104 protein-coding genes, 7 tRNA genes and 1 riboswitch (2 of these 112 only partly in view) are annotated in these 115,343 nt (G+C 51.5%); of the genes, 100 read left to right on the forward strand and 11 right to left on the reverse strand.

Annotation, left to right across the window (positions count from 1 at the left end; translation table 11 throughout):
• The 3 genes in view from P9J64_06420 to P9J64_06430 are tightly spaced (at most 60 nt apart) and all read left to right on the forward strand, a layout consistent with a single transcriptional unit that may run on beyond the window.
• A protein-coding gene (locus P9J64_06420) for an Ig-like domain-containing protein (protein ID MDG5467960.1) crosses the window boundary here: on the forward strand, positions 1-14,817 show its 3' portion. Its footprint begins 3 nt before the window's first position; 14,817 of the gene's 14,820 nt are visible here — the last part of the coding sequence; the start codon falls outside the window, past its left edge; its stop codon occupies positions 14,815-14,817.
• A 23-nt stretch (positions 14,818-14,840) separates the two neighbouring features.
• On the forward strand, positions 14,841-16,094 hold the full coding sequence (locus P9J64_06425; protein MDG5467961.1) for a glycosyltransferase family 4 protein: 1,254 nt from the start codon (positions 14,841-14,843) through the stop codon (positions 16,092-16,094).
• A 60-nt stretch (positions 16,095-16,154) separates the two neighbouring features.
• A complete protein-coding gene (locus tag P9J64_06430) occupies positions 16,155-18,224 on the forward strand; it encodes an ATP-binding cassette domain-containing protein (protein ID MDG5467962.1) in 2,070 nt (689 codons plus the stop codon).
• Between the two features lie 72 nt (positions 18,225-18,296).
• Here P9J64_06430 and P9J64_06435 read toward each other — a convergent pair whose 3' ends face one another.
• The 5 genes from P9J64_06435 to yedF all read right to left on the reverse strand — a co-directional run bounded on the left by P9J64_06435 (position 18,297) and on the right by yedF (position 21,364).
• Positions 18,297-18,533, reverse strand: coding sequence for a thioredoxin family protein (locus tag P9J64_06435; protein MDG5467963.1), 237 nt, complete (start codon positions 18,531-18,533; stop codon positions 18,297-18,299).
• A 287-nt stretch (positions 18,534-18,820) separates the two neighbouring features.
• Positions 18,821-20,143 (reverse strand): permease, encoded by a 1,323-nt coding sequence (locus P9J64_06440; GenBank protein ID MDG5467964.1) that lies wholly within the window; start codon positions 20,141-20,143, stop codon positions 18,821-18,823.
• Positions 20,144-20,180: 37 nt separating this feature from the next.
• Positions 20,181-20,507, reverse strand: coding sequence for a metalloregulator ArsR/SmtB family transcription factor (locus tag P9J64_06445; GenBank protein ID MDG5467965.1), 327 nt, complete (start codon positions 20,505-20,507; stop codon positions 20,181-20,183).
• 171 nt (positions 20,508-20,678) lie between these two features.
• A tRNA-Sec gene (locus P9J64_06450) sits at positions 20,679-20,774 on the reverse strand.
• A 5-nt stretch (positions 20,775-20,779) separates the two neighbouring features.
• Positions 20,780-21,364, reverse strand: a complete 585-nt coding sequence (gene yedF, locus P9J64_06455) for a sulfurtransferase-like selenium metabolism protein YedF (protein ID MDG5467966.1) — start codon at positions 21,362-21,364, stop codon at positions 20,780-20,782.
• A 174-nt stretch (positions 21,365-21,538) separates the two neighbouring features.
• Here yedF and ispG point away from each other — a divergent pair, with 174 nt between their 5' ends.
• From ispG to P9J64_06495, 8 genes are all read left to right on the forward strand, one after another.
• A complete protein-coding gene (ispG, locus tag P9J64_06460; GenBank protein ID MDG5467967.1) occupies positions 21,539-22,603 on the forward strand; it encodes a flavodoxin-dependent (E)-4-hydroxy-3-methylbut-2-enyl-diphosphate synthase in 1,065 nt (354 codons plus the stop codon).
• Between the two features lie 99 nt (positions 22,604-22,702).
• Complete coding sequence (locus P9J64_06465; protein MDG5467968.1) at positions 22,703-24,418, forward strand: proline--tRNA ligase; 1,716 nt, start codon at positions 22,703-22,705, stop codon at positions 24,416-24,418.
• 16 nt (positions 24,419-24,434) lie between these two features.
• Positions 24,435-25,667: a DUF4388 domain-containing protein gene (locus tag P9J64_06470; GenBank protein MDG5467969.1), complete on the forward strand. Its 1,233-nt coding sequence runs from the start codon at positions 24,435-24,437 to the stop codon at positions 25,665-25,667.
• Entirely contained in the window at positions 25,657-26,394 is a 738-nt protein-coding gene (gene pyrF / locus P9J64_06475) for an orotidine-5'-phosphate decarboxylase (GenBank protein MDG5467970.1), read from the forward strand. The genes P9J64_06470 and pyrF overlap by 11 nt, the downstream gene beginning before the upstream one ends.
• Positions 26,363-27,148, forward strand: a complete 786-nt coding sequence (gene rlmB, locus P9J64_06480) for a 23S rRNA (guanosine(2251)-2'-O)-methyltransferase RlmB (GenBank protein ID MDG5467971.1) — start codon at positions 26,363-26,365, stop codon at positions 27,146-27,148. The genes pyrF and rlmB overlap by 32 nt, the downstream gene beginning before the upstream one ends.
• 220 nt (positions 27,149-27,368) lie before the next feature.
• A complete protein-coding gene (locus tag P9J64_06485) occupies positions 27,369-28,169 on the forward strand; it encodes a VacJ family lipoprotein (protein ID MDG5467972.1) in 801 nt (266 codons plus the stop codon).
• A gap of 2 nt (positions 28,170-28,171) precedes the next feature.
• Entirely contained in the window at positions 28,172-28,783 is a 612-nt protein-coding gene (locus P9J64_06490; protein ID MDG5467973.1) for an ABC transporter substrate-binding protein, read from the forward strand.
• A 14-nt stretch (positions 28,784-28,797) separates the two neighbouring features.
• Positions 28,798-31,302 carry an MMPL family transporter gene (locus tag P9J64_06495; GenBank protein MDG5467974.1) on the forward strand — a complete coding sequence of 835 codons (2,505 nt, stop codon included), beginning with the start codon at positions 28,798-28,800 and terminating at the stop codon, positions 31,300-31,302.
• Positions 31,303-31,332: 30 nt separating this feature from the next.
• Here P9J64_06495 and P9J64_06500 read toward each other — a convergent pair whose 3' ends face one another.
• From P9J64_06500 to P9J64_06515, 4 genes are all read right to left on the reverse strand, one after another.
• Complete coding sequence (locus P9J64_06500; GenBank protein MDG5467975.1) at positions 31,333-31,788, reverse strand: GFA family protein; 456 nt, start codon at positions 31,786-31,788, stop codon at positions 31,333-31,335.
• Positions 31,789-31,821: 33 nt separating this feature from the next.
• Positions 31,822-32,760, reverse strand: coding sequence for a carbon-nitrogen hydrolase family protein (locus P9J64_06505; protein MDG5467976.1), 939 nt, complete (start codon positions 32,758-32,760; stop codon positions 31,822-31,824).
• A gap of 119 nt (positions 32,761-32,879) precedes the next feature.
• Positions 32,880-33,551 carry a TVP38/TMEM64 family protein gene (locus P9J64_06510; GenBank protein MDG5467977.1) on the reverse strand — a complete coding sequence of 224 codons (672 nt, stop codon included), beginning with the start codon at positions 33,549-33,551 and terminating at the stop codon, positions 32,880-32,882.
• Between the two features lie 81 nt (positions 33,552-33,632).
• A complete protein-coding gene (locus P9J64_06515) occupies positions 33,633-33,914 on the reverse strand; it encodes a peptidylprolyl isomerase (GenBank protein MDG5467978.1) in 282 nt (93 codons plus the stop codon).
• A gap of 212 nt (positions 33,915-34,126) precedes the next feature.
• A riboswitch (cobalamin riboswitch) is annotated at positions 34,127-34,311 on the forward strand.
• Positions 34,312-34,441: 130 nt separating this feature from the next.
• Here P9J64_06515 and P9J64_06520 point away from each other — a divergent pair.
• From P9J64_06520 to rplQ, 55 genes are all read left to right on the forward strand, one after another.
• Complete coding sequence (locus P9J64_06520; GenBank protein MDG5467979.1) at positions 34,442-36,385, forward strand: TonB-dependent receptor; 1,944 nt, start codon at positions 34,442-34,444, stop codon at positions 36,383-36,385.
• Between the two features lie 55 nt (positions 36,386-36,440).
• Positions 36,441-37,325, forward strand: coding sequence for a cobalamin-binding protein (locus tag P9J64_06525; GenBank protein MDG5467980.1), 885 nt, complete (start codon positions 36,441-36,443; stop codon positions 37,323-37,325).
• A 23-nt stretch (positions 37,326-37,348) separates the two neighbouring features.
• Positions 37,349-38,347 (forward strand): iron ABC transporter permease, encoded by a 999-nt coding sequence (locus P9J64_06530; GenBank protein ID MDG5467981.1) that lies wholly within the window; start codon positions 37,349-37,351, stop codon positions 38,345-38,347.
• Positions 38,344-39,147: a heme ABC transporter ATP-binding protein gene (locus P9J64_06535; protein MDG5467982.1), complete on the forward strand. Its 804-nt coding sequence runs from the start codon at positions 38,344-38,346 to the stop codon at positions 39,145-39,147. Before P9J64_06530 ends, P9J64_06535 begins: the two co-directional genes overlap by 4 nt.
• Positions 39,148-39,159: 12 nt before the next feature.
• Positions 39,160-39,843 carry an adenine nucleotide alpha hydrolase gene (locus P9J64_06540; protein ID MDG5467983.1) on the forward strand — a complete coding sequence of 228 codons (684 nt, stop codon included), beginning with the start codon at positions 39,160-39,162 and terminating at the stop codon, positions 39,841-39,843.
• A gap of 2 nt (positions 39,844-39,845) precedes the next feature.
• The gene (locus P9J64_06545) at positions 39,846-40,799 is read left to right on the forward strand and encodes a hypothetical protein (protein ID MDG5467984.1); all 954 of its coding nucleotides are present in this window, start codon (positions 39,846-39,848) and stop codon (positions 40,797-40,799) included.
• Between the two features lie 250 nt (positions 40,800-41,049).
• A tRNA-Thr gene (locus tag P9J64_06550) sits at positions 41,050-41,125 on the forward strand.
• 53 nt (positions 41,126-41,178) lie between these two features.
• Positions 41,179-41,263, forward strand: a tRNA-Tyr gene (locus tag P9J64_06555).
• Between the two features lie 139 nt (positions 41,264-41,402).
• A tRNA-Gly gene (locus tag P9J64_06560) sits at positions 41,403-41,480 on the forward strand.
• Between the two features lie 37 nt (positions 41,481-41,517).
• Positions 41,518-41,593, forward strand: a tRNA-Thr gene (locus P9J64_06565).
• A 133-nt stretch (positions 41,594-41,726) separates the two neighbouring features.
• Positions 41,727-42,926 (forward strand): elongation factor Tu, encoded by a 1,200-nt coding sequence (gene tuf / locus P9J64_06570; protein MDG5467985.1) that lies wholly within the window; start codon positions 41,727-41,729, stop codon positions 42,924-42,926.
• A gap of 72 nt (positions 42,927-42,998) precedes the next feature.
• Positions 42,999-43,148, forward strand: a complete 150-nt coding sequence (rpmG, locus tag P9J64_06575; protein ID MDG5467986.1) for a 50S ribosomal protein L33 — start codon at positions 42,999-43,001, stop codon at positions 43,146-43,148.
• A 36-nt stretch (positions 43,149-43,184) separates the two neighbouring features.
• Positions 43,185-43,261 (forward strand) — tRNA-Trp (locus P9J64_06580).
• A gap of 38 nt (positions 43,262-43,299) precedes the next feature.
• A complete protein-coding gene (gene secE / locus P9J64_06585) occupies positions 43,300-43,485 on the forward strand; it encodes a preprotein translocase subunit SecE (protein ID MDG5467987.1) in 186 nt (61 codons plus the stop codon).
• A gap of 16 nt (positions 43,486-43,501) precedes the next feature.
• Positions 43,502-44,038 carry a transcription termination/antitermination protein NusG gene (gene nusG, locus P9J64_06590; protein MDG5467988.1) on the forward strand — a complete coding sequence of 179 codons (537 nt, stop codon included), beginning with the start codon at positions 43,502-43,504 and terminating at the stop codon, positions 44,036-44,038.
• 36 nt (positions 44,039-44,074) lie between these two features.
• Positions 44,075-44,500 carry a 50S ribosomal protein L11 gene (gene rplK / locus P9J64_06595; protein MDG5467989.1) on the forward strand — a complete coding sequence of 142 codons (426 nt, stop codon included), beginning with the start codon at positions 44,075-44,077 and terminating at the stop codon, positions 44,498-44,500.
• 32 nt (positions 44,501-44,532) lie between these two features.
• Positions 44,533-45,234 carry a 50S ribosomal protein L1 gene (rplA, locus tag P9J64_06600; GenBank protein ID MDG5467990.1) on the forward strand — a complete coding sequence of 234 codons (702 nt, stop codon included), beginning with the start codon at positions 44,533-44,535 and terminating at the stop codon, positions 45,232-45,234.
• A 216-nt stretch (positions 45,235-45,450) separates the two neighbouring features.
• Positions 45,451-45,972 carry a 50S ribosomal protein L10 gene (gene rplJ, locus P9J64_06605; GenBank protein ID MDG5467991.1) on the forward strand — a complete coding sequence of 174 codons (522 nt, stop codon included), beginning with the start codon at positions 45,451-45,453 and terminating at the stop codon, positions 45,970-45,972.
• Positions 45,973-46,042: 70 nt separating this feature from the next.
• Positions 46,043-46,426 carry a 50S ribosomal protein L7/L12 gene (rplL, locus tag P9J64_06610; GenBank protein ID MDG5467992.1) on the forward strand — a complete coding sequence of 128 codons (384 nt, stop codon included), beginning with the start codon at positions 46,043-46,045 and terminating at the stop codon, positions 46,424-46,426.
• An 87-nt stretch (positions 46,427-46,513) separates the two neighbouring features.
• On the forward strand, positions 46,514-50,680 hold the full coding sequence (gene rpoB, locus P9J64_06615) for a DNA-directed RNA polymerase subunit beta (protein MDG5467993.1): 4,167 nt from the start codon (positions 46,514-46,516) through the stop codon (positions 50,678-50,680).
• Positions 50,681-50,720: 40 nt separating this feature from the next.
• Complete coding sequence (rpoC, locus tag P9J64_06620; GenBank protein ID MDG5467994.1) at positions 50,721-54,905, forward strand: DNA-directed RNA polymerase subunit beta'; 4,185 nt, start codon at positions 50,721-50,723, stop codon at positions 54,903-54,905.
• A 145-nt stretch (positions 54,906-55,050) separates the two neighbouring features.
• The gene (gene rpsL / locus P9J64_06625; protein ID MDG5467995.1) at positions 55,051-55,422 is read left to right on the forward strand and encodes a 30S ribosomal protein S12; all 372 of its coding nucleotides are present in this window, start codon (positions 55,051-55,053) and stop codon (positions 55,420-55,422) included.
• Between the two features lie 22 nt (positions 55,423-55,444).
• Entirely contained in the window at positions 55,445-55,915 is a 471-nt protein-coding gene (gene rpsG / locus P9J64_06630; protein MDG5467996.1) for a 30S ribosomal protein S7, read from the forward strand.
• A 17-nt stretch (positions 55,916-55,932) separates the two neighbouring features.
• Complete coding sequence (gene fusA / locus P9J64_06635) at positions 55,933-58,011, forward strand: elongation factor G (protein MDG5467997.1); 2,079 nt, start codon at positions 55,933-55,935, stop codon at positions 58,009-58,011.
• Between the two features lie 60 nt (positions 58,012-58,071).
• Positions 58,072-59,271 (forward strand): elongation factor Tu, encoded by a 1,200-nt coding sequence (gene tuf, locus P9J64_06640; GenBank protein ID MDG5467998.1) that lies wholly within the window; start codon positions 58,072-58,074, stop codon positions 59,269-59,271.
• Positions 59,272-59,285: 14 nt separating this feature from the next.
• Positions 59,286-59,594 (forward strand): 30S ribosomal protein S10, encoded by a 309-nt coding sequence (gene rpsJ, locus P9J64_06645; GenBank protein ID MDG5467999.1) that lies wholly within the window; start codon positions 59,286-59,288, stop codon positions 59,592-59,594.
• Between the two features lie 21 nt (positions 59,595-59,615).
• Positions 59,616-60,248, forward strand: coding sequence for a 50S ribosomal protein L3 (gene rplC / locus P9J64_06650; GenBank protein ID MDG5468000.1), 633 nt, complete (start codon positions 59,616-59,618; stop codon positions 60,246-60,248).
• A gap of 34 nt (positions 60,249-60,282) precedes the next feature.
• A complete protein-coding gene (gene rplD, locus P9J64_06655; GenBank protein ID MDG5468001.1) occupies positions 60,283-60,906 on the forward strand; it encodes a 50S ribosomal protein L4 in 624 nt (207 codons plus the stop codon).
• Positions 60,903-61,187: a 50S ribosomal protein L23 gene (locus P9J64_06660; GenBank protein ID MDG5468002.1), complete on the forward strand. Its 285-nt coding sequence runs from the start codon at positions 60,903-60,905 to the stop codon at positions 61,185-61,187. Before rplD ends, P9J64_06660 begins: the two co-directional genes overlap by 4 nt.
• 33 nt (positions 61,188-61,220) lie before the next feature.
• Entirely contained in the window at positions 61,221-62,045 is an 825-nt protein-coding gene (gene rplB / locus P9J64_06665) for a 50S ribosomal protein L2 (protein ID MDG5468003.1), read from the forward strand.
• Positions 62,046-62,063: 18 nt separating this feature from the next.
• The gene (gene rpsS / locus P9J64_06670) at positions 62,064-62,339 is read left to right on the forward strand and encodes a 30S ribosomal protein S19 (GenBank protein MDG5468004.1); all 276 of its coding nucleotides are present in this window, start codon (positions 62,064-62,066) and stop codon (positions 62,337-62,339) included.
• A gap of 24 nt (positions 62,340-62,363) precedes the next feature.
• Positions 62,364-62,696, forward strand: coding sequence for a 50S ribosomal protein L22 (gene rplV, locus P9J64_06675; GenBank protein ID MDG5468005.1), 333 nt, complete (start codon positions 62,364-62,366; stop codon positions 62,694-62,696).
• A 20-nt stretch (positions 62,697-62,716) separates the two neighbouring features.
• A complete protein-coding gene (gene rpsC, locus P9J64_06680; GenBank protein MDG5468006.1) occupies positions 62,717-63,361 on the forward strand; it encodes a 30S ribosomal protein S3 in 645 nt (214 codons plus the stop codon).
• 25 nt (positions 63,362-63,386) lie between these two features.
• Positions 63,387-63,812 carry a 50S ribosomal protein L16 gene (gene rplP, locus P9J64_06685; protein MDG5468007.1) on the forward strand — a complete coding sequence of 142 codons (426 nt, stop codon included), beginning with the start codon at positions 63,387-63,389 and terminating at the stop codon, positions 63,810-63,812.
• Positions 63,802-63,990 (forward strand): 50S ribosomal protein L29, encoded by a 189-nt coding sequence (gene rpmC / locus P9J64_06690; protein MDG5468008.1) that lies wholly within the window; start codon positions 63,802-63,804, stop codon positions 63,988-63,990. Before rplP ends, rpmC begins: the two co-directional genes overlap by 11 nt.
• Positions 63,991-64,011: 21 nt before the next feature.
• Entirely contained in the window at positions 64,012-64,278 is a 267-nt protein-coding gene (gene rpsQ, locus P9J64_06695; protein MDG5468009.1) for a 30S ribosomal protein S17, read from the forward strand.
• Between the two features lie 12 nt (positions 64,279-64,290).
• The gene (rplN, locus tag P9J64_06700) at positions 64,291-64,659 is read left to right on the forward strand and encodes a 50S ribosomal protein L14 (protein MDG5468010.1); all 369 of its coding nucleotides are present in this window, start codon (positions 64,291-64,293) and stop codon (positions 64,657-64,659) included.
• 18 nt (positions 64,660-64,677) lie between these two features.
• A complete protein-coding gene (gene rplX, locus P9J64_06705; protein MDG5468011.1) occupies positions 64,678-65,007 on the forward strand; it encodes a 50S ribosomal protein L24 in 330 nt (109 codons plus the stop codon).
• Between the two features lie 11 nt (positions 65,008-65,018).
• The gene (rplE, locus tag P9J64_06710) at positions 65,019-65,573 is read left to right on the forward strand and encodes a 50S ribosomal protein L5 (GenBank protein ID MDG5468012.1); all 555 of its coding nucleotides are present in this window, start codon (positions 65,019-65,021) and stop codon (positions 65,571-65,573) included.
• A gap of 12 nt (positions 65,574-65,585) precedes the next feature.
• Entirely contained in the window at positions 65,586-65,771 is a 186-nt protein-coding gene (locus P9J64_06715; protein MDG5468013.1) for a type Z 30S ribosomal protein S14, read from the forward strand.
• Between the two features lie 24 nt (positions 65,772-65,795).
• Positions 65,796-66,194: a 30S ribosomal protein S8 gene (gene rpsH / locus P9J64_06720; protein ID MDG5468014.1), complete on the forward strand. Its 399-nt coding sequence runs from the start codon at positions 65,796-65,798 to the stop codon at positions 66,192-66,194.
• A gap of 38 nt (positions 66,195-66,232) precedes the next feature.
• Positions 66,233-66,772 carry a 50S ribosomal protein L6 gene (rplF, locus tag P9J64_06725; protein MDG5468015.1) on the forward strand — a complete coding sequence of 180 codons (540 nt, stop codon included), beginning with the start codon at positions 66,233-66,235 and terminating at the stop codon, positions 66,770-66,772.
• A gap of 24 nt (positions 66,773-66,796) precedes the next feature.
• Entirely contained in the window at positions 66,797-67,165 is a 369-nt protein-coding gene (gene rplR / locus P9J64_06730) for a 50S ribosomal protein L18 (protein MDG5468016.1), read from the forward strand.
• A gap of 19 nt (positions 67,166-67,184) precedes the next feature.
• A complete protein-coding gene (gene rpsE, locus P9J64_06735) occupies positions 67,185-67,691 on the forward strand; it encodes a 30S ribosomal protein S5 (GenBank protein ID MDG5468017.1) in 507 nt (168 codons plus the stop codon).
• An 11-nt stretch (positions 67,692-67,702) separates the two neighbouring features.
• Complete coding sequence (gene rpmD / locus P9J64_06740; GenBank protein ID MDG5468018.1) at positions 67,703-67,882, forward strand: 50S ribosomal protein L30; 180 nt, start codon at positions 67,703-67,705, stop codon at positions 67,880-67,882.
• Between the two features lie 16 nt (positions 67,883-67,898).
• Complete coding sequence (rplO, locus tag P9J64_06745) at positions 67,899-68,339, forward strand: 50S ribosomal protein L15 (protein ID MDG5468019.1); 441 nt, start codon at positions 67,899-67,901, stop codon at positions 68,337-68,339.
• A gap of 2 nt (positions 68,340-68,341) precedes the next feature.
• A complete protein-coding gene (secY, locus tag P9J64_06750) occupies positions 68,342-69,652 on the forward strand; it encodes a preprotein translocase subunit SecY (GenBank protein ID MDG5468020.1) in 1,311 nt (436 codons plus the stop codon).
• Between the two features lie 14 nt (positions 69,653-69,666).
• Positions 69,667-70,314, forward strand: coding sequence for an adenylate kinase (locus tag P9J64_06755; protein ID MDG5468021.1), 648 nt, complete (start codon positions 69,667-69,669; stop codon positions 70,312-70,314).
• Position 70,315: 1 nt separating this feature from the next.
• Positions 70,316-71,062: a type I methionyl aminopeptidase gene (gene map / locus P9J64_06760; GenBank protein MDG5468022.1), complete on the forward strand. Its 747-nt coding sequence runs from the start codon at positions 70,316-70,318 to the stop codon at positions 71,060-71,062.
• A 56-nt stretch (positions 71,063-71,118) separates the two neighbouring features.
• Positions 71,119-71,232, forward strand: coding sequence for a 50S ribosomal protein L36 (gene rpmJ / locus P9J64_06765; GenBank protein MDG5468023.1), 114 nt, complete (start codon positions 71,119-71,121; stop codon positions 71,230-71,232).
• A gap of 21 nt (positions 71,233-71,253) precedes the next feature.
• A complete protein-coding gene (gene rpsM / locus P9J64_06770; GenBank protein ID MDG5468024.1) occupies positions 71,254-71,622 on the forward strand; it encodes a 30S ribosomal protein S13 in 369 nt (122 codons plus the stop codon).
• A 12-nt stretch (positions 71,623-71,634) separates the two neighbouring features.
• Positions 71,635-72,027, forward strand: coding sequence for a 30S ribosomal protein S11 (gene rpsK / locus P9J64_06775; GenBank protein MDG5468025.1), 393 nt, complete (start codon positions 71,635-71,637; stop codon positions 72,025-72,027).
• 23 nt (positions 72,028-72,050) lie between these two features.
• Complete coding sequence (gene rpsD, locus P9J64_06780; protein ID MDG5468026.1) at positions 72,051-72,680, forward strand: 30S ribosomal protein S4; 630 nt, start codon at positions 72,051-72,053, stop codon at positions 72,678-72,680.
• A 59-nt stretch (positions 72,681-72,739) separates the two neighbouring features.
• A complete protein-coding gene (locus P9J64_06785) occupies positions 72,740-73,759 on the forward strand; it encodes a DNA-directed RNA polymerase subunit alpha (GenBank protein MDG5468027.1) in 1,020 nt (339 codons plus the stop codon).
• A gap of 46 nt (positions 73,760-73,805) precedes the next feature.
• Positions 73,806-74,330, forward strand: coding sequence for a 50S ribosomal protein L17 (gene rplQ, locus P9J64_06790; protein MDG5468028.1), 525 nt, complete (start codon positions 73,806-73,808; stop codon positions 74,328-74,330).
• Positions 74,331-74,409: 79 nt separating this feature from the next.
• On the opposite strand, the gene P9J64_06795 is transcribed toward rplQ, so the two are convergent.
• Positions 74,410-74,853 carry an FKBP-type peptidyl-prolyl cis-trans isomerase gene (locus tag P9J64_06795; protein MDG5468029.1) on the reverse strand — a complete coding sequence of 148 codons (444 nt, stop codon included), beginning with the start codon at positions 74,851-74,853 and terminating at the stop codon, positions 74,410-74,412.
• 193 nt (positions 74,854-75,046) lie between these two features.
• Here P9J64_06795 and trpE point away from each other — a divergent pair, with 193 nt between their 5' ends.
• The 21 genes from trpE (at position 75,047) to P9J64_06900 (ending at position 97,246) form a co-directional block, all read left to right on the forward strand.
• Positions 75,047-76,528: an anthranilate synthase component I gene (trpE, locus tag P9J64_06800; protein ID MDG5468030.1), complete on the forward strand. Its 1,482-nt coding sequence runs from the start codon at positions 75,047-75,049 to the stop codon at positions 76,526-76,528.
• 1 nt (position 76,529) lies between these two features.
• Entirely contained in the window at positions 76,530-77,099 is a 570-nt protein-coding gene (locus P9J64_06805; GenBank protein ID MDG5468031.1) for an aminodeoxychorismate/anthranilate synthase component II, read from the forward strand.
• A gap of 12 nt (positions 77,100-77,111) precedes the next feature.
• A complete protein-coding gene (gene trpD, locus P9J64_06810; protein ID MDG5468032.1) occupies positions 77,112-78,161 on the forward strand; it encodes an anthranilate phosphoribosyltransferase in 1,050 nt (349 codons plus the stop codon).
• Positions 78,162-78,204: 43 nt separating this feature from the next.
• Positions 78,205-78,996 carry an indole-3-glycerol phosphate synthase TrpC gene (gene trpC / locus P9J64_06815; GenBank protein MDG5468033.1) on the forward strand — a complete coding sequence of 264 codons (792 nt, stop codon included), beginning with the start codon at positions 78,205-78,207 and terminating at the stop codon, positions 78,994-78,996.
• Between the two features lie 49 nt (positions 78,997-79,045).
• A complete protein-coding gene (locus tag P9J64_06820) occupies positions 79,046-80,398 on the forward strand; it encodes a TrpB-like pyridoxal phosphate-dependent enzyme (GenBank protein MDG5468034.1) in 1,353 nt (450 codons plus the stop codon).
• Positions 80,399-80,401: 3 nt separating this feature from the next.
• Positions 80,402-81,031 carry a phosphoribosylanthranilate isomerase gene (locus tag P9J64_06825; protein ID MDG5468035.1) on the forward strand — a complete coding sequence of 210 codons (630 nt, stop codon included), beginning with the start codon at positions 80,402-80,404 and terminating at the stop codon, positions 81,029-81,031.
• Positions 81,032-82,228, forward strand: a complete 1,197-nt coding sequence (gene trpB / locus P9J64_06830) for a tryptophan synthase subunit beta (protein MDG5468036.1) — start codon at positions 81,032-81,034, stop codon at positions 82,226-82,228.
• A 77-nt stretch (positions 82,229-82,305) separates the two neighbouring features.
• On the forward strand, positions 82,306-83,565 hold the full coding sequence (locus P9J64_06835) for a DEAD/DEAH box helicase (protein MDG5468037.1): 1,260 nt from the start codon (positions 82,306-82,308) through the stop codon (positions 83,563-83,565).
• Positions 83,566-83,634: 69 nt separating this feature from the next.
• The gene (locus P9J64_06840; GenBank protein ID MDG5468038.1) at positions 83,635-84,240 is read left to right on the forward strand and encodes a uracil-DNA glycosylase; all 606 of its coding nucleotides are present in this window, start codon (positions 83,635-83,637) and stop codon (positions 84,238-84,240) included.
• A 99-nt stretch (positions 84,241-84,339) separates the two neighbouring features.
• Positions 84,340-85,131: a tryptophan synthase subunit alpha gene (gene trpA / locus P9J64_06845; GenBank protein MDG5468039.1), complete on the forward strand. Its 792-nt coding sequence runs from the start codon at positions 84,340-84,342 to the stop codon at positions 85,129-85,131.
• 443 nt (positions 85,132-85,574) lie between these two features.
• On the forward strand, positions 85,575-86,435 hold the full coding sequence (accD, locus tag P9J64_06850; GenBank protein ID MDG5468040.1) for an acetyl-CoA carboxylase, carboxyltransferase subunit beta: 861 nt from the start codon (positions 85,575-85,577) through the stop codon (positions 86,433-86,435).
• A 50-nt stretch (positions 86,436-86,485) separates the two neighbouring features.
• Positions 86,486-87,772: a bifunctional folylpolyglutamate synthase/dihydrofolate synthase gene (locus P9J64_06855; GenBank protein ID MDG5468041.1), complete on the forward strand. Its 1,287-nt coding sequence runs from the start codon at positions 86,486-86,488 to the stop codon at positions 87,770-87,772.
• Positions 87,773-87,796: 24 nt separating this feature from the next.
• Complete coding sequence (lptD, locus tag P9J64_06860; protein ID MDG5468042.1) at positions 87,797-90,793, forward strand: LPS assembly protein LptD; 2,997 nt, start codon at positions 87,797-87,799, stop codon at positions 90,791-90,793.
• Between the two features lie 189 nt (positions 90,794-90,982).
• Complete coding sequence (locus P9J64_06865; protein ID MDG5468043.1) at positions 90,983-91,285, forward strand: helix-hairpin-helix domain-containing protein; 303 nt, start codon at positions 90,983-90,985, stop codon at positions 91,283-91,285.
• A gap of 208 nt (positions 91,286-91,493) precedes the next feature.
• Positions 91,494-91,805 carry a septum formation initiator family protein gene (locus tag P9J64_06870; protein MDG5468044.1) on the forward strand — a complete coding sequence of 104 codons (312 nt, stop codon included), beginning with the start codon at positions 91,494-91,496 and terminating at the stop codon, positions 91,803-91,805.
• Between the two features lie 363 nt (positions 91,806-92,168).
• Entirely contained in the window at positions 92,169-93,830 is a 1,662-nt protein-coding gene (argS, locus tag P9J64_06875; protein ID MDG5468045.1) for an arginine--tRNA ligase, read from the forward strand.
• Positions 93,831-93,852: 22 nt separating this feature from the next.
• A complete protein-coding gene (locus tag P9J64_06880) occupies positions 93,853-94,515 on the forward strand; it encodes an SPOR domain-containing protein (GenBank protein ID MDG5468046.1) in 663 nt (220 codons plus the stop codon).
• A 56-nt stretch (positions 94,516-94,571) separates the two neighbouring features.
• Positions 94,572-94,648: transfer RNA gene (locus tag P9J64_06885), tRNA-Met, on the forward strand.
• A gap of 364 nt (positions 94,649-95,012) precedes the next feature.
• A complete protein-coding gene (locus P9J64_06890; protein MDG5468047.1) occupies positions 95,013-95,786 on the forward strand; it encodes a tetratricopeptide repeat protein in 774 nt (257 codons plus the stop codon).
• A gap of 147 nt (positions 95,787-95,933) precedes the next feature.
• The gene (locus tag P9J64_06895) at positions 95,934-96,698 is read left to right on the forward strand and encodes a hypothetical protein (protein MDG5468048.1); all 765 of its coding nucleotides are present in this window, start codon (positions 95,934-95,936) and stop codon (positions 96,696-96,698) included.
• A 293-nt stretch (positions 96,699-96,991) separates the two neighbouring features.
• Positions 96,992-97,246, forward strand: a complete 255-nt coding sequence (locus P9J64_06900; protein ID MDG5468049.1) for a hypothetical protein — start codon at positions 96,992-96,994, stop codon at positions 97,244-97,246.
• 30 nt (positions 97,247-97,276) lie between these two features.
• On the opposite strand, the gene P9J64_06905 is transcribed toward P9J64_06900, so the two are convergent.
• Positions 97,277-98,557: an L-serine ammonia-lyase, iron-sulfur-dependent, subunit alpha gene (locus P9J64_06905; protein ID MDG5468050.1), complete on the reverse strand. Its 1,281-nt coding sequence runs from the start codon at positions 98,555-98,557 to the stop codon at positions 97,277-97,279.
• A gap of 147 nt (positions 98,558-98,704) precedes the next feature.
• On the opposite strand from P9J64_06905, the gene P9J64_06910 reads away from it, so the two are divergent.
• From P9J64_06910 to pruA, 13 genes are all read left to right on the forward strand, one after another.
• A complete protein-coding gene (locus P9J64_06910; GenBank protein ID MDG5468051.1) occupies positions 98,705-98,842 on the forward strand; it encodes a hypothetical protein in 138 nt (45 codons plus the stop codon).
• A 394-nt stretch (positions 98,843-99,236) separates the two neighbouring features.
• Positions 99,237-100,979 (forward strand): sigma 54-interacting transcriptional regulator, encoded by a 1,743-nt coding sequence (locus P9J64_06915; GenBank protein ID MDG5468052.1) that lies wholly within the window; start codon positions 99,237-99,239, stop codon positions 100,977-100,979.
• A 432-nt stretch (positions 100,980-101,411) separates the two neighbouring features.
• Positions 101,412-102,533: a branched-chain amino acid ABC transporter substrate-binding protein gene (locus P9J64_06920; protein ID MDG5468053.1), complete on the forward strand. Its 1,122-nt coding sequence runs from the start codon at positions 101,412-101,414 to the stop codon at positions 102,531-102,533.
• A gap of 181 nt (positions 102,534-102,714) precedes the next feature.
• Positions 102,715-103,611 carry a branched-chain amino acid ABC transporter permease gene (locus P9J64_06925; GenBank protein MDG5468054.1) on the forward strand — a complete coding sequence of 299 codons (897 nt, stop codon included), beginning with the start codon at positions 102,715-102,717 and terminating at the stop codon, positions 103,609-103,611.
• Entirely contained in the window at positions 103,611-104,567 is a 957-nt protein-coding gene (locus P9J64_06930) for a branched-chain amino acid ABC transporter permease (protein ID MDG5468055.1), read from the forward strand. Before P9J64_06925 ends, P9J64_06930 begins: the two co-directional genes overlap by 1 nt.
• The gene (locus P9J64_06935) at positions 104,557-105,336 is read left to right on the forward strand and encodes an ABC transporter ATP-binding protein (GenBank protein MDG5468056.1); all 780 of its coding nucleotides are present in this window, start codon (positions 104,557-104,559) and stop codon (positions 105,334-105,336) included. Before P9J64_06930 ends, P9J64_06935 begins: the two co-directional genes overlap by 11 nt.
• Entirely contained in the window at positions 105,329-106,048 is a 720-nt protein-coding gene (locus P9J64_06940; protein MDG5468057.1) for an ABC transporter ATP-binding protein, read from the forward strand. The genes P9J64_06935 and P9J64_06940 overlap by 8 nt, the downstream gene beginning before the upstream one ends.
• A 42-nt stretch (positions 106,049-106,090) precedes the next feature.
• Entirely contained in the window at positions 106,091-106,897 is an 807-nt protein-coding gene (locus tag P9J64_06945; GenBank protein MDG5468058.1) for a universal stress protein, read from the forward strand.
• 25 nt (positions 106,898-106,922) lie between these two features.
• Positions 106,923-108,341: a sigma 54-interacting transcriptional regulator gene (locus P9J64_06950; protein ID MDG5468059.1), complete on the forward strand. Its 1,419-nt coding sequence runs from the start codon at positions 106,923-106,925 to the stop codon at positions 108,339-108,341.
• A gap of 179 nt (positions 108,342-108,520) precedes the next feature.
• A complete protein-coding gene (locus P9J64_06955) occupies positions 108,521-109,138 on the forward strand; it encodes a class I SAM-dependent methyltransferase (GenBank protein MDG5468060.1) in 618 nt (205 codons plus the stop codon).
• Between the two features lie 1,337 nt (positions 109,139-110,475).
• Entirely contained in the window at positions 110,476-112,836 is a 2,361-nt protein-coding gene (locus P9J64_06960) for a glycyl radical protein (protein MDG5468061.1), read from the forward strand.
• A gap of 1 nt (position 112,837) precedes the next feature.
• Positions 112,838-113,746 (forward strand): glycyl-radical enzyme activating protein, encoded by a 909-nt coding sequence (locus P9J64_06965; protein ID MDG5468062.1) that lies wholly within the window; start codon positions 112,838-112,840, stop codon positions 113,744-113,746.
• Positions 113,747-114,212: 466 nt separating this feature from the next.
• A protein-coding gene (pruA, locus tag P9J64_06970) for an L-glutamate gamma-semialdehyde dehydrogenase (GenBank protein MDG5468063.1) crosses the window boundary here: on the forward strand, positions 114,213-115,343 show its 5' portion. 513 nt of this gene lie beyond the right edge of the window; 1,131 of the gene's 1,644 nt are visible here — the first part of the coding sequence; its start codon is at positions 114,213-114,215; the stop codon falls past the right edge of the window.

Below are 115,343 nucleotides of genomic sequence, written 5' to 3' on the forward strand. Positions count from 1 at the left end.
GCAAAAAGCACTGACGGCGAAAAAGGAAATACCGTGATTGAAGGGATCGAGCAAGGGCAGCAGGTTGAGGTCGCCCTTATTGCCCCGGATGGAACCATTTCCCTTCCACAGCCTGCAGAAAATCTCGAATCCGTTTCTGTAGCGGACGTCGATTTATTGTTGCGCTTTTCTGATGGCACCTTCGTCATCATACCCAATGGTGCGCTTGATGCTGCTATTAACTCCGAGCAGGCAGTCTTTTTTACGACGGATGACAGCGACAATGATCATCAGAGTAGCTTGGGTGATCTTTTTAAAATGGTCGGTATTACCCGAATTGCAGGTCCCGGCAGCGTAAGGGTTGTGAGTGAAAATGTTGAAGTCATACAAGCGCTGGAAGAAGACGTTGATCCAGAAAAACATGACTATGATCCTGCCCCTTCAAGAGAATCATCTCTAAAAGACAAAAGCACTTTATCTGATCCGGTTGAAACGGCAAGCAGCGGTGCTGCCTTGAACGGTAAGGGGCCGGGGACTGGTGCTACTGATCCAAGTTCATTCCTTGAGGAGACCTCTGATCCGGTAGTGCCGAGAACAACACCTCGGCCTACGGTCTATCAGGCAGCTAAAGAAACAGAAGATCTCAGCGAACCGACAGTTACCCTTGATGCAAATATTACCGCTGACGATATCATTAATATTGCTGAATCGGGCGGTGACGTCACGGTTACCGGTACGGCTGGCGGCGGCGCCAGGGCCGGTGATGTCGTCACGCTGACGGTTAATGGCATTAACTCTTTTGGCCTGGTGCAGGGTGATATGACCTTCAGCGCCGTTGTCGCGGGTTCCGACCTTGTTGCTGACGGTGATTACACGATTGACGCCAGTATCACCTCTGCCGGTTCTTCTAACCCCGGCACAGATACCGAGGGCTACGGTGTCGACATCAAGGCACCTGCCCCGACAATCGAACTTGATGCCAGTCTTGCCGCTGCCGATGTCGTCGCAATCGCGGATGATGGCGGTAGTGTGGCGATCACTGGTACCGTCGGCGGTGATGCCCAGGTTGGTGATTTGGTCACTCTGACCGTAAATGGTGTCGATTTTATTGGACTGGTTCAAACAGACCTGTCTTTCAGTATCGATGTCGCAGGTTCCGGTTTGGTCGATGGTGAAGGTGTGGTCGACGCCGCACTTATCACCAGCCCAGATATCGCAGGTAACCCAAGCTTGCTTGGCACTGACACCGTACAATATGATCTCGGCGCACCGGAGCTCGCTGTTGGTCAAAGCTACAATTACGCTGAGAACCAAGTCGAAGGCAATGTGATCGCCATTGTTGCTGCCAGCGATGATATAGGTGTTACCGATTTCCGTTTCAGCGCCAGCGGCACCAATCTGAGTGCTGACGGTTACTACACGATTTCTTCCGATGGACAAATCAGCATTACATCAGCCGGTGTTGCCGCCGGTGTAGCTCAGAACGATTTTGAGCCCGTTGAAGGCGACATGGTCGCCTTCGTGTCTGCCTCCGATGCCGTCGGGGTGACCGACTTCCGTTTCAGCGCCAGCGGCACCAATCTGAGTGCTGACGGTTTCTATACGATTTCTTCCGAAGGACAAATCAGCATTACATCAGACGCAGTTGTCGCCGGTGTGGCTCAGAACGACTTTGAGAGTGGGTTTAACAGCTCTATCTATGACATCGAGGCTGACGATGGGGCGGGCACATGGTCGCCATTCGTAAACATCACCCTTAACGATATCAATTCTTTTAACTATGTCATCGAGGCGGGCGATGCCGCCGGGAAATGGTCGTCTGCCGAGAACATTATCCTTAACGTTACTAACGTCGATGAGGCCGCCCCGGAGGTTGCCTCTGACCAGATTTTCAACTACGCAGAGGATCGGTCTGAAGGTGACGTGGTCGCCACCGTGGCGGCAACCGATGATGTTGGTGTTGTCGCCTATCGAATTTCCAGCGGAAACGACAATGGCTATTTTGCCATAGATACCAACGGTCAAATTACTCTGACTGCCGACGGTGTGGCTAGCGCGGTCAATGACTACGATACCAATCCGAACAGCTTTGACCTTGGTATCCAGGCCGTAGATGCCGCGGGTAAATGGTCTACTGAAAAGACCATCACACTTGATGTCTTCGGAGACGTTAATAGTGTCGATCTTACCCCTCCAGAAGTTACAAAAGGGCAAAGTTTTAGCTATGCTGAGAACCAGGCTGCCGACGCAGTAGTAGCGACTGTTGCGGCCAGTGATGCCCGGGGTGTCGTTAGGTATGAGATTGTCACCGGCAATGACAATGGATATTTCTCCATTGACGCTGATGGCCAGATTAAGATCACCGGGGATGGCGTTGCTGCTACAACTAACGACTTTGATGACGGAGTTGATAGTTTCATCCTCGGTGTTCGGGCCTACGACGCAGCTAATAACCCGTCAATTGTCGAAGATGTCACTCTCTTCGTTACCAATGTGAACGAGGCACCGGCCGGTACAGACAAAACCATCACGATGCTGGAAGACGGCAGTCACTCCTTCGCGGCCAGTGACTTCGGCTTTACTGACCCAAGCGACCTTCTGGAAAACAACCTGGCAGCAGTGGAGATCACCACGGTGCCTGGCGCTGGCACACTGACGCTGAATGGCATAGACGTTAATGCCGGTGATCTCATTGCCGCCGCAGACATTCATAATCTGGTTTACCAGCCAACGGCTGATGATAATGGTAACGGCTACGCGAGCTTTACCTTCAAGGTGCAGGATGACGGCGGCACGGCTAATGGCGGCATCAATCTCGATCCGAGCGCCAACGTCATCACCTTCGACATCACTCCTGTGAACGACGCGCCGGTGGCGACTGCTGATGCTCAGACAACGGAAGAGAACACCGTCTTGAGCAGCAATGTTCCTACAGCGACAGATGTTGACGACACCATTGCCAGTTATCAACTGGTCGGTGACGTTTCTGAAGGCACGCTGACCTTCAACGCAGATGGCAGTTACAGTTTCGATCCGGAAACCGCCTTCGACAACCTGGCGGACGGGGACAGTCGCGATGTAACGTTTACTTACACGGCCACCGACGATTTTGGAGACGTCAGCGACGCCCAGACGGTGACCATCACAGTCACGGGGAAGAACGACGCGCCGGTGGCGACTGCTGATGCTCAGACAACGGAAGAGAACACCGTCTTGAGCAGTAATGTTCCTACAGCGACAGATGTTGACGGCACCATTGCCAGTTATCAGCTGGTCGGTGACGTTGCTGAAGGCACGCTGACCTTCAACGCAGATGGCAGTTACAGTTTCGATCCGGAAACCGCCTTCGACAACCTGGCGGACGGGGACAGTCGCGATGTAACGTTTACCTACACGGCTACCGACGATTTTGGAGAAGTCAGCGACGCCCAGACGGTGACCATCACGGTCACGGGGACGAACGACGCGCCGGTGGCGACTGCTGATGCTCAGACAACGGAAGAGAACACCGTCTTGAGCAGCAATGTTCCTACAGCAACAGATGTTGATGGTACCATCGACCGCTATCAGCTGGTCGATACGGCTGCTGAGGGCTCCCTGACTTTCAGTCCAGACGGCAGCTACACCTTCAACCCCGGAACCGACTTCGACGATCTGGCCGCTGGAGTTAGCCGTAACGTCACTTTCACTTACACCGCCACCGATAACTCGGGTGCGACCAGCGCGATCCAGACAGTGACCATCACGGTCACGGGGACGAACGACGCGCCGGTGGCGACTCCGGATGCTCAGACAACGGAAGAGAACACCGTCTTGAACAGCAATGTGCCTGTAGCAACAGATGTTGACGGCACTATCACAGATTATCAGCTGGTCGATACGGTTACCGAAGGCTCTTTGGCTTTCAGCTCGGACGGCAGCTACACCTTCACCCCCGGAACCGACTTCGACGATCTGGCGGATGGCGCCAGCCGCGACGTTACTTTCACGTATACTGCCACTGACAACCTTGGAGAGCCCAGTGCGCTTCAGACCGTCACCGTGACCGTGACCGGGAGCAACGACGCACCGACAACAAGTTCGGTCGCCCTGGCGCCAATTGCCGAGGATGGTGTCCGGCTGATCACCACGGGAGAGCTCCTGGCCAACGCCAACGATGTCGATAGTGCTAGCGGTAGCCTGACGATCAACAACCTTGTCATCAGCTCCGGGAATGGCAGCCTGAATGATAACGGCGATGGTACCTGGAACTACACTCCGGCGGCTGACGACGACACCAATGTCAGCTTCAGCTACGATATTAGCGACGGCATCGATTCGGTCGTTGGCAGTGCAACTCTAGACATCACACCTGTGAATGACGCACCGGTGGCGACACCTGATGCTCAGTCAACGGAAGAGAATACTGTCTTGAGTAGCAATGTGCCTGTAGCAACAGATGTTGACGGCACCATCGACCGCTATCAGCTGGTCGATACGGTTGCCGAGGGCTCCCTGGCCTTCAGCCCGGACGGCAGCTACACTTTTAACCCTGGAACCGACTTCGACGATCTGGCCGCTGGAGCTAGCCGTGATGTCACTTTCACCTACACCGCTACCGACAACTCGGGTGCGACCAGCGCGATTCAGACCGTCACCCTCACAGTGAACGGGACGAACGACGCTCCGGTGGTGACACCTGATGCTCAGACAACGGAAGAGAACACCGTCTTGAACAGCAATGTGCCTGTAGCAACAGATGTTGACGGCACTATCACAGATTATCAGCTGGTCGATACGGTTACCGAAGGCTCTTTGGCTTTCAGCTCGGACGGCAGCTACACCTTCACCCCCGGAACCGACTTCGACGATCTGGCGGATGGCGCCAGCCGCGACGTTACTTTCACGTATACTGCCACTGACAACCTTGGAGAGCCCAGTGCGCTTCAGACCGTCACCGTGACCGTGACCGGGAGCAACGACGCACCGACAACAAGTTCGGTCGCCCTGGCGCCAATTGCCGAGGATGGTGTCCGGCTGATCACCACGGGAGAGCTCCTGGCCAACGCCAACGATGTCGATAGTGCTAGCGGTAGCCTGACGATCAACAACCTTGTCATCAGCTCCGGGAATGGCAGCCTGAATGATAACGGCGATGGTACCTGGAACTACACTCCGGCGGCTGACGACGACACCAATGTCAGCTTCAGCTACGATATTAGCGACGGCATCGATTCGGTCGTTGGCAGCGCTACTCTGGATATTACTCCGGTGAACGACGCGCCGACAACGACACCCATTACGCTTGATCCGATTGCAGAAGACAGCGGGGTTCTTGTTATCACTCAAGCGGAACTGTTGGCGAATGTCAGCGATGTTGATGATAACAGTCATACCGTGAGCAACTTGGGGATCACTTCAGGCAGCGGTACTTTGATCGATATCGGCGGTGGCACATGGAACTACACACCGGCCGCCAATGACGACACCAGCGTAAGCTTCAGCTACACCATCACTGATAACGGCACGACCAATGGGGCGCCTGATCCGAAGAGCGTGAATGGCAGTGCGACATTGGAAATTACACCAGTTAACGATGCACCGGTGGTTGCTGATATTGATGTAACTGGCGCTGTCACAGAGATGATCGTCCCGTCTGGAAACCTGACTGATAGCGGCACGATCTCCTTTAGCGATGTTGATCTGTCTGATAGTCATAGTGTTAGCTTGGTAACCTCCTCAGCGGGGGCTTTGGGCTCTCTTAGTGTCAACGTTATCCAAACGGACGGTACCGGCAACGGCGGCGTGATCAACTGGGGCTACACGGTTGCGGCTTCTGATGTGGAATTCTTGGCTGCTCGCGAAATCAAGGTTGAAACTTTCAGCTTTGATGTGTTGGATGGACAAGGTGGAAGTGTCAGTAGGACTGTTGAAGTTACCATAACCGGGACCAACGATGAGCCGGTCATTGATGTTGCAAATGTCACGGGTGATATTCTCGAGATGGGCACTCCAGTCGGTAATCTTACTGCCTCTGATACCATCACCTTTAGCGATGTGGATTTAAACGATATCCATAGCATTGGTTTAGTGTCCTCGCCTTTAACGCAATTAACTCTTGGCACTCTGACCGCGAGTGTGACCGCCGGAACTGACAACACCTCTGGTTTGGGTGGCGAGATTACCTGGCTTTATACAGTGGAAGCTTCTGCCGTAGAATTTCTTGGCGACGGCCAATTGCATTCCGAAACTTTTAGTTTTGATGTAATCGACGGGCAAGGTGGGAGCGTTCCCCAGACGGTTACTATAACTATCACTGGCACCAGCGATGGCATTAACAATCCGCCTGTGGTCGATGTCGTCGACGTAACCGGCGAAGTTACTGAGATGATTGTCCCAGATGGCAATCTGACCAACAGCGGCACGATTGGCTTCAGTGATGTAGATGTGATGGATATTCACAGTGTCAGCTCTGTGACCGCGTCAGAAGACGCTTTGGGCAACTTTGCTGCTAACGTTACCACTGATACCACTGGTACCGGTATTGGTGGCGTAGTGACCTGGACATATTACGTAGACGCTTTGGCTGTAGAGTATCTGGCTCTGGACGAAACAAAAGTTGAAACTTTCTCTTTTTATGTTCTTGACGACCGTGGTGGTGCTGTCGAACGAACGGTCGAGGTGACGATTACGGGTACGAATGATGCGCCGACGATCGATGTGGTAGCGACCGACGCTGCAGGTGCCATTACGGAGACGGATGGGCCGGTTGTTGATCCTTCCGATCTGACCGATAGCGGCACGATCTCTTACGCCGACGTTGACCTGACTGACACACACACTGCCACTATTACTTCGGACGTGACTGGCTATTTGGGTGCCTTCACGCTTGACGCAGCAGTAGACACCGACGCCCGGACTGTGGGCTGGGATTTCAAAATCGATCCGACTCTGGTCGAGTATTTGGCAGCAGATCAGGAGTTGGTCCAGAGTTACACCGTAACCATCAAGGATCAGCATGACGAACCGGTCGATCAGATTGTGACGATCACGGTCACCGGAACCAACGATGCGCCTGTGATCAATGCGATCACGAAGACAGACGTGTCGGAGCAGACTGATACGGATGTTTTGACCAGTGAGATTGATGTCACCTTTACGGACATTGATCTTGCCGATGTGGATCACAGCGCCAGTATCACAGACGTAACCTATAGCGGAGTGTTCACCGGCCTGACTCTAGATAAAGCGGCCCTGATTGACCTGATCAGCGTCGGCACCGTGACGAAGGCAGAGGGAAGTGATGCTGGCAGCCTGACTCTGACTTTTGAGGCAGGTTCGACGGCATTTGACTACTTGGCCGATGGTGAGATTGTTACCTTGACCTACACCGCCGAAGTGGATGATGGCGATGGCGACACGGACACTCAGAACTTTGTCGTAGAGATCACCGGTACGAACGATGTGCCGACGATCGATGTGGTAGCGACCGATGCTGCAGGTGCTATTACGGAGACGGATGGGCCGGTTGTTGATCCTTCCGATCTGACCGATAGCGGCACGATCTCTTACGCCGACGTTGACCTGACTGACACACACACTGCCACTATTACTTCGGACGTGACTGGCTATTTGGGTGTCTTCACGCTTGACGCAGCAGTAGACACCGACGCCCGAACTGTGGGCTGGGATTTCAAAATCGATCCGACTCTGGTCGAGTATTTGGCGGCAGATCAGGAGTTGGTCCAGAGTTACACCGTGACCATTAAGGACAACAATGGAGAGCCGGTCAACCAAATTGTGAAGGTGACGATTACCGGCACCAATGACGCACCGGTAGCTGTAGCCGATACTGCCAATGCGGTCGAGGCAGGTGGTGTAGACAACGACATTACGGGCAGCAATGCCACTGGGAATGTGCTCACGAACGATCAGGATGTTGACAGTGCTGCCGGTGGTGAAACCAAGGCCGTGTTGGCAGTATCTGGCGATACCGCAAATGTGGGCGTGGATGTTATTGGAACCTACGGCACGCTGACCCTGAACGCAAACGGCAGCTACACCTATGTGGTTGACGAAAGCAATTCCACTGTTCAGGAACTTCGCATATCCGGGCAAACCGTCTCCGAGTCCTTTGCCTATACGATGGCCGATGGTCAAGGTTCGACCAGTTCCAGTACCTTAACCATCACGGTCAAAGGTAGCAACGATGCGCCGGTGGCTGTCGCCGATACGGGGAGTGCAGAAGAGGCTGGTGGGGTAGATAATGGCACTCTGGGCAGCAATGCCACCGGTAATGTTCTCACGAATGACACCGATGTTGATAGTGAGCTCAATGGCGAGACTAAAGCCGTGTCGGCCGTCAGCGGCGATTCCTCAAATGTGGACAAAGCGGTAGTCGGAACTTACGGCACGCTCACCTTGAGTGCTGATGGCAGCTATACCTATGTGGTCGATGAAAACAATGCTGATGTTCAAGCGCTGCGCGTCGCCGGAGAAACTGTCTCTGAAGAATTTAGCTACACTGTTGTTGATGCAGGAGGACTCTCCAGTTCCAGCACTTTGACCATCACAGTCGAAGGGCGCAACGATGCTCCGACGGCAATTGAAATGCTTGGTACTGTTGTAAATGATAAGGCTGATGCTGGAACCCTGATCAGTGTGCTTTCTGGAGTCGATGTGGATGCGGGCGATACATTTACCTACAAGTTGGTTGACGACGTCAATTTTGCTGACAACGCGCTGGTTGAGATTGTTGGGAACGAGTTGCGAGTTAAGACTGATGGCACGATTGATTATGATACCAATCCAACTCTTGAAATCAAGGTCGAGGTCACTGATGCTGAAGGGTTGAGCCATGAGGAGAGTTTAACCGTCAATGTCATCAACCTGGATGATGGTCCACCAGAGATTGTACTCGACCAGTCGTACATCTACCTCGAAGGGCAGTCTGACCCAGGAGGCGGGTTGGGTAAAGTCGTTGCGACCGTTGCAGCAACAGATGACATAGGTGTCACCGATTTCCGTTTTACTGATGGCTACGATGTTAATGGGGATGGGAGTCTTTACGATCACACCACCAGCGCTGACGGTTTTTTTACGATCTCATCTAATGGTCAAATTTCATTGGTTGACTTCGACGGAACTGCCAATGATTACGACGATGGCGTGTTCCGTTTCGAGTATTTGGTCGAGGCCACTGATGCTGTCGGTGAGACCACCGGTGTATGGTCCGCACCAGAGAAAGTCGTTCTCAGCGTCATCGATAATCCTTCGGATAATACAGTGTCCGCGGTGAACGCCACCATTACGATGAGTGATTCACAGCTAGCGATTGATGAAACAGCAATAGTCACGATAAAGTTCGACGAGCCTATCGATGCAAGCACCTTTTCGCTTGATGATCTATCCGCTCAACGAGGTGATTTTTTACTTGATGACCTCACTCAGGATGACCTCGATCTTAGTCTCTGGACCGCCACATTTACTCCAGATGCAGGCATCCAAGAAGCGGCCAACTACATTTCACTGGATCTCACTGGAGTGGAGGACTCTAATGGTGCCCCAGGTATAGGCAATTCTTTGTCGGAGGTTTATGAGATTGATACTCTGCGACCTACAGTGATCATCGATGTTGCCGAAGAAAATCTAGATTCAGTCAGTGTGAAGACGTCCTTGGTTACCTTTACTTTTAGTGAGCCCGTGACGGACTTCACAAAAGCAGATCTTGCGATTACCCTTGACGCTAATGGCGATCCTGTTGGGTGGCTGTCGGATCCCGTTGATGCGGGTGGTACCGGGCGCTTTTATACGGCGACTTTTACACCCTATGCTGGTGTCGAAGTTACCGGCAACACCATTACTTTGAAAGACGGTAGTGTCTACGATGCTTTACTGAACACCAATCTAGGTGATCTCCCCACCGATAGCTTCAACATTGATACCCGACTTCCAAGTGTCGAGATTGATGGAGTTACTGTCAGCGATGATTTGATCGTTGATTCAGAGACCGGTACGTTGGAGACATTCACGGTCACAGTCACCTTTGATGAAACAATGGATACCAACACTCCTCCAACGCTGTCCTTCATCGATGGGGCTGGCGTGACCATTACCGACCCCGCCGCCACCCTCGGATTGACACTCAACACCATCACTAGTGGCTGGGACCTTACTGACAAAAAGACCTACACGGCAATCTACAGTGTGTCCGATGAAAATGTTGACCTCTCGAATATTCAGATCGGCGTAACTGACGCCCTCGATGCTGCAGGGAACCCACAACAGAATTACGATTATACGAGTGGTCCTCAATTTGCTGTCGAAACCGAAAACCCGACGGTGAAGATCACAACAAGCGGTCACGACAGTATTGTTTCCGATGACGACCCAACTGTGACCTACAATCTGGAGTTTAGCGAGGAAGCCGTTTTTGCCCAAGGTGACTTGGCCATTTCGGGGGGAGCCTTGGTGGATGGCAGTTTTGCCTTCGATGGACAAATCGCCTCCTTCCAGGTGACCGCTTCAAATAATAGTGATGACCCTCTGGTGGTCACAGTCGAGGAAACGGTTGTCGACCTTAATGGCAATAGCTTGGCCTTGGTGGATAATTCCAGCACGCTACCTGTCGACCGGATCAACCCGAGTGTTGCCACTCCCTTTGGCATTACCGTCAGTGATACTTTGATCAACGAGGCTGATGCAGCTTCGATAACGTCATTCACCGTCAAAGTAACTTTCGATGAAGCGATGGATGTCAACACTCCTCCGACGCTGTCTTTCTTAGATGGGGCTGGCGTGGTTATCAACGACCCCGTTATCAGCCTCGGATTAACGTTCAACAGCGATAATAGTGGCTGGAATGGTACAGGAAAGACCTACACGGCAACCTACACTGTCTCTGATGAAAATGTTGAACTGTCAAACATCAAGGTCGGTGTCACCGGTGCGTTGGATGCGGCAGGTAACGAACAGGTGCTTTACGATTACACGGTGGGGCCGTCTTTTGAAGTCGACACCACGAGCCCGAAACCGTTCATAGAAAAGATCGATCCTGTCGCAGGTGACAATACGCTTGATTACCTGGAGTCTCTCAACGAGTACACCACGATCACCGGTACTGTTGGTGGCGATGATATTGCGACAGGCTATACCGTCACCCTGAATATTAATGGTACGCCTTCTGATTATGTATTTGGTCCTCTTCTCGATCCTTCTTTCGATGAGCATTTCAGTATCGATGTGCTAACGGCAGATCTTGTTGCCGATTTTGATGGTGATCCCGGTACCGATAATGTCATTAGTGCCACTGTCACCACAACAGACGCTGCGGGCAATGTCGGTACCTCGCCGGTTTTCGACTGGTCTTACAAGACAGATCTCACGACACCGTTTTTTACTTCGACGCTTTATACAGGCTCAGCTTTCAAGGTTGACCTCGACGGTACACCTTTCCCCGGGGCTCCGGAAGGAGACGTCGACTCCTCCCCTGCGGGCCAGGCCTATCTGGAAACACTGGTTGGCTCCGATGGGGATGACACCATTAATCATAACAGCGCCTTCAGCGCAGATGAAACCAAGTGGGCTAAACGCCTGCACCTCGATTTCAGCGTCTTTACTGCGGTTACGTTGATTACCTTACAGTTTGACGCCGCGATTGCGGGTGTCCCCGGCTTTGGCCTGGAGGTGGCTAACGCGGACGTTCAACGGACAGGTGATACATTTACAATTACCCCAGATAACCCGCTCTCTTCTGATGACGATCTTGATATCAAGATTGTGTATTCTGTCGACAGTGTGCTTCCGTCAGTGGACTTCTTCTCGGCGCATGTCAAGGTCGACGGCGACGGCGTGCCGGCCGAAGATGACCTGTACTTCACCTGGCGCGATGCTACTGATGAAGACAGTTTTACCGTGCCGATCGATGCCGACGACCTCACTAAGGGCTACATGATGGTCCTACCCCGTGAGGGCCTGGGGGTGCAGATCGAAGCGGGTGAGGGTAGTGACGAGGTGTATGCCGGTGCCGGGAATGATATCGTTTATGGCGGGATCGGCAATGATACCCTCTACGGGATGGCCGGTAATGATACCCTCTACGGCGAAGCAGGCAATGATGAACTGTTTGGCGGTGCGGGTGATGACTTCCTCGATGGTGGGGCTGACATCAACATTCTTCATGGGGGTGACGGTAACGACACCATGATCGGTGGTGTGGGCGCTGACACCTTCAACGGTGGGATTGGTGTTGTTGATGCTGGCAACGACACCGTAAGTTATGTCAACTCAACGGATGGAATTGAGGCCTCTCTGTATGCCGGCAATGGCACCGCAGGTGATGCCGCAAATGACTCTTACAACGGCATTGAAAACCTGATTGGTGGTTCCGGCGATGATACTCTGATTGGCAGTTCCAGCGACAACCTCCTTTCTGGGGGCAGCGATGGCAACGATACGGTCAGCTATGCGGACGATGGCAGCGGTGTCGATGCCTCACTCACAAGCAATACCGGTATTGGTACTGCTATCGGTACAGATAAGTACAGCAGCATCGAAAACCTCATCGGTGGTTCCGGAAAAGACTCTCTGACAGGGAATGGTGAAGATAACCTTCTCGCAGGCGGTTCCGGTGACGACACCCTGGTGGGTATGGCTGGTAGCGATACCCTCGTCGGTGGAGAAGGGGGTGACAGCCTCGTGGGCGGTGGTGGCAACGATTATGCGAGCTATGCTGGCGCTGCTGATGCCGGCGCTGGCGTGGGTGTTACCGCTTCCCTTGCCAATTCTCTAATCAACACTGGCGAGGCCGAGAACGATAGCTACAGCAGTATAGTGAATCTGATTGGTTCTGCTTACAACGACACGCTTGTTGGTAATAGCAGTCAGAACACCCTCATCGGTGGCTTAGGCAACGACACACTCGAGGGCGGTGCTGGTGGCGATTCTTTAGTGGGTGGCGAAGGCGAAGACACGGCCGACTATACATTGTCAAATGCTGCGGTCACCATTTCACTGATAGACAACACTGCGACCGGTGGCCATGCTCAAGATGATAGATTAGACAGAGTAGAGAACCTGATTGGCTCCAATCACTATGACAAACTGACTGGTAATGATGACCCCAACATCCTTTCTGGCGGTTTGGGCAATGACTCCTTGTATGGCGGCTTGGGCAATGACACCCTTTACGGTGAAGATGGCTACGACTGGATTTATGGCGGCGACGGAGAAGATTACCTGGATGGTGGTGCTGGGGAGTACACCAGACTTTACGGCGAGAATGGCGATGACACCATTATTGGTGGCGTGGACAAGGACTATTTGTACGGGGGCAATGACAATGATAGCCTGCGGGCTGGAGCTGGTGCGGATAACCTTGATGGTGGTGCCGGAAATGATACTCTTTACGGCGAGGATGGCAATGACACCCTTAGCGGCCAAAGTGGGAATGATTTACTTTATGGGGGTACCGGAAGCGATTTCCTAAGTGGTGGTATTGACGCCGATATCCTTTATGGGGAGGAGGATGGCGACAGGTTGGATGGTGGTTCTGGTAATGACTATTTATACGGAGGAGCTGCTGATGATACTCTTGTTGGGGGCTGGGGAGGAGATAGATTAGAAGGTGGCGCTGGCAACGACACTGCTGATTATTCTGCTTCAACGGTCGCTGTCAATGTTTCTCTGCTTGACGGTAGCGCTTCTGGTGGACACGCCGATGGCGATACTTTCGATAGTATCGAGAACTTGGTTGGGACTAACAATTTTGCAGGTGATATTCTCACCGGTGATGGTGAAAACAACCTCTTAAGCGGACTTGGCGGCAACGACATACTCGATGGCGGATTAGGCAATGACACTCTGGTAGGGGGACTTGGGGACGACATCTTGATTGGCGGTTTGGGTAATGATGTTTTGGATGGTGGAGCCGGTGCCGATGAATTTGTGGGTGGTGGCGGTATTGATACAGTCACCTATGAAAATAGTGCCTCAGGTGTGGTTGTTTCGCTTTCTGGTGGAATTACCCCTGATGGTGAGGCTATAGGAGACACCTTTTCTAGTATAGAAAATATCATTGGTACATCAAAAGGAGACACCATTAAGGGCAACTCTTTAGCGAACGTCATCGAAGGCGGTGATGGAGCTGATAATATGGACGGCGGCTTGAATACTGACGGACTTGACATAGCGAGCTATGCCCACGCTTCGGGAGACGTTATCGTTGACCTTTCGATCTCTGGTATTCAGGACACCGGCTCCGCCGGTTCAGATACCCTGAATAACTTCGAAGGCTTACAAGGCTCGAGTTTTAATGACGATTTGACCGGTGATGATTTTAGTAACTGGATCGACGGCGGCGCTGGCAACGACACCATCGATGGCGGCGCTGGTAACGACACCCTCCACGGCGGCGCTGGCGATGACATCTTGCATGTCTCTGCTGTCCCGGCTAACGTGCCAGGCCTTGTTGACGGTGGGAGTGGGAGCGAGGTCGACGGTGACACTCTGGTGCTGCATGACCTGGTTCATGAGAATGTCGTTGCGTACGATTTTACTGAGATTGCCGGGGCGGATGGGCGACTGGTTGATCTTGAAATTCTCGATATCAGAGGTGATGGTGCCAATACTCTGATTGCGATTACCGGTCAGGATGTACAAAACATGGTGGACGACGGTGTTACATCGAAGTTGATCGTTAAGGCAGATAACGGCGATGAACTCGATCTCACTGCCTTTGGCCCGGGGGAGATCTGTACCCCAGATGCCACTCTTCCTAACCCGGATGCCGTTACAACGTATACAATTACTGACACAGATTCGAATCCTCTAGCTACGATTGAATGGCATGCCGCCGTGTAAAGGCTTCGATCCGCCAGGAGAGCATGAACGTCCTTTTTGCCCATCAAAATTTCCCGGGTCAGTTCAAACACCTGGCACCACACGTGGCGGCCGACCCAAACAACCGGGTCGTGGCTTTACACATCAATTCTGCACCCAGGCTGCCGGGTGTCGAAATGGTGAGTTACTCTCCAGAAAGAGGCACGACGCCAAAAATACACCCCTGGGTCTCGGACCTGGAAACCAAGGTTATCCGCGGCGAGGCGGCCTGCCGAGCGGCTAAAAGACTGAAGCAGTCAGGATTTAACCCGGATGTCATCGTTGCTCATCCTGGTTGGGGCGAGAGCTTGTTCTTGAAAGATGTCTGGCCGAACGCCAAACTTGGGATTTATTGCGAATACTACTACCAGGCCGAGGGTGGAGACGTTAATTTTGACCCGGAGTTTTCCAGAGGTGAAAACGATGATCCTTGCCGCATTCGCCTGAAGAATGCTTTTTATGCCTTGCAGATGGCAGAGGTAAAGGCAGGTCTTTCTCCCACACACTGGCAGCGTTCCACCTTTCCAGAGCCGTTCCGCAATAGAATCAGCGTGGTCCATGATGGGATTGATACCAACTCTGTACGTCCTGACCCCAATTCCACTTTGCAACTTAAAACCAGGGGAGGGGACGACTTCACGTTGACCAAAAATGATGAAATCATCACTTTTGTCAATCGTAACCTGGAGCCTTATCGTGGTTACCATATCTTTATGCGGGCACTGCCGAAAATCCTGCAAGAAAGGCCCCGTGCGCGCGTCTTGATCGTTGGCGGAGATGACACAAGTTACGGACAGAAACCCGAACAATCGGGTGTTTCTAAGTCTAAAGGAAAAAGTTGGAAGCAAATTTTTCTGGATGAAGTCAGTCCTGAACTCGATTTAAGCAGAGTGCATTTTCTTGGTAAACTTCCTTACCGGCAGTATCTTGATCTTTTGCAACTATCGACCGTGCATGTTTACTTGACTTACCCCTTTGTGTTGAGTTGGAGTCTGTTAGAAGCCATGAGCACAGGGTGCTCCATCGTGGCAAGTGATACCGCCCCGGTTCGAGAGGCGGTTCATCACAATGAAACGGGCAGATTGGTGGACTTTTTCGATGTTGATGGCTTGGCTGAAAATGTCATTGAACTCTGCCAAAAACCTGATGAACGTCTACGGCTTGGAGCTGCTGCCAGGACTTTTGCGGTCGAACACTACGACCTGTCCAAAATTTGCTTGCCAGGGCAACTGAGATGGCTGGAAGATTTAGCTGGATGATAATAATCTGCTTCTTTAATCTCCTTGTTGAGAGTAATAATCCTCTTTATGGCTGATAGCTTGCCTCACATAGAAGAAAACATTGATCAGGGTGCGGGGCTGAGCGGGCAAGCAGTCTTGGCCGCCGTGTCATCGCTGTGTGCTCTCGACCCTGCCGCCGCAGCACAGCTGAAAAAGGGTTGCCTTCGGCTTGTCTCTTCGGAAGATTGGCCCGCTGAAATTGTACGGCTTGAGCGATTAGGTCTCTCTGCCAGACGTTTTAACGGAGCACTGCAAGATGCATTGAACCTCGCCGGGGATCTCGTTCTGCTGCGCGATGCCGAAAGCGATTTTTTGCTGCTGCATCGCATGGAGCAGCGTTGGCAGTACCTGACTGCAGATGGAACGCCCTCGTCAGTAGAAGTGTCCCTTGACGGTACAAATGAGGTTGAGGCCGTCATCCTGAACATACCGCAGGCTATTGATAAGTCCAGCGGATTTGCCTCTCTGGCGGCCTTATGGCCCGAACTCCGAGCGGCCTGGGCAGAAGTCGGTATCGCCAGTGTTTTTATCAACTCCGGCCAGTTGCTGCTGCCTGTTTTCGCACTTCTGATCTATGACAAAATTGCCCAGAACGGGCTGTTTGAGACCTTGTGGGCGCTGGTCTTCGGCATGGGGCTTTACCTGCTGACCGATGCCGGAATGCGTTTGGTGCGAAGCTGGACCACGGAACGCATCAGTGTCGACCAGACCCTGCGCAGCGATGAACGCCTCTGGTCCAAACTGGTCGCCCAGGTTGACCTGCCTCCGGGTGGTTTCCCCCGTTTTCTGTCCAACTATCGTGACCTGACCCTGTCACGTGATTTTGTCTCTTCCAGCTACCTGCTGTCGATTGCCGATATCCCCTTCCTTCTGCTTTACCTCGGCGTGATTGGATTCATCGCCTGGCCGCTGATGGTCGCTGCCACAGTGCTGGTGATTATCTTTTCAGGAACGGGTTTTATCCTGTACTCCCGGCAAAAGAACCTGTCCAAAGAAGCCGAACAGAAAAATACCGTTAAGCTGTCGTTTATGGGAGAAACCCTGGGATGCCTCGATGTCGTCCGCACTGCTCCCGGAGCGGGTGTCTTCCTGCGTGGCTGGCGTGGCCTGGCGGAACAGTCAGCGAATTTCGATACAAAAAAACGTTTGGCGATACACCAGATGGGCATGCTCTCTGCGGCGATGCAAACGGTTACGACCGTCGTTATCTTAACCACGGGGGTCTACCTGATTAACGCTCAGCTGTTGAGCATTGGCCAGCTGATAGCCTGTAACCTGTTGGCGGGGCGTGCTATGGCGCTGGTCGCTTCTTTGTATGCTGTTACGGGGAAATGGCAGGATTTCAAACGTGCCGCGGCGAGCATGGATACCAGCCTGGAAGAGGTTGAAGAACGTGAATGCACTCCCCGGCCGGATATCTCCTGCCATATCTCAGTACTGGGGATCGGTAAGCATTATGAGGATCGTCCCCCTGCACTCGAGACCGTATCGTTCGCCGTTACTCCAGGTGAGAGGATTGCCTTGTTGGGGAAACCTGGGGCCGGTAAGTCAACCCTTCTCCGCTGCCTTGCCGGACTCTCTCGTCCGGATACGGGGCAGATCCTGATCGACGGTCTGGCTCTGGACGACATCTCGCGTTTTGATCGGGTTAAATGGCTGGCCTATAAGGCACAGGACCCAGCTGTCTTTGCCGGAACCCTTGAAGATAATTTGCGAATTTCCGGGTGTAAGGATACAGAACGTTTTACCGAGGCGATCTGGGCTTCCGGTTTGGAAAGTGAATTTAAAAGCGGGCGTATGTCTTTGGGGATGCAGTTAGCTGAACGTGGCAATAACCTCTCCGGCGGTCAACGGCAGAAGGTGGCGCTGGCGCGGGTGTTTGCCCAGCCGAGTCGCATCCTGCTTCTGGATGAGCCGACCCTTGGGCTGGATCCTGAAAGTGAGCGGATGCTGGCCGAACGTCTGCCGAAGCTTGTGGGCAGTTCCGACGTACTGATCATGACAACACACAGCCCGATCATGCTGGCGACAGTCCAGCGTATTATTGCTCTTGACGGTGGCCGTGTGGTTGCGGATGGCCCGCGTGAAAAGCTGTTAAAAATTTCATAGATCCTTCTTTCCCCGGTATTTAACTCAAACAGGGGGTTGCATTGAAGGCCCCGGATCTACTCTCTTCGATATCTATACGTTGATCAATTTCACAATCTGCTCTGGCTTGAGCAGTTTCCCCTGAGAAACCAATTGACCGTTGATGGCCAGTCCTGGTGTCGTCATGCAACCAAAGGTCATGATCTCATTCAGGTCCGTAACCTTTTCAATTTCAACGGCTTCGCCGAGAGTCACGGCTGCTTCTCTGGCGTTATCAGCGAGGTTGTTGCACTTGGTGCATCCGGTGCCGAGGATCTGAATTTTCAACATCTCTTTTCTCCTTAATTCTCTGGTTTCGATCTTTGATCAAATCATTTTTTTTGAGGGGCTTATTCCCAGCAGCTTTCTGCGTTGTTTAACCTTAAAGAGACAACCTTTTGATTAGCCGCGATGAAGGTCTATTAAGGTCTATGGTTAGAACGAAACCTAGAGCCTCTCTTCTTAGCTTGTACAGATTTTCATAAATTCTGATCGCGGCTAAAAATAGTTTCCGATTGTATTGACAACAAAAGGTACAGACTGTTGATACCTCATAGTTTGCTGTGAGGTCGTTCATTTCAATCAGGAATAAAGCCGTAGATTAAACCCGAGATTGTCGCCATGACAATCACCAACAGAACAAAAACGGCTGTCTTTTTGGTTCCCATCACCGAACGGATCACCAACATGTTCGGTAGGCTTAAGGCCGGTCCAGCCAGAAGCAGCGCCAGCGCCGGGCCCTTGCCCATGCCTGCGCCGATCAACCCTTGCAGGATCGGCACTTCCGTTAAAGTGGCAAAGTACATGAAGGCCCCGACCACTGAGGCGAACAGGTTGGCCCACAGCGAGTTGCCGCCAACCAGACTTGCAATCCAGCTTGATGGAATCAATCCTTCCTGATCAGGGCGACCGAGCAGCGCGCCGGCGATGAGGACTCCCCAGAACAGCAGGGGCAGAATTTTTTTAGCAAAATCCCAGCTGGTTTCAAACCATTCCTGCATTTCTCCGTCATTCTTTTTTGACGTTGAGGTCAGAACCGACAGGGCGATAGTTGCTGCGACAAAAGACAGGGCAGGGTGCTCGGGGAAAACAAAAGCCAACACTACCGCGGGGGTCACTGCAACCAGCATTCTCCATTTGTTGACCTTGAACCAGGCAACCAGAATCGCCGCCAGTGCCAGGGCAAAGAGCCCTGTAATGGGCCATTTTGCAGCATGAATGATGTGCCAGAGTCCGGTTGGCTCTGTCGGCCGCCCCCAGTTGGCAAAGACCAGGATGCCGACCATGCTGGCAAAGAAGAGGGCGTTCTGCCACAGGGGGCGGGTGACTTCTGGCTCCGGCATGGCGGCTGCCGCCGCGACCTTCGCCAACTCTTCTTTGCGAAAGAAAAAATGCATGAGGATACCGATAACAATTGAAAAAGTCACTGCTCCGACTGCCCGCGCAAGACCCATCTGCGGGCCAAGTACTGAGGCTGTCAGGACAATCGCCAGGATGTTGATGGCAGGGCCGGCATAGAGAAAGGCGCTGGCAGGCCCGAGTCCTGCTCCCATGCGATAGATCCCGGCGAAGAGTGGCAGGATGGTGCATGAGCAAACAGCCAGGATTCCACCGGAGACAGAAGCGACCCCATAAGCGAGCACTTTGTTCGCTTTGGGACCAAGATATTTCATGACCGCAGCCTGGCTGACAAAGACACCGACTGCACCGGCAATGAAGAAGGCTGGTACCAGGCAGAGTAAAACATGTTCCTGCGCGTACCATTTGACCAGGTGGAGAGACTCCCACAGGGCATTTTCCACTCGCTGTGATTGCTGTAACCAGTCAACCGGGAGGTAGTAGCAGGCGACAAAGACCGCAATGATTATCGCCAGAGGTTTCCATTCATTCTTCCAGTTCATGCATTTTTGCCTTGGTGAAGATTGCCTGGCAAAAGCCTCAAGATGGCGTCAGGCAAGCAACCTGTGCCTTTGCCTGCTCCGATAAGACCGATTCTACACAATCAAAAAAGTTCAGAATGCACGGCACTCGCAGTTGGTAGAAAACCTGGTTGCCGCGTTTGTCATCGATAACGATCCCCGCTTGCTTAAGTACCGAAAGATGCTTGGAAACGGTCGAGACATCAGCACCGATCATCTCTGTCAGGTCGCAGACACAACGTTCACCCTGCTCCAGTTCTTCGAGAATGAAAAGCCTGCTTGGATGAGCCATTGCCTTGAGAACTTTCGCGCGGGCGTCGAGTATAGTTTTGCGCTTTTGATACATGTTGCCTCCTTACTATGTTTGGCATTATGGCCAAATAGCCAACCGTTGGCAAGAGTAAATACTCTTCTCATGCAATAGTCTGTTTGAAAGGGAGAGAGAGGTTCGAGGATCTTAAGCTAAGGATGTTTAAATAAAAAAACAGCCCCTGAAAATCAGATGCTGTTTAGTGTTTGGCGGGAGTAGATGGGAATCGAACCCACCAGGGAGGGGATGCCTCCCCCATCGGTTTTGAAGACCGAGCGCGCCACCAGGCTACGAACTACTCCCGTGTTTTAAAGTCTTATGATATTGCTAGCCCCTTCCAGGGCATTGACCAGTTCAAGCATGTTGGAAATTCTGCCGACGGCCAAGGTTTCTTTCACGTTGAAAAATTCCAGGCACAGGCCACACGAAGCAATGTCGACGCCTCTGCTTGCCAGTTCGGCCAGGGGCTCGATCACGTCTGAGCCTCCAACCGTAAGCTTGACGCCGTTGTTGACGAAGTAAATGGCATCGGGTGAGGTGTCCGACTCGATCAGGGTGAAAATAAAGTTCTTCATCAGGATCTGACCGAGTTTGGCGTCGCCGCGGCCCATTTCGTCGGAGGCAATAAAAATGACTGTCAGTCCGGGTTTGGTTGTGCCGACATTGGTTTTTTCAGGTGCCGCGCCAGGAGTCAGGCTGATCTCAAAGGTCGCTTCAGCTTGAATGACGCTCGCTGTGTACCCGAGGCTCTTTGCCAGTCGCTTGACGTTATCTCTGGAGACATCATCATCAACCAGTACTTTAAAAGTACGATCCGGTTGTGCCAGCATCAGCTTGCGGGTCTGTACGACCGGTTGAGGGCATTGCTGCCCGCGACAATCAAGTATTTCCATTCTGCCTCCTTGCAAAGCGACATCATAATAGTTGGATTATGTAATATTGACAAGAGCATTTAAGATTTTCTCACGTTAAATTGTTGCATTCTTGCTGTCAGAGTCAAGTCCGCTTGACTCGGTTTGAAACCGCCTTTAAACTCGCGGACATCTTTTGACAGGGTGATTCATTTTATGAGACGTAGCACGCGTAAAATTCAGGTCGGTTCAGTGGCGGTCGGCGGCGACGCACCGGTTTCGGTGCAGTCGATGTGCAACACCGATACCCGGGATGTGGTGGCGACCTCTGCACAGGTTGAAGCCCTGGCCGCGGCCGGTTGTGAAATCGTGCGCTGCGCCGTTCCTGACGAAGTTGCTGCAGAAGCGCTTGCTTCAATCTGCAAGCAAAGCCGTATCCCCATGATCGCCGATATCCATTTCGATTATCGGCTGGCGCTGATGTCACTGCAAGCCGGAGTGGATGGCTTGCGTTTGAACCCGGGCAATATCGGCGAGCGTTGGAAAGTCGAAGAAGTTGTTAGGGCCTGTGTCGATCGTTCTGTGCCGATTCGTATTGGTGTGAACGCTGGCTCCCTTGAGAAAGAATTGCTCGAGAAGTATGGACATCCAACGGCCGAAGCGATGGTGGAGAGCGCTCTTGGTCACATTCGTATCCTGGAAGAGCTGAATTACCAGGAGATCAAGGTCAGTCTAAAATCCTCCGATGTGCGTCGTACCGTTGCTGCTTACCGCCTGCTCTCTGAACAGGTCGATTATCCTCTGCATATTGGCGTAACTGAAGCCGGCACGACCTGGAGCGGCACGATCAAGAGCGCTGTCGGGCTTGGGGCTCTGCTTTACGATGGTATTGGTGACACTCTGCGGGTGTCTCTGACCGGGGACCCGGTTGAAGAGGTGCGGGTCGGTTGGGAGATTCTCAAGAGTCTTGAACTGCGAGAACGCGGACCGGTCTTCATCAGTTGCCCGACCTGTGGGCGTTGCCAGATTGATCTGATTCAGGTTGCTGAAGAAGTTGAGCAACGTCTGCACGACCTGCCATGCAAAATCAGTATTGCGGTGATGGGCTGCGTGGTGAATGGCCCTGGCGAGGCACGTGAAGCGGACCTTGGAATTGCCGGAGGCAAAGGGCAGGGGCTGCTCTTCCGCAAAGGTGAGGTGATTCGCAAGGTGCCGCAGGCTGAACTTGCCGATGCGCTGGTTGAGGAGGCTTTGCTCCTGGCTGCACAGCAAGGTCATTAAGCCGCCAACATTCCTTGCAATCGCCCAGAAAATAAGCTAATTTCATAGGCCCTTTTCAGTTCCTGGAGGGGGCCATTATATTATTCAAGAGGATATCAAATGCGTTATTCCCAGTATTTTTTGCCGACGTTGAAAGAAACTCCTGGCGACGCCGAAGTCGTCAGTCACCAACTGATGTCCCGTGCAGGCATGATCCGCAAGGTCGCTGCAGGGATCTACGACTACCTGCCGTTGGGTTTAAAGGTCATCCGCAAGGTCGAGAATATCGTCCGCGAAGAGATGAACAAGGCTGGAGCTATCGAACTTTTGATGCCCGCTGTTTGTCCTGCCGATCTTTGGGAACAATCCGGGCGCTGGCAACAGTACGGCAAAGAACTGCTGCGCCTGAAAGACCGCAAAGAGACCGAATTCTGCATTGGACCCACCCACGAAGAGGTGATCACGGAGATCGTGCGTGGCACGGTCAACTCCTACCGTCAATTACCGGTTAACCTTTACCAGATTCAGACCAAGTTCCGTGATGAAGTTCGCCCCCGTTTCGGCCTGATGCGTGGCCGCGAGTTTATTATGAAAGACGCCTACTCTTTTGATGCGACTGATGAAGGTGCCAACGCCAGCTACGAGAAGATGCGCAAGGCTTACTGCCGTATCTTCGAGCGTTGTGGTCTTCAATACCGCATGGTCGAGGCGGACTCAGGAGCCATCGGAGGTTCTTTCAGCCATGAGTTCATGGTGCTGGCCGACACCGGTGAGGACGTGGTGATCAGCTGCGAGTCTTGTGAATACTCGGCCAACATTGAAAAAGCGGTGGTTATCGACAAAGGCGAGATGTCGCAGGTGCCGATGAACGAGGTCGAGCGGGTGGTCACCAAGGGTGCTCACTCGGTGGCTGATGTTTCGGTGATGCTTGAGCTTAAGCCGAGCCAGATCGTTAAAACCATGTTGGTCATCGTTGATGATGAGCCGGTGGCAGTACTGATCCGGGGGGATCATGAACTGAACGAGGCGAAGTTGAAGAATCTGCTTGGTGCTGCGGTCGTTGAGTTGGCGACCCCGGAGCAGATTGCCAAGGCAACAGGCGGACCGGTCGGTTTTTCTGGCCCCATGGGCTTGAAGGTGCCGCTCTATGCTGATAATGCTGTCAAATACATGCGCAACATGGGTGTCGGCGGCAACGAGAAGGATATCCACCTGGAAGGTGTTAACCTGGAACGCGATTTCCAGGTCAAGAAGTTCGCCGATCTGCGTAATGCTGCCGATGGGGATAGCTGCCCGCATTGCGGGGGGCGTTACTCGAACACCCGGGGCATAGAGGTCGGACACATCTTCAAGTTGGGCACCAAATATTCCGAGGCGATGAAGGCGACCTTCCTTGATGCGGACGGCGTGGCCAAAGAGATTATCATGGGCTGTTACGGGATTGGGGTCGGTCGTACGGCCGCGGCCGCCATTGAGCAGAATCATGATGAGAACGGCATTATCTGGCCGATGCCTCTGGCTCCGTTCCAGGTGATCGTCACCATGCTCAATCCGAATGATGAAGAGGTGTTCGCCGCAGGTGAGAAGCTTTACCAGGATCTTCTGGCAGAAGGCGTTGAGGTTCTTCTCGATGACCGAGATGAGCGTCCCGGCAGCAAGTTCAAGGATGCGGATCTGCTCGGTATTCCGCTGCGTGTTAACGTTGGCGCTCGCGGTTTGAAAGAGCAATCCTTTGAGTTTCAGGAAAGACGCGCCGGAGAGCGTGTCATGTTGCCGATCGAAGGTGCTGCCAAAAAAGTCGCTGAACAGGTTCGTGCTGCACTCGCTGCCGAGTAGGAGAGAACAGGGCCCTATGAGTGAACTCCGGATTGAAAAAAGTGGCAAGCTGACGCTGCCCCCCGCTGTTGCGAAAGTGTTGGAAGCTCACCCCCTGCGGTTGTCATCCTATTCTACCAATCACCTTCTGTTGGAAACCACAACCGGTGCTGACAAGGTTTTGATGACCGGACTGCTTGGTGCTGGCGGGATCGTCGACCTTCTCTCTTTCTTTAATATGTTTCGCAAGTCGGGCGTTCTTCATTTCCTCCTTGCCGGTGGTAACAAGACCCTTTGCTTTCAGAATGGTGAGATCGTTTATGCGACGAGCACTTTTCCGGAAGAAGAGATTGGTGAAATCCTCTACAGCCTCGGTAAACTTGACCGCGAAACCCTGCAGGGGGCGCGTCAGTTTGCCAACGGCGAGTTGCCTCTTGGGAAGATCCTGGTTGGCCAGAATGTGATCGACGCCAAGGATCTCTGGGCGGCAATCAAGAACCAGGTTGAAACCATCGTTTATAACCTGTTTGCCTTTCAGGAAGGCTCCTTTGTTTTCGTTGACAAGCCGCTCGCCGAAGATGAGGTGGTCAGCCTCTCCATGAACACCCAGAACCTGATCATGGAGGGCCTGCGCCGGGTTGATGAGCGCGCTCTCTACATGCAGAAGGTCAAATCCCTCGATGCTATTCCGGTGGCGACGGACAATGTCCCCAACGATCTCGATAGCGTCTCGCAGAAGATGGTTGCCATGATTCAGGCCGGTGTCGACAGTGTTAAAGAGCTGCTGCGTCGTTCCGGTTCCGGTGAGTTCGATGCCATAAAGCTGTTGAGCCAGCTGGTGGAGCGCGGTGTCGTCTCCATGGAAGAAGCTCCGACTGTGAAAGTGGAGGGTGTGCTTGGCGAAGTGGTCAATATCTTTAACGGCGTCCTGGTTGCCATGCACAAGGTTGTATCGGCCAAGAACCCGCAATTTCGTGACGAGGTCTCCTGCTTTATGCGTGACCTGCCGCAACCCTTTTCTTATGTCTTCAGGCAAACCACTCTCAAGGACGATGGCTCTGTTGATGGCGGCCGTGTGCTGGCCAACCTCGCCGGCCTTGAAGAAGGTGACAAGCTCCGCCTGCTTTCCGATTCTTTAAGTGAACTGATTTATATGGAGTGTATCGCCGCCCGGCGTGAACTTGGCGCAACCGATTCTGCCGATCTGATTAAACGGGTTCAGGACGTGTCGCAGCGTGTACAGGACTTGATAGGACTACGTGATGACTGATAATGCCAAACAGAAACTGATTTTCGCCCTTGATGTCGATAACCTTGAAGATGCCCGCAGCTGGGTGGAGCAGTTACAAGGCCAGGTCGGTGTTTTTAAAATCGGCAAGCAGCTCTTTACCAAGTGCGGCCCCGAGGTGGTTAACCTGGTGCAAGATGGTGGTGCCGATGTGTTTCTCGACCTGAAGTATCACGACATTCCGAATACCGTGGCCATGGCCGGCCTAGAGGCTTTGCGGCTCGGTGTGAAGATGTTTAACGTCCATGCCCTGGGCGGTTTTGAAATGATGGCGAAGCTGGTGGCCGAGGTGGACAAGGTCTGCCCGCGTGGCAATCCTGATCGGCCGGTTTTACTTGCGGTCACCATATTGACTTCATCGAATGAAGACACCTTGCGCGCTGTCGGCATTGATCGCCCCGTCGAGGTCATGGTGCCAAAGCTGGCCAAACTGGCTAAAGACGCCGGCATGGACGGCGTGGTTGCTTCACCGAAGGAAGTCGGTCTGATCCGCGAGGCCTGCGGCGACGACTTTGCCATCGTGACCCCCGGCGTGCGGCCGACCTTCGCTTCCCAGGATGACCAGAAGCGGGTGACAACCCCTGGTGACGCTCTGCGTGCCGGTGCCGATTACCTGGTCATCGGTCGCCCGATTTCTGCAGCGAGTGATCCTGTGGCCGCGGCGCAGATGATTCTCGATGAAATGCAAGCAGCCCTGGAAGGGTCGTGAAACAGTGAAAGTCGATTATCTTTACGGGATTCACCCGGTACGTGAGGGGCTGCGTGGACGTCGCCAGCCCCTCGAACTCTTTGTGGATGAAAAGCAGGGCGGTCAACGTGTTGAGGAGTTGGTTGAGCTGGCCCGCGAGCGCGGGATTCCGGTCCGCCAACGCCAACGCCAGGACCTGGAACGTCTGGCAGGGCAGTCCCATCATCAGGGTGCGGTCCTTTCCATGCAGCCTTTCCCCTACACCGAACTTGAAGACCTGCTCGAAAGCTGGCAGGCTTCCGGCGATACTGGGTTCTTCCTGCTGCTCGATGGGATTACCGACCCTCACAATCTGGGTGCGATCCTGCGTAATGCCGACGCTGCAGGCTGTCAGGGTGTGGTTGTCACCAAGGACCGCAGTTGTGGAATTACCAACGTGGTTGATCGTGCCTCGGCCGGTGCGGTTGAACACCTGGCGGTCTGCCAGGTGACGAACCTTGCCCGCGCCATGCAACAACTGCAAAAAGCCGGCTTCTGGATCTATGGGCTGGCAGCCGGGGAGGGCGCACAACCGCTCTTCAACACCAACCTCTCAGGAAATATTGCCCTGGTGGTCGGCAGTGAAGGGGACGGCCTGCGGCAACGGACTCGTGAAACCTGTGATGGGCTTCTGGAAATCCCGATGATCGGTGGTGTCTCTTCTCTAAACGCCTCCTCAGCGAGTGCGATTGCCTTATTTGAAGTCGTGCGGCAGAAAAATGCCAATAAAGTTTGATATGGTTTTTGGTGCTTTGTAAAAGAATATGGTCCTTTTTGCTCAGTTTAACGGCGTGGGGTCGCTTCAGGGAAAACGTTGGTGCCAGCCAGCTTTGAACACATCTATACTTTCTCCCGGAACAATAAATTGACACGGTAGCCCATTGGCTTTTTGCTTCACTGTGTATCATGAACGTAATGTCGAACGACAATACACTTGCTAAAGGCGGGAGTGCGTAATGGGAATAATTCCCAGAGGTTCTGTTAAATCATTATTGTTCCTCATCGCCTTGACGGCCTTTTTGTCTGGTTGTGGAGTGCATCATTCACGGAATGATGACCCTGTAAATGACACGGTGCAGAAGGAGGCTCTTGCCGCTCAGCCTTTTGAGGATGAGTTTGACCTTGAAGATGAATTTGAAGACGCGGCCTCGGCAGAGATCATAGACCCTCTGGGCGGTTACAATCGGGTTATGACAGAGGTTAACGACAAGGTCTACTTCTGGCTGCTCAAGCCGACGGCCAGAGGCTATCGTGCTGTGGCACCCGAAGGTGCGCGGCTGGCAGTGGGGCGTTTCTTCCATAATTTGCTGATGCCGGTGCGTTTTGCCAACAACCTGTTACAACTTAAACCAAAGCAGGCGAGCATTGAACTGGCGCGCTTTGTTTTTAATTCGACGGTCGGAATACTAGGTTTTTTTGACCCGGCCGCAAAACACTGCGATTTGCAACCCTACCCGGAAGATTTTGGCCAAACCCTGGGTTATTATGGTGTTGGTAGTGGCTTTCACATCGTGCTGCCACTGCTGGGGCCTTCCAATCTGCGCGACACTATTGGCCTCATTCCTGACCATTTTCTTAACCCGATCAGCTACGTCGAAGATTCTGAGGTGAGGTTGGCCTTGCGTGCCTACAAACAGGTGAACCAGACGTCCTTGCACATCGGTGAATACGAAAGTATGAAAAAAGATGCTGTCGATCTCTATCCTTTCCTCCGGGATAGTTACGAACAGCATAGAAATAAACAGATCGAGGAGTAGCCATGCGATACCTGTTCTCTCTCATGCTTTGCCTGCTGTTGTCTGCCACGCCGTCACTGGCTGAAGACCCGGCGGAGGCGCGTGAACTGATTGAGAGAAAAATTGATGCTGTAATGATGCTCTTGCAGGACAAGTCTTTGGATAAAGCAGGAAGAGACGTACAGATCATTGCGCTTGTTGCCCCGATCTTTGATTATCCAACCATGGCCAAACTGAGCTTGGGCAAAAAACACTGGCCACAGCTTAATCCCGTGGAAAAGTCTGCCTTCTCTGATCTTTTCATTGATCGATTGCAAAAGTCATTCCTTGAAAAGTTGGATATTTATACTGATGAAAAGGTTCTTTATGGAGAGCCTCTCGCAGAGGGTAGAAAAGTCCATGTACCGACGACCCTGGTCTCCAAGGACAGTCGCATCGAGATGCTCTACAAGATGTATCGAACTGCTGAAGGCTGGAAGGTCTACGACGTCGAGATCAGTGGGGTGAGCGTTATTCAGACCTATCGCTCCCAGTTCGACGGTGTCCTCAGTAATGGAACCATAGACGACCTTCTCGAAAAGCTGAAAACTGATGGTGCCTTTACCATCACCGAGCCTGATGAGACTGGATCCTGATCGGAGCGGCAGCAATGTTGAAATTCGTCTACGACAGGCTCATCCTCGTCTATCCTAAAACCGTCTTGCTGGCAATGCTGCTGATGGTCGCCGTCTTGGGTTATGAAGCGCGTAATCTTGAGGTTGACGCCTCTGCAGAAACCCTGATCCTGGAAAATGACAAGGATCTGCAATTCACCCGGTTGGTGGCTGAACGTTACGGCAGCTCCGACTTTCTGGTTATCTCCTACATCCCCAACGAAGACCTCTTTGCCGATGCGGTGCTGGCTGACTTGGCCCGCCTTCGTGATGAACTAGAGGCGCTCGAGGGTGTCGCGTCTGTCCTCTCAATTCTTGATGTACCTCTTCTGGAAAGTCCACCAAGACCCATAAAGGAGCTGGTTGGAGACGTCCAGACTCTGGAATCGCCAACGATTGATAAAGAGCTGGCGCGCCAGGAATTTCAAAACAGTCCAATCTATCGCAACCTCCTGGTCAGTCCTGATTTGCGCACAACTGCACTGCAAGTCAATCTGCGCGATGACCCCCTCTACAAAGAGTTGCTCAAGAGACGTAATGAGCTGCGGCAACGCTCAACGATTGGTTTGTCTTCGGCAGAGGCGACAGAGTTCAGTGAGGTCAAAGCTCGTTTCAAAGCTCACCGTGATGCAATGCGGGCCGAGCAACACCTTAATATTGCTGAAGTCAGAGCTGTTATGGATCAACATCGGGGAACAGCAGATCTTTTTTTGGGCGGCGTCAGTATGATCGCCGACGACCTGATTACTTTCATCAAGAGCGACTTGAAAATCTTTGGTACTGGTGTCATCTGCCTGTTGGCCGTGACCTTGTGGATGGTGTTTCGACAGCGTCGCTGGGTTGTTCTGCCTCTTTTCACTAGCGTCATATCGGTCGTGGCGACCTGTGGTCTGCTTGGAGCTTTTGGCTGGGAAGTTACGGTGATCTCTTCCAATTTTATCTCATTGCAGCTGATCATCACGATGGCGATTACGATCCATCTGATCGTTCGCTACCGTGAGCTTATCTGCAAGAGCCCTGGTGCAAGTCAGCATCAAGTGGTGCTGGAAACGGTCATGTCGATGATCCGGCCCTGTAGCTTTGCGGTTCTTACAACTGTGGCGGGCTTCAGTTCTTTGATTCTGTGTGACATCCTGCCTGTCATAAACTTTGGCTGGATGATGAGTGCCGGTATCTTTGTGTCTCTGCTGTTGACCTTCCTGATATTTCCCACAATGTTGATGCTGCTACCCGAAAAGGTGCCTATCCTCTGCGTTGTGCCTTTTTCCTTTACAAGAGTTCTGGCTCGTTTTACTGAGTCGCATGGCAAAGCGGTTCTGACCCTGAGCCTTCTGCTGTTGATAGGAAGTGTTGTCGGTTCCTCTCGGCTGATCGTGGAGAACAGTTTTATCGATTATTTCAGAGAGTCGACTGAGATCTACCAGGGAATGAAGGTTATCGACGAGGAGCTGGGAGGGACAACGCCTCTTGATGTCATCATCGATTTCGCTGATACAGAAACGCGACCGATCGCAATTATTGAAGATACCTCGGAAGATATCTTTGAGGAGCTAGACGCGGAATTCGAGCTGGCAAAAGACGAAGCCCAGTACTGGTTCACTGCGCAGAGAATGGAGCGCGTTGAAGCGGTTCACGATTACCTTGATTCCCTCCCTGCCTCGGGCAAGGTCCTCTCCTTGGGTACGATGCTGAAGGTTGGACGGAGGATCAACGAGAACAAGGACCTCGACAATTTCAAACTTGCTTTGGTCTACAATGAACTTCCCGAGACCTATCGTAAAATTATCTTGAGTCCCTACGTTTCAGTTGAAAACAATCAGGTGCGTTTTTCCTTGCGGGTAAGAGATTCGGAAAAAAATCTGAGGCGCAACGAGTTGCTGCAAACAATAAAAAAGGATATCTCTCAGGATCTCGGTTTTGAGCCGGAGCGTGTGACGCTCGCTGGGCTGTTGCTATTGTACAACAATATGCTGCAAAGTCTGTTCTCTTCACAGATAAAGACTCTGGGAGCCGTGGTTGCGGCTCTGATGTTGATGTTCCTGGTTCTCTTCCGCTCGCTTAAAATCTCTCTGATTGCGATTATCCCCAACTTGCTCTCTGTTGGAACTGTTTTGGGGTTTATGGGGTGGGTCGGGATTCCCCTCGACATGATGACTATCACCATCGCGGCCATCAGCGTCGGTATCGCTGTCGACGACACCATTCACTACATTCATCGCTTCGAGCTCGAGTACCAAAGCGATGGAGCTTACATTGCAACGATGCACCGTTGCCACGGCAGCATTGGCTACGCCATGTACTACACTTCGGTGGTCATCATTGTAGGATTTTCGATTCTGGTGCTCTCCAATTTCATCCCGAGCATCTACTTCGGCTTGCTGACCGCGTTGGCGATGGTTATCGCCCTGGTCGCTTCTCTCACCCTGCTACCGTGCCTGATCGTCACGTTACGTCCTTTCGGACCGGAAAGAATTGAACCCAAAGCGAGCACGAGCCGTTAATGTTGATGAATCGAGCAGCCTGACAGGACCCTACTCCGGAATTTCTTCACCTGAACCGCCCGCGGCTTCGGGGAGATCCTTGAACTTGGGCAAACCATCCGGCATAGGATGGACGCTCTCCTGGTAGTTCACGTGAAAAGCCGGATTGAAGGCAAACCCTTCCAACAGGGCGGCCGGAATATCAACCAGTCCCATCCCCGGGTGGTCGATAAAAATGTGACCGCCGCAAGTCTTGCACCATTTCCGGTTACTTATCCCTGCTTCGTTGCTGGTCGCTGCGGTCTTGTCGAAGGCACCTATGTTGTCTGCACCCTGAGTGATTTTGAAGCCGTCTGGAGACCAGAGAGTGAAAGCATTTACGGGCCCCGCCGACCAATGCCGGCACGAATCGCAATGGCAATAGGCCATTAACGCGGGTTCTCCTGTAACGCTGAATTGTACAGCACCACAAAAACAACGACCTTTGTATGTTTGTTCCATATTCATGAGCTATCTCCTGCTGTTGATGTGTTGTCCTTCCTAATCTTCGAATTTCACAGGTGATTGTGGTTGGCAATTCACCCGCAGCTGAAAAATATCTGGTCGTGAATAATGCCCGGTCACGTCGAGTGCCCTTTTTGCAGTTCGGGCTTTCTCCAGGTCTATTTCGCAATACAAAATGCCGGTCTCTTTGTGCATTGGTCCTGCAACAATCTCACCGTCAGGTGCAATAACAACGGAGTCGCCTGGGTTCACCCACTCCTCTCTGTCCGGGTAGAGAGTGTCTTTGGCCGGAAAATCTTCAGGCAGGTCGCTGGCGCGGATCAGGTTGCCGCAGCCGACGACCCAGCACCGGCCCTCAAGAGCGATATGTTGCAAACTTCCTGTCCAGTTATCGCCGCTGTCGTAGGTTGGGGCGATGTAGATTTCTACTCCCTGGGCGTACAACGCATAGCGGGCGAGTGGCATGTAGTTCTCCCAGCACAGCAAGGTGCTGATTCGACCTGCAGGCGTTTCGACGGCTTTGAGTCCTGTTGCATCACCAAAACCCCACACCATGCGTTCCGGGTTGGTCGGCATGAGCTTGCGGTGCTTGTTGAGGAGAGAGCCGTCTGCGCCAATCACGACCATGCTATTGTAGAGAGTCGATTGGCTAAGTTGACTGTCTCGTTCTTCGATGCCGCAAACGATGGTGACTTCAAGCTCCTGAGCGGCTTCATAAAGCGGATCCAGGTCGTTCGAATCCATGCTTACGGCGTTGCTCAATAAGTGTTCGTGCAGCTCTTCTGAGAGGCCAAAGTCACCTCCTGGCCTGAGACGCCAGATCCAGGTGGGATAACCGGGGATGAAAGCCTCGGTAAAAACGACAAGGTCGGCATTGTTTGCCGAGGCCTCGTGCACGGATTCAACGGCCTTCGCGATGGTCTTTTCTTTGTCCAGAAAAACGGGGGGTTTTTGAACAATGGCCAGCTTTGTCATTGCTTTTCCTGTTCGAGGGTTTGATGAGGAGTTTTATCTTTTAAGCAACGGTATCACCAATCTCTTACCATTCAAGTTAGTATTACGTTTTTTGGGGGGGCGAAAGTCTTAAGGTCAGGTCATTCGGAGGGAATCTCAGCACTATCTCTACGCTTAAGGTAATGAGCAATCCCGAAACCCAACAGCATAAAAAGTGCCGAGAGAACCACAACCAGAGTGCGATTGTGCGCCCCAGATGCGGCGATACCGCCAAGGAGAACAAAGCCAATCAGCGAGGGCAGGATGCCTATAAATGTGCCGATTGCGTAGTCACGTTGGCGGATTGCGGTCAGGCCGCAGCTAAAGTTCACTGCGTCAAAGGGAAGCATGATCAGACGCATGGTCATAACCGAGATGACACCATTCTGTTTCAGTTTCTCGTTCCAACGACTCATCAGTGGCGTGGAATGGGTTGCGACGATTTCACGACCAAACCAGCGCACCAGAGAAAAGCCAAAGTTGGCGCTGGCGTTCTCCCCGATGATGGTGAAGAGGGTGCCGAGCCAGGGGCCGAATATCAATCCCGAGGCAATGGTTAGGATGGTGGCCGGAAAGAGGATCAAGGGGCGTATGGCGTAGAGGACGATATAGATGAACGCCGCATTAAGAAGTCCAACGTTGTCGAGCCATTCTTGGAGGAGCGAGGGCACGCTGGTCAGAGCAATTCCGGATTGCCACCAAAAGAACAGTGCAAAAAGAAACAGGCTGAGCCAGAGGCCGCCGAAAATGAGCTTGAGCGCAGAATTTTTCAATTGTGTGCAAAACGAGGCACTTCAAAAGGGGCACCCTGAATCAGAGTGCCCCTTTGACATGATCGTGAAAAAAAGTGCCTTTTAGTCGGTCCGGTTGGTGATTTCGATCAGGTGATAGCCGAACTGTGTCTTGACCGGGCCGAGGACCTTGCCCACGTCACCGGAGAAAACCACTTCATCAAATTCTCTAACCATCTGGCCCGGCGAGAACTCACCGAGGGCACCGCCCTGCTTGCCTGACGGGCATTGGGAATGAGTTTTGGCGATCTCGGCGAAATCTTCACCGCCTTCAATCAAGTTTTTGAGGGTGTTGCAGTCGGCTTCGCTGGGAACCAGGATATGTCGTGCACTTGCTCTTGCCATGATAAAACTCCTTCTGCTGTTTGGAATTATGAGTTTATTGGTTTTAGCCGATTTGAGATTTTTTGTCCAATTTCTGTTAATGGGCCGGTGTTTTTATTGGTGCATAGTCAAGAGTTTTCCCCAGTGATATTCGAGACCTTTCCATGGTCAACTTTGGGGTGCATAACAGGCTGCAGAGGGTTCTTGACTTGACGACTGGTGATTGGGTAAAGTGCGAGCACAAAAGTTCAGATGCCGTAAGGCTTAAAAGGAAACCCGGTGCGAATCCGGGACGGGCCCGCCGCTGTAACCGGGGACGAACGTCGCAAGTATGTCACTGACTCATAACGGGTTGGGAAGGCGCGATCAGTAGGACGAACCGGAAGTCAGAAGACCTGTCTGAAAGAAGTTGCGTTGCTGTTTTCGCGGTCAAGGAACAGTTGCCTGAAAATTCGTGGATATTACAGGGAATCCCCGGATCAATTTTTATTGACCGGGGATTTTTTTATTTTCTGCCTCCCCGGTCCCTTGTGTAACAGGAGTTGGAAATGTACAGACGTTTAATGCTGGTTTTGTTGGGTCTGTGGGTCGCTGGATCGGCCTTCGCTGCGGAGGTTGAGCCGTCTACGGTGGTGATGGATGAGGTTGTGGTTACGGCCGGTCGGGTTGTCGAAAAAGTTCAAGATCAAACGATGAGTGTAACAGTGATTGACGCAGAGGAAATCGCTGCTTCACCTGCCCGGGATTTGGGTGACCTGCTCGCTGAAAAAGGGATTGGTTATGTTCAAAAATACCCGGGATCACTAACCACCGTTTCCATCCGTGGGTTCAAAACCAATGCTCAGGCAAGCGATCTTCTCGGTGACTCATTGGTTCTTCTTAACGGCCGCCGTGCGGGAACCGGTAACGTCGCGATGATTATGACTCGTGATATAGAACGTGTTGAAATTGTCCGCGGTCCAGGAGCGGTCCAGTACGGATCTGCTGCGATGGGTGGTGTTATTAATATCATTACTCGTCAGGGCGATGGGCCTGTCAGTGGTGAGGTCTTTGGCTCCCTGGGAAGTTACGACTTTACCGAAGGTGGAGCGCTGCTCTCCGGCGATGCGGGGCGGTTTGATTACTCGGTTGGTTTTGCCCGGTCGACCATGAATGATTATAAAACCGCCAATGGCGATAGATATCGCAATACCGGTTTCGATGCCAAGCAAAGTTATTCGGTAAATCTCGGCTACAGTTTTCTGGATTCCCACCGTTTGGGTGTGATGCTGAACACGACTGAAATTGACAAAACAGGGACACCTAACTATCTGAGTCAAAATGATCTGGATGACTATCGAGATTCGGATTATCAGGCAATCGATGTTTCTTACACGGGTGAAACGGTTGATCGTTCCCTCGCTTGGGAACTGCGTTACTTTGAAACTGACATCGAAGATAAATCTTATGATTTCGGCGGCTACTTTGGTGACTCTCTCTATGAAACAAAGGTTGATCAGAGAGGTGGCCAAGCACAGCTTTCTACTGATCTTGCTTCAGTGCATCTGGTAGCCGGAGTTGATTGGTCTGACTATGAAGTGAAAAGCACTTTTACCCCTAATCGTTCTACGTATGAAAGCATGGCGGGGTTTGCATTAACAAAGAGTCGGTTTCTGGATGATCGCCTGATTGTTGATGTCGGTCTGCGTTATGAGTATTTTGAAGTGGAAGTGACCAGCCCAGATGGTAACAGCGAAGACGATTATAACTTGATTAGTAGTTTTGGCTTGGCCTATTTGCTCAACGACCAATTAAAAGTTCGCGCTCATTACGGGGAAGCCTTCAAAATGCCTGGCGCAGACCAGTTGGCCGCTGACTACCCCTCATACGGACGCATATATGTGGGGAATCCCGATCTTGATTCAGAATCAAGTCGAACATATGAGGCTGGAATTGATTACGTAGACCAAACTTTTAGTGCCAGTCTCGGTTATTTTTACACCCGCTTTAAAGACAAGATTACCACTGTGGATTTAGGCGGTGGCTACTGGAGTTGGGAGAACACCGGTAAAGCCGAGATCAGCGGTGTCGAAGCCGAAGTCTCATCAGATTTTGCCCTGATGGGTCGGGAGGACCTGCGTTTGCAGCCTTACCTGAACTTTACTTACTTTGATCGTTACCGTGACCTTGATAAAGATGAAGACCTTAAATACATGAACGAGATGAACGCTTCTTACGGTGTTGGCGTGAAAATGCCTTACGATCTTTCTGCAAGACTCAATTTTGCTTATCATGGCCGCAAATGGGTCGATGATTGGGAAACTGGTATGGGCGAGGACGTAGAAAAAGGGGGCTTTACTGTTGCCGACCTGAGCCTGAGCAAGGAGCTCTTTGACTCCAGTTGTTCAATCGGTGCGAGCGTTGGCAACCTGTTTGATAAAGATTACGCCTATGTTTTGGGTTACCCGATGCCCGGACGTAATTATCAGGTTAATGTGAGCTACAGGTTCTAATCTGCTTACCGGGCCATCGTCACTTTGTTTTGTGACGATGGCCCATGGTTCCTCTATGAAAAAAGCCTTACTCTTTTTGCTCTTTTCTTTTCTCCTTGTCGGTCCTGCGCAGAGCCGTGAGTTGATTGATCAACTCGGCCGCAAGGTTGAAGTCGCAGAACCTCTGACCCGTGTGGTCTCACTGATTCCAAGTCTTACCGAGACCAGTTACGAGGTCGGCGGGGGCGAGCTGTTGGTGGGCGCGACCCGTTTCGCAACCTTTCCCGCCGCAGCGGCCAAATTGCCGAGAGTTGGCTCTTACATTGCTCTTGATATCGAAAGAATCGTCAAGCTTAAGCCGCAACTCTGTCTGGCGACTAAAGACGGCAACCCGAAGGCTGCCGTTGAAAGGCTTGAGAGCCTCGGCATACCGGTCTATGTGTTTGACCCGAAAAGTCTTGAGGATGTCGTTGATACCGTTGTCCGCCTGGGTGAAATTTACGGCATGGAGGAGCAGGCGGCCGCCCTGGTCTCCGGTTACCAGAGACGTTTGGATAAGGTTGCTCTTCAGCTCGAGGGGGTGAAGGATCGACCCCGGGTCTTTTTTCAGATCGACGCACAACCGATTTTCTCGGCAGGCTCCGATACCTTCCTGCATCAGTTGTTGGTTCGCTCCGGTGCTGTTAACCTTGCTGCTAATCGCAGAGGTTATCCCCGTTACTCCTGGGAGGAGTTGCTGGTTATGAAGCCTGATGTGGTGCTTCTTGCTTCAATGGGAGGCGGCTACTCGGAGCAGGAATTACGCGCGCGTTGGGACGCCTGGCCACAGGTCCCGGCGGTTAAACAGAACCGCTTGCATATTGTCGATGCGGACTTGTTTGATCGCCCTTCACCAAGATTGATCGATGCCCTCGAGTACCTGATTGTGCTGCTTCATCCTGAGCTTGATCAAGCTCAATAACCCGGCAGGCTAGAGCTGTGAAAATGATTGGTTATGTCCCCGTTTATAAAAAACTGATCGCTGTCACCTTGGTTCTCAGCCTGCTGCTCGCCTGTTCCATGTTGTTGGGCTTGGCGGTTGGCTCGTCCGGTGACGCCTCTGCAGCCTGGAAGTTACTGTTCGGTCAAGGTGAGCCTGATCCCACCCTGGAAGTAATTGTCTGGCAATTGCGATGGCCGAGAGTGATCCTGGCGGCGACGGTTGGCGCCTCCCTCTCTCTGGGCGGCCTGGTCTTCCAGGCTCTCTTGCGTAACCCTCTGGCTGAACCTTATATCCTGGGTGTTTCCGGCGGCTCAGCGGTCGGTGCTATTCTCGGCATCCTCGCCGGATTCAGTATCTTCCCCGGGTTAACTTTAAGCTCTTTTGCCGGGTCGTTACTCGTTCTCATGCTGGTGCTGTTGTTGAGTAATCGCAGGGAAGGTAACAGCGATTCCCTGCTGCTCGGTGGTGTCATGGTGAACGCCTTTTGTGGCGCTGTCATCATGTTCCTGATCTCGGTCAGTAAGACCTCCCAGATGCAGAAAATCATTTTCTGGCTGATGGGCGATCTCTCCTCGGTCGGCACTGACACTCTGCCTCTATTGCTCGGGGTTCTGCCCTGCTTTTTGCTGATCTTTCTGCTCGCTCAACCCCTCAACCTGCTCCTGACCGGTCGTGAAAGTGCATCCTCCATGGGTGTTAATGTCGCTGCAATGATGCTGGTCTTGTTGCTGACCGCGTCCCTGATGGTGAGTTTGACGGTTTGTCACTCAGGGCTGATCGGCTTTGTCGGCCTGACGGTTCCCCATATCCTGCGACTGGTTCTGGGTTCGGATCATCGTATCCTTATCCCGGCCTGTATTTTGTCGGGTGCCTCCTATCTCGTGCTTTGCGATCTGTTAGCCAGGAGTCTGCCCAGTCAGGGTGAGATGTCGGTAGGAATTGTGACGGCCCTGGTCGGTGCTCCGCTCTTTATCGGCTTGCTGTGGAGGGGGCGAAAATGAATCTGATCGATATCAAGAACGTCAGTCTTCACTACGGCACCCGGCCGGTTGTAAAGAATGTTTCTGTCAGCGTTGAACAGGGCGAATTCTTTGTCATTATCGGACCGAACGGGGCGGGTAAGACCTCCCTGTTGAAGGCTCTCTCAGGATTACACCCTCTCTCTGCTGGTGATATTGAAATTCGGCAAAGGGCGATCGCAGGGTACGCGAGAAAAGAACTGGCGCGTGCCCTGGCCCTGGTCCCCCAGCAGATCAATGCGGATTTCCCTTTCACCGTTGCAGAAACGGTGCTGATGGGCCGCTATCCTCACCTCGGCTTACTTGCTGTCGAGGGTCGGCAAGACCTGCGGTTGGCTGAACAGGCCATGGAGTTGACAGAGGTCGGCCATCTTGCCAGTCGTCGCCTCGGCCAGCTCAGTGGAGGTGAGCGTCAGCGGGTGATTATTGCCCGGGCGATCTGTCAGCAATCCAAGATCCTGCTACTCGATGAGCCGACGGCTTCCCTTGACCCGGCTCATCAACTGCGGATTATGGACCTCATGGAGCGCTTGCGGCAGCAAGAACAGCTCACAATCGTGATGGTCTCCCACGATCTGAACCTTGCTTCAACCTATGCCGATCGTTTACTTCTGCTCAAGGATGGTGAAGTTGAACAGATTGGTACTCCGCGTCAGGTGCTGACTCAGGAGCAGTTGTCAAAAAGTTACGGTTGCACCTTGCTGGTAGACGAGAACCCTCTGCTCGGCACGCCAAGAGTAAGCCTGGTTTCGGAAAAGATCGCTGCAAAAATCAAAGGATGAAGGGGTTGAGTTATGAACCAGAAAGACAAGCCGAAGGTTGTCGTCTCCTGGAGTAGTGGTAAGGATTGCGCTTTTGCCTTACACCAGGTCAGAACCGAGGAAAGATTCGAAGTGGTTGGTCTCTTGACCACCCTTAATAGCGAAAATGACCGGGTTGCCATGCATGGTGTGCGCAAAGAGTTGTTGCAAAAGCAGATGGTGGCGCTCGGGTTGCCGGCTGAAATGGTTATGTTGCCCATGCCCTGTGATAACGAGACTTACCGGCGTCTTGTCGGTGGCACGATTGAAGTCCTGCGTGAGAGAGGCGTGCAGAATGTCATCTTTGGTGACCTCTTCCTTGAAGATATCCGCCAGTATCGCGAAAAACAGATGCAGGGCAGCGGCCTTGGTGCGATCTTTCCCCTCTGGTTGAGAGATACCAGGCAATTGTCCCGTGACATGGTCGATAGCGGTTTGCGCGCTGTCGTGACCTGTGTTGACCAGAGAGCTCTCTCCGCCGAATTTGTCGGACGTCAGTATGATCATACCTTTCTTGATGATTTGCCTGTTGGCGTTGATCCGTGTGGTGAGAACGGTGAGTTCCATACCTTGGTGATTGATGGGCCGATGTTCTCAAGCGGACTCAATGTAGAGATTGGCGAGAAGGTTACCCATGGAGATTTCACCTTTGCTGATGTCCTGCCGGTTAGAGGCTAGGCGTGGCTCTTACCATCTCCGGGATTACCTGGATCATTAGTTATCGTTGTAACTTGAATTGCCAACACTGCTTCTTTGACGTTAAGGGGCCTCTGAATGTTCTCAGCCATGACCTGGCTCGAGAAGCCCTTAACAGTCTGGAGCAGTCTGAACCGCTGGCCTGGCAACATGTCAGCGGTGGAGAACCCCTTCTCTTTGAGGATGAGTTGCATCGTTTGCTTGAAGTGATTCAGAAGTATGGCAGTAAAACGGTTGGTATCGCAAGCAACGGGTTCTGGGGCGAGACTCAACAGCGCGCGCAACAAACTGTGGAGCAATTGAAGACGCGAGGCGTCAATGGTGTCTGCCTCTCTGCAGATAGCTACCATCAACAACAGGTGCCGATCGCTCACTTGCATACTGCTGCTGGGCAGGTCTCTGTGCAAGGCTTGGGGAAACATTCTTTCGTCGTCTGTTGCTACCCAGAGGGAGATGTGCCGCCGGACAAAGCTGAGGTCTTTGCGATCCCTTTTGCCCCTATCCCGATCAGAAAAATAGGGAAGGGGAGCCCCCTTGCTGTAAAAAATAAAGCGGATCAGGAGCAAAGAATTCCAGAGTCGCCCTGTCGTAATCTCTGTTGCTGCTTGGGAGAGACAAGTCCTTTCGAGCCGCAGATGGTCTGGATTGACCCCTATGGCAATGTGATGATCTGCTACGGTTTAATTATCGGCAACCTTAAGGATCGTAGTCTTGGGGATGTTTTACGTGACTATTCGGTCAGCCAGTCGCCACTGTTGATGGTGTTGGCTGAAGAAGGGCCAGCCGGTCTTTATCATCGAGCTGTGGCCGAAGGGTGTCAGCCGGAGGGGTCTTTTGCCGATGAGTGTGAGCTCTGCTGGCAATCCCGTTATGTTCTTCGTGACGCTTTCCCTGACAGCCTGGGCCCTGATGAATGTTATCCGACTGTGATGAGGTAGTATAAAAGAAAGACAAAAAAGAGCCCTCCAAAAGAAGTGCTTCTCAGTGAAGGATCTGCTTGCCACCGAAAAAGCTCTGTTTGTATGTCCGAATGTTTTTGCAGATTCGTTTTTTGTCGAGAAAGAATGTTTTGTTGTTTGACATAGCTAATTGTTTTCGTTATAACTGCGCACTTGTGGTGTCGCCACCAGAAAGTTGTGAGTTTTTTCTTGCAATTTGCCTGGTGCTGATGTATATAACGCCCCTTGTGCTGGCGTAGCTCAACTGGTAGAGCACCTCACTTGTAATGAGGATGTTGGGGGTTCGATTCCTCTCGCCAGCTCCATTGGGTTGCCGGGGAGCCTGGCTCCCCATAAAACTGAATAAAAGATGTCCCCTGGAGGGGTTCCCGAGTGGCCAAAGGGATCAGACTGTAAATCTGACGTCGTAGACTTCGGAGGTTCGAATCCTCCCCCCTCCACCACTAAGAAAGACTTGCCGGAGAAAAGCAGGACTGTTTAGCGCAGGAGGTTGTGAACCGTAGCGACTGCGAGGATGGGATTGCCGGAATCCACAAAGAAGAATTCATAAGATTTAGGCATAAGCCCAACGAAACGATTTATGCGGGAGTAGCTCAGTTGGCTTAGAGCATCAGCCTTCCAAGCTGAGGGTCGCGGGTTCGAATCCCGTTTCCCGCTCCAATTACCAGGCTGTCTTGAGACAGTGACGATATGATAAGCCCACATAGCTCAGTAGGTAGAGCACATCCTTGGTAAGGATGAGGTCATCGGTTCAAGTCCGATTGTGGGCTCCATTTCGTTGCCAGTTAAAGAGCGAGGCGGTCAACGGTATTTGATTTCGTTTAAAATGGGGCCAGCAGCCACTGTGCTGGCAAAAAAAACAAGAAACATTATTTAAGAACAGGACTAAAGAGGGAGGATAACGCAATGGCAAAAGCCAAGTTTGAGCGGACTAAGCCGCATGTCAACATCGGAACAATCGGTCACGTTGACCACGGCAAGACGACCCTGACAGCAGCAATTACGAACGTGCTTGCTTCGAAGGGCGGCGCAGAGTTCCAGGCGTTCGACCAGATCGACAACGCTCCTGAAGAACGTGAGCGTGGTATCACGATCGCAACGGCACACGTTGAGTACGAGACAGACAACCGTCACTACGCACACGTTGACTGCCCAGGTCACGCTGACTACGTTAAAAACATGATCACTGGTGCTGCACAGATGGACGGTGCGATCCTGGTGGTTTCCGCTGCCGATGGCCCGATGCCTCAGACCCGTGAGCATATCCTGCTCGCTCGTCAGGTTGGTGTCCCCTCAATGGTTGTCTTCCTGAACAAAGCCGACATGGTCGACGACGAAGAATTGATGGAGCTGGTTGAGCTTGAGATCCGTGAGCTGCTCTCCTCCTACGATTTCCCCGGTGATGACATTCCAGTTGTTCCCGGTAGTGCACTGAAAGCGCTCGAGTGTGGTTGTGGCAACGATGGTTGCGCTGCCTGTGAGCCGGTTCTGGAGCTGATGCGTCAAGTTGATGCCTACATCCCCGAGCCTGAGCGTGCCGTTGATCGTCCGTTCCTGATGCCTGTTGAGGACGTGTTCTCAATCTCCGGTCGCGGTACGGTTGCAACCGGTCGTGTTGAGCGCGGCATCATCAAGGTTGGTGAAGAAATCGAAATTGTCGGTATGAAAGAGACGTCCAAGTCTGTTGTTACCGGTGTTGAGATGTTCCGCAAGCTTCTGGACCAAGGTCAGGCTGGTGATAACTGTGGTATCCTTCTGCGCGGTGTTAAGCGCGAAGATATCGAGCGTGGTCAGGTCCTGGCGAAGCCGGGCAGCATCACTCCTCATACCAAGTTCAAGGCAGAAGCCTACATCCTGACCAAGGAAGAGGGCGGCCGTCACACACCTTTCTTCAAGGGCTATCGTCCCCAGTTCTACTTCCGTACCACGGACGTGACTGGTGTTGTCGAGCTTCCTGAAGGCACCGAGATGGTTATGCCTGGTGACAACATTGCTGTTACCGTAGAGCTGATCACTCCGATCGCCATGGATAAAGAGCTTCGCTTCGCAATCCGCGAAGGTGGCCGTACGGTTGGCGCCGGTGTCGTCAGCGAAATTGTCGAGTAGCATCGCTCTTAACTGAATTTTTACAAGATCAGGCGTCCTGTTCTTCAAGAGCAGGACGCCGAGGATTAATCAATGCGTGATATCGTGACTCTTGGTTGTACTGATTGCAAACAGCGCAACTACACGACGACCAAGAACAAGAAGAATACTCCCGACAAGTTGGAGTTCAAGAAGTACTGCCGTTTCTGCCGGAAGCACACGGTCCATCGCGAGACCAAGTAAGGCCGACAGCTAGCGGGTCAGATTGTTTAAGGTTGCAGGCCAGTAGCTCTAATGGCTAGAGCACCGGTCTCCAAAACCGGGTGTTGTAGGTTCGAATCCTACCTGGCCTGCCAATTAACTTTAACGATAATCCTACTAATAGGTTGCGATAGTGAATTTCAAGGTTGGTGAATTTCTCCAGCAGGTCAAAGCGGAGCTGCAAAAGGTCACATGGCCAACCCGTAAGGAAACTTATGGGTCGACGATGGTTGTCATTGTGCTTGTCCTGATGGTTGCGGTTTTCTTGTGGGTCGTTGATACGGCGTTGTCGACAATGATTCAGACCTTGCTCAACTGAGAGACCTGGTGAATCCATGAGCGAGAAGAAGTGGTACGGAGTACATACTTACTCGGGTTACGAGAACAAGGTCAAACTCAACCTTGAAGAACGCATCCGCTCCTTAGGCGCGGAAGAGTTGTTCGGTGAGGTTTTGATCCCCTCGGAGACCGTTGTTGAGCTTAAGAATGGTGAACGAAAAACGTCCACCCGTAAGTTCTTTCCCGGTTATATCCTGGTTCATGTCGAGTTGAACAGTGAGACCTGGCATATCGTTAAGGATACGCCAAAGGTCACCGGTTTTGTGGGCGGTGGAACAACGCCTCCGCCGATCCCGGATGATGAGGTGGCCAAGATTACTGCGCGCATGGAAGAAGGCGTGGAACGGCCCAAGCCGAAAGTCGAGTTTGAAGTTGGTGAAACCGTACGGGTTATCGATGGTCCGTTCCTTAATTTCACCGGCATTGTCGAAGACGTTAAGCCTGATAAGGCGAAGCTCAAGGTTATGGTCAGCATCTTTGGCCGTGTAACCCCCGTTGAGCTCGAGTTTATTCAGGTTGAGAAGACCAGCTGAACCGCTGGTGGAATATAGTTTTTAAGGAGTCATTTCATGGCCAAAAAGGTTGTTGGACAGATAAAATTGCAGATCGCTGCCGGTAAGGCAAACCCTTCACCACCAGTCGGTCCGGCATTGGGTCAGCACGGCGTAAACATCATGGAGTTCTGCAAGGCTTATAATGCCAGAACGCAGGATCAGGACGGCCTGATTATTCCGGTCATCATTACGGTCTATGCTGACCGCTCCTTTACTTTTATTACCAAAACTCCTCCCGCAGCGGTTCTGTTGCTGAAGGCTGCCAAGATTGCCAAAGGGTCTGGTGTGCCGAACAAGGACAAGGTTGGTAAAGTTACCAAGGCTCAGGTTGAGGAAATTGCCAAGCTCAAAATGCCTGACTTGAATGCATATAACATTGAAGGCGCCATGCGTATCATTGAGGGAACTGCCCGCAGCATGGGTCTCGAGGTTGAAGCTTAATTACTACACGCTGAATGCGGAGAATATAGACAATGGCAACTGGAAAACAGATTAAAGCGTCCAAGGAAAAAGTCGACCGAAACAAGAATTACGAGGTTGACGAGGCGTTGGCTCTGGTCAAAGAAACGGCATTCGCCAAATTTGACGAGTCGGTAGACGTGTCAGTCAAGCTCGGCGTTGACCCCCGTAAAGCAGACCAGATGGTGCGTGGTGCCGTTGTTCTGCCGAACGGTCTGGGTAAGACGATCCGTGTCTTGGTCTTTGCCAAGGGCGAAAAAGCTCTGGAAGCTCAGAACGCTGGTGCCGATCATGTTGGTGGTGACGACCTGGTCGACAAGATCAAAGATGGCTGGTTCGATTTTGATACCGCGATTGCTACTCCTGATATGATGGGAACCGTTGGTAAAATCGGCAAGCTTCTCGGCCCTCGTGGCCTGATGCCGAACCCGAAGGTTGGAACTGTTACCTTTGAGGTGAGCCGCGCTGTTGAAGAAGCCAAGTCCGGTAAGGTTGAGTATCGTGTCGAAAAAGCAGGTATCATCCATGCTCCTGTCGGCAAGGCTTCCTTTGACGCTGACAAGCTTAAGGGCAATCTGCTTACTTTGATGGACGCGATTTTTAAAGCCAAGCCGTCTACAGCCAAAGGTACCTATGTGAAGAAGGTTACCATTTCTTCAACAATGGGTCCTGGTGTCAATGTTGACGTGCCCGATCTGCAGGCACTCGTCAAATAATTATGACGTGTTACCGTAGCTGTTTTATGGCTACGTTTGTTACATAAAAGGCAACTCCTGGCCACAGACAGCAGGTACCTTGCGGTTTAATGGTACAGCCACCTGCCGAGGCGAGATGGATGGTGTGCGAGACAATCAGTCTCTTCTTCACCTTCTTGAAGGCTAGGATGAAGAGCTTGTAAAAGCTCGGAAATCTACAGGAAAGGAGGAGAGACATTGAATAAGCAAAGCAAAGAAGCTCTAATCGCGGAATTATCGGTCAAGCTTAAGGAAGCTAAAGCAGCTTTTCTGGCTGATTATCGTGGTCTTGACGTTGCTCAGGCAAATGACTTGCGGAATAAACTCCGTGAAACTGGGGTTGACTATCGGGTGGTTAAGAACACTCTGCTACGTCTGGCTTCGAAGGACACAGAGTCTGCATGTCTGGACGAGTACCTGAGTGGTCCGACATCAATTGCCCTGGTTAATGATGATCCGGTGGCACCAGCTAAAGCGTTGGTGGAGTTTGCCAAGAAGAACGAAGCTTTCGAACTGAAGGCAGGCATGCTCGACGGTAAGCTGTTGGCTATTGCAGACATCAAGGCCCTGGCTGAACTGCCAAGCCGTGAAGAGCTGCTGGCCAAAATGCTGGGTTCCATGAGCGCTCCGGCGTCCAACTTCGTTGGCGTTCTGGCTGCTGTGCCTCGTACATTTGTACAGGCTCTGTCGGCAATCAAAGATCAAAAAGACGCAGCCTGAGTTTTCTCTGGCTAACCGAATACAAATTAATAACTTAATCTAGATAAAGAATTACGGAGGATTTAGAACAATGGCTGATATCACAAAAGAACAAGTAATTGAATTCATCAAACAGATGAGCGTCCTTGAACTTGCTGAAATGGTCAAGGAACTGGAAGAAGTCTTTGGCGTTTCTGCTGCTGCCCCTGTGGCTGTTGCTGCTGCCGGTCCTGCTGCTGGTGGCGATGCTGCTGCTGAAGAGAAGACTGAGTTTGACGTTGTTCTCACCGCTATTGGCGACAAGAAAATCAACGTCATCAAGGTTGTCCGTGCTATCACCGGCCTGGGCCTGAAGGAAGCTAAGGACCTGGTTGATGGTACACCTAACACCGTCAAAGAAGGCGCATCCAAAGAAGAAGCCGAGGGCATCAAATCACAGCTCGAAGAAGCTGGCGCAAGCGTGGAGCTCAAATAGTAGCCCGCCTCGGATAATCACGTCCTAGCCAAGGTCGCCTTGTGCGGCCTTGGCTATTATACATTCAGTTAGCTAGAAGGAGACACCATGGCTTATTCGATTGCGAATAACCAGCTACTTAGGAAACACTTTCAGGAAATCAAACGGATTATCGATATCCCCAACCTGATTGATATCCAGAAGAATTCCTATCAGCGTTTCCTGCAGGCGGATTTGCCTGCTTCCGCCCGCCAGAATATTGGTGTGGAGGCGGTTTTCCGTTCAGTATTCCCGATTCGGGATTTCAGCGAGACCTGCTCCTTGGAGTATGTCGAGTACACGCTGGGGACCCCTAAGTATGATGTCGAGGAATGCCACCAACGGGGGATGACTTTTGCAGCGCCTATGAAGGTTAAGGTGCGGCTGGTCTCGTGGGATGTTGACAAAGAGTCTGGCGTACAGTCGATTCGCGACATCAAGGAGCAGGAAGTTTATTTCGGCGAAATTCCGTTGATGACCGAGAATGGTACATTCATCGTCAATGGCACTGAACGTGTAATCGTCAGTCAGCTGCATCGTTCGCCCGGGGTCTTCTTTGACCACGACAAGGGCAAGACGCATTCGAGCGGCAAGATTCTGTACAGCGCCCGGGTTATCCCTTATCGGGGTTCCTGGCTCGATTTTGACTTTGATCACAAAGATATCCTTTTTGTGCGCATCGACAGGCGACGTAAGTTGCCGGCCACTGTGCTGCTTAAAGCTCTCGGTTATTCTGTCGAGGAGCTTTTGAACCGTTACTACGACACAGAAGAAATTTTTGTGGAGAGTGGTGATACAGCAGAGACACGAGTTTATCGCAAAAAGGTTAATACCAAGCTTCTTCTCGGTCAGCGTGCAACCTTTGAGGTTGTTGATGCCGACGGCGAGGTTCTTGTAAAGGCCAACCGTAAGTTTACCAAGGCCGCGATTCGAAAAATTGAAGAGAAACAACTCGAATTCATCGAGATTCCTGAAGAGGAGGTCGTTGGTAAGATCGCTTCGGCCGATGTCATTGATGAATCAACGGGTGAGGTGTTGATTGAGTGTAATGAAGAGCTTACGGCCGCCAAGCTCGAAGAGCTCGTTACCCGTGGCATCAATAACATCAAGGTCCTCTTTATCGACAACATGTTTGTCGGCCCCTATCTGCGCGACACCCTCCTTCTGGATAAGGTTAACTCTCCGGAAGAAGCCAAGGTAGAAATTTACCGTCGACTGCGCCCGGGAGATCCGCCAACACTCAAGAGCTCTGACGCACTCTTTACGAGTCTCTTCTTCAACGAAGAACGCTACGATCTGTCGACGGTCGGTCGTCTCAAGCTGAATCACAAGCTTGGGCTGAAGCTGCCTCTCGAAGTGACGACCCTGACCACGGATGACATTCTTGAGGTCGTGCGCTACCTGATCGATCTGCGTAATGGTGCTCATGAATGGGAAGTTGAGGACGACAAGGGTAATACACGTAAACTGCCGGTCAAGATTGACGACATCGATCATCTTGGCAATCGCCGCGTACGTGCTGTTGGTGAACTGCTTGAAAATCAGTATCGTGTTGGCCTCGTTCGCATGGAGCGGGCCATTAAGGAGCGCATGAGCCTGCAGGAAGTGGATAGCCTGATGCCCCACGACCTGATTAACTCCAAGCCGGTTTCGGCTGTTGTTAAGGAGTTCTTCGGTTCGAGTCAGCTTTCCCAGTTTATGGACCAGACCAATCCGCTTTCGGAGATCACGCACAAGCGTCGCCTCTCCGCCCTCGGACCTGGTGGTCTGACCCGTGAGCGAGCCGGTTTTGAAGTTCGTGACGTTCACGCTACTCACTATGGTCGTGTCTGCCCGATCGAGACTCCTGAGGGCCCAAACATTGGTCTGATCGCTTCACTCTCGACCTACGCCCGAATCAATGTTCATGGTTTCGTGGAGACACCTTACCGGATCGTTACGGACGGCAAGGTTACTTCCGAAATTCAATACTTCTCAGCTCTGCAAGAAGAGGGTCACGCAATCGCCCAGGCGAATGCTCCCCTCGACAAAAAGAACTGTTTTGTTAACGAACTGGTCAATGCACGTAAAAACGGCGAGTTCATGTTGATCAATCGCGAAGAGATCGGTCTGATGGACGTTTCACCGAAGCAGTTGGTTTCGGTGGCCGCTTCACTGATTCCATTCCTCGAGAACGACGACGCCAACCGCGCCCTGATGGGCTCCAACATGATGCGTCAGGCCGTGCCTCTGTTGCGTGCTGATGCCCCCTTGGTCGGAACCGGCATGGAGCGTATCGTCTCTCATGACTCCGGTTCAGCGGTTGTCGCCAGACACGACGGTATTGTCGAAAACGTTGACGCCGGCCGTATCGTCGTCAAGATTGATGACCATGAGGTTGATGAGACCGGAACCGGTGTTGACATCTACAACCTGATCAAGTTTATCCGTTCCAATCAGAACACCTGCCTCAACCAGAAGCCGATCGTTAAAGTCGGTGACAAGATCAAGCGCGGTGAAATCATGGCCGACGGTCCGTCCACCCAGTGGGGGGAGTTGGCTCTCGGACAGAATGTTCTGGTCGCGTTCATGCCCTGGGGCGGCTACAACTTCGAGGACTCGATCCTGATCTCCGAGAAGCTGGTTAAGGAAGACCGCTACACCTCAATTCACATTGAGGAGTTTGAGTGTGTTGCCCGCGATACCAAGCTGGGTAAGGAAGAGATTACCGACGATATCCCCAATCTTGGCGAGGATGCCCTGAGCGATCTCGACGAGAGCGGTATTATCCGGATCGGGGCTGAAGTCAAGCCGACCGACATCCTGGTTGGTAAGATCACGCCGAAAGGTGAGACACAGCTGTCACCAGAAGAGAAGCTACTGCGGGCCATTTTCGGCGAAAAGGCCGGTGATGTTCGCGATACTTCCCTGCGCGTGCCACCTGGTGTCGAAGGTGTCGTTATCGGCGCCCGCGTCTTCTCCCGCAAGGGTTTGGACAAGGATAGCCGTACTGAGTATATCGAGCAGACTGAGATCGACAAGCTGCTTAAGGACCAGAATGACGAGATTCGCATCATCCGTGAGTCTTCTCAGCGCAAGCTGGCCGGTCTTCTGAATGGCCAGGCGGTTTCTGCCCCGGTCAAGGATCGTGATGGTAAAACCCTGTTGGCCAAGGGTCGTAAAATTACCGAAAAGGCTCTGGAGTCGATCCCTTTCAGCCTCTGGCGTGAAATTTCTCTTGCTGATGAAGAAGCGGAAAAAAAGGTCAGTGAAACTGTCCGGCGCCTGACTGAGCGTGAAGATATCATCAAGACTGTTTTTGCCGACAAGATTGAAAAGCTCAAGCGCGGCGATGATCTGCCTCCGGGCGTGATCAAAATGGTCAAGGTCTATATCGCCATCAAACGTCGACTCTCTGTCGGTGACAAGATGGCCGGTCGTCACGGTAACAAAGGTGTCCTCTCTCGCATCCTGCCTGAAGAAGACATGCCTTACCGCGATGATGGTACTCCGGTAGAGATAGTCCTCAACCCGCTGGGTGTCCCGTCTCGTATGAACGTCGGTCAGATCCTGGAGACCCACCTTGGCCTCGCGGCGCGCGGTCTGGGTGAGCAGATTCAGGCCTCTATCGATCAGATGCTCGATCCGAAGAAGCTGCGCAAGCAGATCAAGGACATCTACGGCAACAAGGAGCTGAACGGCTTCATTGATGCTTTGAGCGATGATGACGTCCTGACGCTGGCGCGTCGCCTCTCACACGGTGTTCCCATGGCTTCACCGGTCTTCGAGGGTGTTCATGAAGACCAGATCAAAGGTGAGCTGGAGCGTGCCGGTATGCCGATGAGCGGCCAGATGACTTTACATGACGGTCGTAGTGGCGAAGTGTTTAAAGAGAAGGTCACCGTCGGTATTATGTATATGCTCAAACTGCATCACTTGGTCGACGACAAGATTCACGCTCGAAGCATTGGCCCCTACAGCCTGGTTACTCAGCAGCCGCTGGGTGGTAAGGCGCAGTTCGGTGGCCAGCGCCTCGGTGAGATGGAGGTCTGGGCCATGGAAGCTTACGGTGCAGCGCATGCGCTACAGGAATTCCTTACGGTCAAGTCAGATGACGTGGCTGGTCGGACCCGGATTTACGAGGCGATCGTCAAGGGTAAGCATACCCTCGAAGCTGGCCTCCCGGAATCGTTCAATGTTCTTATCAAAGAACTTCAGGCTCTCTGCCTCGATGTAGAGCTGCTTGAAGAGGACTGATACTGTAGCGAACCCCTCATCCTGAGAAGGAGGATGTGTCTTGGAAGATATATACAGCTTATTTGAGCGGCCGAAAGACCCTCTCAATTTTAACTCCATTCGTCTCTCTATCTCTTCTCCCGAGAAGATACGCGAGCGTTCGTTTGGCGAAGTTAAGAAGCCTGAAACGATCAACTACCGGACATTCAAGCCGGAGCGTGATGGTCTCTTCTGCGCCAAAATCTTTGGTCCAACCAAAGACTACGAGTGTAACTGCGGCAAATACAAGCGCATGAAGCACCGTGGCATCGTCTGTGAAAAGTGTGGTGTCGAGGTCATCCCGAGCAAGGTTCGTCGTGAGCGTCTCGGCCACATTGACCTGGCCTGCCCGGTTGCGCACATCTGGTTTCTCAAGTCTTTGCCGAGCCGGATTGCAACTCTGCTTGACCTGACTCTGAAAGAGCTCGAGCGCATTCTCTATTTCGAGGCATATATTGTTCTTGATAAGGGTGAAAGCGATCTTGACGATGGTCAGATCCTCTCCGAAGAGAAATATCGCGAAGCGATGGAAGAGCATGCCGGCCAGTTTACTGTCGGTATGGGCGCTGAAGCTGTTCGTGAGCTGCTTACGGACATTGACCTCGACGAGCTGACAACAACTCTGCGCTCCGAGATGATTGAAGCCACAAGCGAGGCCAAGCGTAAAAAAGTTGCCAAGCGGCTCAAGGTTGCCGATGCCTTTATTAATAGCGGAAACCGCCCGGAATGGATGATTCTTGAAACCATCCCGGTCCTGCCGCCGGAATTGCGCCCTCTGGTTCCTCTCGACGGAGGTCGTTTTGCCACATCTGACCTTAACGACCTTTACCGTCGTGTCATTAACCGCAACAATCGACTCAAACGCCTTATGGAGCTGCGTGCTCCCGAGGTTATTATCCGCAACGAGAAGCGTATGTTGCAGGAGTCGGTTGACGCACTCTTTGACAATGGCCGTCGTGGTCGCGCAATTACCGGTCCTAACAAGCGTCCGCTCAAGTCACTTTCGGACATGCTCAAAGGTAAGGGCGGCCGATTCCGCCAGAACCTGCTCGGTAAGCGTGTTGACTACTCCGGTCGTTCAGTTATCGTCGTCGGCCCTGAGTTAAGGCTACACCAATGCGGTCTGCCTAAGAAGATGGCGCTGGAACTGTTCAAACCCTTTATCTACAACAAGCTCGAAGAACGTGGCTTTTGCACTACGATCAAGAGCGCCAAGAAGCTGGTCGAGCGAGAGCGCCCCGAGGTTTGGGACGTCCTTGAAGAGGTTATCAAGGAACACCCGGTCATGCTCAACCGTGCACCGACCCTGCACCGTCTCGGCATCCAGGCTTTTGAGCCGGTTCTTATCGAAGGCAAGGCGATCCAGCTGCACCCATTGGTCTGTACTGCTTTTAACGCCGACTTTGACGGCGACCAGATGGCTGTCCATCTGCCGCTTTCGGTTGAGAGCCAGGTTGAGACTCGCATTCTGATGATGTCGACGAACAATATCCTGTCTCCAGCACACGGTAAGCCGATCATCGTTCCGTCACAGGATATGGTTCTCGGTCTCTACTACATGACTCGTGAACGGGCTTTTGCCCAAGGCGAGAATATGGTTTTCTCTTCTCCGGAAGAGGTCCGTATGGCTTACGACGCCACAGAGGTCGATCTGCAGGCCAAGATCAAGGTTCGTGTCGAGCCTGTCGCTGGTGAAGAACCGGAAATCGTTGAAACCACGGTTGGCCGGGTTCTGTTGCGCGAGGTTGTGCATACATCGATTCCTTTCTCGGCAGTAAACCGCGTCATGAACAAGAAGCAGGTTGGTGAGCTTATCGACCTGTGCTTCCGTTTTGCCGGTAACAAGGAGACCGTAATCCTGGCCGATAAGCTTAAAGAGACCGGCTTCAAGTTCTCGTCGATCGCAGGTGTTTCCATCTGTCTTGACAATATGGTGATCCCCGAGGACAAAGAGAAGTATCTTTCCGCTGCTGTTAGTGAAGTCACGGAGATACAAGAACAATACACGGAAGGTCTGATCACCGACGGCGAGCGTTACAACAAGGTCATCGACATCTGGGCCAAGTGTACCGAAGATATCGCCCAGACGATGCTTTCCAAGCTGGCGGTAGAGACGGTGACTTCGCCAGAAGGTAAAGAGGTTAAGGTTCCTTCCTTTAACCCGATTCACATGATGGCTGACTCCGGTGCTCGTGGTAGCCATCAGCAGATTCGTCAGTTGGCCGGTATGCGTGGTCTGATGGCCAAGCCGGACGGCTCGATCATCGAAACACCAATTACCGCAAACTTCCGTGAAGGTCTTACGGTTCTGCAGTACTTCATCTCGACTCACGGTGCCCGTAAAGGTTTGGCCGATACAGCACTTAAGACCGCTAACTCTGGTTACCTCACCCGTCGTCTGGTTGACGTTGCTCAGGACGCAATCATTATGGAAGAGGATTGCGGTACTCTGGACGGCATCAATATCAGCTCTCTGATCGAGGGCGGTGAAGTTATCGAGCCTTTGGGCGATCGTATTCTGGGGCGTACTGCTCTCGAAGATATTGTCGACCCGGTTACGGACGAGGTTCTTGTTGAGGACAATCAGTCCATTGATGAGGCCCTGGTTCAGAAGATCGAGGATGCAGGAATAGAGAAAATCAAGATCCGCTCGGTTCTCACCTGTCAGAGTCGTCGCGGCATCTGCGCGTCCTGCTATGGTCGTGATCTGGCTCGTGGCCATGTCGTCAATCTTGGAGAAGCTGTTGGCGTTATCGCTGCCCAGTCAATCGGTGAGCCGGGCACCCAGCTGACCATGCGTACCTTCCATATCGGTGGTACCGCGTCACGCCAGGCTGAGCAGACCGCACTTGAAGCCCGTACTGAAGGATCACTCAAGTTTATTAACTTGACGACAGCCACGAATAGCGAAGGTCGCCTCGTGGTTATGAACCGTAATGCTGAGGTTGCTGTGGTCGATGAAACCGGTCGTGAGCGTGAGCGTTACGGCGTCGTTTACGGTGCTCGCTTGAAGATCGGTGAGGGTGATGCTGTAACCAAAGGGCTTGTCCTCGCTGAATGGGACCCCTTCACCATGCCAATTCTTTCTGAAGCTGCCGGTAGGGTTCGCTTCGGTGACATGGTTGAAGGTCTGACCGTCGAGGAGCAGGTTGACGATGTTACGGGTCTTTCCCGTAAAGTTGTTATTGAAACCAAGGCTGCTGACAAGCGTCCGCGGGTCTCGATCAAAGACGATAGTAACAAAACCGCGCAGCGTTGCATGATGCCGGTTGGCGCTAATATCCTGATTCAAGAAGACGCAGAGGTTATGGCCGGCGACATTCTCGCCAACATCCCTCGCGAAACCACCAAGACCAAGGACATCACCGGCGGTCTGCCGCGTGTTGCTGAACTCTTTGAGGCGCGCAAGCCAAAAGAGTTTGCCGTGATTACTGAGATTGACGGCGTCGTTGCCTTCGGCAAAGATTCCAAGGGTAAGCGCAAGGTTGTGGTGACTCCGGAGATTGGTGAGCCTAAAGAGTACCTGATTCCAAAAGGCAAGCATATCAGCGTACATGAAGGAGACTTCGTGCGTGCCGGTGAATCCCTGATGGACGGCTCTAGCAATCCACATGATATCCTGCGGGTTCTTGGTGAGAAAGAATTGGCCAAGTATCTGGTTGATGAAGTTCAGGAAGTTTATCGATTGCAGGGTGTCAAGATCAACGACAAGCATATTGAGGTTATCGTTCGTCAGATGCTGCGTCGTGTCAAGATCAAGGCTGTTGGTGACACGCGCTTCCTGGCCGATGATTCAGTAGAGCGCTGGCAGTTTAATGTCGAAAACCAGAAAGTTCTCGCCGAAGGCGGGCAGCCAGCAGTCGGAGAGCCGCTTATGCTTGGTATCACCAAGGCTTCTCTGTCGACCGAGTCGTTTATTTCCGCAGCGTCCTTCCAGGAGACGACTAAGGTGCTTACCCAGGCTGCAATCGAAGGTAAGAAGGATGGCCTGCAAGGCCTCAAAGAGAACGTTATCATGGGTCGCTTGATTCCGGCCGGTACGGGTGTTATCAAATACCGTAGCGCGAACCTCTTGATCGACGATCCGGAAGAGCGGCTCCCTGTTGTCGAGGAAATCGACGAGGACGCTGAGAATTATGAAGCGGAACTTGCAGAAATGGTCGTTGAAGAGCCTGCTGAAATAGTCGAAGATGCTGATATCGATTAACTTTTTCGGCTCGCAATAAAAAATAGTAGTTTGCTTTTAAAATGCTTGACAGGGGAGGCCCGCTTTGTTAGATTCAGCGGGTTTTCTCCTCTGAGAAAATCTGTTCTTTTAACGCTATGAATACGCAAAAATCGGGAGTGATTCTATGCCGACGATCAATCAATTGATCCGTATAGGTCGTGAGAAAAAGCAAGACAAGTCAACAACGCCTGCGCTGAAGGGTAACCCTCAGAAGCGTGGTGTCTGTACTCGTGTGTACACTACGACTCCGAAGAAGCCTAACTCTGCGCTTCGTAAAGTCGCTCGTGTGCGCCTGACTAACGGAATGGTTGTTACCTCCTACATCCCTGGTGTAGGCCATAACCTTCAGGAGCACTCAGTTGTTCTGGTGCGTGGTGGCCGAGTAAAAGACCTTCCAGGCGTTCGTTATACGATCGTCCGTGGAGCTCTTGACCTTGCCGGTGTTAAGGATCGTAAGAAGTCGCGTTCCAAGTACGGTGCCAAGCGGCCCAAGTAATTAGAGATACGAAGAGGACGTTATGCCGAGAAGAAGAGAAGTAGCCAAGCGGGTTATCCTGCCTGATCCAAAGTTTCATGACCGATTGGTAGCCAAGTTCGTCAATGCTTTGATGATTGGTGGTAAGAAGAGTACTGCTGAACGTATTGTTTACGGTGCTTTCGACCTGATCAAGGAGCGCACAGGCGATGAGCCGGTTGAGGTTTTCAAGAAAGCTATTGAAAACGTTCGTCCGGTTGTCGAGGTCAAGTCTCGCCGCGTTGGAGGCTCGACTTACCAGGTTCCGGTTGAGGTTCGTTCCGAACGCCGCAATGCGCTGGCAATCCGCTGGATTGTTGGTTATGCGCGCGGCCGTGGTGAGAAGACCATGGAGGAGCGTCTTGCTGCAGAGTTTATGGACGCAGCTGGGAACCGTGGTGCCACGGTTAAGAAACGTGAAGACACTCATCGTATGGCCGAAGCTAACAAAGCCTTCGCTCATTATCGCTGGTAGGCGGAGGATTTACTGCTGTGGCTCGCAAAGTATCACTTGAAAAAACACGTAATATCGGCATCATGGCTCACATTGATGCTGGTAAGACCACAACTACCGAGCGTATTCTTTACTACACTGGCGTTTCCCACAAAATCGGTGAAGTTCATGATGGCGCTGCCACTATGGACTGGATGGAGCAGGAGCAGGAGCGTGGTATTACTATTACCTCCGCTGCAACGACTTGTTTCTGGAAAGACCACCGAGTCAATATTATAGATACCCCCGGTCACGTTGATTTTACCATTGAAGTAGAGCGTTCATTGAAGGTTCTGGACGGCTCGGTTGCTGTTTTCTGTTCAGTCGGAGGCGTTGAGCCTCAGTCTGAAACGGTTTGGCGCCAGGCTGACAAGTACGGTGTCCCCCGTATGGCCTTTATTAACAAGATGGACCGTGTTGGCGCCGATTTTACTCGCGGTGTCGAGATGATTCGTGACCGTCTTGGCGCAAACCCTATTCCAATTCAGTTGCCTATTGGTGCTGAAGATCTTTTCCGCGGCGTTATTGACCTTGTCCAGATGAAAGCGATTGTCTGGGATAACGAGGCGATGGGTGCTAATTATGAGGTTATGGATATTCCGGCAGAAATGCTGGATGATGCCGAAGCTGCCCGTGAGGTAATGCTTGAAGAGATCAGCTCTGTTGATGAAGTGTTGATGGAGAAGTACCTGGGTGGTGAAGAGCTCACCATTGATGAGATTAAGGCCGGTATTCGCAATGCGACCATGGCGTTGCAGATCAATCCCGTGTTGTGTGGTACTGCGTTTAAGAATAAGGGCGTGCAAACGCTTCTTGATGCAGTAATCGACTATATGCCTTCTCCTCTTGATGTTAAGCCGATTCCGGGTGTCGATCCTCATTCTGGTGCTGAGTTGACTCGCCCTGCTGATGACAATGCTCCCTTTGCGTCTCTGGCCTTTAAGGTCATGACTGACCCCTTCGTTGGGCAGTTGACCTTCTTCCGCGTTTATTCAGGTGTTGCCGAGGCTGGTGCGCATGTTGTCAATGCCACCAAGGACAAGAAGGAACGTTTCGGTCGTATCTTGAAGATGCACGCAAACAAGCGTGAGGAGATCAAGGCTGTTTACGCCGGTGATATCGCTGCCGCTGTTGGTTTGAAGTATACGACGACTGGTGATACTCTCTGTGATCCCAAGTCTCCTTGTATTCTTGAGTCAATGGAGTTTCCGGAGCCCGTTATTCATATCGCCATCGAGCCTAAGACTAAGAGTGACCAGGAAAAGATGGGCACTGCACTCGGTAAGTTGGTTCAGGAAGACCCTTCTTTGCGCGTCAAGACGGATGAAGAGACCGGTCAGGTCATCATCTCCGGCATGGGTGAATTGCATCTAGAGATCATCGTCGACCGTATGAAGCGTGAGTTTAAAGTCGAGGCTAACATCGGCGCACCTCAGGTTGCATATCGCGAGTCGATCACGAAGACCGTTGAAGTGCAGGGCAAGTTTGTCCGTCAGTCGGGCGGTCGTGGTCAGTACGGCGACTGTTGGCTGCGTCTTGAGCCACTTGAGCCTGGCGGTGGCTTCGAATATGTTGATGCAATCAAAGGTGGTGTCATTCCGAAAGAGTATATCCCTTCGGTTGGTGCTGGTGCTGAGCAGGCCGCTAAAAATGGTATACTTGCGGGCTTCCCGCTGGTTGACATTCGTGTCACCTGTTACGACGGTTCCTACCATGATGTTGATTCAAATGAGATGGCTTTTAAAATTGCCGGCTCTATGGGCTTGAAGGATGGCGCTGCCAAAGCCAAGCCGGTTCTGCTTGAGCCGATCATGGCTGTTGAGGTTGTCGCCCCTGAAGAGTACCTTGGCGAGGTTATGGGCGATTTGAACAGCCGTCGTGGCCGTGTCTCTGGCATGGAAACACGTGGTGGGGCGCAGGTTGTTAATGCTCATGTGCCTCTGTCCAGCATGTTTGGCTACTCGACCGATCTGCGTAGCTCGACCCAGGGACGTGCGACCTACACCATGACTTTCGATCATTATGATCAGGTTCCTAAAGCGATTGCTGAAGAAATTATCAGTAAAACCAAGGGTTGATTTTAAGTTAACTTTTAGCAAAACGAATATTTAGCAAAACGAATATAAGGAGATAGGACCATGGCAAAAGCCAAATTTGAGCGGACTAAGCCGCATGTCAACATCGGAACAATCGGTCACGTTGACCACGGCAAGACGACCCTGACAGCAGCAATTACGAACGTGCTTGCTTCGAAGGGCGGCGCAGAGTTCCAAGCGTTCGACCAGATCGACAACGCTCCTGAAGAACGTGAGCGCGGTATCACGATCGCAACGGCACACGTTGAGTACGAGACAGACAACCGTCACTACGCACACGTTGACTGCCCGGGTCACGCTGACTACGTTAAAAACATGATCACTGGTGCTGCACAGATGGACGGTGCGATCCTGGTGGTTTCCGCTGCCGATGGCCCGATGCCACAGACCCGTGAGCACATCCTGCTCGCTCGTCAGGTTGGTGTCCCCTCAATGGTTGTGTTTCTGAACAAAGCCGATATGGTCGACGACGAAGAATTGATGGAGTTGGTTGAACTTGAGATCCGTGAGCTGCTCTCCTCCTACGATTTCCCTGGTGATGACATTCCAGTTGTCCCCGGTAGTGCACTGAAGGCGCTCGAGTGTGGTTGTGGCAACGATGGTTGCGCTGCCTGTGAGCCGGTTCTGGAGCTGATGCGTCAAGTTGATGCCTACATCCCCGAGCCTGAGCGTGCCGTTGATCGTCCGTTCCTGATGCCTGTTGAGGACGTGTTCTCAATCTCCGGTCGCGGTACGGTTGCAACCGGTCGTGTTGAGCGCGGCATCATCAAGGTTGGTGAAGAAATCGAAATTGTCGGTATGAAAGAGACGTCCAAGTCTGTTGTTACCGGTGTTGAGATGTTCCGCAAGCTTCTGGATCAAGGTCAGGCTGGTGATAACTGTGGTATCCTCCTGCGCGGTGTTAAGCGCGAAGATATCGAGCGTGGTCAGGTCCTGGCGAAGCCGGGCAGCATCACTCCTCATACCAAGTTCAAGGCAGAAGCCTACATCCTGACCAAGGAAGAGGGCGGCCGTCATACTCCTTTCTTCAAGGGCTACCGTCCCCAGTTCTACTTCCGTACCACGGACGTGACTGGTGTTGTCGAGCTTCCTGAAGGAACCGAGATGGTTATGCCTGGTGACAACATTGCTGTTACCGTAGAGCTGATCACTCCGATCGCCATGGATAAAGAGCTTCGCTTCGCAATCCGCGAAGGTGGCCGTACGGTTGGCGCCGGTGTCGTCAGCGAAATTGTCGAATAATAAAGGACGAGATCATGCAGAGCCAGAAGATTCGTATTCGCCTTAAGGCGTATGACCACAAGCTGCTCGATCAGTCGGTCAATGAAATTGTCGACACAGCCAAGCGCACAGGGGCTCGCATCGCCGGCCCGATTCCGTTGCCGACTGTGATCAACAAGTACTGTGTATTGCGTGGACCTCATGTCGATAAAAAGAGTCGTGAGCAGTTCGAGATGCGTACACATAAGCGTCTGCTTGATATCGTCGAGCCGACTCAGCAGACCGTTGATGCTCTAATGAAGCTTGACCTGTCAGCTGGTGTTGACGTTGAGATCAAGCTGTAATAGCGAAGTAAGGGTAAAGTAATGATTCAGGGAATTTTGGGTAAAAAACTGGGCATGACCCAGGTCTTTGTCGCAGATGGTCGCCGCATCCCGGTGACTGTTGTAGAGGCAGGCCCCTGTACCGTCGTGCAGAAGAAGACGGAATCCACTGATGGCTACAATGCTTTGCAGGTCGGTTTCGAGGCCAAGAAGTCCCATCGCGTTAATAAGCCGATGATGGGCCACTTCAAAAAAGCTGACCAGGGTGCGTTTGCTGCCCTTCGTGAGCTTGCCGCGGACAATGTTGATGAATATCAAGTTGGTGACCAGGTCACCTGCGACTCGGTCTTTAAGGCTGGTGATATTGTTGATGTAACCGGAACCAGCAAAGGTAAAGGCTTTCAGGGCGTCATCAAGCGCTGGGGATTCTCCGGAGGTCGTGCAACACATGGCTCTAAATTTCATCGGGCCCCCGGTTCGATTGGAATGAGCGCATCGCCAGCAAGGGTCCACAGAGGAAAGAAGATGCCTGGCCAGATGGGTAACGCTCGTGTTACTCAGCAAAATCTGGAAATCGTGGAAGTTCGTGCCGATCAGAATCTTATTCTGGTAAAGGGTGCGATCCCCGGGCCTAACCAAGGTCTTGTGCTGATTCGCAAGTGCGTCAAGGCTTAAGTGCTAATAGAAGTTTGAGTTCCGGAGTTTAGTTATGGCAAAGATTGCTGTATTTGATATTGACCGTAAGCAGGTCTCTGAGCGGGATCTCGTTGACGAGGTGTTTAACGCTGACGTCAAAGAATACCTCCTGCATGATATGGTTCGCTACCAACTGGCCGCTCGTCGTCAGGGAACCGCCAAGGTCAAAGGTCGTGGTGAGGTTCGTGGTGGTGGTAAGAAACCATTTCGCCAGAAAGGTACCGGTAATGCTCGTCAGGGCACGCCGACCGCGCCGAATCATGTTGGTGGTGGAGTTGCTTTTGGACCCACGCCTCGTGATTACAAGTTCAAGCTGAATCGTAAGGTCAAGCAGTCTGCATTACGCAGCGCTCTCTCGGCCCGTTTCAAGGCTGAGTGTATGACGGTCGTCAATGCGCTTGACCTCGAAAAGATCAGCACCAAGAGTTTCGCTGAAGTCCTTGACCGTTTTGAGTTAAAGAAAGCTCTGATCGTTGTCGACGGAGAGAATGCGATGCTGGAACTTTCCGCACGGAACCTGCCATTTGTTAAAGTACTGCGTGCTGAAGGCGTCAACGTTTACGACGTCCTGAAGTATCCCAACCTGGTTATGACTGAAGGTGCGGTCGACCAGATTGAAGGAGCGCTGGCAAAATGAAGCCTTTACATCAGATTATCAGGAAGCCCCTGGTTACGGAAAAATCCAACCTGATGAAGGAAACCGGTAATGTTGTTGCTTTCGAGGTCGCAATGAGCAGCAACAAGGTTGAAATCAGGCAGGCTATTGAACGTGCTTTCGACGTTAAGGTGCAGGAAGTTCGCACCATGGTCGTTGCTGGAAAGACCAAGCGAGTTGGTCGTAGTTCTGGTAAACGTCCCAATGTCAAAAAGGCATATGTGACCTTGGCTGAAGGCACCATCGATTTTTTCGGTGTTTAGTAAGATTGATATCCATCTGACGGAGTAGTAATAATGGGGATCAAAAAGTTTAAACCGACATCTGCGGGTCGCCGTCATATGACAGCCTCGACATTCGAGGAAGTTACGGCGTCAACCCCGGAAAAGTCACTGTTGGCTCCGCTCAGTAAATCTGGCGGTCGTAATAACACAGGTCGTATCACCAAGCGGCATACCGGTGGTGGTCACAAACGTAAGTACCGGATCATCGATTTTAAACGTGATAAGCGTGAGATTGCTGCCAAGGTTGCTACGATTGAGTATGACCCGAATCGTTCCGCTCGTATTGCTCTGTTGCACTACGTCGATGGTGAAAAGCGTTACATCCTGGCTCCGGTCGGTATAAACGTTGGTGATGTTATCATCGCCAGCGAGACTGCTGATATCGTGCCTGGTAATGCAATGCCAATTCGTGCGATCCCTCTCGGTACCTGGATCCACAACGTGGAGCTCAGAATCGGCAAGGGTGGCCAGCTGGCACGCAGTGCAGGGACTTATGCAATGCTCGCTGCCAAGGATGGCAAGTACGCTCAGTTACGACTGCCCTCCGGTGAAGTGCGACTGGTCTTGCAGGAATGCTGTGCAACGATTGGTCAGGTTGGCAATACAGACCATGAGAACATCAAGATTGGCAAGGCTGGCCGTAATCGCTGGTTGGGCAAGCGCCCTCAATCTCGTGGTGTTGCCATGAACCCTGTAGACCATCCGCATGGTGGTGGTGAAGGTAAGAGTTCGGGTGGCCGTCATCCTGTAACCCCATGGGGTGTTCCAACCAAGGGTTACAAGACGCGTTCTAACAAGCGGACGGATCGCTTCATTGTCCGCCGTCGGACCAAGTAAGAGAAATAGGAGACGACCGTGGCAAGATCGATTAAAAAAGGCCCTTATATTGAGGGCAGCCTGATGCGTAAAGTCGAAAATGTTAGTGATGGCAGTGCTCACAAAGTGATCAAGACCTGGTCGCGACGTTCCACCATCCATCCTGATTTTGTCGGTATGACGTTTGCCGTACATAACGGTAAAAAGTTCATTCCGGTCTTCGTGTCCGAGAATATGGTCGGTCACAAGCTTGGTGAATTTTCCCCAACCAGGACCTACTATGGTCACGGTTCGGATCGGAAAAAGAAGAAGTAATCATTAGCTGAGGAGTACCAGCGCATGGAAACAAGTGCGAAATTAAAATCTGTTCGCCTGTCACCACAAAAGACACGTCTGGTCGTGGACATGGTTCGCGGCAAGGCTGTACAGGAAGCCCTTAATATTCTGAAGTTTTCGCCCCAACGCCCGGCGGATGTTGTTGCCAAGCTTGTGCGTTCGGCGGTAGCCAATGCGGAGCAAAAGGGTGTTGAGGATGTTGACCGGCTCTTTGTTAAGGCTGTGTTTGTAGACCAGGGTCCCGTCCTGAAGCGCTTTATGCCCCGCGCTCAAGGCCGTGCGACGAAGATTCGTAAGCCGACCAGCCACATTACGGTGGTCCTGGACGAGAAGTAACCACCTGAGGAGGTGTAGTTTTGGGTCAGAAAGTTCATCCAATAGGGTTTCGCCTAGGCATAATCCGGACATGGGAATCAAACTGGTACGCGGAGAAGGATTACGCTCAGCTGTTACACGAGGATCTCAAGTTACGAGATTACTTGAAAGAGCGCCTGCACCACGCTGGCATTTCCAAAGTTGAGATCGAGCGTGCTGCTGGTAAGGCCAAGATTAATATCTTTGCTGCGCGCCCCGGTATCATCATCGGTAAAAAAGGTTCCGAAGTTGAAGCTCTTAAAAAGGAACTGGCCAAGCTGACTGACAAAGAGGTCTTTATCAATATACAGGAAGTTCGCAAGCCTGAGATTGATGCCCAGTTGGTCGCTGAGAACGTCGCTCTTCAACTGGTAAGGCGGGTTGCTTTCCGTCGCGCTATGAAGAAGGCCGTTACCCAGTCTCTTAAATTTGGAGCTCAAGGGATCAAAATTGAATGTTCCGGCCGTCTCGGTGGCGCTGAGATGAGTCGTCGCGAGTGGTATCGTGAAGGCCGAGTGCCTCTTCACACCTTGCGCGCAGATATCGATTACGGGTTTGCTGAAGCCAAGACAACATACGGCATCATCGGTGTTAAAGTCCTTATTTTTAAGGGCGAGATCTTGGGTTCCAAGGACCAGCAGAAGTAAGTAACAGGTCAGGAGTTTATTCGTCATGTTAATGCCTAAAAAGGTTAAGCATAGAAAAACATTTAAGGGCCGGATGAAGGGTGCTGCCCGTGGTGGCACGGATCTCAACTTCGGAGATTTTGGCCTTCAAGCAGTTGACTGCGGTTGGTTGTCTGCACGACAGATCGAGGCTGCCCGTCGCGCCATGACACGTTATATCAAACGTGGTGGCCAGATTTGGATTCGCTGCTTCCCCGACAAATCGTTAACCCGCAAGCCTGCTGAGACCCGTATGGGTAAAGGTAAGGGTTCTCCAGACAGTTGGGTATGCGTGGTACGTCCGGGAATGATCCTATATGAAATGCAAGGTGTTGATGAGGAAACGGCACGCGAAGCGTTCCGTCTCGCAGCACATAAACTACCAATGAAGACCAAGATCGTGGTTCGTGAGGAGGCCGGTCATGAAGCCTGAGGAACTGCGCAGTAAATCTGCCGAAGAATTGAATGCAGCGGTTGCAGATTTGAACCAGGAGTTGTTCAACTTAAAGTTTCAACTGCACACCGGACATCTGGAAAACACCTCTCGTATCCCACAGGTACGTAAGGAAATTGCCAGGATCAAAACTGTCCTTCAGCAGAAGAACAGCTAATCCGATCGGAAGAGGACGGCAATGACGAAAGAACGCGGAAATAAGAAGTTAATGGTTGGGGTTGTCATTAGTGACAAAATGGATAAGACCGTTGTTGTAAAGGTCGATGACATTGTCAAACACCCTGTCTACATGAAATACATCAAGCGCAACGCCACCTATAAAGCACATGACGAGAACAATGATTGTGCTGCCGGCGACAAAGTCCTGATCGTTGAATCAAGACCATTGTCGAAGGACAAGCGGTGGCGGGTTCGCGAAATTCTTCAAAAGAACGTTAGCGTTTAGGAGACACTGGCCATGATTCAGATGCAATCAACACTTTCTGTTGCAGATAACTCCGGTGCCCGGAAGCTCTGCTGCATTAAGGTTCTTGGCGGGTCCAAGCGCAAGTATGCAGGTATTGGCGACATTATCGTCTGCTCTGTTAAAGAGGCGATGCCCAATTCGAAGGTTAAGAAGGGTGATGTTGTCCGTGCTGTCATTGTGCGCACCGCAAAAGAGGTGAACCGTCCAGACGGTTCTTATATTCGGTTCGATGTAAACTCTGCAGTGGTTGTTAGCGCTGCCGGAGAGCCGGTCGGAACACGTATCTTCGGGCCTGTTGCTCGTGAGCTGCGTGCCAAGCGGTTTATGAAAATCGTTTCACTGGCCCCTGAGGTCCTTTAAGCTGGGAGTAAATTAGTCATGGCAGTCACAAAACTCCATGTGAAAAAAGATGACCTGGTAATGATCGTTGCCGGGAAAGACAAAGGCAAGAGCGGCAAGGTTCTTCGCGTTCTTCCAGAGAAAGAGCGGGTTGTGGTGGAAAACCTCAACCTGATCAAGCGTCATACTCGTCCGTCTCAGACCAATAATGAGGGTGGAATCATCGAGAAAGAGGCGCCTATTGCTATCTCTAATGTCCAGTTGCTGTGCCCAGGGTGTAGCAAACCGGCGCGCACTGGCATTAAGGCTCTCGAAGATGGTAACAAAGTTCGCTTCTGCAAGAAGTGTAACGAGATTGTGAATAATTAACGGAGTTTTTCATGGCAAGGCTCAAGGAAATATATCAGAACGAGCTGGTTCCCAAGTTAAAAGAGGAACTACAGCTTAAAAATGTGATGGAAGTTCCACGTGTTGAGAAGGTCGTTGTTAATATGGGCCTTGGCGAAGCGATCCAGAATGTCAAAATTCTTGAATCAGCTGTCGAGGAAATGTCCCGTATTACCGGCCAGAAGGCCGTTATTACACGTGCTAAGAAATCTATCGCTCAGTTCAAGTTGCGTGAAGAGATGCCTATCGGCGTCATGGTTACGCTTCGTCGTGATCGTGCCTACGAGTTCCTTGATCGCCTGATCAATGTTGCTCTGCCTCGCGTAAGGGACTTTAAGGGTGTTTCCGCCAAGGCTTTTGATGGCCGTGGTAACTACACTCTCGGTATTCGTGAGCAGTTAATCTTCCCCGAGATCGATATTGAAGAAATTGACAAGATCAAGGGAATGAACGTGACGATCGTCACTTCGGCACGTACCGATGAAGAAGGTCGTGCACTGCTTACCGGAATGGGCATGCCTTTCCGGAAACAGAATGTAGCAGCTTAGCGGAGGAATCTCGTGGCAAAGAAATCAATGCGCATTAAGGCTTCACGGCCTCAAAAGTTTGGCGTAAGACAGTATAACCGTTGTCCGATCTGTGGTCGGCCACGTGCTTACTATCGTAAATTTGATATGTGCAGAATTTGTCTGCGCAAGCTGGCGTCTGAAGGCAAGCTTCCAGGCGTAATTAAGTCCAGCTGGTAATTGGTTAATTAAGGAGCAGTATTCATGGCTATGACGGATCCGATCGCGGACCTTTTGACCCGCATCCGCAATGCAGGCATGGCGAAACATGCCAAACTGGACATGCCATCGTCCAATGTCAAGGTTGCTATTGCCGAAGTTTTGAAAGAGCTCGGTTATATCAAAAATTTCAAGGTGGTCAGTGATGACCTGCAAGGGATTCTGCGTATTTACCTGAAGTATGATGAGCAGAATAGCGCTGTAATCCACGAAATTACGCGAGTATCAAAACCTGGCCGTAGGGTTTATGTCGGTCACGCAGACATCCCTCGTGTTAAGAACGGCCTGGGTGCTGCAATTTTGTCGACATCGAAAGGTGTCATGGATGATGTTGCTGCTCGTGAGGCCGCTATTGGTGGCGAAGTCATCTGCACCATCTGGTAATTTCAAACGAACTGTAGATTTTTAAGGAGTCGATAAAGATGTCGCGCATCGGCAAGAAACCCATAAGTATCACCTCGGGTGTTAAAGTCACCCTGGATGGTCAAAATATTAAGGTCGAGGGCCCTAAGGGTAACCTTGAGCGGGCTATCCACGAGCAAATCGAGGTCAAGATGGAAGCAGATCAGCTGCTGATTTCTTCCCGAGTAGGGCAGTCCGGCGCAGCTTTGCAGGGCCTTTCTCGCTCCCTTATTGCTAATATGGTAGATGGCGTTACCCGCGGATTCTCTAAAGTTCTAGAGATTAACGGTGTAGGATATCGCGCAGAGTTGAAGGGCAGTAATCTGAACCTCTCTCTCGGTTACTCGCATCCTATTGAATACCCGCTGCCTAAAGGAATTACTGCTGAAGTCGAGCCCAAGGCTAATACAATAACTGTTTCTGGTATCGACAAGGAACTGGTTGGCGCGACCGCGGCTAAGATTCGTTCTTTCAGGGAGCCTGAGCCTTACAAAGGCAAAGGCATTAAGTACTCCGATGAGCGGATTATGCGCAAAGCCGGTAAGACCGGCGCGAAGTAAGCTGAATAAGACGAGGTGAGAACAGTGAAAATCTCAAAAGAAAGGCGGGTCGCCCGCAAGAAGCGTCAGTCCAGAGTGCGCAAAAAAGTAACCGGAAGCGTAGAGCGTCCGCGTTTGTGCGTATTTCGTAGCACCAAACATATTTATGCCCAGATTATCGAAGACGAGACCGGTAAAACTTTGGCTACTGCTTCTACTGTAGCTAAAGCAGCTGGTGACAGCGTCAAGTACAGCGGCAATGTGGAAGCTGCCAAAGTTATTGGTAAGAAGATTGCCGAACAAGCTCTGGCAAAAGACATTAAACAGGTAGTTTTCGACCGCAACGGCTTTTTGTATCATGGCCGTGTTAAGGCTCTCGCCGATGCGGCACGTGAAGCTGGTCTGACTTTCTAGGCTGCAAAGGAGAAGAGCGTTGCAACGCGTTGACAACAACGAAACAAATTTAACCGATCGCGTTATCCACATCAATCGTACGGCCAAGGTTGTTAAAGGTGGTCGTCGGTTCAGCTTCTCTGCCCTAGTTGTAGTAGGCGACGGCAGCGGAAATGTTGGATATGGTCTTGGCAAGGCGAAAGAGGTTCCCGAGGCAATTCGTAAGGGAGTTGAGAACGCCAAAAAGAATATGATTTCCGTGCCTATCCAGGGAACGACCATTCCTTACGATGTTATTGGCAAGTTCGGCGCAGGTAAGGTCATGCTGCGTCCAGCTTCTGAGGGTACGGGTGTTATCGCTGGCGGCGCGGCACGTGCGATTCTGGAAGTTGCCGGCATAAGTGACATTCTTTCCAAGTGCCTCGGCTCTAATAACCCGCATAATGTTGTTAAAGCGACGATCAAAGCGCTTCAGCAACTGCGCAGCCCGGAAGAGATTCGCGCCAGACGCGGTCTCGGGCAAAACAGCTCAGAAGCCAAAGCCTGAGCCGGGAGTGAATAATGTCTGAAATCAAGGTAACTCTCAAGCGTAGCGGTATCGGCCGCAACAAATATTTCACCAAGGTGCTCAACGGGCTCGGTCTGCGTCGTTTGCAGCAGACTGTCGTGCTCAAGGATACACCTGAAATTCGCGGTATGATCAATAAGGTCAGCCACATGGTCACCGTCGAGGAATAACGCAAGGATAACCACCATGGATTTAAGTAATCTGCAACCGTCTTACGGTTCGACACATAGCAAAAAGCGCATTGGCCGAGGCCACGGTTCCGGTACTGGTAAAACGTCCGGTAAAGGACACAAGGGTCAGAACGCCCGTTCTGGCGGCGGTGTTAAGCCTGGTTTCGAGGGCGGTCAGATGCCTCTGCAAAGGCGATTGCCCAAGCGTGGTTTTACACCTTTGAGCAGAACCGTCTACACTCTCGTCAATCTCCGTGATCTTGAATTGTTCGATGCGGGTAGCGTTGTTGATCTAGAGGCCCTCGGTAAGGCCGGCCTGATTGGCCAGCTTAAAGATGGCATTAAGATCCTGGGTGATGGTGAACTCACCAAAGCTCTTACTGTTAAAGCTCATAAGTTCAGCAAATCTGCCCAGGCCAAGATTGAGGCTGCCGGCGGCACTGTCGAGGTTATATAAAGTTGTTAGCAAGCATCCAGAATATCTTCAGCATTCCTGAACTCCGTCGTCGTATCCTCTTTACTTTAGGTATGCTTGCGGTTTATCGGGTTGGTTGTCACGTGCCGCTGCCGGGTGTTGATCGCGCGGTTCTTGCACAATTCTTTGAGGGAACTCAGGGAACTCTGCTTGGCCTGGTCAGTGCCTTTACGGGTGGTGCCTTGGAGCGTATGACGGTTTTTGCACTAGGCATCATGCCTTATATCAGTGCTTCAATTATCATGCAGCTGTTGACAGTTGTTTTCGAACCTGTTGAACGCCTCTCAAAAGAAGGTGAGCAGGGTCGTAAAACAATGACTAAATGGACACGCTACGGCACTGTTGTTTTGTCTGTTGTCCAGGGCGCGGGAATTGCTGTCGGCTTGCAGACTATGCGCGGCCCCGCAGGAGAACCGGTTGTTGCCATGCAGGGGATAGGCTTTATCCTCCTGACTGTCATCACACTGACTGCTGGTACCGCCTTTATCATGTGGCTCGGTGAGCAGATCACTGAGCGCGGCATCGGCAACGGTATCTCTTTGATCATCTTCGCCGGTATTGTCGCCATGATACCATCGGCAATGATCAATAGTATCCGCCTGCTCAAGACCGGTGCGATGACTTTTACTGTTCTTCTGATTATCTTGGCTCTCATGGTCGCTGTTGTCTGGGCCATCATTTTCATGGAGCGTGGTCAACGACGCGTACCAATTCATTACGCCAAGCGCGTTGTAGGTGCACGTAACGCTGGCGGCCAAAGCAGCCATCTACCACTCAAGATCAACATGAGTGGTGTTATCCCGCCGATCTTTGCCAGTTCGATCATCATGTTCCCGAGTACCGTGGCGAATTTCGTTGACGTGCCATGGGTTCAGACTTTCGCTTCCATGATGACACCGGCTCATTGGCTCTATAATGTTTTTTATGTCGCTTTTATTATCTTCTTCTGTTACTTCTACACGGCTGTAACATTCAACCCCGTTGATGTGGCAGAAAATATCAAGCGTCAAGGCGGCTATGTGCCTGGTGTCAGGCCGGGCAAGGCAACCTCAGATTATCTTGATACCGTTCTCGGTCGTTTGACTTTTGCTGGTGCTATCTATATCTCTGCTGTCTGTGTCTTGCCAACTTTGCTGATCGGTCAGTTCAATGTGCCCTTTTTCTTCGGTGGTACATCGCTCCTGATTGTTGTCGGTGTTGGACTGGATACAGCCTCTCAGATTGAAGCTCACTTGATTTCTCGCTCCTATGAAGGCTTTATGAAGGGTGTGAACATCAAGAGCCGTCGCGGTTAGCCGAGGTCGTTGGCATGAAACTTATTTTACTCGGACCTCCCGGCGCAGGTAAAGGCACTCAGGCCAAGATGCTGACGGAACAGTTCTCAATTCCGCAGATCTCAACGGGTGATATCCTGCGCGCTGCTGTTAAAGACGGCACTGCCATGGGTCTGAAAGCTAAAGAATTTATGGATGCCGGCGGTCTCGTCCCAGACGAAGTCGTTGTTGGCATCGTTCGTGATAGGCTGCAGGAAAAGGATTGTGTCAACGGTTTTATCCTGGACGGGTTCCCTCGGACAGTCCCGCAAGCAGATGCTTTGCAGGCCAGTCTGGCAGAGATGGGTAAAGAACTGGACCGTGTTATCTCTCTTGACGTAGATGCCGAAGCTCTGGTAGAACGCTTGACCGGACGCCGTACCTGTAAAGATTGTGGCCGTGGTTATCACGTAACCTTTGAGCCCTCAAGCGTGGCAGGTCAATGCGACGCCTGCGGTGGCACACTGTTCCAGCGTGATGATGATCAGGAAGAAACGATTCGCAAGCGATTGCAAGTCTATGCAGACCAGACTTCCCCATTGATTAATTATTATCGGGAGGCTGGTGTGCTTCTTGAACTTGACGGAATGCAACCTATTTCGCAGGTCCAGGAAAAGATGCTGTCGCTGTTACAGGCCAGCTAAAGTGATTGTTTTAAAAAGTCCTGCAGAATTAGACAAGATGCGCGCTGCAGGGCGAATTGTTGCTGAAACTCTTGCTCTGCTTAAAACCCGGATCATTCCTGGTGTAACAACCAATGAACTGAATCGGTTGGCAGAAAAAGAATGTCAGAGACATGGAGCAAAGCCAGCGTTTAAGGGCTATGGTGGCTTTCCATTTGCCATATGTTCCTCACCGAACGAACAGGTTGTTCATGGCTTCGCAGATGACAATCCTCTGCTTGAAGGTGACATCCTGAGCATTGACTTTGGTGTCCTTTACAAAGGGTTTTTCGGCGATTCGGCGATCACTGTCGCAGTCGGCAAGTTGGATGACGATACAGAGCGCTTATTAATTGCAACGCGTGAGTCTCTCGAAAAAGCCATAGAAAAAGCAGTACCGAACGGCAGGTTGTCTGATATTTCTCATGCTGTTCAGTCCTGGGTCGAACCGAAGGGTTTCTCTGTTGTCCGTGACTTTGTAGGCCACGGTATCGGTCGTAATCTGCATGAAGCTCCGCAGATTCCCAATTATGGGCAGGCCGGGCAAGGACCACGTTTGAAATCGGGGATGACGCTTGCTATAGAGCCGATGATCAATGCCGGTGCTCCCGGCGTGAAGATACTGGAAGACGGGTGGACAGCAGTAACGCAAGATGGTAAACGGTCTGCCCATTTTGAACATACAGTAGCCATTACTGATAACGGTCCTGAGATATTAACGCAGGTATAGGCAGTGACGGTTAACCCTACGGGGTTGTTACCGAAACGGTTCAAAAGGAAAGAAACATGAAAGTTCGATCATCAGTTAAAACAATTTGTGACAAGTGCAAGGTAATTAAGCGCAAGGGCATTCTCAGGGTTATCTGTGAAAATCCCAAGCATAAACAGAGACAAGGTTAAGTATTTTAGGAGGATCGGACATTGGCTCGTATCGCTGGTATCGATTTACCCAGAAACAAACGGATTGAAATAGCGCTGACATACATCTTTGGTGTAGGTCGCTCGTCATCCCAGGATATATTGTCCAAGGCTGGTGTTGACTTCAACACTCGTTCAGATAATTTGACTGAGGAAGAAGTCGCCAAGATCCGTAAGGTTATTGACAGTGATTGCAAGGTTGAAGGTGACCTGCGTCGCGAAGTGACAATGAACATTAAGCGACTTATGGATCTCGGTTGTTATCGTGGTCTGCGCCATCGTAGAGGTTTACCTGTGCGTGGGCAGAAGACCAAGACCAACGCAAGAACCCGTAAGGGTCCACGCAAGACCGTCGCTGGTAAGAAGAAGTAATCAGGAGGAACCATGGCTAAGCCTGGTAAACGCGTACGCAAAAAAGGTGAAAAGAAGAATGTCCCAAATGGAATTGCTCATATCCAGGCGACGTTCAACAATACGATCATTACGATCACAGATGTGACCGGCAACGTGATTTCATGGTGTACCTCCGGATCCAAGGGCTTTCGAGGGAGTCGTAAAAGTACTCCTTTTGCTGCCCAGATGGCCGCCGAAGATGCAGCAAAGAAAGCTCAGGAGCATGGATTACGCAGTGTCGAGGTCTGGGTCAAAGGCCCTGGCTCCGGTCGTGAGTCTGCCCTGCGTGCCTTGCAGTCAGTAGGCTTGACAATCACTATGATCAAGGATGTCACTCCGATACCGCATAACGGGTGCCGTCCACCCAAGCGTAGAAGAGTCTAACCAGACATTAAGGAGGACGAACGTTGGCGAGACACACTGGACCCGTTTGCCGCATGTGCCGGCGGGAAAATATGAAGTTGTTCCTGAAAGGCGACCGTTGTTACACAGACAAGTGCGCCCTGGAACGCCGCAACTATGCTCCCGGTCAACATGGCCAGGGTCGTATCAAGGTTTCCGATTACGGCACTCAGTTACGTGAAAAGCAGCGTGTCAAGCGTACCTATGGTCTGCTTGAGAAGCAATTCCGTGACTATTTTAAAGAAGCTGACCGTATGAGGGGTGTTACTGGCGAGAACCTGCTGGTTCTTCTCGAACGTCGCCTTGACAGCATGGTTTATCGGATGGGATTTGCTACGTCACGTAGTGAGGCCCGCCAGCTTGTACGACACAACCACTTTCTGGTTAACGGTCGCAGGGTGAATATCCCGTCGTACCTCGTGCGTCCCGGTGATGTAGTTGAGTTGCGTGAGAAGAGTCGTAAGATTGTTCGTGTTAACGAGGCTCTCGATGGTGTCATGCGCCGCGGTATCCCCTCTTGGGTCGAGTTGACCCGGGATGCCTTTCAGGGAACTGTCAAGACTTTGCCTGTACGCGCTGAGATGACTACGCCAAGCTTCCAGGAACACCTGATTGTCGAACTTTATTCCAAGTAACCGACAGATTCATCTGGCGATTTGTAACTTTATAGAGAAACCTCAAACGGAGGAATCGCATGTTTAAAAACTGGAGAGAACTGATCAAACCCAAGCGTCTCCAGGTTGATGCCGAAACGCTGACTGCCACTTATGGCAAGTTCTCAGCGGAGCCATTTGAACGTGGCTTCGGTACGACCATGGGTAATGCCCTGCGCCGGGTTTTGCTCTCCTCGCTGCAGGGGGCGGCAATCACCTCAGTTCGTATTAAGGGTGTTCTGCATGAATTCTCCACTGTTCCTGGTGTGACACAGGATGTGACGGACATCATCCTTAACCTGAAGGGTGTCCTGATCAAACTGCATGGTCATGAGCCGCGTAATATCCGCATTGTTAAAAAAGGTGCTGGTGTTATCAAGGCCGGAGATATCATCACTGATTCGAATGTCGAAATTCTGAATCCTGATCACTTCATTGCGACTTGTGGTAAAGAAGCAGAGATCGAAATGGACATGGTCGTGACCATGGGCAAAGGTTACGGTCCCGCTGAGCGGAACCGTGATGAAAAGGCTCCGGTTGGCACTATCCCTATCGACGCGCTCTTCTCGCCGATCAAGAAAGTCAACTATACGGTAACCAATGCTCGTGTTGGCCAGGTGACTGATTACGACAAGCTGATTTTGGAGATTCATACCAACGCCAGTGTCAGGCCTGATGATGCTCTTGCTTATGCAGCCAAGATCGTCAAGGAACAGGTCCAACTCTTTATCAATTTTGACGAGGCTCTCGAGCCTGAAGAAACTGATGAAGAAGTCGGTGCCAAGCAACCGATCAACGAGAATCTTTACCGTCGTGTCGATGAACTTGAGCTGTCGGTGCGTAGCGCTAACTGTCTGAAAAACGCCAACATCCGTCTGATCGGTGAGTTGGTGCAGAAGTCCGAAGCTGAAATGTTGAAAACACAGAACTTCGGCCGTAAGTCACTTAATGAAATCAAGGATATTCTCTCTGAAATGGGCTTAACTCTGGGCTTGTCTATTGAAGGCTTCCCGGACCCGGAATATCTCAAGATGATCGAAAAGAGCGAAGAAGAACTCTAGGGGCAACCCTTAACGGGATGTTACCCGGAGAAAGGAACAGATAGCAATGCGCCATAGAAAAACAGGAAGAAAGCTGGGACGTAATACCAGCCACCGTAAAGCCATGATGCGTAACATGGTGACTTCATTTTTCGATTGTGAAAAAATCACCACTACGGACGCTCGCGCCAAGGAACTGCGCAAGATGGCTGAGAAGTTGATCACCATGGCAAGACGTGGTGACCTGCATTCACGCCGCCTGATCATGCAGGTTGTACGTGACAATAAAACAACTGCTAAGCTGGTCGATACGATTGCGCCTCGCTACGCTGATCGTCCTGGTGGTTATACGAGGATCATCAAGCTTGGTCATCGTGCAGGTGATAACGCTGCTCTCTCTATGATCGAGCTGGTCGAAGAGGAAGTGGTCGCCAAGCCGAAAAAGAAAAAGGCTCCTGCGAAGAAGGCTTCTAAAAAGGTAGAAGCCCCAGTTGAGGAGACTCCTGTCGAGGAAGCAGCTGCTGAGGAAGCACCTAGTGAGGAAACATCTGCTGAGGAAACACCTGCTGAGGAAGAAAAAGCAGAGAAGTAGATCGGCAGAACACAAGAATCAAATAGAGAAGGGCGGGATGATTGCATCCCGCCCTTTTTTTGTTGAAGTTGACTTGTCTCTACTTGCTTTCGCCCTTTTTGACTTCAAGAAGTTTGATCTCAAAGGTCAGGTCCTGGTCCGCTAATGGGTGGTTTGCGTCCAGTGTGATCTCTTCTTCAGTAAAATCTTTAACCATGACGTAGAAAACGCTACCATCATGATTTGTGACTTCAAGTTGGCCGCCAACCTGAAGCGCGACATCTTCTCCAATGGTACTGCGGTCGATTTTCTCGAGAAGCTCAGGGTCACTTACACCGTAGGCTTTATCGCAGGGAATGATAACTGTTTTGCTTTCTCCCTGGTACATGCCCTCTACTGCCTCTTCAAAGCCTGGAATGACTTCTTTTCGACCAATGATGAATAGCAGAGGTCGATCGTCCGGTGATGCATCAAAGATTGTCCCATCGCTTAATTTTCCTGTGTACTCAACCTTGACAGTGTCTTGTTCTGCTGCTCGTATCATCTGCTCTCCTTGTAGGTAGACAATTTTAAAGATTGGTTTTTGTCGGGATGTTCTCCGCATATCAACCAAGTTGCATATGCATATCAATTCGTCAGTTTTCGGTCAATCATTTATTGCCGCGCAGTTGTCAGCTGCCTTGCCATTTCTCAGTCTTCATGCTACTTTGTCGCGGTTAATTCACTAAGGAAATGACATGTCTTCCCCATCTCGTGAAGAGTTTAAAAATCTGACCCGCCAAGGTAACCTGATTCCCGTCTATCGCGAGATTCTCGCAGACATGGAAACCCCGGTCTCAGCCTTCTGCAAGATCGATGATCGACAAAGCGCTTTTTTGCTCGAGAGTATCGCCGGCGGAGAGAAATGGGCCCGTTATTCATTTCTTGGCGTTGGTTCAGGGCGTGCATTTCGCTGTCGCGGTCATCACTTTGAAATCCTTGAAAACGGTGACGCGATCAAGTCCGGTAAAGCTGATAATCCACTTGACGAACTAAAAGCTTTTCTCGCGCCTTACCAACCGGTCTCCCTTCCTGAGTTACCACGTTTTTTTGGTGGTGCTGTAGGTTACTTGGGCTACGACATGGTCCGCCATATCGAGGAACTTCCTGATCTCAATGAAGCTGAGATAGGTGCTTACGACAGCTGGTTCCTGATTACCGAAACTTTACTTATCTTCGATAACCTGCAGCAGAAAATCAAGGTCTTAAGCAATGTTCACTTGCGTGAAGGCGATGACCCTGACGTTTCGTATGATGCTGCAGTGCAGCGTATAGACGATATGGTTGCGTTGTTACGCAAACCTTTGCGTGAGAGGCCTGCGGCGTCTAAGGTTAAAGTTGATGCAGACCTGCTCTCGAACTTCAGCCGTCCAGATTTTGAATCTGCCGTCGAACGCTGTAAAGACTACGTACGCTCAGGCGATGTCATTCAAGTTGTTCTCTCGCAAAGATTCTCCGGAGACCTTGATGCGGACCCTTTTGATGTCTATCGCGCTTTGCGGACGATCAACCCTTCCCCCTACATGTTCTACTTGCAGTTTAACGATACTCGAGTCATTGGTGCTTCTCCGGAGGTCTTGGTGCGCAAGGAGGGGGATCATGTTGAGGTTCGCCCTATTGCCGGAACACGGCCCCGGGGAAAGACCTTCGATGAGGACCAGCGCCTGGAAGAGGAGTTGAAGGCCGATCCGAAAGAGGTTGCTGAGCATATCATGCTGGTTGACCTGGGACGCAATGACCTTGGCCGTGTTTGCGCGACCGGTTCTGTGCAGGTAGACGAACTGATGGTTGTCGAGCGTTACTCGCACGTTATGCACATCGTTTCCAACGTCAGTGGACGCCTTATGCCTGGACAGGATGCTCTTGATGTCTTCTCTGCAACCTTCCCGGCGGGGACCTTGAGTGGCGCCCCTAAAATTCGTGCCATGGAAATTATTGAGGAGATGGAGCCGGTGCGTCGTGAGATTTACGGTGGTGCTGTCGGTTATATCTCTTTCGATGGTAATATGGATCTTGCAATCGCGATTCGGACTCTGGTTGCTCATAAAAATCGGATTCACCTTCAGGCCGGTGCTGGTATCGTTGCAGACTCTGACCCAAAAGCAGAGTATGAGGAAACCGTCAACAAGGCCATGGGGGTCAAGATGGCCATCGAACTGGCGCGTCAGGGATTAGACTGAAATGCTGCTGATGATCGACAACTACGATTCGTTCACCTATAACCTGGTACAGTATCTGCGCGAACTGGGTGAAGAGGTTGAGGTCTATCGTAACGACAAAATTTCTCTGGCTAAGATTGAAGCTCTCAATCCCACACGACTTGTGGTGTCCCCGGGGCCCTGTACACCCAATGAAGCAGGTATCTCTGTGGAAGCCATCAAGCATTTTGCAGGTAAACTGCCGATCCTCGGTGTGTGTCTGGGGCACCAGTCGATTGGTCAGGCCTATGGCGGCAAGGTTGTTCGTGCTGACCGCCTGATGCATGGCAAGACCAGCCCGGTTTTTCATGATAACCGTGAGCTCTTCGTCGGCCTCCCTGATCCTTTTGATGCGACCCGATATCACTCCCTGTTGGTAGAACGTTCTTCTCTGCCGGAATGTCTTGAAGTTACTGCATGGACGGCAGAAGGTGAGATCATGGGCATGCGGCATCGTAGCCTGCCAGTTTGGGGTATGCAGTTCCATCCGGAGTCGATTCTGACGGTTGCCGGTATGGACATGCTGAACAACTTTTTGCAGATGACCAAGTAGCCAGGAGCCCTCATGATAAAGGACGCAATTAGCAAGGTTGTTCTGCGGCAAGATCTGCTAGAGACCGAAATGATTGAGGTGATGAACCAGATCATGGGTGGTGAGGCGACTCCCGCTCAAGTTGGCGCGTTTATCACCGCGTTACGAATGAAAGGCGAAACTATCGAAGAAATTACCGGCGCTGCCAGGGTTATGCGTGATCACGCCACCCCCATCCGGGTGGGTAAGGCCCTCGATATTGATCGTGAAGAGATTAACCTGGATCGCGAGACGGTCTTGGACACATGTGGTACAGGTGGCAGCGGGACAAAAAGTTTCAATATTTCAACGACAGTTGCATTCGTTGTCTCTGCCTGTGGTACCAAGGTCGCGAAACATGGCAATCGCAGTATCTCCTCTGCCTGTGGTAGCGCCGATGTTCTGGAGGCTCTTGGGGTTAACCTGAACGTAACTCCAGAGCAGGTTGAATCGTGTATCAATGAGGTCGGGGTTGGCTTTCTCTTTGCCCCCGCCCTGCACGGGGCCATGAAGCACGCGATTGGCCCCCGCCGCGAAATTGGTATACGCACAATCTTTAATATCCTTGGGCCTTTGACCAATCCGGCCGGTGCGGATCGCCAGGTCTTGGGCGTTTATGAAGAGAAACTGGTTGAAGTTCTGGCCAAGGTTCTGGTCAAGCTCGGCTGTCAGCGTGGCTTTGTTGTCCACGGGCAGGACGGCATGGATGAGATTACCCTGACCGGTCCGACACGTATCGCCGAGATCAACGAAGGGAAGGTCACCCTCTCGACGATAGAGCCGGAAGACTTTGGTTTGCGGCGCTGCCTGCTGACTGACCTCCAGGGTGGTGACGCCGAGGAGAATGCTGCAATCGTTAGAGATGTTCTGGCCGGGGCTGAAGGACCTAAGCGGGATGTTGTTCTGCTCAATGCGGCCTATGCGCTGATTGCAGCCGGAATCGTAGAGAGCGTGGATGCCGGCTTGCAGAAGGCTCGCAACGTGATCGACGAGGGGTTGGCCAAGGCGAAGCTCGAAGGGCTCGTCTATTTAACCAATGCATGACCCGCTAATGTACCCCTGAACTTAATCTGAGCTCTGATCAATAATGATACTCGATAAAATAGCTGAACATAAACGTCAAGAAGTTGCTCTGGCCAAAAGCCGACGTTCTCTTGCCTCATTGCGGCAAGGGATCGATGATCTCGAGGACCAGCCGAGGGGCTTTTTGCGCGCCCTGCGTGCAACTGCGGATTCTGGTTGGACCTCTGTCATTGCTGAAGTCAAGAAGGGTTCACCCAGTAAAGGGGTGATTCGTGAAGACTTCGATCCTTTGACGATTGCAGAGACTTACCAGGCCAATGGTGCGACCTGTTTGTCGGTGTTGACGGATGAGAACTTCTTTATGGGGCATCTCCTGTACCTGGCAAAGATTCGCGAGGTCGTCAGTCTGCCACTTCTGCGCAAGGATTTTATTTGCGACCCTTACCAGATTTACGAGGCTCGAGCCGCTGGAGCGGACGCCATCCTTCTGATCGCGGCCATGCTTGATGCGGTGCAGCTTGCAGAGTACAATGCCCTGGCGGGCGAGCTTCATCTTGATGTCCTGCTGGAAGTTCATGATGAGGCAGAGCTGGAGTCGGCGCTGACAACAAGCTGCGAGCTGATTGGCATCAACAATCGCAACCTGCAGACTTTCGCGACAGATCTGGCAACCACAGAACGCTTGCTGCCATTGATCCCCGCCGGTCATTTCGTGGTTGCTGAAAGTGGTATCTCGTCAAGAGCAGATGTCCTGCGTTTACAGAAGGCTGGTGCCAGGGGCTTTCTGATCGGAGAATCACTGATGCGCGAGGACGATATCGGCACCAAGCTGAAAGAACTTCAAGGTGAAAATTAATTTCATATGTCACAATTTCCTATAATAATTAACGTCAAGGAGATATCTCATGCAGAGTAAAATTCTTCTCAGCGAAGATCAGCTTCCCAAACAGTGGTACAACATTATCCCGGATATGCCAGGTGAAATGGCTCCGGTTGTTCATCCCGGCACCCTTCAGCCGGTTTCTCCCGATGATCTCCTGCCCCTCTTCCCCATGGGCCTGATTGAACAGGAAGTCTCGCAGGAGCGCTGGATCGATATCCCGGAAGAGGTCCGTGAGATATATAAACTATGGCGTCCGGCTCCGATGTTTCGAGCGCATCAGCTGGAAAAAGCTCTCGGCACTCCGGCCAAGATTTACTACAAGTATGAAGGTGTCTCGCCGGCCGGTTCTCACAAGCCGAATACTGCCGTGCCGCAGGCTTATTACAACAAGGTTGCCGGCACCAAGCGCATCGCATCGGAAACCGGTGCCGGACAGTGGGGCTCCTCTATCGCCCTTGCTTGTCAGCACTTCGGCCTCGAGTGTACCGTCTACATGGTTAAAGTCTCTTATGGTCATAAACCTTACCGTAAGAGCATGATGCAGTTGTGGGGCGCTGATGTTTTTCCTTCACCGTCAGACAAGACCAACGCCGGGCGCGCGATTCTTGCCAATGATCCGGATAACCAGGGCTCTCTCGGTATTGCCATCAGTGAAGCTGTAGAAGACGCTGCCACCCATGAGGATACCCGTTACGCTCTGGGCAGTGTACTCAACCATGTCTGCATGCATCAGACGATTATCGGCCTCGAAGCGAAAGAACAGCTTAAAATTGCAGGTGATTACCCTGATGTAGTCATCGGTTGCCACGGCGGCGGTTCAAACTTTGCGGGAATTGCCTTCCCTTTCATCTCCGATAAAGCCAACGGCAAGGATGTCCGTCTTTTGGCCATGGAGCCGGCAAGCTGCCCGACACTAACCAAGGGAGTTTACGCCTTCGATTATGGCGATACGGCAAAAATGGCACCGATCTCGAAAATGTATACCCTCGGCCATGACTTCATGCCTCCCGGTATCCATGCGGGCGGTCTGCGTTATCATGGCGCGTCTCCCCTGGTGTCACAACTGGTTCACGAAGGGGTCGTCGAGGCAAAAGCTGTTCCGCAGACAGCTTGTTTTGAAGCTGCCGTACTCTTCGCACGCACCGAGTCTATTATCCCGGCACCAGAGTCCTCACACGCTATCCGTGGTGCAATTGACGAGGCGTTGCAGGCCAAGGAAGAAGGGAAAGCGAAAACGATTCTCTTTAACCTCTCCGGGCATGGTCATGTCGACATGGCAGCTTACGACGCTTACTTCAGTAATCAGCTGGAAGATTACGAATATCCTGAAGCTGCCATTCAGGAGTCCCTTTCACATCTGCCTAAGGTTGGCTAGTTGATGGAAACCTACAGTGTGCCACGGGTGAAAATCTGCGGCATTACTAATCTTGATGATGCCCATCACGCTGCTGCATGTGGAGCGGACGCTTTAGGCTTTGTCTTCTATCCGGGCAGTCCACGGTTTGTTGACCCTGATCAGGCCCGGAGAATTATTGCCGAACTGCCTCCCCTGGTGACTGCCGTGGGGCTCTTTGTCAATGAGCCACCGGCTCGTATTCGTGAGATGGTGGAATTCTGTGGGCTAAACACGGTACAATTGCACGGAGACGAAGAGCCGGATCAATGTTGCTATCCTCCTAGCCGGGTGATTAAGGCTTTGCGCCTGAGGGGTGATATGCAAGCTAGCCAGTTTGCTGCTTACACTGTCTCGGCCCTGTTGCTCGATGCCTTTGTCCCCAACACCTTCGGGGGCACCGGTCATCGTTGTGATTGGGTGCAAGCGTCCACCGTTGCGTCGCAGCACAGAGTTATCCTGGCCGGTGGACTTAACCCTGAGAATGTTGCCGAGGCTATACGCCAGGTGCGTCCTTACGGTGTTGACGTATCGAGTGGCGTTGAAGAAAAGCCCGGGCAGAAAGACCCTGAGAAAGTGGCACGGTTCATCCGTATGGCCAAGGAGGCATTTTAAATGAGCTATCAAGAGCCTGATCCCCGCGGGCATTTCGGCCAGTTCGGCGGTCGCTATGTTGCTGAAACTCTGATGCCAGCATTGCTGGAGTTGGAGGAAAACTATAAGCAATGTCAGTTAGACCCCTTATTTCAGGCCGAGTTTGATTCGTATCTTAAAAATTATGTCGGTCGCCCAAGTCCACTTTATTTCGCTGAGAGGCTCACCGAACATCTCGGTGGTGCAAAGATATACCTCAAGCGTGAAGATCTAAATCATACCGGTGCTCATAAAGTTAATAATACTGTTGGTCAGATTCTCCTGGCCCGCCGTATGGGAAAACGCAAGGTGATTGCTGAAACCGGTGCCGGCCAGCATGGTGTTGCCACCGCGACGGTTGCCGCTCTCTTTGGTCTGCAATGCGATATTTTTATGGGTACCGAGGACATCAGACGTCAGTCTCTCAACGTCTTTCGCATGAAGTTGCTCGGTGCTCGCGTCCATGAAGTGACCAGCGGCACGGCTACACTTAAGGACGCAATGAACGAGGCTCTGCGCTATTGGGTGACTCATGTCCGCGATACCTTCTACGTGATCGGGACTGTCGCCGGACCGCATCCCTATCCGCAAATGGTCCGTGATTTCCAATCAGTTATCGGTCACGAATCCAAGCAACAGCTTATGGAAGCCGAGGGCCTCTTGCCTGATGTGGCCGTCGCCTGCATAGGCGGCGGGTCTAATGCGATGGGGCTTTTCTATCCCTTCGTCAATGACGCGTCTGTACGCCTGATAGGAGTCGAAGCGGCCGGTCTTGGTGTGGAGACGGGGAAACATGCAGCGAGTATCTCTGCTGGCCGGGTTGGCGTTCTGCACGGCAATAAAACCTATCTTCTCCAGGATGAGGATGGCCAGATTCAACACGCCCACTCAATTTCGGCTGGGCTCGATTATCCGGGTGTCGGACCGGAACATGCTCTTCTCAAGGATCTTGGCCGCGCTGAATATGTTTCGGTGACCGATGATGAAGCTTTGGCTGCCTTCCGTATGATTACAGAAATGGAAGGGATCATTCCGGCGCTTGAAAGCGCTCACGCAATCGCCTATCTCCTCAAACTTGCTCCCGAGCTTTCTCCCGAGAAGGTTGTTCTGGTTTGTCTTTCAGGCCGTGGAGACAAGGATATACATACCGTTGCCGAAGCAATGGGTGTGGACCTCTAATTAAGGGGCGCTGCGCAAACAGGGAATGGGAAGGAATACGCTTTCCCCTTTCACCCTTTGTGCTGTCGTCATGCTAAATGAAATTCACTGAACTTGATCTTCCCTCTGAGCTGATGCGCGGTATTGAAAAGGTTGGCTTTGCCGATCTGACGCCGGTTCAAGAGGAGTCTATCCCGCTGGCACTGCTAGGGCGTGATGTCGCTGCACAGGCCCAGACCGGCACAGGCAAGACCGCAGCCTTCTTGATCGCTCTCTTTACTCGCCTGCAAAAAAACAAGCCGCAGTCAAAGCGTGGCCCTAGGGCTCTTATCCTGGCTCCAACCCGCGAACTGGTTGTGCAGATCTGTGCTGATGCCGAGGGTTTGGGTGCCTTTTGCCCCTTCAAAGTGCAGGCGATCTTCGGCGGTGTCGATTACGAAAAACAACGCAAAGCCCTTCAGGATGGTGTCGATGTCATTGTCGCCACACCCGGTCGGTTAATCGACTATGCCAAGCAGAATGTTTTTTCCCTGAAGCATGTAGAATCATTGGTTATTGATGAGGCCGACCGTATGTTCGACATGGGTTTTATTCAAGACCTGCGTTATATCCTGCGCAAATTACCTCCTTTTGAAAAACGCCAAACGATGCTTTTCTCGGCGACTCTCTCACCTCGTGTTATGGAACTCGCCTACGAGTTCATGAACCTTGCCGAGAAAGTGCGCATAGAACCTGAGCAGGTTACTGCCGAACGGGTTGAGCAGATCGTCTATCATGTTTCGCGGCGAGAAAAGTTCCCGCTCCTGCTTGGCCTGCTTAAAAAGGAGGAAGGGGACGTCCGGGTCCTGCTTTTTGTGAATACCAAAAGGGAGGGCGAACATCTCTCTGGGCGTTTGAAAGTCAACGACTTCAGGGTTGCGGTTCTCTCGGGCGATATCCCGCAGAAGAAACGCCTGCGTATCCTTGAGGACCTCAAGGCGGGCAAGTTGAATTTTCTGGTTGCCACTGATGTTGCCTCACGAGGTTTGCACATCGAAGGTGTGACCCATGTCATCAACTATGATCTTCCGCAGGATGCCGAAGATTATGTCCACCGCATTGGTCGCACAGCTCGAGCGGGAGCCAAAGGTAAGTCGATCAGCTTTGCCGATGAGGACCTGGCCTATTTTCTGCCGGATATAGAAGAATATATCGGCATGAAGATACCGAGTACTGTTCCTCAAGACGAAGACCTTTGCAATGATTATAAGCGCGGTCTTCCCCATAAGAAATCACCGGTTCCAGACAAAAAAGCTGGCGGTAAACCTCGTCCGCCAAGGCGTCGTCGTCCCGGTGCTAACCAAGGCCGAAATAGGTAGAGATGCGTGGCGAGCCTTTCTCTGAAAGATCTGGACGGGTGTCGGCGGTGCTCACGGTTGGTCAATTTTATGGCACAGCTTTCGCCGGCCAAAACACGCCCGCGTGCTGATTACCATAACGGGCCAGTTAACGGATTTGGTGATTTGCAGGCGCGTGTTTGCCTGGTTGGCCTGGCTCCTGGAGCCCACGGAGCCAACCGAACCGGGCGACCTTTTACCGGTGACGGTGCCGGTGATTTCATGTACCCGTTACTCCATCTTGCCGGTTTCTCAAATCAATCGGAAGTTGTCTCTGCTGATGATGGCTTGGAGTTAAATGATCTCTATATCACCAACGCCGTCAAATGTTTGCCTCCGGAGAATAATCCGAATGCTGCAGAGTTTGCAGCCTGTCGGCCTTATCTCGAGAAAGAGCTGCAGGAGCTGAAAGCCCTGCGCGTGATTGTTGCTCTTGGCCACGGTGCGCACAAGAGCTTGCTACGGCTCTTTCAGTCACAGGGTTTGATCAAGCGTCTTGCAGAAGTGCCCTTTAGGCATGGCAGCGCTTACCAGCTGGCCAATGGCCTCACGCTGATTGGTTGTTACCACACGAGTCGCTACAACGTTCAGACAGGTCGGATGAATAACAGAATGTTTCTTGATCTGCTTGATCAGGTCAGATTGTTGCTGGAATGAAAAAACGGTTGATATCGTCTGCTTCGTTCCGATAAGATTAATCTTTACTTCATCACGACCTGAAGAACTCGGGTTAACACACTGGAAGACGTATAGCTCATGTCAAGGATTACCTCTACATTAAATACTTTGAAAGTACGTGGCGAAAAAGCCCTGGTCACTTTCATTACTGCCGGAGATCCGGATCTCACAACGAGCGAGCAGTTGGTGCACAGCCTTGTCGAGGCCGGCGCCGATCTGATTGAGCTCGGCTTCCCCTTCTCTGATCCTATGGCCGACGGACCGACGATTCAGCTCTCTTCGGAGCGTGCTCTGGCCGCGGGGACGACTCTTCGCGGAGTCCTCGACCTGGTTGGCAGGGTCCGTCAGCACAGCAATGTGCCGATTGTTCTGATGGGATATTACAACCCTGTTTTCACTTATGGGCCTGCGCAGTTTGCTCGTGATGCGGCCGCTGTCGGTGTCGATGGTTTGCTTCTGGTCGATCTGCCTCCTGAAGAGGCCGAAGAATTGCACCCGCTGCTTACCGGTGCCGGAGTAGACTTGATCACGTTATTGGCCCCGACGACCGGTGCAGAGCGAACGGCACAGCTGGCCGCTGCTAGCGAAGGTTTTCTTTATTATGTGTCGATGACCGGTGTGACCGGAAGCCAGCAGGTTGATGCCTCAGCGATTACTTCTGCCGTAGCTGATATTAAGCAGATGAGCCCGGTGCCAGTCGCTGTTGGTTTTGGTGTTTCCACGCCGGAGGATGCCAAGTCTGTTGCTGAGATTGCCGATGCCGTCGTTGTTGGCAGCGCCCTGGTTAAATTGATTGCCGAGTTTAGTGGAACTCCTCGACTTCAGAGCGAAGTGAAGGGTTTGGTCCGACGACTCAAGGCTGCGATCTGAGAAGCATATGTCGTCCGGGGGGAAATTCCACGGCTTGGCTCTATTGATGTGAGCTGGACAATGACAAAGATCCCGCCTTTGCTGCGGGCTACCTTCTGACGAAAGGACAAGTGTCAATTCTTTACTCGAGAGAGACAACGGCTAGGGAATCGCTCTGGACTCTTGGCAGATCGGCGAAGGCGGCTGTGTTTGTTGAGCCTCTTTTCTTGGCCGATTGGAGACTCTGGCTCATCAGACCGGTCGTCTGAAACCGCGAATACTGATTAAACACCTTGGTAAACTGGACAAACCGGAAGGACCGGTCAAAATATTTCATATGAATCCGCAGTCTCTTGAAGAAATCAGTGCGGAACTGGCATCGTGTCAGAGACACTGCCGGATATTGGATGGCAACGAACGGTTCGTTTTCTAAATAGAGAATCGTCTGAATCGCGAGGTAAATAATGGCCTGGTTTAAAAAGTCAAAGGCGCCTATTGCGCCCGTTGGAAGTAAGAAAGTACAGATGCCAGAGGGTCTCTGGACGAAGTGCAAAAATTGCGAAGAGATCATCTACTCAAAGGAGATCGAACGTAATTTAAATGTTTGCCCCAAGTGCGATTATCACTTCCGCATCAGTGCCCGAGAGAGGATTGACCTGGTGATTGATGAGGGGACCTTCAACGAAACTGACCCCGATATGGCCTCGGTGGATTTCCTGAAATTCAAGGACTCCAAAAAGTACGTAGACCGTATCAAGGCTGCTGTTGCCAAGAATGGAGGCGGTGACGCCGTTGTCACAGGTTCCGGCCTGATGAACGGACAGGAAGTGGTCGTTGCGGTTTTTGATTTCGCTTTTCTCGGCGGCAGTATGGGTTCGGTTGTCGGCGAGAAAATCACCCGAGCGATCGAGCTTGGCCTTGAGAACAAGGCGCCGGTCATGGTTTTCTCCTCTTCAGGCGGGGCCCGTATGCAGGAGAGTATTCTCTCGCTGATGCAGATGGCTAAAACGAGCGCTGCACTTGCCAAACTCAAGAAGGCCGGGATACCTTTTATCTCCGTTCTGACTGATCCGACCACGGGTGGTGTTACTGCCAGCTTTGCCATGCTTGGAGACCTCAATGTTGCCGAGCCGAAAGCCTTGATCGGTTTTGCCGGACCTCGCGTCATTGAGCAGACAATTCGCCAGCAACTCCCGGAAGGTTTTCAGCGCTCTGAATATCTCCTCGACCACGGCATGGTTGACATGATTGTTTCCCGCCAGGAAATGAAAGCGCGATTGTCGCAGGCTTTACGCATCTTTACCCAGCAGGCTTCTGCTTCTTAGAACCCTGTCAGTTTCTTCATACACTGCCTTGAGCCCACAGGATTGCGCTAGTGGATTTCACCTCCAGCCTCGACTACCTCTATGGGCTGCAACGTTTTGGCGTTAAGCTCGGCCTGGGGAATATGCGGGCTTTAAAGGCCCGCTTGCCTCAACTTCAGGAACCTTTGCCCTGCATTCATGTGGCCGGGACCAATGGCAAAGGTTCTGTCAGTGTCCTGCTGGCGGAGATACTCAAACAAGCAGGGCTGCATGTTGGGCTGTATACCTCACCACACCTGAACTGTTTCACCGAACGAATCCGTATTGATGGCGTAGCGGTAACCCGCGATGATATTGGTGCTCTCACTGAAATCATTCGCCTGAATTCAGAAGACATCCCTTTAACATTTTTTGAAGCGACAACGGCGATGGCTCTTCTGGCTTTTTGTGAGGCCGGTGTCGATGTTGCTGTTATCGAAACCGGTCTTGGCGGTCGTCTGGATGCGACTAATATCGTTGATCCCCAGCTTTGTATGATTACTCCTGTCAGCGTTGACCACAGCGAACATCTGGGCTCCACACTCGCTGAAATTGCAGCGGAAAAGGCAGGCATCATCAAGCCCGGTGTGCCTGTCGTCGTCGGTGCGCAGGAGCCCTCTGCCGAGGAGGTCCTTCTGTCTGTTGCTACTGCTTGTGAGTCTCAGGTTTCCCTTTCTGGTCGTGATTTTTCCTGGCGGGGTGATCACGATAACTTTACGGTTGTTGTCGATTCTGATCATTTGCGTGATTTAAAGTGTGCTCTTGCAGGCGCTCACCAGTTGGATAACTTCGCCCAGGCTGTTGCTGGGGCAATACAGTTACGTAAACAAGGCTTCAAGATCCCCGATGCTGCCATTGCCGACGCCGGGAAGAATGTCTTCTGGCCTGGGCGCCTGGAATGGTGTCGTGATTCTCAGGTCCTTCTTGATGTCGCTCATAATGCTGCTGGAATCGCTTGTCTGGCTGATTATCTTGAGACGCAGAATATTAAGCGTATTCATCTGGTCAGTGGCTTGAGTGGTGAGCGTAGCCCCGCAGAAGTACTCATGCCACTGGTAAAATATGTCGTGGCAGTATATGCTGTACCGGTTTCTTATGGGCAGTCGGTGCCGACCTGTGAGATGGTCGCCTGGGCTGACAATCAAGGACTGCCCGTTTATGAATATACTGTGGCTGCTGATGGTTTGGCTGCGGCTTGTGAAGGTCTTGGTCGCGACGAATATGTGGTTGTGTGCGGATCTCTTTATCTGGTGGCAGAGTTAAGGCAGGGAGTCTTGGATTCGCACTCTACAATGGAGTTTGTTCCAGAGACTCTTTAATCCTATTTAATGACGGGTCATTCAATGCAACGTTTATCTCTGCGAGCAAGCTTTTGCGTATTGCTCTTAGCTGCGCTCTTGTTGCCGGTTCCTGTGGTTAATAAAGCTTTTGCTCAGCCTGGAATCACGGTCGGTTTCGCTGTCGATGGATCAGGGCTCGTAATCTCCTCTGAACTGGGTAAAGAGGTTGGTCTCTATCTCAAAGAGCGGCTTTTAACTCCGGTTGATGTCCGCAGTTTTACCTCGGAAGACTTCCTTTATAATTGGCTGGTTCGTTATCGCGAAGTAGATTTTGCCTGGTTAAGTAAAGCTTATCTGGGCAGGGTTCCTGAAGGGGCGGTCTTTCCGTTGACCGAAAATCTTGACCACTTCCCTGGCCTCTTTAAGGGGAGTATTGTTGCTCGGCAGGGGCAGCAGACCGCTCTTCTGCAGCAGGTGAGTAACGTTTTTCTGAGTATGCACGAGAGTCCTGAAGGCCGTGCTTTGTTGCAGAAACTTGAGATCAGTCGTTTTATCTCATCCTCGCATTGGCAAACTCCTGAGTGGGTAGGTGCAGAACAAGTTCCCTCTGAACCCACACCTTCTCCACTAGAGAGAGATTCCCTGAAAATCTCCGTTCAAGGTGAAACTCCGAGCTCAAAAATCACGTCCGAACCCTTTGCTGAAGATGAACTGAAGGTCGAGGACAAAACACCTGAAATAATAGGATCTTCAGGTTCAAAACGTGAATCCACTTCACTTGATGATGAAGAACCTCTGGTTGACGAGGCCCTCTCGAAAATATCTGAGGGTCGGCCAACCCCGGTTATTGCAGCGATGCCCGATTCTTCTGTGGCGGAGATTGCTGATGTTAGTCCACAAGTAAAAGACGACTCTCAAGATGAACCCGTTTTTGAAACGCCGTCTGACTCTGTTGATAGCTCTTTCCCTTTGTCCGTCGATGATAATGACGAAACGGAAATCGCGACTGAGCCGGCGTTAAAAGCTGACCAGGAGTCTCCGATTGCCCTGGTTGCGGATTCTTTGACATATGATTCTGACGAGGATAGTTATGAGGCAAAAGGTGATGTTGTCCTCCGACAGGGCGAGCTCGAATTAAAGTCTGACACCTTGCTCTGGCAGGCAGCGACACAGGATGCTTCTGCAGAGGGGGCTGTTGAACTTAAAGACATAGAGACTAAGCTCTTAGGCTCAAGCCTTCAGTACAATATGACGACAAGGCAGGGCCAGGTTCGTGACGGCCGGCTTTTTGTCAGCGAAGGTAATTTCCATTTATCGGGCCAACAGATCGAAAAGGAAGGCCAGTTCGAATATTCAGTTAAAGAGGGTAGCTTTACCACCTGTGATGGCGAGATCCCCGATTGGAAGTTTTCCGCCGATGAAGTGGATATTACAGTCGGAGGTTATGCGCGGGCGCAGCATGTCTGGTTTCATGTCAAGGACGTCCCGGTTCTGTATACCCCATACATGGCTTTTCCTGTTAAGACCGAACGTCAATCTGGTCTGCTCACGCCTTCATTTGGTTATTCAAACAACAAGGGGACGCTTGCTTCATTGGCATGGTACCAGGTTATTGATCGTCACATGGATGCCACAATCTATCTTGATTACCTCTCGGAAGTTGGTCTGGGCAAGGGGCTTGAGTATCGCTATGCATTGCCCGGTCAAAATAATGGCAAGGCCCTTTATTATCACGTTACCGGAACCGGTGAAATAGAAGAACTGGACCAGAAAGAAGATTTCCCCGATCTTGATTACTACAGGTGGAAACATAGCGGTCGACTGCCAGGAGGTTGGCGCTTGATGGCCGATATTGAGTATACGGATCAGAAACTCTTCTTTGAAGAGTTTGGAGAAGTTGCTGAGGATTATAATCGCGATAAGACAGTTTCTACGTTGATGCTCCGCCGTAATTGGCAAAAGCTTAATGTTGTTGGTTTTGCGCGCTACACCAAGGATCTGGAAACTGATAATGACGAAACCTTGCAAACTCTCCCTGAACTGAGCTTCGGACTGCCCCGCTACCGCCTTGGTGACACTGCTTTTTACGCAGGTCTTGAGAGTTATGCTACCCGCTTTTGGCGCGATGAAGGTGAAAGGGGCGAGAGACTTTACTTGAGGCCATCGCTTTCAGCGGTATTCAAGCCAGGTTCGTGGCTTGAAGTCACTCCGGAAGCTGCCTTCTACGAACGGCTTTACAGCACCGATGTTACTGAAACGGACAAGTTTATTCCAGAAGTCTCTCTTGCTCTATCCTCTCGCCTGGTCAAGAGCTTTGATGTCAACCTATTGGGGTCTGATCGCATCCAGCACAGTATCGAACCAACCGTGACTTACACTTATGTCCCGGATGAAGAGCAGGGTAGTTTACCTCTCTTTGATCTACGTGATCGGGTTCTCTCCCGGAACGATGTTACTTACGCACTGGTCAATCGTCTTACAGCACGTAGCCAAGCGGCGGATGGCTCAAGCTTGTATCGTGATCTATTCTATCTGCGCCTATCTCAGCGCTATGATATAGATGAGGTCAGAAATGATCGATCTGGGGAGAAACGTCCTTTCTCTGACTTGCGTGTGGAGATGGATTTTACGCCGGTTAATAATTTTTCCTTTAATGCTGAAAGTATAATCCCCGTCTATGGTGATTCAGGATTTAATACTCTGAGTGCTGGTTCGACTCTCAAGGATGATACGGGGAATGCTGTTAGTGCTAGTTATACCTACAAAGATGCAGATTTTGCCGGAGTTGCTACAGACTATGTTTCATTTCAGGTAGACACCTCAATTTTGCAACCGCTTTATGTCAGATTCAAGGAAAGATACGATTTCCAGGAAAATCGTGCTCTTGAAGACTTTGTTGGTTTAGAGTATCGATCGAAATGTTGGAGCATCATACTGTCCTACAAAACTCGATATCTGGAAGACGAGGATAATGATCACGAGATAGGCTTCACCTTTGTTTTAGCAGGTCTTGGCCCTCCCATGGGTTTTGCCGAGGGTGTCGATAAGGATATTGAATAAGTTGTTGATCGTTTGACAAATGTTAGAAATTTGTTATCTTCTTCTGAATTTGCCAACCATCCGATGGGGCTCGTTGTGAGCCGGGTTGGGCGGTAATAATGATCCGGAGGGGAGGTGTTGTAAGGAGGGACTGCAGGATGTTATGCCCACATCGGGTTCTTTTTTTATTTTGTTTTGGAGGGAAATGTAATGAAACGTTATCTGTCAATGCTCGTCCTTTTGGCTGTCGTCAGCACGATCGCTTTTGCACCGGCGACTGCCCTTGCCGCTAATGACCCTGCTGCAAATCAGGTTGTTGAAACCGTTCACCTTAATCAGGCGACAGCAGAACAACTGCAATCGCTTCCAGGCGTTGGCCCGGCACTTTCTGAGCGTATCGTTGATTACCGTACCGAGCATGGGCCCTTCAGTTCCGTGGACCAGTTGACTTCGGTGAAGGGTGTCGGCGAGGCCAAACTGGCGAAGTTCAAGAAACAACTGACAGTCGACTAGGTCAGTTGAAATTGTTACCAAAGGCCTGCCTTCCGGCAGGCCTTTTCTTATTGTGCTGATGTTTGTGAATCTCCGACAGCAACGCAATGTTAATTGCCTACATCAGCCTGTGTGTGAAAAACCTTGATTTTTAAAGTGAATTGATGGAACAATCCAATTGATAATTGTTTTGATTCTGTTAACTGTGTATCAGTATTAGGGGTTTATTATGGCAGGAAACCCTGCTAAAGCTTCGCACCCCGATGGGGGGCGTCTTAACTTCTGGCCGTTAGCGTTGGTTGTGCTTCTGCTTGGTTTCGCTTTTTTTGGCGACCGGGGCATTCTTTATATGCTGAAGCTCTCTGGACAGAAGGCCGATCTGGTACAGAAAATTGCTGGCGTTGAGTCGGAAAATCAGGCCCTGCGAGGCGAGATCGATTCCTTGCGCGGTGATCGCCGTTACATTGAGAGAATCGCACGTACTGAGTTAGGCATGGTTCGTGATGACGAACTGGTTTTTCAATTCTCTGATCGAAAGTAACTAGTTGACAAAGAAAATTTACTTAAGCGGGTCCGTTTCGTATCTTGGGAGCGGGCCTTTTCTGTGTCTTTCCAGAACGAAAATTTAGCGCTGAATCCCCGTGTTGTTTTCTCGCCTGCGAGTTCTTGACACTCTCATAGTGCGGCGCTAACATACATATCCTTTTCCTTATCGGCATTATGTCTAAATTGACGAGGATAAGTGTGAACTTAGTTTGAGTCGGACGAAAGTTCAGTCAGTTTAGACTTTATGCCCTTAGCCGATTGAGACGCTTGCTGAGTCCCTTTTTGAATCACAGGACTCAGCTTGTGTGAATACATGCAGGGTTCATAAACCCTGTTCCAGTGGAGGATTAAACAAATCATGAAGGATCGTCTGCGGCAACAGATCGGTGACGCTCTGCAAGCCTGCTTTAATAATGGTACTCTGCACTCGGGAGTCGTTCCTGATGTGCAGATTGAAATCCCGGGAAACCCTGATCACGGTGATTTTGCCTCTAATCTGGCCATGACTATGGCCCGTGCCGAAAAGAAATCACCTCGGCAGATTGCTGAAGCCCTGGTCGAAGCTCTCGATGATTGTGATTTCTTGAGTAAAGTTGAGATCGCAGGGCCGGGATTTATCAATTTTACCCTGGCGCCAGGTTGTTGGTATGAAGTTCTTGACGAGATCACCGTGAAGGGCAAAGCCTACGGCCTCTCTCAGGTAGGTGAGGGTCAAAAGGTTCAGGTCGAGTTCGTCAGTGCGAACCCAACCGGCCCTTTGCATATCGGTCATGGCCGCGGTGCCGCAACAGGCGACGCGGTCGCTTCAGTCCTGCAGGCTGCCGGCTATGAAGTCCAGCGTGAGTACTATATAAACGACGCAGGCAACCAGATGCGTACACTTGGCCTCTCGCTCCTGTTGCGTTATCGACAGGTGTGTGGTGAGCAGGTTGAGTTCCCTGATGATTGTTACCAGGGAGACTACATCCTCGACCTCGCCAAAGAGATTCATGAGGCTGAAGGGACTCGCTACCTTGAACTTGACGAGAACGAGGCAATCAAGTTGCTCGGCTGCTTCGGTGGTGACCGTATCCTGGCGGGTATCCGGGACGACCTCGAGGCGTTCGGTATTACCTTTGACCGATGGTACAGTGAGCAGGGACTGTTTGATCGCGATGAAGTTTCTGCCGGACTTAAAGTTCTGAAGGAGAAGGGCCTGTCCTATGAACAGGACGGTGCTGTCTGGTTTCGCACCACCGATTTTGGTGATGACAAGGATCGTGTTCTGGTTCGTTCAAATGGAGAAACAACTTACTTCGCCTCAGACGTTGCCTACCACCTGGAAAAGTTCAGTCGTGGGTTCGACACTGTTATTGATGTCTTGGGCGCTGATCACCATGGTTACGTTCAACGGATGAAGGCCGTCGTGAATGGCCTGGGTCGCAACCCCGACGATTTGCAGTTCATCCTGGTGCAACTGGTTAGCTTGCTGCGCGAAGGGGAGCCGGTCTCCATGAGCACCCGCTCGGGTGAGTTTGTGACTTTACGCGAAGTGGTAGACGAGGTCGGGAAAGATGCCTGTCGTTTTATCTTCCTGCTTAGACGGGCAGACAGCCAGCTTGATTTTGACCTTGAATTGGCCAAGCGGCAAAGCAATGACAACCCTGTTTACTATGTGCAGTACGCACATGCTCGGGTCTGCAGCATCTGCCGCACTGCTGATGAGCAGGGTGTGGTGACTCTGGAACGCGAGTCGCTGGATTTGTCATGCTTGACGCTCGCCGAGGAACTGGCCCTGGCGAAGCACCTGGCACGTTACCCGGAAACTGTTATTAACGCGGCACAGAACCGTGAACCGCACCGTGTTGTCTACTTCCTTCAGGAGCTTGCAGCCCAGTTTCACAGTTACTATAATCGGCAGAGGGTGCTGGTTGATGACCCGGCGACGACACAGGCACGTCTCTATCTCATCAAGGGTGTGCGAACGGTCCTCGCCAATGCACTGAACCTGCTCGGAGTTGACGCTCCGGAGCGAATGTGACGGTTCGCCAGGGAGGGTGGGGATGATGGTGCAACCGGTTGTATCGAGAACTCAGCGGCGAATCGAACGCAAGCAGCTCATGCTGATTGTTGTGTTGATCATTGCAGTCGCAGCTGTCAGCTTTTCTCTTGGGGTGATGTTCGGGCAAAGGAATGTTTCTAGTCAGGAGCTAGTCGCTGAGGTGGATTCCTTAACCCCTGCCAAGGTGACCCAGATTGTGCCTCCTCCGCCTCCGCAGGAAGAAACGGTGCCGGAAAAACCCGAGCGATTAACCTTTTATGACAACCTGCCGAAGGGCAATCAGGCTCCCCTTGGCAGTGGTATCAATCTGCCGCCAGAGAAGCCGACAAAGGCGGTGCAGGCGAAACCTAAGCCTGCCGTCAAGAAAACAGAGGTGAAGCCGGTTGCTGCTGCGCCTAAGCAGGCAACCGTGCCGACCGTTTCTGCAGAAGGTTCTTTTGTTGTGCAGATCGCTTCTTTTCGTACCGGTGAGGACGCCAGGGGTTTGGCTGCTCGGCTTAAGCTATATAAACTTTCAACCTTTATCGAGACCGCTGATCTTGGCGACAAGGGTGTCTGGTACCGGGTCTTGGCCGGGCCATATCGTAGCCGGGAGGGGGCCGACACTGCTGCTGCTCTATTGAAGGAAAAAGAGCGCTTGTCTGCTCTTGTCAGGAAGCGATAAGGGGAGAGTTTTTCCTTGACATCATGAGGGGGGACGGGTAAATTTCAAAATTCTGTTGCGGGGTGGAGCAGTCAGGTAGCTCGTCGGGCTCATAACCCGAAGGTCGGAGGTTCAAATCCTCCCCCCGCTACCAATAAAATCAGGGACTTGCATTAATTTGCAGGTCCTTTTTGTTTGTACTGTCCCCTTTTGTGCCCCTTTGGCCCAATTTGTCCAGACTTCGAACTGAAAAACACCTAAATCTGTCACAAAGGCGTCAAGCGACCAGGCTAAGAACACCTGCCCCCTCTCAAGGCTCACTTTTTTGCACGGATCACGACTGTTGACATTTCAGGGCCGAGCGAATAGACGGAGACGCGAAGAGGATGTTAGATTAAGCGTAGGCAGGCAAATAACCGTTTGCCTACTGAAAGACGGTGCTCCGTATTCATCCCCCTCCTTTGACTGTGGGGCTTTTTTAAATTCGATGTTTACACCCCCTGGAAGGTTCTTTCCCTATGAGAATATTATCTCTTGCAATTTTACTTTCGCTATCAATGTCGTTCTTTGTTCAGTCATGGGCTGGTGAGGGGGCTCCTCTGAAAAATGTTATAGCAACCGCTCATGAATTGAACCCCTCTGAACTAAACGAGCTTGCAGTCCGTTATGTGACAGGTGATGACGTGGAGAAAGATTATGACCAGGCCAGATTTTTGTGGCTTAAAGCTGCAGAGCATGGTCATGCAGGAGCTCAATACAATCTTGGCCAGATGTATTCTGCTGGAATCGGGGTTAATAGGAGCCCAGCCGAGGCAGCGCTCTGGTATCAGCGAGCCGCTAACGCAGGAGACTTGCTAGCGCAATTCAATCTTGGACTGATGTACGAGTCAGGCACTGGAGTGCAACAGGATACTGTCAAGGCCTTTACCTTTTATCGAGAGGCTGCTCTTCATGGTTTGGCTGAAGCACAGAACTCATTTGGAAGATTGTATGAAATGGGGCAAGGGGTCGAACAAAACATAGCAGAGGCCAAGAAATGGTATCGATTAGCAGCCTTACAAGGATATGTTTTAGCGCAAAGCAATTTAGGTTTTCAGATTTATGCCGGGAAAAGTAATGAAGGAGACATGATTGAGGCTTTTGCGTGGCTAAGCCTGGCAGCCAAACAAAATAACGCCATAGCTCAAGCCCACCTGCGTGAGTTGACCGGCATGATGACAAAAAGGCAAATTGAAGCAGGGCAAAGAATGGCTTATGAGTTAAATTCTGATATAAGCACTCAAGGGAAATAACTCGTTTGTTGTGCTTAGGATCTGAATTGCATGGCCTCCAGGGAAGGGGTGTCCGCAGTTTTTCCCCCATTATTAAAGGCCAACTTTGATCGATAAAATCATTTCGTTAGGGTGTAATTTGCAACCTTGATTACGAAGGAGGTGGCCTTGTTTGTTTTTCGCCTGTCAAAGAGTAATCTCAGCTTTTTAGATGTTCTCTGTTTGATACTTTTGTCGGTAGTTTTGCAACTCGTCAGTGTTCATGTCCATGCATATGAAGGACAACTGCAGAGGACCGTAAATAATGTTCTGGAAGCTTATGGTGGCAAAAATAACCTGTTAAAAATTAAAACCATTTCGGCACATGGCCGGATAGACGATTTTCTGCGCAAAACCTCCGGTGGCTATGCCAGAACAATGCGTCGGCCCGGTGAGTTAAGAATTGATATTATGCCGGAACGAGGTGGAGAGGTGAGGATCCTAAGTCATGGCAAGGGGTTGCAGGGTAGCGGCGACCGGCTCAGTGCAGCTAAGCCTGTTTCTCTTTCATCTATGCGTTACCAATATGGTTATCTTGATTTGCCGATGAGCCTGGCTGATGGTTCCGCAAAAGCTGTTCACAGAGGAGTTGAAGAACTGCATGGACGGCCAATGGAGATATTGCTTGTTGAGCTGGTGAGCGCCCCCGATTTAAAAGTTTACATAGATTTCGAGACACACCTTATCCGCCGAGTTGAAGCAAGGTTCGAAATGGGTGGAATGGGTAGCAGTGTTTTGGGTACAGAGTATGACAATTTTAAAACAGTTGATGGTGCAGTTTTTCCTCTTACACTCAACAATTTTGCTGGCGGGAAAAATATCTCCGTCCTCTCAATTACCCGGCTTACGATTAACCAGGCTTTGCCTGATGGTGTGTTCGCTCCCAATGATTAACAGTTCCTTGATTTAAGTCTTACAAATCACGACTTCCATGCCGCAATATGGCTACTTTTTGATAGGGCCATTAAGAAGCGAATTCCTTCCCTTTATCAAGGGCACGTGGACAAGTGTTGCCATTGTTATGTGTCCGTACGACGAAGCCATAGTCTTTTTTCCGTCAAGTATTGTCAAGTTGACAATATATAACCCTTTTGGTAATGTTTTGTCAGTCGTAGTCGGATCCCAATGCAAACAACGATGCCTCGCATTTCCCATCGTGAGTCCGAGGCTTTTTTGATGGTGCAGACATGATTATAGAAATACTCTGTGATGGTTGCCTTGATTGCGGGCTTGTGAAAGGGAAGGTGTGCCAGGCCGTTGCTGACCTTAACCTTAACGCAGAAGTCTTATCTCATCATGACCCCAAAAGACATGACTCTGGTATTGATTGTGATGGCTTGCTCAAAATTCGTATTAATGGCCTTGTTGTTTCCGCAAAAAGTGATTGTTCCGTTCGAGACTTGATGCTGATCTTTAGCAAAGAACCTCATCTCTATGCTTAAAAGTAACGACTCTCTTACAAGTAGATGCCTCTAATCTCCCAGCATGATGCGAATAATCTCCCTGTCGGTCTCTCGCATCCCTTCGCGGCCGAGTCGGCCAATGTTGTTGATCGTGTTCTCTACCCCTTTTGAGACAATGCCGTCGCCGCCATAGAACTGTTGGCCTTTCTCAAACATATGGAAGCCCAGGATCCCGGCCTCAACGGACGCGGCTATTTTTGCTGCACAGGAAGGTTTTGCCCCATCGCAGATGATCCCTGAGACCGTTGCCAGCGCGTTGACGATGGTATGGGCCACTTCCTCGAAGCGTCCACCGTGCAGCCATGCGATTCCGGCCCCTGCGCCGCAGCCGGCGCTGACGGCTCCGCAGTATGCAGAGAGCCTGCCGATGCCGGTTTTCTGGTGAATCGTCACCAGGTTGGAGACGACCAGAGCCCGGAGTAAGGTTTCCTTGTCTGAGCCCAGTTCTTTCGCATATTCGATCACCGGAACGGAAGCCGTGATCCCCTGGTTGCCACTCCCTGAAGCAATTACGACCGGCAGGTCACAACCGCTCATGCGGGCATCTGAACCCGCCGCAGCGAGTGCTTTTGCACGAACTTTGACATCATCGCCCCAAACGTCCATCAGCACGGACCCGATGTTGGCTCCCCAGTCGCCTTTTATGCCGGCTTCTGCGATCGCCATGTTGTAATTAATCTGGCACTGCAGCAGCTCTTCAATATCCTCAAGCTTGACCGATTCTGCGAAACCGAGGATGTCGCGGACATTCATGATGGAACGGTCTGTCAGGTTTGCCGTCTCGACTTCGTCGCAATCCTGGTTTTTATAGATCTCTTCATCGTTTTTTGTGATCATAACGATGTTGGTGTGGTAGTGGGAGATCTGCACGCTGGCTGATGAGTCACTGGCAAAGACAGAGACAGTCAGATCAAAAACCAAACCATTCTTGGCTTCTGTGACGGTGATCTCGTTATTCTCAAGGAAGTCTTTTATTCTTTCGCGCCCGGAATCATCTATCGAAGAGAGAACTTCCAGGGCTTTCTTAGCGTTTCCTGCGGCAATTCCGGCCGCGGCAGAGGCTTCTATGCCCCTGAGGTTGCCGGTGTTCGGGACAACCACGCTTTTTACATTTTTAATGATGTTGTTGCTCGCTTCAATGACAGCCCGCTCCGGTAAAGCACCCAGTGTCTCTCGAGCTTTTGCTGCCGCATAGGCAATGGCGATCGGCTCGGTGCAGCCCATGGCCGGAACCAGTTCTTCCTGCAGAATATCCAGATATGCCTGATAGCGTTTGTCTGTCTGTTTCATTGTTACCCTTTAGTCTTTAATGGATCGAAAAGTTGCGCCGTTTTTGTTGGGCCGGTGGGACCCTGTCTCCATTTAACACCAATTCCCTGATAAAAGGGAACGGTATTATTGGTCTAACGTCAGCGGCAGGTCTTTGAGCCGTCGGTCATGTCATCAGACTTTATCTATGTTGAGCTCAACCTGGTCTCTAAAGCTGCGTTGCAGGTGGCTCTGAAACAGCGAGAAAGTCTGCTTCGCGATTCTCTCGATGGCGCATGGATGAGGCAATCTTACCCGCCAGAATAGCAACCAGATATTTCACCGGCAGGTGTGCGCGCTTTGGGAAAAGATGCGCGTAAACACTTGAGGTTGTCGGTTTTGTGTCCCGGTTTATCAATGACTGTTCGACGGATTTTCTGCAGCATGCGATTGTCGACGGCCAATTCGTTATGGTTGTCTTCCTCGTTGCCTTTAATTTGCGCGTGAAGAAGCTATGTTGGAGCCCATTGCTGGCAGATTTGCTCGGTTGCTCAAGTACAAGGACCGTACCAATAGCTGCTTTTATGGTGCTTTATTCGTTTCGGTCCAGTTTTGTTCGCTTTTCTCCTTTTTCAGGCATTGTTTTGTGAATAATTAATTCCCTGTTGCATATTCGATGCGTTTACGCATAAAATGTGCTTCTTGATTAAGGAGGTCAGTTATGCCCAGTCATGACTTGTCGGTTGATTTGCAGTCGCTTGCTCCCGCCTTTATAGAAGCTCTTTCTGTTCCTTTGTTGGTATGCGATAGGGAGATGCGTATTGTTTTCAGTAACCCTGTCGCAGAAACTCAACTCAACGCTCTCGCGGGAATGCTTCTGTCCGAGCCTCTGCCCAAACTGGCCGAAGCAGTTGGAAATTTTCGCCGCAGCGCAACTGTCCATCCTCCTCTAACAATACTTCGCGGCACGAGTGCCCCATACCTGGCTCTGCTAAGTTCAGTGAAGTCTCCTTCCGGACCCCTGACACTTTGTCTACTACCTCCGGCTCCTGCGACTCCCGAGGGGGATCGCCGCATGCTCAATTTCGAGGCTTTGACCCTTGAACTTCAGGCAATCATTGACTCTTCGTCTGATGGGCTGTTCGTGTGCGATGGCGATGCGAACGTCATCCGTGTCAACCCAGCTTCTGAGCGCATTCATAAGCGACCGGCCTCTGAGATGGTTGGAAGAAATATGCGTGAACTGATTCCTGAAGGGTTCATAGATCGTTCCGCAGCGCTTGAAGCCTGCGTGCAGAAAGAAACTGTCAGCCTGTTACAGAATATGCCAAACAACCGCAAGCTGATTTCCATCGGAACGCCGGTGTTTGACCAGGCAGGAGAGTTGATCCGGGTCGTGGTCAGTGAACGTGACATTACCGAGATAGATACTTTACAGCGTGAACTTGAGAACCAGGAGGCGATCAAGGATCAGTACCGTCACCAGATGCTGGAAATGCAGCAAACGGAACTTGAACAGCGGAAAATCATTGCACGCAGTCCGAACATGATCAAGGCCCTGCGCCAGGCGATGCGCGTGGCTACAGCTGATTCCTCCGTCTTGATCCTTGGGGAGTCGGGAGTCGGAAAAGGCGTGATTGCCGATATGATTCATCATAACTCCCGTCGTGCAGATCGACCGTTGATCAAAATCAATTGCGGCGCGATTCCGGAGTCGCTGGTTGAGGCGGAACTCTTTGGCTATGAAAAAGGGGCTTTCACCGGTGCAAACACGGGAGGTAAGCCCGGGCAGTTTGAGTTGGCCAATGGAGGCATCCTTTTTCTCGATGAAGTTGCTGAGTTGCCACTGTCGGCCCAGGTGAAGTTGCTGCGTTTTCTTGAAGATGGCGGGATCACCCGGTTGGGTGCCACCGAAGAGCGCAAGGTTGATGTGCGTGTGCTGGCGGCGACTCATCGGGACCTGGATGATATGGTTGAGAAAGGAACCTTCCGGCTTGATCTGTATTACCGGCTCAATGTTATCCCCATTCATGTGCCGGCAGTACGTGAACGCAAGGATTGCCTGGTGCCGCTGATCAGGCACTATATTGATCACTTCTCTCTGCTCAACAATGAGTCCAGGCGGCTTTCGCGGGCAGCTATAGACGCGTTATGCAACTACTCCTTTCCCGGTAATGTCCGCGAGTTGATGAATATCTGTGAGCGGCTGGTGGTTATGTCGGAAACCGAGTTGATTGACATGGTTGACTTGCCCGTGCAGGTGGCCGGGAGTGTCAAGACGCGTTTGCCGGAAGAGATGGATTGGCCAGAAACTGTGACGTTGCAGGAGGCTCTGGAGACGGTTGAACGAAACATCCTCACCAAAGCGCGTGAGCGTTATCGGAGCCAGTCCAGGATCGCAGAGGTCCTCGGCGTGAACCAATCGACAATTGCACGTAAGCTGAAACGTTACGGTCTTCTTTGACCTCTCTCTCCTGATATGGATACCGTCTGGCTTGTATTTATGCGCTTATGCATAGCGAGGTCAGGTGCCTCTGCTCCAGGGGCCTTCTGTTGCCGTCGATCCTCTTTTGAAAGTGTCTCTTGCCGTCGATTGTTTTTTACTTCTTCCACGTGGTTAGAGTTTTGTTTTTTGCTAACATACCGTAAATAATGAATTTTTATTTGAAATCGCGAAAACCCTGAAATCATCAAGTGGTTTGAGTTGTCTTTACTGCAAAATAAAACAGAGTTTGGCATCAGCCTTGCTCTAGGATTTATCACCTGTTTTTTTCCGGCTCGACTTTTAAGCCTTATTCAAGGTGGTATAGTTATAAGCAGTTTTTTTGAATGTAGTTTAATCAGTGGGCTTTCGACATGCTGTCGACTCACAAACTTCACAACAAGGAGAAGAAAAATGAACAAGTATCTGGCAACATTACTGGCCGTGTTCTTTGCAACCGGCACCGCATTTGCTGCAGACACCCTCAAAGTTGGTGTTCAGGCCCCAATCACCGGTAGCTATGCTAACGAGGGCCAAGGCATTGAGAATGGCGTGCGCTTGCTCGCCGAGCAGGTCAACGCCAAGGGTGGCGTCATGGGCAAGCAGATCGAAGTCATCGTCTGCGACGATCAAGGGACCGCAATGGCAGCTGCAATCTGCGCCAAAGACCTGGTTAACAAAGGGGCCCAAATGGTTATTGGTTCCTACACCTCGACCGCCGCCGAAGCCGCACAGAAGACCTACTTCAAAGCGGGCGTTCTGCAGACTTCCGACGGTACCGCCGACAGCCTGACTGAGAATGGCTACTGGACTTTCCTGCGTAACTCTTTTCCGAACAGTGCCGAAGCACAATTCGCCGCCGAATACATGGTTAACGTCAAGAAGTACGAGCGGATTGTCGTTATCTCCGACTTCTCGACCTATGCAGACGGCCTGGCGAACGCCACCGAAGCAGCGATCAAGGAACTGGGCGGCAACGTGGTTTCTCGCGACAAGATTAAGGCCGACTCCCAGAACTTCACTCCTGTTCTGACCAACATCAAGTCCAAGAATCCTGATGCAATCTTCTTTGCCGGTTATTACTCCGACGGTGGCCAGCTGCGTGCCCAGCAGATTGCGCTCGGCATCAAGGCGGACTTCATCGGTGGCGACGCCAATGACAACCCGGACTTCGTCAAACTGGCCGGCTCTGCTGCCACAGGCGCTTTCATCATCAACGTTCCTTCTCCAGACGTGCTGCCTTACGAAATTGCCAAGACCTTCATTGCTGACTACCAGAAGAAATACGGTGAAATGCCTCCTTCCATCTGGGGTTTGATGAATATCGACGGCATGCGCGCTATCATTCACGCCATGGAGCAGAACAAGAGCTTCGACACCAAGAAGGCGGCTGACTACCTGCACAACATGACCGAGCCACTCCCTGGCATTACCGGTCCGATCGCTTTCGCTAAAGACGGCAACCGCAAAGGCGGTGCCTACGTCGTTAAGAAGATTGAGGCTGATGGAACATACTCCAACGAGTACGTTCAGTAAAATCGCCTGATCGTTTAGCAAGGGGCGGGGGAGAGAGTTATTCCCCCGCCCCTTAATCTTTGCCCGCTTAAAATTGTAAACGTGCAGATACAATAAATTGCCCTTCAGGCGCGAGCAGAGGACGACCTGGTCCTCCTCTGGCTTCTGCAAGGCAACTCGTTCACCAAACCCGGAGAAGTTTATGGACACTTTTTTACAACAGTTAGCAAACGGCCTGACTATAGGCAGTATGTTTGCCCTGGTTGCGCTCGGCTACACCATGGTCTACGGCGTTATGAGATTGATCAACTTTGCTCATGGCGACATGGTTGCGGCCTCTGCCTTTGTTGGCCTGACAATCTATACTCAGGTGATGGGACAGGCGACCTCTCTGGTCGCAGTTATTGTTATCTTCCTGTTGACTGCGGTTGCCATGGCGATTGTCGGCATTATTCTCGAACGGGTTGCCTATCGTCCCTTACGCGAAGCACCGCGTTTGTCGGCGGTGGTCTCGGCACTTGGTGCCTCACTGGTTATCCAGAACGGCATCATGCTGATCTGGGGGCCGCGGATGCGCATCTTCCCGGAGTTGGTTCCGCAGGTCTACTGGGATCTCGGCGGAGTGGTGATCAGCCTGATCCAGGTGATTATCCTGGTGTTGTCGCTGGTTTTGATGGTTACCCTCTACCTGTTCGTTGAAAAGACCCGCATGGGTGCAGCGATCCGCGCCTCCTCCATCGATCAGGATGCCGCCCGACTGATGGGCATCAACGTCAACAGTGTTATCGCCCTTATTTTTATCATCGGCTCCTCTCTGGGTGCTGTCGGCGGTCTCTTTATCGGCCTCTACTATCGCGGCATTACCTTTAATATGGGCTGGCAATACGGTCTCTACGCTTTTATCGCTGCAATTCTGGGCGGCATTGGCAATATCCCGGGTGCTATGCTCGGCGGGATGCTGCTTGGCCTGTTCAATGCCTTTATCGCCGGTTACGTTTCCAGCACATGGGCTGATGCCTTTACCTTTATCCTGCTGATTTTAATCTTGATTGTCCGCCCGACCGGCATCCTCGGCGAGCGGGTTGCGGAGAAAGTCTGATGAAAGAATTGCAGAAATTTGCTTATCCGGTCTTCTTCGTCGTTATGGCCGTTCTGCCGCACATGCTTGACGACCGTTGGCAGGCGGTGGCGATAACATTCCTGATCTTTGCCGTGGTGGCTCTATCTCAAGATATTATCCTCGGTAAGTGCGGTATGTTTAATATGGGCCAGGCGCTCTTTTTCGGCATGGGTGCTTACACCACGGCAATCCTCAATAACGAGTACGGTTGGTCGATCATCGCCACGATACCGCTGGCGATCATCATCCCGGCCGTGTTCGGTATCCTGCTGGCCGGTCCGATCGTCCACCTGCGCGGCGACTACCTGCTGGTCGTCACTATCGGCTTCAACATTGTTTTTGTTCAGGTCCTGCAGAACAATCTCGGCGGCGTGACAGGTGGCCCCAACGGTATCTTTGGCCTCGATTCACTGAGCTTTTTAGGCTATGACCTGATGAGCCAGATTTCGGTCTACTATTTTGCTTTCATCGTCCTGTTGCTGACTCTATGGGTGATGCACAACCTGGCTGGGAGTAAACCGGGACGTGCCATGCATTATCTCCGTGAGGATCAGCTTGCGGCCGAAAGTATCGGTATCAACACCCGCGTCTACAAGATCTTCTCCTTCGGTCTTGGTGCCGGGATTGCCGGACTGGCCGGAACCGTCTATGCCACCCAGTATTCAGCTGTTAGCCCGGAGGCCTTCGAGTTTATCCAGTCGGTACTCTTCTTCAGTATCGTTCTGGTTGGCGGATCTTCGGTGCCCGGAGTCCTGATCGGGGTGTTCGTGATGTTCGTGCTGCCGGAAATTTTCCGCGAGTTCGCCACCTGGCGTTACTTCATCTTCGGTTTCGCTATGATTGCGGCGATGATTATGCGGCCACGTGGTATCTGGCCGGCCACTTTCGGTAAAATTCCCAAGTTTTTGATCAAGGAAAATAATCATGGCGCATAATGAACTGATATTGACCGACGTCACCAAGCGCTTCGGGGGATTGACCGCCGTTGACGCTTTAAGTTTCAAGGTTGAAAGTGGCCAGATTTACGGCATCATCGGCCCCAACGGGGCGGGTAAGACCACGGTCTTCAACTGCATTACCGGCATCTACAAATCGGAAGAAGGCTCAGTTCTCTGGCGTGGTGAAGAGATCCGCGGCAAGACCCCCTACCAGATTGTGGATCGTGGCATCGTCCGTACCTTCCAGACCATCCGCCTGTTCGGCCAGATGTCGGTCGCCGAAAACATCATGAGCGGCCGTCACATCAAAAGCACGCAGAGATGGTGGCACGGCATCATCCCAACTCCCGGGAAAAAGCGAGATGAGCTGGAAAACTGGCAGAAGGTTGAAGAGCAACTCGACTTCTTCAAGTTGAGCGAGTTTGCTGCTACTCCGGTTGGATCATTGCCATACGGTCTCCAGCGGCGGGTGGAGATTGCCAGGGCGATGGCCGTTGAACCGACCCTGCTGATTCTCGATGAACCGGCAGCTGGTCTTAACGACAAAGAGACCCTGGAACTTTTGGAAACTATCTTTAAAATCCGTGACAAAGGTGTCACCGTGCTGCTGATTGAGCATGATATGGACATGGTTATGGAAGTGACTGACTACCTGACGGTGATCAACTTCGGCAAAAAGATTGCCGAGGGCACCCCTGAAGAAATCCAGAAGAACCCGGCCGTCATCGAGGCCTACCTGGGAAGTGAGGATGACGACGATGAGTAACGACGTTTTGTTTGAAATAAAAGATCTGGAAGTCTCCTACGGCAGCATCGCCGCCATCAAGGGGATCTCCCTCGAAGTGCACAAGGGTGAAATTGTTACCATCCTGGGAGCGAACGGTGCCGGTAAAACCACGACCATGCGCACCATCAGCCAGCTTCTCAAGGCCAAAGCCGGTTCGATTACTTTTAAAGGGCACGAGCTGACGAAATTGCCTGCCCACAAGATCGTTAAGCTGGGCATCAGCCATTCTCCGGAAGGGCGACGCGTGTTCGGTATTTTGACGGTCGAAGAGAACCTGATGCTCGGTGCCTTTTCCCAGAGCAAAATGGATCGTCAAACCCTTGCCTGGGTCTACGAACTTTTCCCTCGTCTGCAGGAACGCCGCAAGCAGTTGGCAGGAACCCTGTCCGGTGGCGAGCAGCAGATGCTGGCGATCGGTCGCGCCTTGATGAGTAATCCCGAGATGGTGCTGCTCGATGAGCCTTCTCTTGGAATTGCACCGATCCTGGTCAAGGCGATCTTCAAGCAGATCAAGGAGATTGCCAAAAAAGGTGTGACGGTGCTGCTGGTTGAGCAGAACGCCAAGGCTGCACTGAAGCTGGCTGATCGTGGCTATGTACTCGACGTCGGCAAAATCGCCCTCTCTGGGACCTCGGAAGAACTGTTGGCTTCGGAGAAAGTACAGGAAGCCTACCTGGGAAAGAAACATTAATAGTCTTGCCGGGGCAGAGCAATACTGCGAGAGGATCAATCAATGAACTTAAAAGACCTTCTGGTGTATATCGATTTAAGCTCAACCTGCTCAACCAGGCTGGCCACCGCAATCCAGTTGGCCCAGCAGCAGCAGGCCAAGCTGACTGGTCTCTACACGATTCCACCCCATCGGGCCAGCGACTTTGAACAACCCTATAAGCTGGCGGACCAGGCTAAGCTGAAGTTCCTGCAAACGGTCGAACAAGCGGGGCTGGAATCGGAGTGGATTTGTGCCGACAGCTCCAGAAACAATCTTGATCTGGTCCAGTCGCTCAATCTTTACGCCCATTATCGCGACATGCTGATCGTCAGCCAGACTGACCATGAAGCAAAGCAACAGTCGACACCCAGTGACCTCCCGGAAAAAGCGGTTCTGGGGGCTGGCCGTCCCGTGCTGGTCGTCCCCTACGCCTGTGACGCCCGAACAATCGGCAAACGGGTGATGCTGGTCTGGCGTGGTGGCCCCGAATCTTCACGGGCCATGCATGATTCGATGCCACTGCTGCGCGCGGCCGATTCTGTTCACGTCATATCAATCCAGGGTTACGGGGGCGATGAGGCCTACGAATCTCACAACGCCGATATTTGCAGTCATTTGCGACACTACGATATCAATGCCATTGCCGAAAAGCACGTTACAGCAGGGCTCAGTATCGGTGACTTGCTGCTCAACCGCTGCGCCGACGAGGGGATCGACCTGATGGTCCTCGGCGCCTTTTCCCAGTTCCGTCGTGGCAACCAGATCCTTGGCGATGTCGGTCGTTATCTGCTGCAGTCAATGACCGTCCCGGTGCTGATGTCACACTAACGTCGAGCCGGTTCAAGGAGAGGCCATGGACAGGAGTATCCAGGAATTGACCTGGGAACATGATGCGATCATCGATTCCTCCTCAGATGGCCTTTTTGTCTGCGATGGTGCCGGTCTTATCCTGCGTGTTAATCCCGCCTCTCAACGAATCAACAACGCCACTGCTAAGCAGTTGGTTGGACGTTCCTATCTCGACGTTGCCGAAGAAGGGTTGGTTATTCTTCCCTCGGCAGCCCTTGAAGCCATCAAGTCCCGTAGTGTGGTCAGCCTGCTGCAGGAAAACCGTTTCGGTCGAAAACTTATTTCTACGGCGACCCCGGTGTTTGATGATGCCGGCGAACTGATTCGCGTGGTGGTTAGCGAACGCGATATTACTGAAACGGATCGTCTACAGCGGCAGTTGGAAGAACAACAGGCGATTGGTGATCATTTTCGTCACCAGATACAAGAGTTACAGGAAGAGTTTCTCTCCCGTCAGCGGGTGATTGCCAAAAGTCCTTGTATGGTCAAGGCGCTCAAACAGGCGCTGAAAGTCAGTGAAGTCGACTCGACGGTTCTGATTCTCGGTGAATCTGGGGTTGGCAAGGGTCTGGTCGCTGACCTGATTCACAAGAACTCCCGCCGTAGCGACAAGCCCATCATAAAAATCAATTGTGGCGCCATCCCGGAAACGCTTATCGAAGCCGAATTGTTTGGCTACGAAAAAGGTGCCTTTACCGGTGCCTCTGCCAGCAAGCCGGGCCATCTTGAACTCGCTGATGGTGGCACCCTGTTTCTCGATGAAGTCGCCGAACTCCCGCTGGCTTCGCAGGTCAAGTTGCTACGTTTCATGGAGGATGGTGTGGTTACCCGTCTGGGAAGCACTCAGAGTCGGAAAGTTGATGTCCGTCTGCTTGCCGCAACCAATCGTGATCTCGATCAGTTGGTTGCTTCCGGCCAATTTCGCACCGATCTATTCTACCGTTTGAGCGTTATCCCTTTGCGTGTCCCGGCTCTACGTGAACGTAAGGAATGTCTGATTGCATTGATTCGCTCCTACATCGATCATTTTGCTTTACGGTCCAATGTTTCAAGAAAACTGAGTGCTGCAGCTCTCGACGTCCTGGTTCATTACCATTATCCCGGTAATGTGCGTGAATTGATGAATATCTGCGAGCGTTTGGTCGTGATGTCTGAAACTGAGATGCTCGATGTGGGGGATCTGCCTCAGGATGTGGTTGCGTGGTCCAGTGGGGAAGGTTGTCTCGTGGAAAGCAGTTGGCCCGACGGGATGAACATGACGCAAATTCTGGAGAGCGTTGAAAAGCGTGTACTTTCCGAAGCCAGTAAGCGCTATCGAAAACAGCAGGACATTGCCGAAGCTCTTGGTATGAGCCAGCCTACGGTCGCCAGAAAGCTGCAGAAGTATGGGGTCAGTTCTCACAGTGCGAGAGTTGAAAGTTAAATTAGTTTTTCACATAGCATAATTCCTGCCGCTTTTTAATTGTTAATTCTTACTTGGTTTTTTGCACCCATCAAGACAATCCATGTTATCTGTTGTCGGGAATATTCTTGGCTTGCCCGCATTTTGTCGGAAGGGTGAATCGGTGTTCCTGGCTTTCCTGCGAGAGTGTCTGAGGCATTATGAGGCTGTACAACAAATATGTTCTTCCGAAACTCGTCCACTGTGCCTGCAATATGCATTCAGTGATGAGTCAACGGGAAAAGGTTGTGCCGTTTGCCCGAGGCAGGGTGTTGGAGGTCGGCTTGGGGTCAGGCTTGAATCTTTCTTATTATGACGCAGATAAGGTAAGCAAGGTCTGGGGTCTTGACCCTTCGTCGGAGATGCTCGGAATGGCAGAAGCAAGAGCAGCTTCTGTTGAATTTGATGTTGAATTCATCTGCTCGGCCGGTGAGGAATTGTCCCTGGAGAGTAACAGCGTTGACACCGTTCTGGTTACTTACACCTTGTGCACAATCTTTGAAATAGGGCGGGCAATCGAACAAATGGCCCGTGTTCTCAAGCCCGGTGGCGAGCTCATATTTTGTGAACATGGTGTCGCACCAGATCTGGGTGTCCGGAGAGTGCAAAATTTCATTAACCCCCTCTGGAAGGCCGTTGGTGGAGGCTGTCACCTTAATCGAAATATCCCGGCACTGCTAGAGCGGGGGGGCTTTAAGCTCAATGAGTTGACGAAAGATTACATCCCCGGATGGCGGCCGGCATCGTTTAACTACCTGGGCAGGGCCTCAATCAAATAGCTTCTTTACGGGTCTATAACCCAAACAAAGGGAATAGGTCTTTACACCAAAAGAGTAAAAGCTGAATTCAAAAGACCAACGCAAAGACGCTAAGAACACCCAGGAAAGACGCAAAGGGTCCTGTTTTCCCTTTTTGAAGGAGTTTTCTTTGCGGACTGTTTCTTCCCCTTCGCGCCTTCGCCTAAAGCGCCTGCTTTTGGTGCGTTAAATACTTAGAACATTTGTTTGGTTTTTTAGCCTGTTTCTTTAAGCTTTGGTCAAATTGTAGTTGTTCCTTCTTAGGATGAGAATATATGAAAAGTTGGTTGTCGTTCTCTGTCTTTGCTTTGCTCTCTTTGTTTTTGTCGGCTTGTGGGAGTTCGCAAACCGTGCTTGATCGCGTTTATGTCAAAAATGCCACAAACAGCAGGATTACCGATGTAAAGGTACGTCATGAACCGACGGAAAGATACGGGTCCGTCAATGTTATTCTACCGCACAGGTCCCTGGATATAGGTTTTTCGAAGCACCCGCTCCTCGCTCGGAAGGCCTCTTTAAGCTGGCGCGATGATGACGGTAGGGAGTGGACATACACAGTTGCACTGCCTTATGGCCGGAGTGTCGGGAAGGATGGTGAGACAATGAGTCTGGTTTATATTATCTACCCTTCCGGACTCATCAATGTGCACTTGCTGGAGTCCGTAAAGAGTAAATAGTCGGTTCGGCACTCTTCGTTTTTGAGTCTTCTGGTTGTCCACTTTGCTCAAGTGAGGGTTGTTCTAAAGAAAACCTTTCGCTACAGAGACACAGAGGACACAGAGAAATTCAAGAAACAATCAGGTGTCCCCTGCCCCCTCTGAGTCTCTAGCGAGAGAAACGAACGGGAGGCTAGGGGAACTGTTAATCCTGACAATAGCTGCTGGAGTGAAGTAGATCGCCAGATTGAGTTTTCTTCTCCCAGCGAATGCGGTGGTGAATAAAAAATACAAAAATGAATAATAACCTGAACTGTTGCTCCTGCCTCGTTTCTTCTACACTGTAAATAGTTAACGATTATAAGCTTTTGTGATTGTCTCTCGGCTTCTTTCGGTTGGTACTCTTCTTGCTCTTGAATATGTATAAAGATTCTCCGGTTGCCTTGGTGAGGCCACGTTTACAGCCTTTATTGTGTTCAGGCTGTCGTGCGGAGTACAATTAGAGCTGATGGTGTTGTTGTCTGATTGCGTACCCTTTAGGGGCGCGATGTTTGAAGGGAAGAGAATATGTCAAAAGAGAGAGACTTAAAGGTGGTCCCCCAGCGTCATGCTGATGCCGAGGGGAACTTTTATTCACCAATCAAGAACGCCATCGGGCCTGGAATGAATGAGCGAATTCAGCGTCTACGCAAGTTGAGTGTTGAGACAGAGCCGAGTCTTTCTATTGAACGAGCCCTGCATGAGACTGCTTTTTATAAAGAGAATTATGGTAAGCACTCGACGCCGATGCTGCGCGCCTTGAATTTTCTCGATCATTGTCGGAATAAAACCCTCTATCTCGGAGAAGATGAGCTGATCGTTGCCGAACGCGGCCCGCAACCCAAGGCGGTGCCGACCTTCCCTGAGTTGACCTGTCACAGCGTTGAAGACTTTCTCGTCCTCAACACCCGCGACCAGCAACGTTACACCATCAGCGATGAAGACGTTGAAACCTATGCCCGTGAGGTGATCCCTTATTGGCAGGGCAAGACAATCCGTGAGCGGATCTTCAGCCATGTCCCGGATGAATGGCGGGCGGCTTACGAGGCGGGGCTCTTTACCGAGTTCATGGAGCAGCGCGCACCTGGCCATACGGCCCTCGATGGTCAGATCTATGTTAAGGGAATGCTCGATTACAAACGGCAGATTGCGATTGAAATTGCAGCCCTTGATTATCTCAACGATCCGGAAGCCACCGACAAGTTCGAAGAGCTCAAGGCGATGGACGTCTCCTGCGATGCGGTGATTGTTTTTGCCGAGCGTCATGCCGATCTTGCCGAAGATTTAGCTGCCAGTGAGAGCGATCCTAAGCGTGTTGCCGAGCTGCAGAAAATCGCTGAAGTCTGCCGCTGGGTTCCGGCCAATGCGCCACGCACGTTTCACGAAGCGATCCAGATGTACTGGTTTGTTCACCTTGGCACCATTACCGAACTCAACGGTTGGGATGCCATGAACCCCGGTCACTTCGACCAGCACTTGGCACCTTTCTATGAAGCTGAGCTTGCTGCTGGCACTTTGACCCGCGAGCAGGCCAAGGAGTTGCTCTGCTGCTTCTGGATCAAGGTCAATAATCACCCGGCGCCGCCCAAGGTGGGGGTTACAGCCCGTGAGAGCGGCACCTATAACGATTTCACCAACATCAATATCGGCGGCATCACCTGTGACGGTCAAGACGGCGTCAGTGACGTCTCCTACATCATGCTCGAGGTGGTCGAAGAGCTGCACATCTTGCAGCCGGGCAACTCCGTACACGTCAGCAGAAAGACACCGGACCGTTTCCTCGAGGCCGCCTGTAAGGTGATTCGTCAGGGGCACGGCTACCCGTCAATCTTTAATCCGGATGTTTACGTGGAGGAGCTGCTGCGTCAGGGCAAGTCTCTCAAGGATGCTCGAGAGGGCGGCTGCAGCGGCTGCATCGAGGTCGGCGCATTCGGCAAGGAGGCCTACGTTCTGACCGGCTACCTGAACGTGCCGAAGATCCTCGAAGTGACTCTGAATAACGGTGTCGACCCGGTGACAGGCAAACGGGTGGGCCTCGAGACGGGAGACCCACGTGACTTTGCCTGTTATGAAGATCTCTACGAGGCATTTAACAAGCAGTTGAATTTTATTGTTGATACCAAGGTCAGGGTCAGCAACTACATCGATCGTATGTTCGCCAAGTATGCTCCGGCACCTTTCCTGTCGGTTGTGATCGAGGATTGCATTAGCAAGGGTCGGGATTATTACGATGCTGGGCCGCGCTATAATACCAATTATATCCAGTGTACCGGTCTTGGTACGACCACCGACAGTCTCTCTGTGCTCAAAAAACATGTCTTCGAAACCAAGGCGTTCAGTATAGAGCGCCTCCTTGACGCAGTTGCAAAAAATTTCGAGGGTGAAGAGTTCGTGCGTCAGACGGTTCTCAACAAGACGCCTTTCTTTGGTAACGACGATGGTTACGCCGATGATATCGCCCTGCAGATTTATGCTGACTTGTTTTCTGCAATCGATGGCAAGCCGAATGTTAAGGGGGAAACCTTTCATCTCAACATGCTCTCTACGACATGCCATATCTATTTCGGCAAGGTGATGGGGGCGACGCCCAATGGGCGTTTGGCCGGCAAGTCGATTTCCGATGGCACTTCGCCGTCTCATGGCGCAGATACCCATGGCCCGTCAGCCGTGGTGCGGTCATTGACCAAGCTTGATCACACATTGTCTGGAGGCACTTTACTTAACCAGCGCTTCTTGCCGAGCCTGCTCAAGCGGGACGAGGATATTGCAAGGTTGGGCCAGTTGGTGCGCAGCTATTTCTCTCTGGGCGGTCATCACATTCAGTTCAATATCGTTGATACGGCGACCTTGAAAGCAGCCCAGGAGACCCCCGAGGATTATAAGGACCTGCTGGTGCGTATGGCCGGTTACAGCGACTACTTCAATGACATGAACGCAGACCTGCAGCAGGAAGTGGTTGAGCGTACGGAAAACGAGTCGTTCTGATATGCCGCAACCGCTGGTTTTTGACATCAAGCGTTACTCGATCAACGATGGTCCGGGTATCCGGGCCACAGTCTTCTTCAAGGGCTGTCCGCTGAATTGTCAGTGGTGTCATAATCCCGAAAGTATTTCACCAAAAGTCCAAAAACTCTTTACCGCAGCCAAATGCATCGGGTGCGGTGAGTGCTGCCGCGCTTGCCCTGTAGATGCTTGCCGCCTGGCTCCTGATGGTGTGGTCACTGACGGTGATCTTTGTTCTCTCTGTGGTCAATGTGCTGAAGTTTGCCCGACGCTGGCCACGCAGATGTCGGGGCGCTACTATTCGGTCGCAGAACTTCTTCAGGTTGTTGAAAAGGAGCGGCCCTTCTTCGATCAATCAGGAGGCGGTGTTACCTTTTCCGGGGGCGAGCCGCTGCTCTATCCCGAGTTCCTGATTGAACTTCTCGAGGCGTGCGGCAGGCAGGGCGTCCACCGGGCTGTAGATACCTCTGGCTTTGTTAAAAAAGAGGTGCTGCTTAAGGTCGCACAACACACGGATCTGTTCCTTTATGACCTGAAGATGGTCGATGCAGAAAAACATAAGCGTTACACGGGAGTCGATAATCGCTTGATTCTCGATAACCTGGTGGCGCTGGCTGAATATGGCTCAGAGGTCCAGATCCGAGTTCCTCTGATAGGTGGCGTGAATGATGATGACGACAGCGTTGCTGCCATGGCCACTTATGTTGCCGCTTTGCCTGGAGAGAAGAGGGCGGTAAGTCTTCTCCCTTTTCATGATGTCGCCAGGGGTAAGGATGAGAAGCTTGGCCAGGAACGTGATCTTGCTGCGCTGCATGAGCCTGGAGCGGATGCTTTGCAAAGAGTGATTGAGATCTTTGCTGGGTATGGTTTGACTGCCACGATAGGTGGCTGAATATTTATAGTAAATATGCGTAAATGCATTTAAAATGCGGATATATTCTAGAATCCCCTTTTGCATAAATATATAATAGTTCAATGAAATCAAGAATTTACAGATTTTTATGCGACATCTTGTTATGCATTAATGCATTGAGGTCGCCCTGGTAAATCCCTTTTCTTCCCTGTTTGCCCCTCCTTGAAAAGAAAAAACAATATTTCCGTCTATTTATTAGGAGCTTGTTGTTTTTCACAGTGTCTTTAAAAGTGCAGTGTTTCTAGTCTTTTAGCCCTTTTATCTGCTTCTGGAGGTTGCTTTCCTGGGTGAGAATAACCCGATCTCCTGATTGAAAATTTCGGCTTGGCATCTTGCTTGCTCTTATCACTATGTCAGAATGATCTGGTACGCACTGCGGCCGGTCTTGACTCCTGCGTATAAACGATTTTTTAACATAGAAACTCTTACGAGAAAGGTGCCCATCATGAACCTGTTGAACAATGCCATCCTTAAGGTCCCGACCCCTGTCAATGAGCCTGTCTACAGCTACGCTCCCGGAACTCCGGAACGCGATCTGCTCAAGGCGGCGATTGAAGAAATCACCAACAAGAAAGTTGAGATTCCCCTGATTATCGGTGGTAAAGAAGTTCGTACCGGTAAAATGGGCAAGGTTGTCATGCCTCATGACCATCAGCATGTTCTCGGTGAGTACCACCTGGGCGGTGAAAAAGAGATCAATATGGCGATTGATGCTGCCATGGCCGCCAAGGAAGATTGGGCCAACCTGCGTTGGGAAGAGCGCGCTGCGATCTTTCTTAAAGCTGCCGAGCTGCTTTCCGGTAAGTATCGTTACATTATGAATGCCGTCAGCATGCTTTCCACCAGCAAGAGCGCCTACCAGGCAGAGATTGATGCAGCCTGCGAGCTGATCGACTTTTTGCGCTTCAACGTGTACTACGCGCAGCAGGTTTATACCGACCAGCCCATGTATTCGTCGAAAGGTCTCTGGAACTTCGTGCAGCAACGTCCTCTCGAAGGCTTTGTCTTTGCCGTAGCTCCATTCAATTTCACCGCTATCGCAGGCAACCTGGCAACAGCGCCGGCCATTATGGGTAACACGATTTTGCTTAAGCCGGCTTCGTCCTGTGTCTATACGCCTTACCTCTTTATGCAGATTCTCAAAGAGGCCGGGATGCCCGATGGCGTCATCAACTTTGTGCCGGGTCCCGGTTCGATGGTCGGCAAGGTCTGTCTTGATCATAAAGATCTCGGCGGCATTCACTTCACCGGCTCAACAGGCGTCTTCCACCAGATGTGGCAAACCGTCGGCGAGAATATTGCCAAGTACAAGTCGTATCCGCGCATCGTTGGTGAAACAGGCGGCAAAGACTTTATCGTGGCCCATGAGAGTGCCAATGCCGAACAGCTGACAACAGCGATCATCCGCGGGGCTTTTGAATTCCAGGGGCAGAAATGTTCTGCGGCTTCCCGTGCGTATATCCCTAAAACACTCTGGGGGCCGGTTCGTGAGAAGCTCGAAACCGATATGGCCACGATTAAAATGGGTAAGACCAACGACTTCAGCAACTTCTTTAATGCTGTTATCGACAAGAAT

The sequence above is a fragment of the Deltaproteobacteria bacterium IMCC39524 genome, assembly GCA_029667085.1.
In the GTDB taxonomy this organism is placed as follows: domain Bacteria; phylum Desulfobacterota; class Desulfuromonadia; order Desulfuromonadales; family BM103; genus M0040.

Bases quoted from the DNA above. Each gene is read 5' to 3' on its own strand.
- P9J64_06425 (MDG5467961.1), top strand. From the start codon at position 14,841: ATGAACGTCCTTTTTGCCCATCAAAATTTCCCGGGTCAGTTCAAACAC.
- P9J64_06435 (MDG5467963.1), bottom strand. From the start codon at position 18,533: ATGTTGAAAATTCAGATCCTCGGCACCGGATGCACCAAGTGCAACAAC.
- P9J64_06440 (MDG5467964.1), bottom strand. From the start codon at position 20,143: ATGAACTGGAAGAATGAATGGAAACCTCTGGCGATAATCATTGCGGTC.
- P9J64_06445 (MDG5467965.1), bottom strand. From the start codon at position 20,507: ATGTATCAAAAGCGCAAAACTATACTCGACGCCCGCGCGAAAGTTCTC.
- yedF (MDG5467966.1), bottom strand. From the start codon at position 21,364: ATGGAAATACTTGATTGTCGCGGGCAGCAATGCCCTCAACCGGTCGTA.
- ispG (MDG5467967.1), top strand. From the start codon at position 21,539: ATGAGACGTAGCACGCGTAAAATTCAGGTCGGTTCAGTGGCGGTCGGC.
- P9J64_06465 (MDG5467968.1), top strand. From the start codon at position 22,703: ATGCGTTATTCCCAGTATTTTTTGCCGACGTTGAAAGAAACTCCTGGC.
- P9J64_06470 (MDG5467969.1), top strand. From the start codon at position 24,435: ATGAGTGAACTCCGGATTGAAAAAAGTGGCAAGCTGACGCTGCCCCCC.
- rlmB (MDG5467971.1), top strand. From the start codon at position 26,363: ATGAAATGCAAGCAGCCCTGGAAGGGTCGTGAAACAGTGAAAGTCGAT.
- P9J64_06485 (MDG5467972.1), top strand. From the start codon at position 27,369: ATGGGAATAATTCCCAGAGGTTCTGTTAAATCATTATTGTTCCTCATC.
- P9J64_06490 (MDG5467973.1), top strand. From the start codon at position 28,172: ATGCGATACCTGTTCTCTCTCATGCTTTGCCTGCTGTTGTCTGCCACG.
- P9J64_06495 (MDG5467974.1), top strand. From the start codon at position 28,798: ATGTTGAAATTCGTCTACGACAGGCTCATCCTCGTCTATCCTAAAACC.
- P9J64_06500 (MDG5467975.1), bottom strand. From the start codon at position 31,788: ATGAATATGGAACAAACATACAAAGGTCGTTGTTTTTGTGGTGCTGTA.
- P9J64_06505 (MDG5467976.1), bottom strand. From the start codon at position 32,760: ATGACAAAGCTGGCCATTGTTCAAAAACCCCCCGTTTTTCTGGACAAA.
- P9J64_06515 (MDG5467978.1), bottom strand. From the start codon at position 33,914: ATGGCAAGAGCAAGTGCACGACATATCCTGGTTCCCAGCGAAGCCGAC.
- P9J64_06520 (MDG5467979.1), top strand. From the start codon at position 34,442: ATGTACAGACGTTTAATGCTGGTTTTGTTGGGTCTGTGGGTCGCTGGA.
- P9J64_06525 (MDG5467980.1), top strand. From the start codon at position 36,441: ATGAAAAAAGCCTTACTCTTTTTGCTCTTTTCTTTTCTCCTTGTCGGT.
- P9J64_06530 (MDG5467981.1), top strand. From the start codon at position 37,349: ATGATTGGTTATGTCCCCGTTTATAAAAAACTGATCGCTGTCACCTTG.
- P9J64_06535 (MDG5467982.1), top strand. From the start codon at position 38,344: ATGAATCTGATCGATATCAAGAACGTCAGTCTTCACTACGGCACCCGG.
- P9J64_06540 (MDG5467983.1), top strand. From the start codon at position 39,160: ATGAACCAGAAAGACAAGCCGAAGGTTGTCGTCTCCTGGAGTAGTGGT.
- tuf (MDG5467985.1), top strand. From the start codon at position 41,727: ATGGCAAAAGCCAAGTTTGAGCGGACTAAGCCGCATGTCAACATCGGA.
- rpmG (MDG5467986.1), top strand. From the start codon at position 42,999: ATGCGTGATATCGTGACTCTTGGTTGTACTGATTGCAAACAGCGCAAC.
- nusG (MDG5467988.1), top strand. From the start codon at position 43,502: ATGAGCGAGAAGAAGTGGTACGGAGTACATACTTACTCGGGTTACGAG.
- rplK (MDG5467989.1), top strand. From the start codon at position 44,075: ATGGCCAAAAAGGTTGTTGGACAGATAAAATTGCAGATCGCTGCCGGT.
- rplA (MDG5467990.1), top strand. From the start codon at position 44,533: ATGGCAACTGGAAAACAGATTAAAGCGTCCAAGGAAAAAGTCGACCGA.
- rplL (MDG5467992.1), top strand. From the start codon at position 46,043: ATGGCTGATATCACAAAAGAACAAGTAATTGAATTCATCAAACAGATG.
- rpoB (MDG5467993.1), top strand. From the start codon at position 46,514: ATGGCTTATTCGATTGCGAATAACCAGCTACTTAGGAAACACTTTCAG.
- rpsL (MDG5467995.1), top strand. From the start codon at position 55,051: ATGCCGACGATCAATCAATTGATCCGTATAGGTCGTGAGAAAAAGCAA.
- rpsG (MDG5467996.1), top strand. From the start codon at position 55,445: ATGCCGAGAAGAAGAGAAGTAGCCAAGCGGGTTATCCTGCCTGATCCA.
- tuf (MDG5467998.1), top strand. From the start codon at position 58,072: ATGGCAAAAGCCAAATTTGAGCGGACTAAGCCGCATGTCAACATCGGA.
- rpsJ (MDG5467999.1), top strand. From the start codon at position 59,286: ATGCAGAGCCAGAAGATTCGTATTCGCCTTAAGGCGTATGACCACAAG.
- rplC (MDG5468000.1), top strand. From the start codon at position 59,616: ATGATTCAGGGAATTTTGGGTAAAAAACTGGGCATGACCCAGGTCTTT.
- rplD (MDG5468001.1), top strand. From the start codon at position 60,283: ATGGCAAAGATTGCTGTATTTGATATTGACCGTAAGCAGGTCTCTGAG.
- P9J64_06660 (MDG5468002.1), top strand. From the start codon at position 60,903: ATGAAGCCTTTACATCAGATTATCAGGAAGCCCCTGGTTACGGAAAAA.
- rplB (MDG5468003.1), top strand. From the start codon at position 61,221: ATGGGGATCAAAAAGTTTAAACCGACATCTGCGGGTCGCCGTCATATG.
- rplV (MDG5468005.1), top strand. From the start codon at position 62,364: ATGGAAACAAGTGCGAAATTAAAATCTGTTCGCCTGTCACCACAAAAG.
- rplP (MDG5468007.1), top strand. From the start codon at position 63,387: ATGTTAATGCCTAAAAAGGTTAAGCATAGAAAAACATTTAAGGGCCGG.
- rpmC (MDG5468008.1), top strand. From the start codon at position 63,802: ATGAAGCCTGAGGAACTGCGCAGTAAATCTGCCGAAGAATTGAATGCA.
- rpsQ (MDG5468009.1), top strand. From the start codon at position 64,012: ATGACGAAAGAACGCGGAAATAAGAAGTTAATGGTTGGGGTTGTCATT.
- rplN (MDG5468010.1), top strand. From the start codon at position 64,291: ATGATTCAGATGCAATCAACACTTTCTGTTGCAGATAACTCCGGTGCC.
- rplX (MDG5468011.1), top strand. From the start codon at position 64,678: ATGGCAGTCACAAAACTCCATGTGAAAAAAGATGACCTGGTAATGATC.
- rplE (MDG5468012.1), top strand. From the start codon at position 65,019: ATGGCAAGGCTCAAGGAAATATATCAGAACGAGCTGGTTCCCAAGTTA.
- rpsH (MDG5468014.1), top strand. From the start codon at position 65,796: ATGGCTATGACGGATCCGATCGCGGACCTTTTGACCCGCATCCGCAAT.
- rplF (MDG5468015.1), top strand. From the start codon at position 66,233: ATGTCGCGCATCGGCAAGAAACCCATAAGTATCACCTCGGGTGTTAAA.
- rplO (MDG5468019.1), top strand. From the start codon at position 67,899: ATGGATTTAAGTAATCTGCAACCGTCTTACGGTTCGACACATAGCAAA.
- P9J64_06755 (MDG5468021.1), top strand. From the start codon at position 69,667: ATGAAACTTATTTTACTCGGACCTCCCGGCGCAGGTAAAGGCACTCAG.
- rpmJ (MDG5468023.1), top strand. From the start codon at position 71,119: ATGAAAGTTCGATCATCAGTTAAAACAATTTGTGACAAGTGCAAGGTA.
- rpsK (MDG5468025.1), top strand. From the start codon at position 71,635: ATGGCTAAGCCTGGTAAACGCGTACGCAAAAAAGGTGAAAAGAAGAAT.
- P9J64_06785 (MDG5468027.1), top strand. From the start codon at position 72,740: ATGTTTAAAAACTGGAGAGAACTGATCAAACCCAAGCGTCTCCAGGTT.
- rplQ (MDG5468028.1), top strand. From the start codon at position 73,806: ATGCGCCATAGAAAAACAGGAAGAAAGCTGGGACGTAATACCAGCCAC.
- P9J64_06795 (MDG5468029.1), bottom strand. From the start codon at position 74,853: ATGATACGAGCAGCAGAACAAGACACTGTCAAGGTTGAGTACACAGGA.
- trpE (MDG5468030.1), top strand. From the start codon at position 75,047: ATGTCTTCCCCATCTCGTGAAGAGTTTAAAAATCTGACCCGCCAAGGT.
- P9J64_06805 (MDG5468031.1), top strand. From the start codon at position 76,530: ATGCTGCTGATGATCGACAACTACGATTCGTTCACCTATAACCTGGTA.
- trpD (MDG5468032.1), top strand. From the start codon at position 77,112: ATGATAAAGGACGCAATTAGCAAGGTTGTTCTGCGGCAAGATCTGCTA.
- trpC (MDG5468033.1), top strand. From the start codon at position 78,205: ATGATACTCGATAAAATAGCTGAACATAAACGTCAAGAAGTTGCTCTG.
- P9J64_06820 (MDG5468034.1), top strand. From the start codon at position 79,046: ATGCAGAGTAAAATTCTTCTCAGCGAAGATCAGCTTCCCAAACAGTGG.
- P9J64_06825 (MDG5468035.1), top strand. From the start codon at position 80,402: ATGGAAACCTACAGTGTGCCACGGGTGAAAATCTGCGGCATTACTAAT.
- trpB (MDG5468036.1), top strand. From the start codon at position 81,032: ATGAGCTATCAAGAGCCTGATCCCCGCGGGCATTTCGGCCAGTTCGGC.
- P9J64_06835 (MDG5468037.1), top strand. From the start codon at position 82,306: ATGAAATTCACTGAACTTGATCTTCCCTCTGAGCTGATGCGCGGTATT.
- P9J64_06840 (MDG5468038.1), top strand. From the start codon at position 83,635: ATGGCACAGCTTTCGCCGGCCAAAACACGCCCGCGTGCTGATTACCAT.
- trpA (MDG5468039.1), top strand. From the start codon at position 84,340: ATGTCAAGGATTACCTCTACATTAAATACTTTGAAAGTACGTGGCGAA.
- accD (MDG5468040.1), top strand. From the start codon at position 85,575: ATGGCCTGGTTTAAAAAGTCAAAGGCGCCTATTGCGCCCGTTGGAAGT.
- lptD (MDG5468042.1), top strand. From the start codon at position 87,797: ATGCAACGTTTATCTCTGCGAGCAAGCTTTTGCGTATTGCTCTTAGCT.
- P9J64_06865 (MDG5468043.1), top strand. From the start codon at position 90,983: ATGAAACGTTATCTGTCAATGCTCGTCCTTTTGGCTGTCGTCAGCACG.
- P9J64_06870 (MDG5468044.1), top strand. From the start codon at position 91,494: ATGGCAGGAAACCCTGCTAAAGCTTCGCACCCCGATGGGGGGCGTCTT.
- argS (MDG5468045.1), top strand. From the start codon at position 92,169: ATGAAGGATCGTCTGCGGCAACAGATCGGTGACGCTCTGCAAGCCTGC.
- P9J64_06880 (MDG5468046.1), top strand. From the start codon at position 93,853: ATGATGGTGCAACCGGTTGTATCGAGAACTCAGCGGCGAATCGAACGC.
- P9J64_06890 (MDG5468047.1), top strand. From the start codon at position 95,013: ATGAGAATATTATCTCTTGCAATTTTACTTTCGCTATCAATGTCGTTC.
- P9J64_06900 (MDG5468049.1), top strand. From the start codon at position 96,992: ATGATTATAGAAATACTCTGTGATGGTTGCCTTGATTGCGGGCTTGTG.
- P9J64_06905 (MDG5468050.1), bottom strand. From the start codon at position 98,557: ATGAAACAGACAGACAAACGCTATCAGGCATATCTGGATATTCTGCAG.
- P9J64_06910 (MDG5468051.1), top strand. From the start codon at position 98,705: ATGTCATCAGACTTTATCTATGTTGAGCTCAACCTGGTCTCTAAAGCT.
- P9J64_06915 (MDG5468052.1), top strand. From the start codon at position 99,237: ATGCCCAGTCATGACTTGTCGGTTGATTTGCAGTCGCTTGCTCCCGCC.
- P9J64_06920 (MDG5468053.1), top strand. From the start codon at position 101,412: ATGAACAAGTATCTGGCAACATTACTGGCCGTGTTCTTTGCAACCGGC.
- P9J64_06925 (MDG5468054.1), top strand. From the start codon at position 102,715: ATGGACACTTTTTTACAACAGTTAGCAAACGGCCTGACTATAGGCAGT.
- P9J64_06930 (MDG5468055.1), top strand. From the start codon at position 103,611: ATGAAAGAATTGCAGAAATTTGCTTATCCGGTCTTCTTCGTCGTTATG.
- P9J64_06935 (MDG5468056.1), top strand. From the start codon at position 104,557: ATGGCGCATAATGAACTGATATTGACCGACGTCACCAAGCGCTTCGGG.
- P9J64_06940 (MDG5468057.1), top strand. From the start codon at position 105,329: ATGAGTAACGACGTTTTGTTTGAAATAAAAGATCTGGAAGTCTCCTAC.
- P9J64_06945 (MDG5468058.1), top strand. From the start codon at position 106,091: ATGAACTTAAAAGACCTTCTGGTGTATATCGATTTAAGCTCAACCTGC.
- P9J64_06950 (MDG5468059.1), top strand. From the start codon at position 106,923: ATGGACAGGAGTATCCAGGAATTGACCTGGGAACATGATGCGATCATC.
- P9J64_06955 (MDG5468060.1), top strand. From the start codon at position 108,521: ATGAGGCTGTACAACAAATATGTTCTTCCGAAACTCGTCCACTGTGCC.
- P9J64_06960 (MDG5468061.1), top strand. From the start codon at position 110,476: ATGAATGAGCGAATTCAGCGTCTACGCAAGTTGAGTGTTGAGACAGAG.
- P9J64_06965 (MDG5468062.1), top strand. From the start codon at position 112,838: ATGCCGCAACCGCTGGTTTTTGACATCAAGCGTTACTCGATCAACGAT.